This window comes from Candidatus Roizmanbacteria bacterium (assembly GCA_016699265.1).
Classification (GTDB): Bacteria; Patescibacteriota; Microgenomatia; order UBA1406; family GWC2-37-13; genus CAZLQR01.
This window is the reverse complement of record CP064967.1, coordinates 801,788-912,569: the sequence shown is the minus strand read 5'-3', so window position 1 is coordinate 912,569 and position 110,782 is coordinate 801,788. Positions and strand designations below refer to the sequence as shown.

Genomic DNA, 110,782 nt, shown 5'->3' with positions numbered 1-110,782 from the left:
AAGCTTCCTGAACTCCTACTAAGGAACGTGTGTCTGTTTGGACTGTAACTGGAGGAAGCGTATTTGTTTTCAGATACTCTGACAACATCTCCTGCGACTCTACATGCGCTAAAACTTTGTGAGGGTCGTTGACAAAATATAAATTGTTCAAAAAATAAAGTGGGTGATTCGACTTTTTGTACATATACTGAGTCGGAGATGTGAGTCGTTTAAAAAGATTTTTGATAAACACGTCAAGCGGTCGATCGTTTATTGGTAAGAAAGCTAGAAGCACTCCAATGGAGGAGATCATAAATCCAATGAGTATATTAACAAACGGAATGGGAATTAATTTATATACCGCAAATCCTGACGGAATAAAGACTAATAGATATATGAATTGGTGAAGCGTCATGAAACCTATCAGCTTAAACTCGAAGCTCGTTATTTGGCGCGGAATAGGATGTTGCTCCATACTTTCAGTCTACAGTAATTTACGATTGGATAATTAACGAATTAACGGATTAACGAACTGTAATTCGCAATGCGTTAATCTTTTAATGAAGAATTAAAAATCGCCTTCGGCGTTTATCGGTACATGACCGGCTTCTCGGTCTGTGGGAGAATGAGACTGAGCCTTCTCGATTCCTTGCTTACGCGCTCTATGAATGCTTTGATTTTTTTACCAATCTCTATGTTCTCTGTTCCCGAAAGTTTACTCTCATGAATCAATCCCTCAATTCCGGGCTCAAGACGAACAAAATACCCATACTTTTCTTTTCTTACAACTTCACCTTCAACCTCTTTATCTTTTGGATATTTTTTCTCTATATCTTCCCATGGGTCGTGTAGCAATCTCTTCATTGATAGATTTAGCTTGAGGTCTGCCTCATTTTTCTCAACAACCATTACTTCGATATCGTCTCCAACCTTAACAAGGTGAGATACGTCTCGAACTTTCTCCCATGAGATCTCGGAAATGTGAATTAGTCCCTCAACGCCATCAATCTCGCAGAATATCCCGAACTCGGACGCTCCAAGTACCTTAGCTTTCTTTTTGTCTCCAGCCTTGATTTTGTCAAACTTTTTTCTTAGATCCTTTTGGGAAATATTCAGTACCGCAGCTTTTTGGGAGACAACGAGTCTATTTTTTTCTTGATCCACCTCAAGCACCTTAGCTTTTATCCTTTGGCCCACTAGTTTTTCTGGGTGAGCTAAAAAGTCTTGGGTAAGCTGTATTTTTGGAATTACTCCTCTAATTCCCATGAACTCGATAAACACACCGCCCTTGCCAAACTCTCCACACATAACCTCAATATCTTCTTCTGTTTCTTTCTTTTTAAGAAGCACGTCCCATTTGCCACGCTCGAAGAAGTTTCGCATAGAAACAACTGGGTTTCCATCTCTCGACTCTTCAGAGATTATTCGGACCTTTACCGTATCGCCGGGTTTTAGATGGCTTTGATATAGGAATATCTCCTTAATCTCCTTTTCTCCTAATACCGCATTTGCCTTTGAACCAATATTAAAAAGTGTCCCTTTTTTGGTAATGGAGACGATCTTAGCATTGATTTCCTGACCTTTTTTGATGTTTGGAACCTGTTGTTTTTGTAGGAGAAGTTCCATTGGGTTTACTCCGCTTATTTTCTGTTGTGATTTAGACATTTAGTATGTAGACCTCCATTTTCTTCATCTACTATACCAGACGTGTTATAAAAAAACAAGATTATGCCTATAACATTAGGTAGTAGGATATACTTAGGATCACTACGAGCTATTGAAATTTAGCCATAGGTATGATATATTATAGGCTAATATGGATGGATATATCTTCCCAGCGCTTGTAGAAAAGTTTGTTGCCCAGCTACAGTCTCAGGGCAAATCTAGCTTCACTATAGTTGCATATAAAAAGGACCTAGAGCAGTTTATCGGATACCTGTCTTCAAGAGAGATAAATGATATTCGCGATGTAAAAAAACCTGAAATTGAAGGGTTTATCGCTAAGTTAATTACCGAAAACTACACTAAAAAATCCGCCTCAAGAAAGCTCAACTCAATACGCACATTTTTTAGGCACCTCAAGAGCTCAAATATAATTGAACAAAATCCATCCCTAGAAGTTTCTCACCCAAAATATATCCAGACACCGCCTCGTATTTTTAGTAAATTAGAGTACCGTGCAATTAGGACGTTGCCAAAGAAGACCCTCGAACCTATGCCGTTGTTGAGATATTGCTCCAAACCGGCGTGAGAATTGGTGAGCTTACAAGTATCTGCGTATCGGATGTTAAGGACTCCGCTTTAGTTGTGAGAGGCTATGGTAAGAGCTCTGGGCGAGAGGTTCCCCTTAGTCCATCTGTTAAAAAAGCCATTGATGACTATCTAGCAGTAAGAGGCAGCCAGACATCTCCTGACGATTTACTATTTGTGACTCGTACGGGTAAAGGTTTGCTTATTAGAAATGTTCGCCAGATAATTATGAGGTGTTTTAAGGAGGTTGGTATAGAAAATGCCACTATCAACGACTTTAGAAATACCTTTATAGCGCATCAACTCATGGCTGGATACTCTATAGACTATATTGCTAAAATAGTTGGCCACAAACGTCTTTCTTCAACCGAGCGTTTCTTAAGCTTGGTTAAAGAAACCCCCCATAAGAAAGATAAGATAGAGGAACTCTAAACTACTTCGTATATCGTATGACGTATCTCGTATGTTTTTGCGTGGAATTTTATACGAAATACCAAATACCTTATACGATATACGTGGTTAGGATTGAATCCTAACGGGCATAATTATATGGATGAAGTTTTTCTGATTATCCGTCTTAAATACCGTAGGGGCGTCTGATCTGAGCAGCTCAATGGTTATTTTTTTACCTGATACGTTCTGGAGAAAATCTAATAAAAATCTTGCGTTGAACGCTACTTGAATAGCGTCTCCCTCAATCTCTGCGTCTTGAGTTGAGGTGTTTTCATCACTGTTGTCGGTTTTTGGACGTATTTGAATCACGCCTTTCTCACCCTTAAGAATAATAATATTTGATTGTTCACGGGCGAATAACGACGCTATTTTAATGTTTCTTAATAGTTCCTCTCGATCTGTGATAATTGTTTGTTTTTTTTCGGTTGGTATAACCTTTTCAAAGGGAGGAAACGCCCCTTCAATTACTCGGCTGTAATACTCCTTCGTAGGGGTTGAAAACTTAACCATCTTTTCCTTTTCGGAGGTTGTAAAGTTAATCTCATCTTCTTCCTTAAGCCCACTTAATACCTCCTCAAAAAATACTCTAGGAACCAACATCGAAGGTACTTTCTGTGTATTTTTTTCTTTAAGTAAAGACAGTCTAAATCCGTCTGTGGCTACTGTAACAAGCTCCCCATCACTGGATACAAAGTTTACGCCGGATAAAGCCGGTCTTGCTTCGTCTCTTGATGCAGCAAATAAAACAAGTGGAAGTGTTTTTTTAAATTGTTCGGCTTTTAGAACTATTGGTTTTTCGATTAGTTTTGGTGGTAATGGAAAGTCGCCACTTTCCATTATGTTAAAAAATCCTTGGTTTTTTTCTTTCTGTATGGTAATTTTTTTTTCTTCAACTATAAGTACGATGTCTCCTGGTGCTAGTAAGGCGAGGAATTCAGCAAGTTTTTTGGGATCGGTTACAAACGACTTCTTCTCTTTGGAGGTTGTCTTTAGTTTTGTTGTTGAGCTAAAGTTGGTATTTAGGTCTGTCGCGTATATTGTGAGCTTGTCTCCTTCGATGGTAAACATAGCTCCTTGTAGTGATTGTATTGTTGAGAGTCTTTTCGACGTGAAGCGTGTGGATATCTGGACGTTATTCAGTAATTGTTCTTTGTCTAAAATTATTTTCATATATAAACTTCGTAGTAGTAGTACGTGGGGATAAGTGTATAAAAAACAGTTCTCATTTTCAAGACAAGACAAACACCGCCTTTTAGCATGTAGATAGTTTGTGTAATCTATGTGGAGAGGTGGAGGGTTTGGATTATTCTATCAACCTCTTTCTTAAAAAAATCGTCTTTAACGAGCATTTTATTTATCTTTTCAACCCCATGCATAATAGTAGTGTGGTCTCTTCTTTTAAGTAAGTTGGCTATCTCTTGGTGTTTCATATTTAACTCTCTTCTAAGTAAAAACATAGTAACCTGTCGTGGTAAAGATAGTGACTCTGAGCGGATCGGACTTTTTAACTGAGATTGTTTGATGTTGTAGTATGAACAAACAACATTAAGTATCTCATGAGGGGTAATCCTAATTTTAGGGCGCACCTCACTTTCCGTATGGAAGAAAGACTCAACCACAGTAAGAGTTATTTTCTCCTCCCTGCCAAGAGTTCGGGCGTATATAGAGAGAAGGGTACCCTCTAGTGAGCGGGAGTCGGATACCTGCTCGGCTATAATTCTGGCCAGATCAATTCCCAGCTCTATACCCTTCTCTTTAGCTTTAATAAGAAGAATTGCCGTTCTTAATTCAAAATCTGGAGGCTGAACATCGACAGTTAGTCCGCCTGCAAAACGCGAACGAAGACGGTCTTCTAAGTTTTTAATGTCCTGAGGTGGACGATCTGAGGTAAAAATAATCTGCCCTCCGCCCGACACAACCGCATTAAAGGTGTGAAAAAACTCCTCCTGAACCGTGTTTTTACCTGCGATAAACTGAATATCGTCAACGATTAAGAGGTTTAGATGTCTATATCTTTTACGAAATTTTGCTGTGTTTTTTTCACGAATAGATTCGATCAGTTCGTTTGTAAACTGCTCTCCCGGACTAAAAACAACCCTCTTTTGAGGGTCGTCTCCCAAAATTTTACTCGCAACGGCTTGGGCTAAGTGCGTCTTCCCTACACCCACCCCACCATACAAAAAAAGTGGGTTATATGCCTTTGAAAGATTATCTGCTACGGCCTGTGCTGCCGCATACGCTACCTGATTTGAACCTGAAACCGCAAAGTTATCGAAAGAGTACTTTCCGTTAAGTCCAGCCTTTCGATAGACATCTTCTTGGGACGGTTCAAACGACAGCAGAGGCGCCTCTTTCATCTTTTTTTCCTGAGTAGTAGAGACAACAACCTCAATGCTAAGAGTTTTTTTTGTAAAAAGAGACAGTCTCTCCTCAATCTCGGGTACGCGCTTTTGAATGAATATAAAGAACCCTTGACTGTCGGTTGAGAGTACTACCGACCTCTCGCTTACCGACAACAGAGAGACCTGCTTAAGAATAGAGAAAAGAACAGGGTTTTTATCAGCTCCCTCGATTAAAGAAAGTAAAAATTGGTTCCATTCAGCCTCAGACATTGTATATGTGGATAACTTATGCACAAATAATAATGACATATACACAATTATGCAATACATCAAACTGCATTAAACTCAAAATCCCAATATCAAATAAATTTAAAAACCTAAAATTTAAAAGTTCTAGCTTTTGGCTTCAGATTTTATTTGACATTTGAGCTTTGAAATTACATCTGTGCTATCATACTTATATGGAAAAATACGTACTAGATACTAATCTATTGTTCAATATGGATGCTAATCTGGGCTTCGGGAACACAACCAATGTTGTTATGGAAGGGCTTACTAAAGCTATGAAAGAAGCAAGGGCTGCGAAAACAGCCGAATTTTATATGCCACCAAGAATCATCGACGAGATAATGAGTTTTTTTGAAAACAAAGAAGAGCCTTTAATGAAGTCATTTCTCGAGCAAATTACTGTCAAATCACCGGATTTAGGCAAGAATCCAGTCGCTCTTCATTTCCTATATGAGTTGGTGGACGATATACGCAAGCGAAGCTATCGTGGCCTACAGATCGCTGAGGAAGAATTCGAGGCCATAGCTACACAGATGATGGGAAAGGAAGTTCTTCCGAAGAAAGAGTTCCAGATGACGATCGGAAAGCATATTAAAGGATTGCGCGATCGCTACCGTCAGGCGACTCGGGCTGGCTTTCTTGATAGCCTTGCTGACCTAGATCTGATTGTGTTAGCGAAGGAGGAAGCTGCGTATATTGTAACGACTGATGAAGGGGTGAAGCGATGGGGTCGACTACTTGGGGTGAAGGAGATAATGGCGGATGTTTTTGCTCGGAAACTGAGTTCGTGACAAACTCTTCAGTGGGAACGAGGTGTGAAAACCACTCAATTAGCTTATCCGTTAGCGTCTTTTGGGGGTGTTCTTGGAATAAGATATGTGACGACAGAGACTCGGCTACGATCTTTTTTACTTCTTCATTGGGGATGACAAGATAGAAATGATGCAAATATGGCGCATGCGTTACGAGGACCAAAATATCATATCCAAACCGCTGAGTAAAGAAGAAGTGGGAAAGATCCTCCCAGCGTATCGTGTTGCCGCTCGTGACAATTCCAAACCGAGAAATTTTATTTGTGATTTCCTGCGGTGGCGTTACCGTAAAAACGTAAAAAATAAATAAAAGTGCCCAGACCGGAATGAGAATAATTCTATCTCCAAAGAAAGCGAGAATCACTGAAACGAGTACGGCTAGGGCTATATAAAAACGAATTACAGTCGAACTTCTCTTTATGAATGGCCTCAGCGGAGCTTGCCAGGTGAAGATGTTCTGTGGGTTGTTATTCATACTTATATAGTAGCAAATTAAGGAGTAATACTTGAGGACATTGAATAATCTATCTTATAGTGTTATAATACTCTCATGAGTGGTTTTAATAAAGCAACTTCCTTCATTCTCGGACTCATTGTCGTGCTAGTGTTTCTGTTTGTATTTGGATCACGAATAAATCTATCGGATAAACTGATAGCTTTCAGAAATATAAAGGCGACTCCTACTCCAAAAGTTGCACTTATCACGCCTACCCCCAACCCTTCGGCAAGCTCAGGGTCAAATACCAAGAAAAAGGGATTTTTCGAGTCATTATTCGCACGAAAAACAACCCCAACCCCCTCGGCAAGCTCAGGGCAAGCGGCAACCCAAACCACAGTAAAGACTAGTGACGGAGTTGTCAGAGGAGCCATAACCACAGGCTCCAACAATTCAACAAACTCTGTAGCAACTAGACCGCAGACAATTCCACAAACAGGATCCCCTACGATCCTATTCCCCATTCTTGTTTCTGCCCTAGGGAGCGGACTATATCTTCGAAAGAAAAACTAATACGTCGCGAAACGCAAATCGCGTAACGTTTAACGCAAGGACGCTCTTGAGATGCGCGATACACGATACACGATACGCGATATAATGAAACCATGTCAAAGTTCTTCAAGATCTTACTGTGCATGGTTCTATTTTTCGGAATAGTTATATCGATTCACGCCGATGAGCTGGACGACATAACCAAACAGCTGGCATCCTTAACTGCAGACCTAAACAGTAAAGAGTCGGACAAGTCCAATATTGCCAAACAAATCAGCGGCATACGTTCTCGAGTGGGATTCATTAGTGCTGAGGTTGCTAAAAAAGAAAGAGAGGTTGCCGAAGGAGAAAAGGATCTAGAGCATCAGAAAACCCTTCTTGATGAGCGAGCTCGCTCATATTACAAAAACATTAAAAAAAGCGGATCTGCGTTTATAGGTTTATTAATTGGAGAAAACTTTTCCGATTCTCTACAAAACTTCTTTTACCAAAAAGTAGTGGTTGACGAAGATAGAAATGCGATTGTTAAGATAGTCCTTTACATAAAGAACCTTGAGGATACAAAGCAAAAGCTAGTTGATGAAAAGAGACAGTTGGCCGCAATCAATAAGCAACTCGACAGCCAAAGCTCATTACTTGAGGGAGAGATTGCGAGCACTAGATCGAAAATAGCTCAACTCTCAGCACAGCAGCAGTCTCTCGTTGCAGCAAAACTTTCAGCTCTTAATATTCCGCGCTCTGCAGGAACCTCTGCAAGAGGATGTTCTGACGATCGAAGTGTTGACCCAGGCTTCTCCCCTGCGGTCGCTTTCTTTTCATTCGGCGCACCACATAGAGTTGGACTTAATCAGTACGGCGCGAAAGGTCGAGCAGAAGCGGGTCAGTCTTACGACACGATACTACGAGCTTATTTTAATTTTGATGAAATAAAAGATGTTTCCGGTGTTCGCATTAGGGTCGAAGGAGGCAGCGAGTATGACCTAGAAGACTATATGAAGGGAATACGCGAGATGCCAGAGAGCTGGCCGCAGGAAGCGCTTAAGGCGCAAGCAGTTGCCGCTCGCTCCTATGCATTAGCCTATACCAACAATGGCTCCGGATCTATCTGCTCAACCGAAAGCTGTCAGGTTTTTAGCGACCCGGGTGGTCGAAACGATGGTTGGACACAGGCAGTAGAAGCAACTCGCGGCAAGGTTGCGGCTCAAGGAGGAAGCCCTATAAAAGCATGGTTTGCTTCCACACACGGAGGATATGTTTTTTCTTCTGCTGAAGTTTGGGGAGGTTCCACGTCGTTCACTAAACATGCAACCGACACAACAACAGGATCTGCAGGAGGATTTTCAGATCTACAATCCAATGCCTACGACAAATCCTCTCCCTGGTTTTATTGCGACTGGGGAGCTAGAGGAAGCTACTCTAACACCGCGTGGCTTAAGCCATCGGAAGTTGCAGACATATTTAATGTTATCGAGCTTGTACGTCGTGATTCGGGAACAAAAGACCACCTCTATCAACCAGACAAACCCCATCCTTATGGGGGTGAGGTATGGAGCCCAGAAAAAGTTAGGCAAGAACTACAAAATAAAGGAGGTTCGCCGGTAGAAAGCGTAACAAGCATCTCTATTAGCGCAGATTTTGGATTTGGAAGGACAAATTCAGTCTCTGGTGGCGGTATTTCTGCCTCTGGCGACGAATTTAAGAGCTGGTTTAATCTACGAGCACCGGCAAATATTCAGATTGTCGGACCATTATTTAACGTGGAGACAAGGTAGTCCTAGCTTTGGCGAATGCGTTAAAGGTCTTTTGTACCAGAACAGATGAGATCATAACTATCGCAAATAAATATCCCCAGTGAAGATCTGACTTTAGAACGACCCTAATAAATGTAAAGATCCAGAAATGAATGAAATATATTGAGTAGGAATTAACGCTGAAGATGCGTACAATGTCCCATCTTTTTTTCTCCAGATCTATAAAGCTAAAAACAAACCAGAGACCAGAAATCCATGCAACTCCATACAGAAGATAGTAAAGATTTGGCGGATACTTATTATCAAAAAATACCAATGAATGATTTTGAACCGAAAGATAAAAGGATAATATGAGCGCGGTTACCGTACTGGAAATGAATACATAGAGCAGTGTCAGACGATTATGAAACTTAACAAAAAACCACGATACGAGAATCATGAGAGACCAAGGAAGCCATGCGATGAATTTGTAATTTTTAATTTCTAATTTTAAAAATAAAGCAGCAGAGAAAGTGGCGAAGAGAAGGTAGATGAAAAACATAAAGCGGTGTTTGCGAAGAAGAAATAATAGCAAAGGCATGAGGACTGCGAGTATTAAAAATAAAAGAATTATCCAGTTGAGATCTGTTCCTCCGGTGAGAGTGAGACTTTTTAACACGTAAGTTAAAGACAATCTTTTTGGTGCCTCAATAAACTCAAGTGGCAGATAAAAAACAAGAAAGACAAAGTAAGGAATAAGTAGGCGCGTAGCTCTTTTTGTGAAATAGCCTAAGGAATGAATGGTTGTTCCGGCTCCCTCTTTAAGGAAAAAAAGATAACCAGAACAGAAGATAAATACCTGCACGGCAAACTGTGAAATGTTCCATAAACTGGAAGCTATGACATCTGATTTATGCCACGCCGTGACATGAATTAGAATCATGGCCATGATGCCGAAACCTCTAAGAATGTCTATTTGGTTATTGCGATTTTGCATGCCAAATGTTAGTATAAAGGATATGAGCACGAAGGATATAACGCAGGCAACTTTTAAACAAGACGTACTAGATCGAAAAGGTTTTGTTTTTGTAGACTTTCATGCAGTTTGGTGTGGGCCATGTAAGATGACAGAGCCAATTATCGAGCAGTTATCTGAGGAGGTTAAGGACGTTTCTTTTGTAAAGATCGATGTTGATCAGAACTCTGAAGTGGCGTCGCAGTTCTCCGTTTTTTCCATTCCTACATTCATCGTCTTCAAGGATGGTAAGGTTGTAAATCAGTTCGTTGGTGCAATGGGTAAAGAAGGATTCCTAAAAGAAATTCAAAAAGCGAAATCTTCATAAACTCGTATTTCGTATACCGTATGACGTATCTCGTATGTTTTTGCGTGGGATTTTATACAAAATACCAAATACCTTATACGATATACGACATTAGCCGCGTGCAACTCGTACTATGTGGCCGTGTACTTTCTTAATTGTTAGATGAAGTTGTTTCAGGTGATAGACTAAAGTCTCCGATAGCCATCTCCATGAAGAGTTGACCGGTTGGTGAAGACCTTCCTCAATCTTTTCGTCAGATATTGGGAATGCTGGACCTGTAGATCCATGAACATTATCGGCTGCCCGAACTCCCATACTCTTAAGATCGGGAGGGACTGTCATTTTGTCTCGCTGTTCAATATATGCAGATACCTCGGGACCAATCTCAGGAGCTCGTATCGGCTCCATCATTTCTTGAGGTTGGTGTGGTGCAGGTTCCGTCTCCTTACCGCTTGTAGGGGTGCTTATCAAAGGATTTTTTAGTGGCGTGTGAGAGTCATCCATTCTTTCATCTTAACAGACCTTATTGCCCTTTTCTGCCCATTGAGCGCGGGTAATACTGCATGAAGGACACTGATCGCCTACGGGTCCATCTGCTTTGTGATTACAGTTTGGGCATGTGAAATGTTGAGTCTCCGTGACGACGTTGTTTAGTGTATTTCCTGCAACGAGTTGGTCCATGATAGAGGTTGGACTAAAAGGATCTTCAAAGTTGGTTTGTGAGACAGGGCAGCTCCCCTGACTCACTGGTCTTTCCTGCTTCGCATAAAAGTGTAGTAAAGTGCCGTCAATAGGAAGCGCCCTAGGTGGAGCATATGTGCCCGCACCACCATCGATCTCTTTTTTAATTTCGCATGCTCGGTTATAAATCGATCGGAGTACTAATTTAGCCAGATCAACATCTCCATGAGAAACTGCTTGAGAATATTGATTGGTCCAGCCACCAAGTTCGGCGCGGACTCGCTCTTCAAATTGTTTGGAGCTTTCAATCTGCTTGGAAGAAATTCCAACACCAGCCATGATAGTTTGTAGAGTTGGATGGTTACCGTCTTGTTCGAAAAATATGTGTGGCCGCTGCAGATAATCTCTATCTGTTGAGAACGACTGGAGTGGATCGATCCTGTCCAGAATCTTTTGGCTCGTTGCCAGATCGCCCTTACGCTCATTATATCTAAGTATGAATTCACGGACATGTTCTGGATTTTGTGGGTCTCTCTGAAAGAAGAATACAAACCCGTAGTCCGCGATTTTGGGTGGGCTAATCCACACAGCCGTATGAGCGCCGTTTCCAAATCCTGCCTGAATTTTTTCATACCCGATACATTCATCAAGCTCCCTATCACTGTTTTTGCTAGTACTCCTGTACGATTCGGTAAGGTCCATTCCAGCATACTTTAGTAGGCCGTCCTTCTGCAGATATGAAATTCTAGTGTAAGGGACCTGCCCCGCAAACTCTCCTAAAAAGCGCTCGACATTTTCCTGGACATATATGTCAGAATCTTGCAGGCCAACACCACCTTGACGAACTCTGTCAAGAAACGCGATTTCGTTGGGAACGCTGTAGTACTTAAAAATATCTGAGGTTGTCTGAGGCTTAGCTTCTTCGACGCGAGGTCGTACTTGTTCTACTGTCATATATATTCCCTGCTCGGGGTTTTGAGCTTGTTTGGTAGTCGGACTAACTAGTTTTCAGTTTTCAGTCGTCAGTTCTGAGATCTGACTCCTGATTGCTGACCACCGGCATCACCGTAGCGGCACTGTTCCCGAATTACACGGGATTCCCCAAACCAGCATTTACAAAGTTTTTATTTTAATTTCTTTTCCTTTTGCGTATTTCCGTGCTAATGTAAAAAATAAATCGGATAACCGATTTAAGTACTGAATTATTATAGCGTCAGATTTTGCCGAAACAACTGCTCTTTCTGCCCTGCGAGTCAATACTCTAAGGATATGAAATAGGGACGCATCTTTGGTTCCACCAGGTAATATAAAGCTATTGAGATTTGACAGCTTTAGCGTGATTCTATCTATGTTTAGTTCAAAATCTTTGGCTCTACCCTCGAGATACGCTATAGGTATATTTGCTCCGGCGACAACCGACATTATTCTGTAAAGATCTTTTTGTATTTCTACTAAAGATTTTTGTGTTTCAACGCCGGGAATTGCTTGCGCAACATAACCCACATACGTTGTAAGTTCGTCAATTACTCCCGCAGCCTCAATCAGCACACTAGCTTTGGAGACCCTCTTCCCTCCGAAGAGACCGGTCGTCCCTTTATCCCCAGTACGCGTATAAATAGCCATAAATAATTTTAAAAGTTCAGAAAGTTACAGGTTTTTAAAGGTTTGTTTGTGAGTATGCTGGTTAACCGGCTAACTAATTAACCAGTTAACAAGCTTTTTAACTTTACAACCTTCATAACTTTTCAACCACTCTAGCATGCGCTAAATCCGCATCCATAGCACTTGGTACAACCTTCCTCATGAGCCAATAAGGCTTCACCGCAGCTCGGACATATATCAAAGCTTTGAGTGTGGACGACTGGCGGTGGTACTGGAGCAACAGCTGTAAGCATCGGCTGAGTAACCTCAGTTACAAGTTTCGGCTCATCATGATTAGACCCATGTCCATTTGTAACGTGGCCATTTCCATTACTGTGACCATTTGCATTTGGGGCTTCAGCATAGGCTCCTAGGTGATAGTGCATCGCGAGTGCTTTGGCAACAGCATCAGGAAGACTTTTGATTCTTTCTTTCCCAAAGCCCATTGCACGAGCTCCACCAATACTACCTAACTGATCAACTATCTCCTTAATTCGTACATGAGGAGCAAGATGTGACGAAAAACGAAGGGCTAATGAGACGATTCTGCCCAATCCCTCTGCCATCGCATAGACATCTGTTCCGGCTTTGCCCACATTAATAAAGACCTCAAGAGGCTCCCCACCACCATTTGTGTTAATGGTGATAAAGGCGGTTCCAACGGGGGTATTCATACGATAGGTTGAGCCCTGTACGACCATAGGTCGTGGGTGAACCGCATACTGTGGAGTAGTCGAAACCTCAACGGCTTTTACTGCGACTGGTTCCTCTTTCCTTATTAAGACGCCCTGTCTCGATCCGTCTCTCATATATGCAATCCCTTTGCAGCCAAGATCATAGGCTAAGGTATAGATCCTCTTAACATCCTCAACTGTTTGAGAGTTGGGAGCGTTAACCGTTTTTGAGATAGAGGCATCAACGTATTTCTGAATAATAGCCTGAACTCTTACATGGTCCTCAGGTGAAAGATCGTTTGCGGATACAAAGTATTCTGGTTTTTCGATCTCACCTTTCTTGAATGCTTCACCGTGCTTTTTAAACCACTGATCGTATAGGTGATGTCTGATAATGTCTTCGCCAAGACGGGACTTTCTTGTAAACTCATACTCGAAAACAGGCTCAATTCCTGAGGTAGTGTTGGCTACGAGAGCCGTTGTTCCAGTAGGAGCCTGCATCAAAATTACAGAGTTTCTGACTCCGTATTTTTTAATCTGAGTCTGTAGATCTTGAGGTAGCTGTTTAATGAAAAGACCTTTAGAGAATGGAACTGGTTCGAACTTAGGGAACGAACCTTTTTCACGGGAGATTTCCATAGATGCCCTATACGCTTCATCTCTAATAAGTCTATAGATTTCCTCAATGAACTCGAGACTCTCCGGGTGATCCATATCTAATGTGCATCTTGATTAATGTGTCCCCAAGGCCCATTGTGCCAAGTCCAATCCTTCTTTCTCCATTCAACTGTGTTTCACGGATCCCCTCAAATATATACGGATCCATATCGACGACGTTATCCTGAAAACGCACTGCCTGAGCAACTGTCTTTTTGAGTTCTTTATAGTCAAAGACTCCCTTTTTATCAATATCGTTGCCACTTACAAAGGCCGATAGATTAATTGAGCCAAGATTACAGACTCCCCATGCTGGGAGACCCTCTTCACCACACGGATTTACGCAGTTGATGCGATTCCAGTAGTAGTTGTTGTGCATCTTGTTGTAGCGTTCCATAAACACTACTCCTGGTTCTGCAGACTTCCATGCTGCCTCCGCAATAAGATCCCAGATATAGCGAGCTTTCACAACTCGTTGCACCTTAACTTTTTTTCCTAGCTTCTTCCAGACCTCAAGGTCGCCGTTCCATTTTTCATCGTACTCAGGATCTGTGACGTCGGGGAAAACCAATGGCCAATCAGCATCTTTTTTTACCGCATCCATAAAGCTATCGGAAATGCAGAGTGAAAGATTGGCTCCATTAATTCTATTCAGATCTTGCTTAACGGTGATAAACTCCTCAATATCAGGGTGCCAGTCCCACAGCATAAGCATAAGAGCGCCGCGTCGGGTTCCTCCCTGCTGAATGATATCCTTAGTGGCGAGTGAGAAAAGCTCAGCCCAGTTCATAGGCCCTGAGGAGAAACCATTTACTTTTCTAACACGAGCGCCTTTTGGTCGAAGTGATGAAAGATTGATTCCTACTCCACCTCCGTGAGCCATAATCTCAACCATCTGTTTTAGAGTGTCTAAAATGCCTCCACGTGAATCTTTTGGAGATGGAATAACAAAACAGTTATAAAAACTTACATCGTATCCCGTACCAGCACCGGCTAAGATTCGTCCGCCTGGGACATACTTGAAGTTGTCCATAGCATCATAAAACTCCTTTTCCCAACGTTTTCGTGCAGGTTTTTTTTCAATTTCGGCAACTGACTTTGCAATTCGACGCCACATTTGGTCCGGTGTCTTTTCAACAGGTTTACCTTTTTTATCTTTTAACGAATATCGATCGAGGAATGCTTTTTGTGAGATTCCGGTGAGTTTCATAAGGGTTTATATAATACTAAAATTAATAATTGTCGCAATGATATTTTTAGGTCGCCCTTATCGCCTACAATTGTCATCTTGCTGTAGTGCTATATGTATGTAAATATAACGCTATAACCAAAAAGCAATTACTTAAGCTTTTGTACTTCTTTATCAAAGTCTTCTACGTCCACAAAGCGTCTAAATACCGACGCGAACCGGATGTACGCAACTTTATCGAGCTTCTTAAGGTACTTAGCAACCAAGTTTCCGATTATCTTGCTGTCGATCTCGGTCTCATCCTTTTGTCTCATCTCAGACTCTACATTTGAAACTATTTCATCAATCTGCCCTGCGGTGACCGTTGTCTTTCCCGTAGCTCTTAGAATTCCGTCTCTTAATTTCTCAGGGTTAAATCGTTCTCGCTTACCATCTCTTTTGATAACTAGCATCGGAATCTCCTCTATTCGCTCATAGGTAGTGAAACGCTTCTCGCACTTAGGACAGTTCCTTCTTCGGCGAATAACATTACCCTGTTCTGACACTCTTGTCTCTATGACCTCTGTATCGGCGTTCTTACAAAACGGACATATCATAAGTAATATTATAGCGCAAAAACAATATATATGGTGTACCGAGCACTTGTCAAGCACTAATTGTAGTATAAATAGTGTATCAAACTACCCATAAACCACATCAGTGTCAATTTTTAGCCTCAAATTTGCAACTTGTGTTGATTCCGTCAGGAAGTGCCCTAATTTATTTGAACGAAGTTGATTGATTTTGTTGTTCTGTAACTCTATTATTAAGATGTCTTTTATTTCATGCATTTTATCAAGGATTTGCTATTTCCGAAGATATGCGTTGGATGTGGGGCCATAGGAAGCTTCATCTGTTTTAACTGTCAAAACCGACTGATATTTAGTGAAAAACAGAGATGTTTTCAGTGTAGGGAGCCAAGTTTGTATGGTTTTACTCACCCTTCATGTAGGAGAAACTTTGGTCTAGATGGGGTAGTTTCACTATACGTATATAATCCATTTTTAAAAAAGCTACTGAAGACCGCAAAGTACAGACTGGCAAAAGAAGCGCTGAATGAACTTTTGAATTTATCGATAACTCCAACCGGACTTCTCCTCTTTTCATCTAGGTCCCCCTTTAAGACTCTTCCGCTACTCCCAATACCTCTCCATCGCTCAAGGATGAGCGCACGTGGCTTTAATCAGTCAGATATAATCTGTAAGTTTATGCGATCGCTCAGACCGGAAGTTGAGATTATAGATCTTCTGGAAAGAGTCCGCAATACTCCCGCACAGGCGCAATTGAAATCGAAACTAAAAAGATATCTAAACACGACCTCTGCTTTTAAGGTCAAAAAAAAGCTTCTTCCCTCCGAGGTGATGTTGGTCGACGACGTCATCACGACAGGATCCACTATTAGGTCCGCAACCGAGGTATTAAAAAGAGCGGGGGTAAAGCGTGTGTACGCCTTCTCTCTTGGGCATGGGTAAAGAACTAAGAACGAAGAACTAAGAACGAAGAACGAAGAACTAATAGATGTTGTACTATATGTATATATATGAAGGATCAACACGTGCATAAAATAGAGATATCAGCTAAGACCATCGTCTTTACTGTAGTTTTTCTGGTTCTGATACAGGCTGTATGGGTTGTTCGTGAGCTTTTATTTTCGTTCATCATTGCGTTTATCATCATGAGCGCATTCAACCCGGTTGTTTCTTGGTTTGAAAAGCTACGAATTCCTCGTGTCGCTTCAACTCTTGTTGTTTTTGCTCTTACAATTATCGGGATAGGATCTTTATTTGCATGGCTGATCCCCCCAGTTGCCAAGGAATCAGCAGTCTTATTCAAAAACTTCCCAGACTATCTTAAAAATATTGAGCTAGGTAGCGATATAAAGCTGAGTGAAAATTTATTTTCTCAGTACGGATCTAGTGTCACGAATGGGGCGTTTGATTTTGTAAAAAGTACATTTTCAAACGTAATTTTTCTAATCTCAACAATTTTCTTTAGTTTTTATTTCCTAATTGAAGAACATGTAATTAGACGTTTACTTATGAAATTTTTTGATAAAAAAAATGCTGACACCATCTCTGAGATTTTTGAAAAAGCAGAACTTAGGATGAGGGCTTGGCTATGGGGTCAACTAATTCTGATGTTGTCAATCGGACTCGTAACTTACATAGGGCTTACAGTTCTTGGAGTGAGATACGCTCTTCCACTCGCGGTATTTGCAGGACTACTTGAAGTTGTTCCAATTTTAGGTCCGACGATCTCTGCTGTACCCGCCTTTATCGTGACAGCCTCTCAGAATATATTTGCTGGTTTAAGTGTAGTTGTACTGTACTTCATCATTCAACAAGTAGAGAACCAGGTCCTAGTTCCAGTAGTAATGAGACGTGCAGTAGGACTAAACCCCATCGTTACTCTCACAGCTCTCATTATTGGAGGCAAGCTCGGAGGTATTTTAGGCTTGCTTCTCGCCATCCCTATAACTCTTTGTATAGAGACGGTAATTAATGAAATGGCTAACCTGAGGCTAAAGTCGGAGCAAACTGCGTAGGTCGTGGTGCTTGCGGTTAATCTGCGTTAAATCTGCGGGAATAGTTTGCGGGTAATCTGCGTTAATCTTACGGTAATTACAATCTATTAATTATTTGCAGCTACAATCACATCAAATTTCTGAGGTGCCCCATAGGCTTTTGGTCCGTAGTCATTGCAGAAATTTTCTACATTTTCAATAAAATAAGGATATTTATCTCTTTGTAAAAGTCCGCAAAGATAATAAGTCATTGCTTTGATTAGACCGAATCCTGCATTCTGGGGGAGAGGTATAAACCAACGGTGGTCTGGGTGGCCAAAGTACGGATTCTCATTACCGATCGATATAACCAGCTCCTTTTCCCATGGATGAACGAACTTCGCATGTCTTGAAAAGCCTTGAGAATTTGCGCGAATCATAAGATGCGGACCAAATAACTCATCTCGTTTGATTTCAATCATTGGGGCTACATTCGAATATTCATCGGGAAGCACAAAAGCATAGGCCTCGTAAGTTGAAAAGTTTTTTGGAATCTGCAGAGCTTCTATAAAAGATTTTATATCTTGAGCACTTTCGTTGGTTGTTGAAAGAATCATCCCAAGATATGTGGAAGTGTTGTAGGTATAAGGTTCGGCAATACTCTTATATACGACAACATTATCTGCGATTTTGGCTGCTGTGGAATTTGGCTTACAGGTGAGAAGCGTGGTTTTTAAACCTAAGGATTTCGCAAGCTCAACTTCCCATACCGAATCTTTTTCCCCAGAGGACGAAATAATAACAGCGTCTTTAATAAGTTTTTGTTTAACAGCACCTGCATAAGACTTGGTAAACGATTTAAATGTTGTTTCGTCACTAAGAATTGCAGATCTTCCTGAAAAAATAATTTTCCCTGTATGGCTCGCATTACCGCTCCCCACAACAAACGGAAATGAAATCTTAGTTATATCTAAAGTGGGTGGAGGAGTTTTTATAAAAAAATCCAAAGCCTGAAGTACGACTTCATCTAATGTTGGTATTTTCATATTGCTTATTATATATACGTCTTTAAAACGGTACAAGATTCTCCAATATTTTCCAAACTATACTCGCCAACTTCTTGTGGAATGAAGCAAGAGTGTCCCGTACCAACTATCACTTCACCGTCAGTAGCTAGAACCTTAACGGTGCCTTCTTTTACGAAAAGATGGACGAAAGAATTGTAAGTTGTTTCTTTTATCGGCGATGAGACTTTAAGTCGGTCGAGTGAATAGTGAGGAGTTTTACAGATAAGGGTACCATCGGGATGAGAAACGATGTTTGCCGTTCTGTTGTGTCCAGGATCTGTGTCGAGGAACTTGAAGTACTCGTCGACCTGAATTGGCCTAATCGATCCGTCGTTTTTTATTTTGCCCTGATCGAAGGAACGGAGCGTGGAGACAGGATCCATTGCATCGAGCTGAATTTCATACAGAACATTTCCAAGAGGATATTTTTCTCGATCTTCTTCCCAAGAGTGATGAATGCCACCCGCCGACATATCGACAACTTCATCCTTTTTTATTTGGATAGTGTTTACATACTGCCACGGATTCTTTTCTTGAATAAATGTTTTTGCCTGCGACTGTCCCTCAGAAAGAGAGAGTTGCTTTTCCTGAACTTGCTTACTTAGAATCAACATAAAAGAATTAATCTCTTCACAGCATTTTTTATAAGCATCGATATTTACTCCTTCGGCGAGACCGCAAGTCGCCATACCATCTTCAAAATAGAACCAGGTTTCAGGTTTTGGTTTCCATCGATCGGTGACGGCGCCAGGTTTAACATGAATTTGAAAGGAGTTGCCGAGGGCCTGAGTTAGTTTTATAAGAATAGGTACTGGTTGAGCGGTAATTGTTGTGAGTCCGCAGTACTGCCTGCCCTCTATTAAGGCAAGAGGAGCGATGCGGTCATTATCTGGATTACCAACTTCTGGAATGAAGGATGGGTCGTCGGTTGAGGTGACGTCGAGTCGAAATTTGGATTTGCCAAAAAGCTCGTAACTTTGACCAAACTTTTTTCCTACAATACCTTTTTTTTCGCTCCACTGTTTTGCCGTTGGGATGTATGTTCCGCCCCATGTAGGCTGTTCAATTAGCTTGGGAATGACAAGGTAGGGGCGCCTAGGAAACATAATTTTTATAGTATAATGCAAGATGTGAACATGGACAACAGACTGCTACTCATAATGAGGTCGCTTCGCGTTAATCAGTGGATCAAGAATCTAGTTGTATTTACTGCGATCATTTTCTCAGGCGAGTTGTTTAATCAACCAGTTTTAATCGAGACGATTGGAGCCTTTTTTATATTCTGTTTGCTGTCATCTACTTCATATGTATTTAACGACATTATTGATTACCCAAATGATAAAAAGCACCCGATAAAGAGATTTCGACCAATAGCGTCGGGAAAGATCTCGATACAGGAAGCAACCTTCACTGTATTTATTTTAGTAATTATCTCTCTCGTGCTCGCTCTTACTTTCTCTGTTCAGTTTTTTCTCATATCGGTACTGTTTCTAGCTCTACATGTGGTCTACTCGCTCTATCTAAAAAAACACCCAATTATCGATATTTTTTCCATATCGTTTTCATTTATGATACGAGCCTTTGCAGGAGTCGTAGCAACTGGATTCTCAATCCCAATATGGCTTATGTTCACGATCTTTTTTGGTTCGTTGTTTGTCGCGACGGTTAAACGAGATGCTGAGCTCGCAAACTTTGGGAGAGAGGCAAGAGCAGCGCTAGTCTCATATCGAGAACATCTCCTTGGTTTTCTTACAACAACCTTTGCGACATCTACAATTCTCGCGTACTCGTTCTATACATATTTTGAAAGAATATCGAGTGAAAACACCGGATTTTCTGAGTTCTTTAATAAAATTGTTCCTCAGTTTGAGGCACGAAAATGGATGATGGTGACGATCCCATTTGTGGTTTATGGTATCGCTCGCTATGCACAGCTCCTATACGATAAATCAGAAGGGGAGCGTCCAGAAAAAACAATTACAAAGGACAGACCACTTATCGCTACGATGGTACTATGGGGACTGACCGTTATTTTACTTCTTTATATTCTCTAAATTTTCTTCTTGCAAACTACTGTAAAAGAGTGTAAAAATAGGGGCGATGAAAACTTCAGAAAAAGCTCATGAGAAACTTAGCCCAAAGAATGAGGCTGTAAATCTTGCTATTGAGCAAATTCAAAAACAGTTTGGACGCGGCTCCATAATGCGACTTGGAGAAAAACCAGCCCCACACCCCGACGACGTTATTAAGACCGGAATCCTTCCACTTGACGTTGCACTGGGAATAGGAGGACTTCCAAAAGGACGGATCTTGGAAATCTTCGGACCAGAGGCGTCCGGAAAAACAACGGTCTGCTTATCTGTAATAGCTGAGGTACAGAAGGCAGGAGGTATAGCAGCATTCGTTGATGTGGAGCATGCGCTTGATCCGGTCTGGGCAGAAATTCTTGGAGTGAAACTGAACGATCTTTTGATTTCTCAACCAGACACCGGAGAGCAAGCTCTAGAGATTGTAGAGGCTCTCATTCGTTCAGGTGGAGTCGACATAGTTGTCGTTGATTCGATTGCGGCTCTTGTTCCTCGTGCAGAGATTGAAGGCGAGATGGGAGATGCGCAGATGGGACTTCAGGCAAGATTAATGTCGCAGGCGCTTCGTAAACTTACCGGCGTAGTTTCAAAATCTAAAACCACGATCCTTTTCACAAATCAGCTCCGACTCAAAATTGGAATTATGTTTGGAAATCCAGAGACAACTCCAGGGGGACTCGCTACAAAGTTTTACGCATCGGTTCGTATGGACGTACGTAAAATAGAGACACTCAAAAAAAATAACATGGTCTATGGTTCTAGACATCGTGTCAAGATCGTGAAGAATAAGATGGCTCCTCCCTTCAAGGAAGCTGAGTTTGTAATAAATAGCGCTGGTATAGATCGCGATGAGAGTATTATCGAGGCAGCAATTGGAGCGGGAATAATCACAAAGAGCGGAGCGTTCCTAAAGATGGGAGAAAAGGTTCTCGCACAGGGCAAAGAGCAGCTAAAAGAAACATTCATGCAGGACGAAAAGCTACGCAAACATATAGTCGATGAACTCGAGAAAAAGAGCATAAAGAAATAAACTGTAATTTTAAAATGGACACTGAGGTTTCCCGACTTCTTAACTTCGCATATTTCTATCTTCGATTTAGACCACGAACCGAAGATGAAATGAAAAAATATCTTGACAAAAAAGCTAAGAAATTTTCCTACACCGAACAATCTGTTAATAAAGCAATAATGAAGCTTGTTGATCAAAAACTAATAGACGATAAGGAGTTTATGACATGGTTTATGGAGATAAGGAGTAGCTCCAAAAAAAAATCAGTAGCGTTACTAAAAAATGAGCTGAGAGTGCGAGGAGTGCCAAACGAGGTCATCTCTTTTTATTTTGATGAAAATATGGTCGACGAATATGAGGCAGCGATAAAAGCTCTTCGGTCTCAGTGGAGGAAGTTTCAGAATGAGAATGAAAAAAAGCGCTTCCAAAGATCGGCTAACTATCTTCAAAGGAAGGGATTTAACTACGGCGTAATCAAAAGAGCGATTGCAGATCTGGAGGGAAAAGAGTAAAATTGAGAGTATTAGTAAGTTATTCTTTATTATCTATTTTAGAAGATTGTATTCATGAGTATGGACTACATTATTAACTCTACCGTTTCTCGCACAGTGATGGGCGATTTATTGAGAGCTTAATGTAATCATTCTCCTACAACCTTCTCCTTATTATTTTTAAACATATGAATACCGCAGCACTCGAGGCTCTCCTACGTAAACTATTAGAAAATCTTGAAAAACAGAATGCGAAAGAGACTTCTTCTTCGGCTAAACGTGAGGCTCAACCAGAGCCAGTTCAGCAACAACCACAGCGTCCAGTTGCTCCAACTCCTGATGTGCAGGCTATGGTACAGCGCGCACGTGACGAGGCGTACAGAATAAAGGAACAAGCACAGCAGGAATCGCGCAAGCTCACACAAGACGCTATGGAATTAGAGAAGCAGCTTGTCAAACGTGAACAGCTCTTGGGTCAGAAGGAGCATGACTCTGAAAAAGAGATGCAATCTATAGAAAAGCTCCGCAAAGATCTAGAGACTGCGAAAGATACTCTTCTTCAGAAGGTCGAGAAGGTCGCGGGAATGTCTAAAGATGAGGCAAAGCAAGTTCTTTTGACTGGTTGGGAGGAGAAGTTAAAAGGAGATATTGCGAAACGCATTAAGGCTGCCGAAGAAGAAATAAAGATTATTGCAGAGGCAAAAGCCAAAGACATATTGGTAGATTCAATGAAGCATGGTGCTACTGACTACGTGGCCGAATACACTCTTTCCACCTTTGCTCTTCCAAGCGACGATGTAAAAGGAAGAATTATTGGAAAAGACGGAAGAAACATTAGATCATTCGAGCTCGCAACTGGAGTTGACGTCGATCTTGAGGAAGAAGGCGTTATTAAGCTCTCTTCCTTCAATGCAGTTAAGCGAGAAATCGCAAAAATTTCACTTGAGCGATTGATTCGAGATGGTCGCATTCAGCCCCAAAGAATAGAGGAGATAGTGTCTCAGGTCCGCAAGGAGTTAGATCGAATAATGTTTCAGGCCGGAGAGGAGCTTGCACATAAGGTAGGCGTCTACAACCTTCCAGCTGAGGTCACACAGGCATTGGGAAAATTTAAATACAGATACTCATATGGTCAGAACATGATTCTTCACACTCTTGAAGAAACAAAGATCGGTATCGGCATTGCTCAAGAACTTGGAGCCGATGTAAATGTGGTAAAACTCGGATGTCTACTTCACGACATTGGAAAGGTTATCGATTCTGCAGAAGGTGGAAATCACGTCACTCTAGGAGTAGAGTTTGCAAAAAAACATCGATTCCCCCAAGCGGTCATTGATACCATTGCCTCACATCATGAAGATACACCATTTACTTCCGTAGAGGGAGTTATCGTGTATATCTCGGACGCAGTATCTGGAGGAAGACCGGGAGCACGTCATGAGGATTTTGAAGAATACCTCAAAAGAATTAAGACGATTGAAGAGGCTGCGAGAGGCCAAAAAGGGGTAAGAGATGCCTATGCTCTTCAGGCTGGCCGCGAACTTCGAGTCATCGTACGACCAGACGAAGTATCAGATGACGAGATGACAATAATGGCACAGAAGATCAGAGAAGAGCTTGAGAAAAAGTTCGACGTCTTCCCAGGCCAGATTAAGGTCACGATTATACGTGAATCACGCGCCGAGGCAGTGACGAAAATATAGCTCGTATATCGTATTTCGTATAGCGTATATCGTTTGAACATCCGTATTTTCAACTGCCTTCCCATATGCTCCAAACTTCATTCCTGTTTTGATTTGGATTGATCTACTAAGATCAATTAAATATAGATTGACACAACAGTAAAAAAATACTATTCTTTTCGTGATTCGCTGTTGCAACAGCTAATCTAAAAACATAGTTTTTAATTAACAGTTCAGGTCAATCTAAAGGTGGTGATTGTAAATGACAAAAGCAGATTTAGTAGCACAGGTTGCTAAAAAAGCAGGACTTACCTCAAAGGCAGCGAAGGATGCAGTAAACACTGTATTCTCATCAATTTCCGCAGCCATGAAAAGAGGTGAAAAAGTAGTTGTGACTGGATTCGGTACCTTTGTAGTACGACGACGCGCTTCTCGTAAGGGTCGTAACCCACAAACAGGTGCAGAAATTCAGATTCCATCAACCAAGACTCCAGGATTTACAGCAGGTAAGTCTCTTAAGAGAATGGTCAAATAATTGAATTGATAAACAACCCCGTGTTTCGTGTAACGGGGTTGTTTTATTTGAGAAACTTCCAGTATAATTACGTATGTTTAAGCGCTTCCAAAGGCCCGTTCTTTTATCTCTCTTCCTTCTTGCCATTCCCCCTTTTTTTTATTTTTTTAACTATATTCCACCAACGTCTCCAAACATGGATAACAAAACTGCGTATGAACTACCATATCCAGGATTATTGCCAGATCATCCTTTATATCTTCTGAAGACCTTTAGAGATCGAACTCTCGTTTTTGTAACGCAAGATTACGAAAAAAGAGCCAAGATTCAGTTGGAGCTTTCTGACAAAAGAATTCGAGCCGGCGAGCTTTTAATGGGCGAAGAAAAATATGAGCTCGCGTTAACTGTATTCTCTAAGGGCGAAAGATATTTCGAGCAAGCCATAGAAACATCTGAGGCTGCGCAAACTCAGGGACAGGCGCCTACTGCAGGCATGGTTGAACAGATGAAAAGGAGTAATCTTAAGCACGGTGAAATTCTAATGAGGAGCTCAAAGAAGTTTGATTCTTCATTGAGGTCAGAGTTCGACCTCGTTCTGACTCTGAATAAGAAGAATAGAAACAAGCTTCAGTCCCTAAAGTAATGCAACGAGCGATGCCACAAGAAGCCAGTTCTGCTCAAGAGTTATCCAATAGTGGTCGAACATTCCTGTCAGAAATAACACAAAAAATACAGCGGTAACCTGATAATTGCGCTTATTTTTTTTAAGGTAGCTGAGTGTTGCAACTATCAGTGCGCTCGTAATTAATACTCCAAATTCACTCGTAAGTAAGAGAAAGATATTATGTACGGGTTGGCCAATCAGACCAGAAAAAGAAGGATATAGTGATTCCTGCGCGATCACGTAGTTTCCAAGACCAACTCCGGTGAAGGGATGCAGTGAGATTATGTTTAGGGCATTCTGCATGAGCTCTACTCTTTTCTGTCCAGATAATGGATCTCCAACCGAACTAGCGATAATTCCTAAAGGAATCAGTATCGCCAATAGCCGAGATATTACGCAGGGGATACAGTTTTTGTAATCTTTCCAGTGAATCACAAAGTACTTTATAGTGAGTAGTAAAAGACCAAATATCGCTACTTTTGAGAACGAAAGAATTATGAGTAATGAATTTAGAAGTAGGAATGTAGCATGCACTGCGGAAGGAAGAATTTTTTTGCTCTGAAATAATAGAAACGCGGTAAGTAATAAATAAAATCCGGCCATAGAATTGGGGTGAGAAAATGTTCCGTACGCCCGTAAGAACTCAATACCGTCAAGTGCGGTCTTTGCGATTCCAGGTGTTGAGAGCGAAAGATGGCGTTCCCCGAGAAAATAAAAGATTCCGTCAAGCGAGGCCTTTTGCACAAACTGCGACATTGCTATAAAGAATTGGAGAACCGTTGAGGCGAGAAGCCCGTAGAGAAATATAAGAGGATTTTTCTTATACTGCTGCAGTGAAGCAAAAACCACAAGGAGCTCAATTGTCTTAATATATCTGTACAATGCAACCTCTTTTGAGAAAGCAAAGAAAAGACCAACTGCCGTAGCCAGTAAAAATGCTTGTATCCACACATTTTTTAGAAGTCTTTTATAGTCATTTAAATATGCTAGGTAAAGACCTACCACAACAAGATCAAGTACATAGATCGTAGGTGCAAGGTAATCAATTCGCACACCAGACAAATATGAGAATGAGAGAAAAAAATGTTTGCCAAATTGCGTGGGAAGTAAAAATCCAAGAAGTAAAATAAGATAGCTTTTGCGATTCTTCACGAACGGATTGTAGCGGCTTAGCGATTTAAAATCAAGGAAGGAATTCGGAAAAGTGAGTAACCACGAGAGGTAATTGATCATCTCTTTCAATCTGTGTGGTGTCATTTCGTCCAACAATAATTGCGACATACCCATAATGAGTCTCGTTGGCTCTTTGCGCTCTATCTTCCGCTATTAATTGAAGTTTGGCTATTGGAATTTTTCGAAAAGCAGGACCTCTTGGTATTAATGAGTACTTTGCAACGAACAGTCTTGAAGGATTTTGTTTTTGAGTATTTCCAAATTCGACCGTGATCTCGTATCCGACAGTAGTACCGTCTGGGAACTCGAGGTTGAATGGCACTTCGCGCTGATCTAGTCCGAAATTTTTTTGCAAAGCTTCGGTGTATTGAGGCAAGGAAAGTAGATGGGGATTGATTCGCGTTATTAGACCGGCTGCACGATTGTAATTCGCGACACCTTGGTCTTCAACGTGCGTACGAGCTTCCAGCATGCACGCATTATAGCAAAGAAATATTTTTCAAGCTTTTAGCAAAGCGATATGAAGGAGGGCTCAATTATTTAAGCGATGTATTAAAAACAGGGGCTACCCATGAAAGCATTCCATCGGGTCGCACTCTCATTGTGTGAATTCGCTCATATGGAGGCACGATTTCGATGCCGGTGTTCGCCCAGATTTCAGGTTCTTTTTGTTTTGCTGTTTGTAAATATGTACTCAGTATGCCTCGAGCTTTGTTTAAGGCGTCGTAGATATGATCTTCGCCGGTTAGGTAGGGCAATCGGCCTTCAGTGTATTCCTCGAGGTAAAAATCGTCAGACGCTATAAGTGGCTTTGGTACCGTAATCTGAAGCTCAGATAGCTGAGTCTCAAGATCTTTTGCGATTGCCTGCTTCTGCAACATGTGCTGAGAATAAGGAGTATGCGGAGTATGGTGTTTCTGAGATGGTATCTTTACAATATATTGATGACCATCAAAATCAAGACGATAAAGACGAGAGTACTCTCCAGCCTCATATCTTTGTAACTCCATACCACTTTCGTGCGCTGTCTTTAATGCTCCATCTTGATCAAGCATTTCTCTGAGATGATCGATTTTCCCAAACAGCAACTGTGGATCGATTTTATGTTGTGTGAGAGCGTCTTTCCCATGTTGAGAGATCAGAAATTTACCGGACCTAAAATTTCCAAACCGATCGGGAGAGGGTAGTCGAGGAATTTCAGATGGGACAGTGGCTTCAAGGTCTGACATAGATTTGTAAGACTATATTACACGATTTAGGAATGTTGCGAAGACGTCTATTACGGAAGCACAGATAAAGATCCTAATGGTGGACTGACACACGAAGCTCCGGCTTAATGTCGAGAGCGGAGTGTGGAGATGGGGGGTGTTGAGCCCCCGTCTGAAGAAACACAAATACAAAGGTTTAGTTAGGGATAGATTGTTTTCACGCATGTCGGACAAAGTAAACAAACAAACTACTGTCTGACAGTCAGTTATGGGTTTTTCGACTTCATTACCAACTGAAAATGTAATGTTGCCTCACCTTGATTGGTTTACCTCAAATATTAGTAGAATCAAGGGAAACTAATATCGAGGCTAAAGTTTTACTTAGGCAAACGCAAATTGCATGTTATTGCTATAAGCATTGCTGTAGGCAAAAGCTTCGGCTGCATGTGATTGTTCATCTGCAGTTAGATTTTTCCTGAGTGACGTTCTAGTACGCCCTAACCATTTGTAAACGTGCAAATTCCTCATCGATTCTGTACATCCCCATGTTATTTTTAAGTTCTAATTTCTTAGTTCTTAAGGTACTCTTTTACTTCTCTTTTTTCGTTTCGTGCCATGTCTCTTTGCTTTTCTAATTTGCGTTTTTCAATGTCTTTTCGACCTCGGACGAGGGCTATTGCGACCTTTATTAGCGCACCCTTATTATAGCATGAAACAGGCGCTATAGTAAGCCCTGACACTCCATGCATCTTTGTCTGTAGGCGTAATAATTCCTTTTTATGGATGAGTAATTTACGACTCCTTTTTGTTTCTTGCACGGTCTTTGGAGCCAGAAGGTAAGGATAAATATCTGCGTTCACAAGAAAGAGCTCATTGCCAAGAATTTTGACGTGGGAGTTGTCAAGATTTATTTTTTCCTCACGAATGGACTTAACCTCAGGTCCTGTAAGCATAACGCCAACCTCAAGTGTCTCTAAAATTTCATAGTCGCGTTGGAGTTTTCGATTCACAATTTTCATACAAGTATTGTAACAAAGCATTGAGCTTGATTATTGCGGTCGTTCTTAGATATAATCTTGTCTAAGATATATTCATGGTAAAAAATACGCAAGAGCAAAACTACGACACCTTGATCCGAGTAATTATCTTAGCGGTTATTTTACTTGCCGTTGGACAGGTTATTCTCTACCGAAATATTCAAAGCGTTAAGACCATGATAAGCGTAACCACAATGGAGTTAAAGGAAGGAAAAGGAGTTCGATATGATAGGAATGGAGCAGATACAATGAAAACTATAACCGAGCAGCTTAATTCAGGTTCTTCTAAGAAATAATCTATTTTTCTCTCTCGAGCGTAATCAAAGTGATTTGATTCGGTGCCATGAATATCGTTCTCTTCATAATTCCATCTACTACGATTGAACCTTCGTTTTTGACCGTCACTCCACCTACCGTAGTGATGGATGTTGAATAGGTGCCATTCTCAAGATGAGTGAGAGTAATCGGTGCGAGTTCCTTATTACGATTTTTTGGATCGTAGTTCACTAAAATAAGCGAGTATTTACCTTGACTACGAGCTCCCACAGCTCTCACAAAGTCTCCTTCTCCCTCAAGTCTCATGCGAGACCCCTCGAAAGAATCAACCATCTGTTCAGCTTCACCACGGAGTTTTTTATCGGTAATTTTGCTTACCGTCAGAGCAACAACTCGGAAAGAGTTTATCTGAGAACCTTTCGCAAGCATCCTCCAGTTGTGATTGATGTTTACGGTAACATGTGAGGCATCCGCTAGTATATCTGCTTTCGCAAAAGATTTTAGAATGAAAAATTGTAGGAAAAAAAATGTTACAAGAGGAAAGAAAATTCCAATAGTGATGAATGATACGTAAAGCCTTCGTCGAAGAGAGTCATCTAGGTCCATTATCAGATGATAGGCTAATCGAAGATATAATTCAATATGATTACCGAAAATCGTAATGTTAAGTTAACTTGACATTGTAAAATTGTAACTTTACAATGTTAGGAAATGAACGGAATTATAACCAGCAATGTCCATAAACTACGCAAGGACAACGGAGTAACTCAAGAACATCTAGCTGAGGCAGTGGGAGTAACGAGGCAGACAGTAATTGCAATTGAAAAAGGCAACTATAGTCCCTCTTTGCTTTTGGGATTTAAGATAGCCAGATACTTTAAAACAAATGTTGAAAAAGCATTCACATTCAAAAATGTATAAAAAAATAAAGAAAGAGATAGTCGTATCAATCACTCTAATTTTACTCGTAGTTGGGTTAGTTAATCCGACTAATCTATGGATGCCTCAACCTGCGCATATGCTGCTACTTGCTGGGGTGACAATATTTTTCATGTTTTTTGCTGGACTCGTATGGTATGAGAAAGCCGAAGATGAGCGCGAGATGGTATTACGAGATAAGGCTGGAAGAGCAGGTTACATAGGAGGTCTCAGTATATTAATGGTTGGATTCGTTATTCAAAGCTTTTATCATCAGAGCGATCCTTGGCTGACGGTCGCCCTATTAGTGATGATTCTATCTAAGGTTTTAAGTCAGATTTTTACTCGTATTACAAATTAAATACATGTATGAATAAATTCAAAAAGGGTAATGTGCAGATTGTTGTGGTGGCGATGATAATACTATTTTTAGTAGTTGGAGGATTCTTTTTTTGGCAATTGCAGAGCGCCGGTAAGGAAGCAATGACCAAGAGAGAGAATATAGAATCTGCTGAAACCGAGGCGATGGAGAAAAAAGAAGTAATGGCAGTTAGCGATAATGAAACGGTACAAAAAGATGGGGTAATGATGGCAAAGATACTTGCTAAAAAAAATAGTACCTTCTCTGAATTTAACCTGAAGGATTATGAAAAAGCATTGAGTGAAGGCAAGATTGTTTACCTAGAATTTTATGCGAACTGGTGTCCAATCTGTAGAGCTCAGGAAACGGAACTTATCGAAGGCTTCAACAAGCTAAAGAGAGACGATGTCGCTGGGTTTAGAGTGAACTTTAAGGATGATCAGACCGATGAAGATGAAAAATCTCTCGCAGAAAAATTTAAGATTCCTTACCAACATCATAAGATTGTTCTGAAGGGTGGGCAGGTAGTAATTAACTCAGCCGATACTTGGGACGTGCAGACTCTAGTGTCGGAACTCTCGAATTTATAAAATGGTAGTTCTTTTAATATTCGCATTTTTATCTGGGCTTGTAACGATAGCGGCGCCTTGTATATGGCCCTTACTCCCTATTATTCTTTCATCCAGCGCACAAAGTGGTCACCGCAAACCTCTTGGTATTACCGTTGGAATAATGTCTAGTTTTGCGATTTTCACGCTTACTATTTCCTACATAGTATCAATTATTCCTTTAGACCTAGACTTACTGCGGATGTTTGCGGTAGGAATAATTGCATTTTTTGGTTTCACCTTACTCATACCTCAACTTAATCAAATAGTGGAGGGCGTAGTAAGTCGTCTAAGTGGAAGGCTGGGAGGGCTTACGCACAGGGAGGGGACAGGATTTACAAGCGGCTTTATAACTGGACTAGCTCTTGGGTTAGTGTGGACTCCATGCGCAGGGCCCATTCTTGCGACGATCGCAACACTCGCAGCTACTCAAGCAGTTAACTTTCAGATAGTGCTCGTTACTACAGTTTATGTAATTGGTGTGGGGATACCTCTATTCCTTTTTGCTTTATTGGGGAATCGTGTTTTTGCAAAAAGCAAAGCACTCTCAAAATACACAGGTCGAATTCAACAGGTTTTTGGGGTGGTAATGATTTTGACCGCGGCTTTGATTTTAACAAATCAGGATAAGGTAATTCAGGCAAGACTACTTGATACATTTCCACAATACTCTAAATTCCTAGTCAATTTAGAAAGTAACGATGTGGTCAAGGCGCAACTTAACAAATTGAAAGGAAAAAAAGGAGGTCAAAGCACGATTATTGAGGGCAAGCCAATGAACTCAGTCAACGATATTTTACCTAAATTAGGAAAAGCCCCTGAGTTTGTCGGCATAGAGAAATGGTTAAATCTTCCTGCTGACGGCAATGCTTCGGTTTCAATAGCTCAACTTAAAGGCAAGGTCGTTTTGATCGATTTCTGGACCTATACATGTATCAACTGCATTCGAACTTTACCGTTTGTAACGAGTTGGCATGAAAAGTACAAAGACCAAGGATTTGTTGTCATTGGGGTTCATACACCAGAGTTTGAGTTTGAGAAAAAGACAGAGAATGTTCAAAATGCAATTAAACAGTTTGGAATAAAATATCCAGTTGCGCAGGATAACGATTTTAGTACATGGAATGCTTACAGCAACCATTACTGGCCGGCAAAATATCTTATCGATGTTGATGGTAATGTTCGTTACACCCATTTTGGTGAGGGTGACTACGATATAACCGAGGAAAATATCAGAAAGTTATTAGCGGAGGCGGGAAAAAAAGTAACCGAAGAAAAGTCACAGCTTGAAGAAACCACTCCAAAAGATGTGAAAACTCGTGAGACATATTTGGGCTCTCTTCGAGCAGAGCCTAACTCATATCTTCAGCTGAGTGATGACTGGAAGACAATGCCAGAGTACGCAGAGTCAAAAGCTGGATCAACGATAGATCTTCAGTTCCATGCCAATAAAGTTTTTCTTGTCATAACTTCAGAGAGTTATGGATCGTTTGAGGTTAATCTCGATGGTAAGGTTGTGCCAGTAACGCTAAGCGGTAAAGATGTAAAAAACGGCGTCGTGGAGTTGGACACTGCCCGACTATATGAACTAATAGATCTAAAAGGTGATTCTGCTCAGCATCAACTCAGATTAAGGTTTAAATCCCCTGGCATTCGCGCCTTCGCCTTCACCTTTGGTTAATTCACTTTAATTATTTAAATAATTAAAGTATGGACATACTGAATACATACATCCTCATTTTGAGACCGTCAGGAAGCGCTAAATAGTATTTTTTGTAGCATATATGCGACTGACAACTAATCGTGTAGCGTGTAATGTGTAGCTTGTAATGGAGGCCTTACCTGCCTGCAGGCAGGTCGCAAGATAACAAAATATGTTAGCTAAAATATTATCCGGGGTGACGGTGGGGTTGGAGGGTGTCGCTATTATAGTTGAGGTTGATGTAGCTAGTCGTGGCTTTCCACACTTTACTATAGTTGGGCTACCTGCAAAGTCAGTAGATGAATCTAAGGAACGAGTGAGAACCGCGATTCACAACGCTTCATTTGATATGCCGGACTCACGACTTACCGTAAATCTTGCTCCAGCAGACATTCCAAAGGATACGTCGGGACTGGATTTACCAATTGCAGTTGGCATACTAGCGGCATGTGGGTACGTTGATAAGAATGAATGTGAAAATGCTCTATTCATCGGGGAACTCTCTCTTGAGGGAATGATCCGACCTGTCCCAGGAGTAATATCAATTACGCAGTTGGCAAAGCGGTTAAGGAAAAAGGTTATTTACGCCTCGTCAGAAAGCGTTGATGAAGCCTTATTAATCGATGACATTATAGTGTATGGAGTTCCAACTCTTTCTTCTCTTATCTTACATCTGAATGGAAATGTACATTTACAGGAGTCTGTAAGAAGTAAAAATTCAACTCCCATCACCGAGTATGAGAATGACTTCAGTGAAATTAAAGGACAGCACGTTGCAAAAAGAGCTCTTGAGATTGCGTCATGTGGTTTTCATAACATTCACCTAAAAGGGCCGCCAGGCGCTGGTAAGACCCTGCTGTCTAGAGCGTTCGTCTCAATTCTTCCAGAGCTTACAAAGGAGGAGGTCTTGGAAATTACGGCTATTCACTCGGTTGCCGGTCTACTTCATAAACACACACTCGCGCAGACAAGACCATTTCGTTCACCCCACCATACAACATCAAGAATAGGACTCATCGGAGGTGGAGCTAATCCGAAACCAGGGGAGATATCTTTGGCTCATCGTGGCGTTTTATTTCTTGATGAGTTTTCCGAGTTCCCCCGACATGTAATAGAGGCTCTTCGTCAACCGCTGGAGGACGGCAGCGTAATCATATCTCGAGCATCAGGCAGTGTGGAATATCCATCAAGATTTATTCTGATAGCGACCTCTAACCCCTGTCCTTGTGGATACTTAGGCCACCCGAAAAGAGTCTGTAAGTGCATGCCTGGCGCGGTCATGAAGTATAGAAAAAGATTATCCGGTCCAATTATTGACAGGATCGATCTACATATAGATGTACCTCCAGTAACTGAGGACCAACTTCTCGAAGAAGCGAATGCTGAGAGAAGTGAGACAATTCGGAGGAGGATTGATAGAGCTCGCATATTACAAAGAAGACGTTTTGCTGGTACAAAAATTTACTCAAATTCAGAGATGAGACCATCAGATATCAAAAAACTATGCACTATCTCTGAGGAGGGAACCGCGCTGCTCAAGCAAGCCATCATGAAACTCTCATTATCCGCAAGAACGTATTTCAAGGTGATTAAACTCAGTCAGACCATCGCAGACCTTGAAGGAAGTCCAACAATTTCGACTACGCACATATCAGAGGCGCTTCAATACAGACCACGAGATGAATAGGGCTTGACACGACTTTTATTATTAGTTACTATCAGGTTAGCAATGAAAAAGATTAATGCCCTCGTTCTTACTGCAGCCACGTATGTCACTTCATATGTTTCGGTTTTTGCAGCTCCAGCAGACAGTGATGTAATGGTTGATCCCGTAGCGTTAGGTTTCTCAATACCAACAATTGGAGATTTGCTAACCTTCGTCATTCGAGCATTTTTCGTTGTGGCCGGTATCATGGCTCTTCTCTATCTTTTACTTGGAGCACTTGCATGGATCACTTCAGGCGGAGACAAGGGTGGTGTTGAAAAAGCACGAGATAAAATACAGGCAGCGATTGTGGGAGTTTTGATGATCGTTATTGTGCTTGCTGTAGTCTGGACACTTGAAAATGTGGTGTTTCAACAGAAGATCTGTTTCGGAATATCATGCCCCCTTACCTTACCTTCTCTTTTGTAATCTATGTTTGGACTAGCTTCGCCAGTGTATGCGCAGGGAATTCAAGAATGGGGTAATTGTGTGGTCGATGGTGTCCCTACATTAAAATGTTTTGAGGTAGTTTTCGGAAACATAATTTTTATGGCCTCAACCCTTATAGTTTTTCTTCTTTTTATTATGATTGTGGTAGGAGCATTTCAGTATCTCACCTCATTTGGAGATCCGGGAAAGTTGAAGAAGGCACAGGCCACACTTCGTTATGCCATAGTTGGATTCGTTCTTTTTCTTGCCTCATTCCTGATCATTAAGGTCATTGATATCTTGTTCCTTGGCGGAGCAGGAACTCTCTTTCAGCTTAATCTTGAGCAGTAAAGTCGCGAAACGCGAGAATCGTAGAGAGCGTAACCCAAGTTCCTTGCGATCTACGAATTGCGATACACGACTTATGGAGTGGGAGTTACGAATATGACCTTCACGCCTTGGTCGTCTGGCACTGGAGAAAGCGTACGACTTGTATCTTTAAAGTAGCTATACACGATAAAAAGCAAAAGTCCTAAACCCACAACTATTAAGAAGGTCCCCACAATCTTCATACATTTATTTTTTCTTTGATGATATATCTGGGACGTTGCTGGACCTGAGTATAAATCTTGCCTATATACTCACCGATTATCCCTATGGTCACTAACTGAATTCCACCAAGAAACATAATTGCAACAAATAGTCCGGTCCAACCAGTTACCCATTCCTGAGGGAAGAAAGCGGGATGCAAAAATCTACCAACTAAGGCATAAATAATTCCGAGAAAACCAATTACAGCAGTCCAGAATCCTACAAGCGTCGCCATTCGAAGTGGTTTGGTTGAAAAGGACGTGATGCCATCGAGGGCAAAGTTGGCCATCTTTGAGAACGTGTAGTGGGTCTTACCACTGAATCGCGCCTCTCGTCGGAACTGTATACATGATGAGGGAAATCCACCCCATGCAACGAGTCCTCGGTAAAATCGGGATTGCTCAGGAAGTTCATTTAAATACTCAACAACCTGTCGGTCTAGTAATCGAAAGTCCCCAACGTCCCGAGGAATGGGTGTGTCTGAAAGGGAATTAATGAAATTATAGAACTGTCGCGCAGACCAGCGTTTGAAGGCGGAGTCTACGTCACGTTCTGCTCGTTGCGCATATACGATCAGAGATCCTTTCTGCCACGCCTCCACCATTTCTCCTATTACTTCAGGCGGATCCTGAAGATCTGCATCCATCGAAATAACGGCATCGCCATTTGCCATAGCGTAGCCGCACGAAAGAGCCATTTGGTGTCCGAAGTTTCGGTTAAACTCTATATATTTTATAGACTTATCTTTTGTGTGTTTTTGAATTTCTTTTGAGGTTTCATCAATTGAACCATCGTTCACAAATAGAATTTCATATCGATATGGTTTGAGAAGTGGAAGCAGTTTGTTGAGAAGAGGCGTTATATTACTTTCTTCGTTGTAGACCGGAATGATAAGGGATAGGAGAAAATCTTGCTTCATAGGTTCATTATAATTGATAAGAGCTGGATAGTAGGATATAATAGAGGTACGTTCTTCTCTGGTTTCTACTTGTCGTGATATACGGGGTAGTGTACGGTTGCACAGGAGGCTCATAATCTCCTAGGCCGTGGTTCAACTCCCGGCCCCGTAACACTTCAACCTCCAAAAAAAACATTCCACCATCTTCGGTAGTTTGGTAGAGGAGGCGGAGTTGGGGTAGTTGGTACCACAGTCGGCTCCGGTACGATAATCGCGACCTCTCCCTCTTTAGTTAGATTTAATTTATTCCTAATAGTTCTTTCGAGTTCATTAGGGTCTTTTGATTTTAAAATATTTGTTTTTATGGTCAGATTTTTCTTTTTTTGCTCCTCAAAGTCTTTCTTATAGCTCTCATAGAATTGAACGGAGTTTCCATAATCGAAGAGATTTTTTGTAAGCGAGAAGAAAAGAAACAAAACGATAATTATGTACAGGATCCGCCTAGCTAATTGCATGACCTAATTATAACCGCCTTCGTCAAGACTTAGGCGAGGTGAGGTTGAAGAAGCTTCATAATTCTTGTTCCGTCAGCCTTAGATCGAAGTTCCTTCATGCAGATTCCTATAATTGCTTTTTTATTCGTATCGAATAACTCTTTGTTGTTGTCTAGCACGGTTTGAATTTCTTTTTCAAGCGCTTCATCGGAAAGCTCCTGAGGTAAATAAGGTGAAATTATTGAGATTTGTTTCTCGTTTTGTTCAATTAAATCTTGTCGGACTGCCTTGACCGCAGCATCTTTTGACTCATTTAGCTCTCGAACTACTTTCTTGAGTACTGCAACGGTTTCCTCATCAGTAAGCTCGGTCTTCTTTTCAATCTCCTGATTCTTTATTTTTGCGATTACGAAGCGGAGAATCTCTAGAACTTCTTTGTTTCCCGTCTTAAGTGCGTTTAGCTGATCGTCTTGCAATTTCTGTCGTAGCATACCATAATTATACCACTATGAAGGCAATCGGCAAAAACGATAAGAGAGAAGATGTCATCAGCCTCCTTAGTTACTACCAGAAAACTGTCATGGCAAATAAGCCATCACTCGACATCATGATGGATGAGATCAAGATGATGAACTTCAAGATACGACCTCTTTCCGGCGACTTTTCGGTAATAAATGGAATGGATAGTAAGCTCATTGAGATGATTTGGAATCTAGGAAAGCTAGATCAATTATATAGAGAAAAAGAAAATCTCCTGAAGTCTAAAGACAGAAAATTATTTTTGAAGTTCTTTGAGTCGGTTCACGATAAGTTTCAAAAAGATTTGGGACTTTTAAAACTAGTGAACAACGAACAGTTAGACTCGACAAACGTCCTTGAGATGGAGGTATTCAGAGAGACTCCTCGCAAGCGAAAAGTTAATTAATCTACACGAATTTATATGAGCGCGCCCGTCGTTATTGATTTGGAAACAAAAAAAACATTCAGAGAGGTAAAGGATAATAAAGACCTTGGTGTTTCGATGCTTGGTCTTTATAACTATGCTGATCAAAAACAGTATTCATTCGAGGAGCATGAGTTGGGCAAAGCTTTTCCTCTTCTTGAGAACGCAAGTTTGGTTGTCGGATTCAATATAAATAGTTTCGATCTACCAGTATTGCAACCATACTATCCAGGAAAGGTTACAAACTTCAAAACCTTCGATATTCTCGACTACATAAAGGACACGATAGGTAGAAGGTTATCGCTAAATGATATGGTCCATGGGACCTTAAATAAACGAAAGTCTGGACATGGACTCCTTGCGATCGAGTACTTCCGCGAGGGTAAAATCGAGCAATTGAGAAGTTACTGTATGGACGACGTTATGTTAACTAAGGAATTATTTGACTACGGCGCAGAGCACAACGAAATTATTTACCTCAATGAAAGAGGGAAGGTGAGTATTCCCACAAACTGGAAGCACTACCTCACGCCCGATAAGGACGATCATTCCTATCTAACGCTCCCGTTTTAGTTACTCTTTCCAGGGAGTCATGAGCTGAAAGAAGTTCCCTTCAGGATCAGCGAGTGTCGCGATGAAGCCTTCACCCATTTCATAGGGTTCCTTTACTGCCTTGGCGCCTTCTTTAACCAAGCGGTCAAATTCTTTTTGAACTTCTGCGGTCTCGAAGGTGTACAAAATACGCTCAGGATTCTTTGAGGATCCCTTTACCTCTGAGTGATCACCGATCGCAAAGAAACAACTTCCCGTGTTCCATCCATACCAACCTTCTTCCTCCATATCTGGTTTTTTCTCCAGAACCTTTTCATAAAATTCAGCCAGAGCCTTCGCATTTTCAGAACCGAGCATGATTGAGTTTAGTTTTAACATATGAAAATATTGTAACCTATTCGTGTTCTGTTGTCCCTGGTGGTTTTGAGGTTAGGTCGTAGGCGACACGAGCAATACCCGGAACCTCTGCCATGATGCGATCAACCATCTCTTTGAGCGCCTCTAATGGCATGTACTCAGTGCCCGGAATAGCGGCAACACCGGTCATAAAATCATTGGTGATAAATGTTCGAATAACAATGGTTCGTTTACCCTCTTCGCCAAAATCAGTTGGATGAAGTATGACCGGAACCTGACTTAATTTTCGGACAAGATCATATTTAAGAAGAGTCTGGTTTACGATTTCGTCAGCTTCCTGTAACTGGCGAATTGTATCTGGCTCAAGATGTGTCTTGGTCAGTCCCGTTTCCGCCTCCTTCTGAAGTTTATCTCCAAAAACATAAAGAACTCTATTCACATCATGCGCCTTACGAGGAATGGCCAGTGCGAGTTTCTTTAGCTCCTCCCAATTTTGATCTCCACTCAATGCTACCGTGTGTTTATAACTTCGTTCATCGCCCTGTACCCCCACCGTCTTTACCGGGAGCAACGTTGCCTGGATATCACTGGTTGTAAACGGCCTTAATTGATTGAGGGTATGAGGATTCGGAACGCCATATACGTGATCGGAGCCAATAATTCTAATAGCAAGTCCAGGTCCTGGAAATGGCTGTCTCCAGACGATTTCAGTTGGTAGGCCAAGTTTCGCTCCAAGCTCTCGCACCTCGTCTTTATGGAGCTCTTGAAGTGGCTCAACGAGTCTACCTGCTGCTCGAAACTCACGTGCAAGTGGAGAGTCATTATGATGTGTCTTTATACCATCCGCTTTACTACTCGCCGCAGATGAGGCGCTCTCGATAAGATCTGGTCGTAATGTTCCTTGAGCAAAAAAAACTTCATCAGAATTAAATCCTCGGTCTATCATCAGCTGACGTGCCTTCGTCAAAAAAACATCACCAATGGTCTTCCTCTTAAACTCAGGATCAATAGAGTTGCCGATTGCGTTATAAAAATCATTTGAGGCGTCGATTACCTCAAGATTAAGGCCGATTTTTTCAAGCGCTTCTTTTACTTTTTTACTCTCATCCTTGCGCATAAAGCCGTTATCAAAATGGAATGCATGGATCTGTTCTGGTGGTAGTGCTTTTGCCAGAAGAGCTGCAAGTACTGTTGAGTCAACTCCGCCACTAACCAAAAGCGATACAGGACTCGTCCCGACCTGTTCTCGTATTGCCTTGATCGCCGCCTCTTCACGGTCCTCAATGGTGAAGTCGCCTTCAAAACCTGCGACATCGTAGAGAAAGTTGTGAATCATCTCTTTACCATGAACCGTGAGATCTACTTCGGGATGGAACTGTACTCCAAAGAACTTCCGCTTGGTATGCTCAACCGCGGCAATGATATCTTCCGAGTGTGCAGTTACCTTAAAGTCAGGAGCTGGCTTGGTTACGCTTACGCCATGAGTAAGAAGAACCTCTTGGTAATTCTCAAGACCGTTCATTAATGGCGAATTTCCATCCATAGTTATAGTTGCCTGACCATCTTCTCTTGTGGGAAGTCTTTCAAGTTTCCCTCCAAGAGCCTGTGTCATAAGGTGCATTCCCAGACAGATTCCAAGTACCGGAACATCGTGTTCTTCGGTAAAGATGCGCGGGTCACAGAGTACAGCATCATTTTTCGTCACGTCATCTGGACCTCCGGGAAGAATGATTGCACCATATTCTTTTAGTTGTTCCCATGGAGTCGACAGCGGAAGAATGACCGTCTCAACGGCATCTTCTCTGACTCTCCGATCTACAACCTTTCCGTACTGTGCGCCAGTATCAAGAATTGCGCAGATACGTTTATGGGGATGGAGTTTTTCTGGATTGGGTTCTCGTTTCGCTTCAGTTGGCGTGGTCATAATGAGTCTGAATTATATCACTAGTAAAGTTTTCCTCCGAGCGGCACGTTTCTGGTTGGTGTTATTAAGGTTGGGTTGCCATTTTCATCGGCAAAACCGAGGGTAAGGACCTCGGAGACTGCTCGACCGATCTGACGGGGCGGAAAGTTTACAACGCAGGCTACGAGTTTATTCATCAGCTCATCTTTTGTGTAGTTTGCTACAAATTGTCCAACGGATTTTTTAATTCCTATTGCAGGTCCGAGATCTATCTCTAGTTTGTAGGAAGGTTTGCGTGCTTGGGGATAGTCCTCAACGGAGATTACTTTGCCAACTCTGATATCTACTTTCTCAAAGTCTTCGTAGGCAATCATACATACATTATACAAACAGTTGAACTTGCAGGTGGAAAAAAGTAGGTGTACCATATCCCTATGGGGGGGGTATCTTCAAGTCTTATAAATATATGACATATAAACCAAAAAATACAAAAGAAAGAATTGCGCATCGTCTCAAGATTTCACGGGGTCATCTGGATAAGATAATTTCGATGCTTGAGGATGATACATACTGTATAGACATCATGCACCAACTGATAGCGGTTGAGGCGGGACTCAAGGAAACCGGGAATCTACTACTTGAGAATCATCTCAAAACCTGCGTTGCGAATGCCATAAAGAGTGGGAAGGCTGATAAATCTATCGAAGAAATTATGGAGGTCTTTAAGAAAAAGAGGTAACGCTATGTCTATAGAGCAAAAAACATTCGAGGTGAGAGGAATGCACTGTGCCAGCTGCAGCTCCATCATAAAGAGAAAAATAAGCAAACTCAACGGCGTGAAAGCATGCGACGTAAATTACACGAATGAGAAAGCAAGAGTTAGTTTCGATCCACATCTCGTTTCTGTTATTCGAATGAACGAGGAGATAAGTAAGATCGGATACCAATTTGTTGATAACGAACATCGGATGTCAGATGGCTCATCTCACAACGATTTGCTGAGACAAAGATTTCAGATATTCACTATGCTGCCTATCATGGCCGTAAGTGTACTTGTTATGGGGTGGGAGATAGGAGCGAAACCATTTGGCCTGTGGTCAGAAATGCCGATGGTAACTGAAGAATTTTTTCATCACCTCCTTCCTCTATTTGCAACATATGCGTTGTTCGTGGTCGGTGTTCCGTATCTTAAGGGTGTCTGGAACTTCATAAAGTACCGTGCTGCAAATATGGACACTTTGGTAGGAGTCGGGACTCTTGCGGCTTATATTTACAGCTTTATCGTTACTGCTTTTGAAGGTCCACTCGGAGCTTTTATAGATGTGAAGCATACATATTATGACGTAACCATAATCGTCATCGGTTTCATTACTCTTGGGAAATACTTAGAGGCAAGATCGAAGTTGAGAACAGGCGAAGCTATTAAAAAACTTATCAATCTTCAGGCAAAAACCGCACTCGTATTAAGAAAAGAAGTTGAGGTAGAAATTCCGTTAGCCGAGGTTGTGGTTGGCGACATAGTCGTTGTGAAACCAGGCACTAAGATACCGGTTGACGGTACCATCACAGAGGGAAGTTCCTCAGTTGATGAGTCAATGATAAGCGGTGAGTCCATGCCGATCGATAAGCGTGTGGGAGATACGGTTATTGGCTCAACGATGAACAGACAAGGTCATTTTCTATTTACCGCAACAAAAGTTGGATCCGCTACAATTCTTGCGCAGATCGTTAAGATGGTGGAGGAGGCCCAAGGTTCACGGGCTCCCATACAGAACCTTGTAGACAATGTTTCTTCGGTTTTTGTGCCAGTAGTTCTGGTTGTTGCTGCCAGTACCTTTATTGCATGGATAACCATCGGGATAGCTTTCATTGGTTTTTCGAGCGCTTTGTCCTTTGGATTAGTTTGTATGGTTGGAGTTTTGGTAATTGCCTGCCCGTGTGCTCTTGGACTTGCGACACCAACAGCTCTCATCGTGGGCGTGGGAAAGGGAGCGGAAAATGGTATTTTGATTAAAAATGCAGAAAGCCTGGAAAAACTAAAAAGCATAAATACGGTTGTCATGGACAAGACCGGAACGATCACAAATGGAAGACCTGAGGTTACGGACGTCGTACCGTTTACGAAAGAAATATCTAAAAGCTACTTACTCCAAATTGCCTCAAGCGTCGAATCAAAATCCTCTCATCCTCTAGCTCAGGCAATACTGGAGCGCACAAAGAAACAGGGAGTCAAACTACTTGGGGTAACAAATTTTAAGGAGGTAGAGGGAGTAGGGGTAGAGGGTACGATTAAAGGAGATTTGATCGCTGTCCGGAAACCAAAAGACACGAAAACAAATAAAAAAATTCAAATCCTACAGTCGGAAGGTAAGACGGTAGTCGTTGTTTCAGTTAATGATAGCGAGTTCGGTGTGATTGCTATAAGCGATACGGTAAAAGAACATGCGAAGAGCGCGGTCGATTCTCTACATAAACTTGGTATTCGAGTAATTATGATGACCGGAGATAATCGATACTCTGCAGATGGTATTGCCAAACAGGTTGGGATCGACTCGGTGATTTCTGAGGTGATGCCAGGTGACAAGTCTCATAAAATTAAGGAACTACAGGATGCGGGAGCGAGCGTTGCGATGGCGGGAGACGGTATTAATGATGCGCCGGCACTCACACAGGCGAATGTGGGTATCGCCATGGCAAACGGTACGGATATTGCAATTGAGTCAGCAGACGTTGTATTGTTGGGTGGAGAAATTGAAAAGATTGCAAAGGCAATCAAACTTTCGAAGGCAACGGTCCGAACAATTCAGCAAAATTTGTTCTGGGCTTTTATTTATAACGTTATCGGGATCCCACTCGCTGCTGGAGTTTTTTATCCCGTATTCGGTCTTCTTTTGAATCCCGTATTTGCAGGAGTTGCGATGGCCGGAAGCAGTGTCTCGGTAGTCCTTAACTCTCTCAGGTTAAGAACCGTAAAACTCGATCATAAATAGGTACAATTAGAGCCATGCAAGAAATAAATCTATTCGCAATTTTTATAACGGGCCTCGTGACGGGTGGACTAACCTGTCTTGCGGTACAAGGAGGACTCCTGACCTCGATGATAGCTCAAAGAGAGTCTACCATTGCAAGCGTTACGAACGCGAAGGGACAGAATGCGGTCCCAATTTTGTCATTCCTCTTTGCTAAACTAATCGCATATACATTCCTTGGATTTCTTCTTGGTTGGCTCGGTGCGGTGGTTCAGCTGTCGCTATCCATTAAGGTTTTTTTACAGTTTGCTGTAGTTGTATTCATGCTAGGCACTGCTATGAACATACTCAATGTTCATCCAATATTTCGCTATTTCGTCATCCAGCCTCCAAGATTTCTTACGAGACTTGTACGTAGGCAGTCCAAAAGGACAGATTTATTTGCCCCAATGTTTCTTGGAGCATTCACTGTCTTTATTCCGTGCGGCACAACTCAGGCAATGATGGCACTCGCAATAGCAACGGGTAATCCGATAATTGGCGCCACGATATTGTTTGTCTTCATACTTGGGACCTCTCCTTTGTTTTTTATTCTTGGATACTTTGCTTCAAAGTTGGGAGAGAAACTACATAATCAATTTATGCAGTTTGCTGCCGTAACACTCATTTTGCTTGCTGCCTACAATTTTTATGGCGCACTTGCATTAACTGGTTATTCATTCAGCGACAAAGGGCCTCAACAAAATTTGGTCGCATCAGATACTCCAACAATATCGATCAATGAGTTCGGTTACTCTCCAAATGCTATTACGGTGAAAGCGAACTCCGATGTCTCGCTTCGTCTGGACAATAAAAATGGCTCAGGTTGCATTCAAGCCTTTACAATTCCGGCATTAGGAATTCAAAAGATTGTTCCTCTTGGATCTTCGGCTACGGTTACATTTAGGGCTCCGAATCAAAAAGGCACAATGCCATTTATGTGCAGTATGGGCATGTACCGAGGAGTAATAAATATCATATGAGAACTCAACGATTTAAGATTGATGGGATGCATTGCTCAAGCTGTGCTATGAATATTGACGGAGAGCTGGAGGATACAAAAGGAGTGAAAGAGTCGAAGACGAGTTACGCAAAGATGATTACCGAGGTAGTGTATGACGAGTCTTTAATTTCTGATAAAAAAATTATTGAAATCGTAAAGAATATTGGATATTCCGCATCAACTACATAAGAATATCTCCTTAGTTAAGAATCGCAATCGAGGCATTAAGAAGCGTAGCAAAGGTAACCCACAAAAGATAGGGCACGAGAAGATATGCTGCCGTTTTACTTCTTTGATAAAACGCCTTGATCGAAAGAAAAATTGCGAGCCAAAGCAAAATAATCTCAAAGAAGGCAAGGGTAGGATTGTGTAATCCGAAAAAAAGTATCGACCATAACGTATTTAGACCAAGCTGCAACCAAAACCAAAACGAAACTCCTTTTCCTTTCTTCCAAACTAAGTAAGCTGCGATACCCATCATTGTATAGAGTAAGGTCCAGACCGGTCCGAAGACCCAATTAGGAGGACTAAAAAAAGGTTTATTCAGATATGCGTACCAATTCGGGATTGCAGAAAAGGTGAAGAGAGATCCAACTGACCCAGCAGCCTGACACACGAAAACAAATCCAATCAATTGGAGAGCGCTGAGGTATGAAGGTGTTCTTTTTGCCATAAATTCATTGTACGCAGTGTTAACCGAGTTTTGCAACGTGTAGACATATAACATCAGAATTTGAGTTGAGAAAGCCGGTCTCGCACATCTTTATGATAAAATAGAGAGGAGATATTTGAGTTTTTCACTTTGCTCTTTAAATTTTTGTTTATTCCCCTGTAGCTCAATTGGCAGAGCAGATTCCTGTTAAGAATAAGGTTCGTGGTTCGAGTCCACGCGGGGGAGCCATCTTTCGCTAAAGCTCCAGATGACTAAGCCGTCTAAAGTTGTAAACGGCAGACGGCTGGCGCCATATGTACTATACATACATTTTGTACAGTTCAAAATCTAAAATCTTTTACTACGGGCACAGCCCAAATTTAAAAGAAAGATTTAAAATGCATAATGACGGCTTATCACTATCAACCAAGCCTCATATTCCATGGAAGTTGGTGTGGTACTGCGCATTTCCCAATTTAAAAGGAGCGAAAGATTTTGAACTGTACTTAAAATCTGGATCAGGTAAAGCATTCGCATATAAACGTCTGGTGAGGAGCTTTAAAGAAAGATGATTGTTCTGTTAAGATAGGTATCTGTAGCTTCAGCGAAGGATACCACGCGGGGGAGCAAAGTACCAAACGATGACGACATTGACTAAATAAGGAGCGTATGTTGGCATTGCGCGATGCCAGATTTAGAACGTGGGCCTTCACGACCTCCAATAAAATCGATAGTTGTGGGAAATGACCGAGAGTTTTTCTCTCCTGTTGATAGATTTGTTCCAGAATCACAGAGATTAGAATTCGTAGAATCCGATATTGATGAAGCCGATATGGATTTTATGTGGTTTGGTGATGACAAAATTGTACTATTACCTAGAGCACTTGATCCTGAATTTATATCTGACATCTCTACTCTTTTTGGATTTAAGAATGCTAGACTATTAGTGCCGCATGAAACCGATGCGGGACTTTCAAGTGATATTGTTTCTGATGAGGGTGTTTTTCAGGAGCTCGTTAATGAGATTGATAGAGCAGAAGATGTGCAAGTGGTGCCTTTTGGGTATACTCCTCAATTTCAAGGTTTAGTGGATAACCTGCGATCAAGAGGTGCAAATTTTAGAACGCCAGAAAGCCCAACCGATGAGGGGATTGCGGCTGCGGAATATTTTGAAACAAAAGTAGGTTCACGAGATTTATTACAAAGAGTTAAAGCTAAGCATCCAGAGTTAGATATTAAAATCCCCGAAGGATATGTTTGTGATACAGTTGATGACGCATTATCAAGAGCGGACTATTTCATTGAAAGTGGTAGAGGTGTAGTTTTTAAAGCAAACTCAGGTGGAGCTGGTATTGGTGTGAATGTTTTCAAACAAGAGCAAGTAGACACGCCAGAAAAGTTAGAAGAAATGCGAGGAAAAATCCGTGCTAATGGTCTTTTCATAATGATAAAGTGGTAGTTGAAGAAAGAATAGATGTAGACTTCAATCACCATGGCGCACATCCTAGCGTCGACGCAATTGTTACTGTGGATGGTACGGTTGAAGTTCAAGCTATTGACGCGATGGTCATTCGTCATGATGGTGAGGAAGTAGGTTTTATGGATGCGTTGCTGGAAAAGGTTTGTTTGATGAAACACAAGCTGATACACTTAGGAAATTTACTTCTGCTGTTGGAGAAGAATTAAGTGCGGAAGGTTATAGAGGTTGGTACGATACGGATTATATATTAGCAACAGACGGCCAAATATCACCCACCGAGGCTAACTTAAGACGAACAAGTATGAGCTATGTTGTTGATTTGGCAAAACTTTTGTATGGAGATAATTGGGAAGAAGAAGTTTCAATTAGGACAAATGACAAGTTTATAAGACAAAATCTTCATGGTATTTCTTATGCTCAGTTGAAGGAAGCGCTTTCAGATATTATTTATCCAATGGAGGCAGAAAAAGCAGGAGTAGTATTTACTGAGTCAATGAGATCAAAATTTGGAAGAGGTAAATTTGGATATGCGATACTTGGAGATGGTCAGGAACGAACTCGGGAAATTGAACTACTTTTGGAGGTGAAAGTTAATGCTTTGCAATCAGACCAATGACGATTCTTTTTACTTTACGTTTGAAAACCAATTAATTACCTCAATCAAAGTTTCTGTTGCGTCGTCAATTGTTTTAAGGGAAACGCGGTTTTCTGTACTATGATAGTATGTGCCTGGGATAGGCACTCCAAAGTAAAATGTTTTTAAGCCATTCTTATGACCGTAGATCCAGCTTTCGTCTTCAGTTTGTTCAAAAAATCCGTCTTTAAAATGAATCTTGTCACTAAATTTTGACTTTAGCTGAGTCCAAATTTCAGGTGAAAGATCATATGCATTGGCAATAGATACGGGCTTTCCAAGAATATCCTGCTCTAGGATAGTGTCGACAACTATGACAAGAGTCTCTTTATCCAGGGTTTTAGCAGCTGCGTCAGCTCCATCAAAATCAAGCTCCTCATAATTAGTGAGATATACAGGAGTGCCCGTGCGTCGGGATGCCTGATATGAAGCAAATACACCCGCAAAATTGTCAACAAGCCCACTAAGTCCTTTGTCATCCAATTTCATGAACATGATGGGCCGCGCTAAATCGAAATGAGCAGAAATAACAACCTTCATATAGGTAAGCTTAACATATTCTTTGAATTTGCATAAAGTGTCTATCACAAGTTTTTTATGTGGTCAAAGATTATTTGTATGCAAATGATAAAATGAGCAAAGAGACTCTATGTCTATTAACGAGATGTTAAATTCGATTTTGTGGTTCCTGAATGCTTCAACCTGGGGGAGCATTTCTACTGTTTTGGTTCGACTATGATCACCATTTTCAATCTTCGGAATTTTAGCTTTGATATACTTATTACATGGATAAGATAAAAAATCTTGAGGAAAGGGTAGGAAAAATTGAAGCTAGAAATAGTAAGGTTGAACTGGATAAAGCATGGGAAACAAGCTGGACTCGGAAATTACTCATTTCTGTTTTTACATACCTTGCGATAGCTCTTTATTTAAAATTCATTGTTGGAATTGACCCGTGGATTAATGCGATTGTTCCAACGGTTGGTTTTTTACTCTCAACGCTCACACTCCTAGTTTTTAGAAAAATGTGGGAGCGATACATCTACAAAAGGTAATTTACGCGGGGGAGCAATTGAAGTTTTAATGAGGAAGTGTATACTTCGATATATGAACAAGAGTGTGAAGCTTGTTGTCGGAGTAGTCATAGCGGTTCTTGCTTTTACCTCGAATCCGCATGGTCCACTCGGATTCTTTTGGCGACCGAATAGCATGGCACCTAATCCGACAAATCTACAGCTGCCTTTTTTCATACTTCTTAACATTGTTGAGTCAGTAACATTCGCCCTGACTTTAGTTTTACTATTGTTTTATTTTCCAAAAAAAGCTTTATCTTCGCTTACGTTAAAACAAACACGAACTGCTTTTGTATGTTTGCTTTGGATTCTTGGAAATTGGTGGATGCATGATTCGCTACACATGCATATTGGTATGAACTTGCAAAGTCTTCTGTATATCGAGTATGGATTCCATATCACCATGATGGGCTCGGCACCATATCTTCTTTGGGTTGCTAAGCAAGTGGTGAAAACTAAATGAGGTGCCTTTTTATACCCCGATAACCACGAAAAAAAGAGTTGTTTTTTGTACTATTTAACACGACTTTTTACAGAGATAATTATCGCTGATGCAGAAAGATGCACTATTCGGTTTAGGCCTACACAAAGCGCTAAAAAATTGACAAAAGTTGAAATTCGAGTTGACTTATATCTCTAAAATTATAAAGTATATATACTAAAAGGGAGGTTTAAAGATGCTATTTCACGTGTTTTTTTGTGGATTGTTATAGTAGCTTTCGTTACGCCTTTAGCCTCATTAATTAATCCGGTTAATGCTTCTTTTCCAGGAACAAATGGCTCAATCGTTTTTGTTTCTAGACCATCCGGCACATACGATATATATACCATGGCTGCTGATGGAACGAATGTGGTACAGCTCACATCAGCGGTAGGTAACGACCTAAAACCTGTATGGTCGGCAGACGGAACAAAGATCGTCTTTTACACAATCCGTGATGGTAATTACGAAATATATAGTATGAGCGCTGATGGATCGAATCAGACGCGGTTAACTAACAATTCAAGTACAGACTTCGATCCTACATGGTCGGCAGACGGAAACAAGATTTATTTCGTCTCAAACCGCGATGGTAATTACGAAATATATAGTATGAATATCGATGGATCGAACCAAACCAATATTACGAATAATTCGGCAGTCGACCAAGACCCATCAGTTTCTCCTTCTGGTACAAAAATAGCATTCAGAACGTACAGAGATGGTAATGGCGAAATATACACAATGAATGCAGATGGTACCGGCTTGATTAGACTTACTAATAATTCAGCGATCGATCAACAGCCTGATTGGTCACCCGATGGTACAAAAATAGCATTTCGTACGGACCGTGATGGTGGAAATAACGAAATTTATACGATGAATGCAGACGGATCCAGTCTGGTGAATATTACTCAGGTTGCATCTAATGAGTTTGATCCGGCTTGGTCGCCGGACGGAACCTTGTTTATTTTTGCTACATCGAGACATGTGAATAATGAGATATATAAAATGAATGCAGATGGTTCGGCACAGACGAGACTTACGAATCATGTATATGATAGTGGGCAACCGAATTGGCGGCCAATACCAATCGTCACCGTAGCTACAAATCCCACATCTCAAGGAGCGGTCGTCACAAATACTACTGCAACTCCTACATGTAGCGATGTAACGCCTACCAATTCTCCAGATCTCTTTCAAATTGATAGAACTGGAGCTGACGCTACCTTGCACTTTACACCAGTTGGAGGATCAAATAATTACTACTTTATTGCGTACGGACTTTCGGTCTTTGATGAAAGGTATGGTGTGAGTTTTTCTAGTGGATATTCAAGCGGAGCTATCACGTACCCAATCCATGATTTAGATCCTGGCACTACTTATTACTTTAAGATCCGTGGAGGGAATGGTTGTCAACCTGGGAACTGGTCGAACACGCTTCAAGTAACGAGAGCTTCAAACACAAGCTTCTTTAGAGTTGTAAAATAATGCTTCAGACAGTCTGAAGTCCTGCACAAAATCTCAATTGTTTTTCTTGCGAAACCAAAGTCGAGTCGACAACCGAGGAGATTATCTAGGAAGCGAATGATGTTGCCAGTGAGTTTCTTGACGAATACTCCTCTTGACTTGTCCTGAGCATAGCCGAAGGATATACTTTCTGCTTTTGTTCTTTCCGTCGATCTTGAATAGTAATGAAAAAACTCAGGAAATTTGCTTGAAAGAAAATCTGCCCTCCCGCTGTAATACATATGAATAGTAGTTAAGAACTTAAGGGGGTGAGAAAATATGAATAAAAGATCAATAATATTAGGATTAACAGCGCTTGTCATCGGTGGGGCCGTATTAGCGCCACAGGCAGCAATTGCCTATAGAGGCGACCCGGCAGTTAAAGGACCTTTATATACTGAGGAGCGCCACACAGCTATGGAAAAAGCATTTGAAAATAAAGACTTCAATGCTTGGAAAACACTTATGGCTGGACGAGGCAGAGCAACACAGGTTGTAAATGCTCAAAATTTCGCAAAGTTTGCCGAAGCTCACGAACTGGCAGAGCAGGGGAAAACTGATGAGTCAAATAAAATAAGAGCTGAACTTGGGCTCGGTTTGCACAATGGAACAGGAAAAGGTCAAGGAACGGGTTGCGACAGAAGGAGTCGTTAGTCATATTTGTACAAATAGCTGATTCCTCACTTGTATACTATGAGTGGGGTTTCAGCACTTTGCAGCGGCGTAAACATATGCGCCACTATGCTGTTCAAAATCAAATAGTTATGAGCGATACATCCAAATTATCAGATGAAGACGTGATTGTAATTGTCCGTACCAAGGACAAGGAAGCTTATGCTGAGATTATTAAACGGTATCAGACTAAACTTATGAGATATGCGCGTTACATAATGGGAGATGAGAATATGGGAGCAGATGTTGTGCAGGAAAGCCTTATCAAAACTTACATTAATCTTAACAGGTTTGATACTAAGAAGAAATTTTCCAGTTGGGTATATCGTATAGTTCACAACGAGGCTATGAATGCACTAAACAAACGTAAGAAACAACGACCCATGGACGATAGAATAGATCTTGATAGTGGATTCGATTTGGAGGATGAAGTCGTTAAAAAGGAATTAGTTAGTAATACGCATCGGTGTCTTGAACAAATGCCGATAATATATAAAGAGCCATTATCGCTTTATTATTTAGAAGATAAGTCCTATGAAGAAATTGGCGATATATTACGAATACCAGTTGGCACGGTCGGAACACGAGTTAACCGCGCCAAAGTGCTTATGAAAAAATTATGTCAAAAACAACAAAAAAAACACTAATAGATTTTGAAAAGACCATAATGGCGAAAGTGAAGTCTAATGAGATTTCAATGAAGCCGCGTTGGTACTTCGTGTCAGGGTCCCTTCTTATGATATTGGGCTTAGTAGGTTTAAGTACCGGAGCTATTTTTTCAACCAATCTCATGCTTTTCTCGCTTCGTAAGCACGGGCCGATGGGACAATGGCGTCTACAGACGATGCTGGATAGTTTCCCTTTGTGGGTACCGATACTGGCAGTGGTTGGTATAGTGCTTGGGATAGCAATGCTTAGAAAGTATGACTTTTCGTATAAAAAGAACTTTTGGTTCATAATTCTTTGGTTCATTCTTTCAGTAGTTCTTGCCGCTTTTATTTTAGACTCTTTGGGACTTAATGACGCATGGTCTCGACAAGGACCGATGATGCGCTTCTATCAGCATATTGAAGGCCAAAACTCTGAATTCAGAGTACCCAAATATATGCAAAATGGTCGCGGAGATGGACCAAACTATAGGAGTAGGTAGTTTAGTCTGAGACTGTGCGAACTCCTTCGAACTTTTAGGTTTGATATACTTTCTGCATGAGTAATAGCTCCAACAAGGATCTACGTATAGAAGAGACCGGGAGAATCTTTTCGAATAGTTTGAAAACTCGATTTGAGAAAAATATGAAGAGGCATGAGGAGGTAGTCTGGGGTAAAGTCCTTGAGAGGTTGGAGTCGAATCCTGAGAAGTTATGGTCTCTCAATGAAATGGAGAGTACGGGTGGGGAGCCAGATGTTGTAGGTCATGATAAGAATACGGGTGAATATATTTTCTGTGACTGCTCAGCAGAAAGCCCGAAGGGCCGACGAAGTCTTTGTTATGACCGTAAAGCGCTTGAAGAGCGGAAAGAATATAAACCAAAAGATAGCGCGGAAGATTTTGCGCGGGCAATGGGTATCGGACTCCTCACCGAGAACGAATACCGTGAGTTGCAGGAGTTGGGAGAGTTCGATGTAAAGACCTCCAGTTGGCTACAAACTCCTTCAGAGATCAGAAAACTGGGTGGGGCGATTTTTGCTGATCGAAGATACAACCACGTCTTCGTGTTTCATAATGGAGCAGACTCCTATTATGGAAGTAGAGGTTTTCGAGGTGCTCTTAAGGTTTAGCGCGTTGAGGTGACGGTTTAAAATCTCGAGTATCTATTTAAGGTGGGACTCCGTATAGTTGGCTCATGACTTCATCCAGGAGAACTTCGTTAACTGCAGGATTACTGTATTTACTCACCTTTGTCTCAATCCCAACAATCGCTATTTACGGTCAGGTCAAGGAAACGAGCTATATTCTGAGTGCTGGTCCAGACACCTCCATCATATTCGGTGGAATTCTCGAGATTATAGTCGCACTTGCTGGTATAGCTACTGCTGTAACCCTTTTCCCAATTCTCAAGAAACAAAGAGAAGAACTTGCGCTTGGCTTGGTAGCTGCAAGGATTTTGGAATCGGCAACCACCTTTGTAGGCGTTGCATTTATTTTGTCACTTGTTACGCTTCGACAAGATGGAGTAGGTTCTGGCGCACTTGCAATAAGTAACACACTCGTCGCACTCTACAATCGGATCTTCTTATTGGGGCAAAGCTTCATGCCAGCAATTTGTGATGTTCTTCTGGGATTTCTTCTCTACAAATCTCGTCTTGTGCCACGTGCTCTTTCACTTATCGGTATTGTGGGAGGGCCGATACTTCTTGTAGGTTATTTTGCGGTGATGTTTGGTTTTGTAGGAAGACTAGCTCCACTTGCGGCATTGTCCGCTGTTCCCGTTGCGTTGTTTGAATTTTCACTTGGGCTCTGGCTCACATTTAAGGGATTTAGTCCATCAGCCTTCACAAAGCTCACCGTAAAAAAGTAATAAAGATCGAATATAGTGGTGAGTGTATTCGCTATTCGAACTCAAAATGAAATTTCGTAGGATCGTTACCTTTTACGTCTATTTCTATTCCTTTCTCATCGAGAGTAACCACGGTGTGTGCTTCGGTCGGTGTCCCGTCGTTTCTAAAATTCTCTACAAGTGAAGTGACCACAAAATATGGAATTCCATTATGAACTTTCATTCGATTCCAGTGTTGGTGCCCAGAAATAACTGCCTTAACTTTTCCCGACGCTTCAAGAATTTTTCTTACGTCTGCACGATTATGAAGTAGTCCATACTCTGGCTTAGATTCGAACCAAAAGTTACCTATAAGGTCATCATCGGCAAGACCATAGTGAATGAATACGATGGTTGGTTTTGTCGTTGATGAAAGATCGTTGTGTAACCACTTAAGTTGGTCGGAAAGAACCTCTGCTTTTATATCGTCAAGATCTATTTTATGATTCCCAGTCATGGTAAAGCTTAGCGCGATAAAATGAAATCCTCCATGATCAAAGCTGTAGTACAGTTGATCGTAGTTCAAGATTTTCTTCATGTCGTCATCAGTTAAGGTTCTAACATCATGGTTTCCTATGAGGGAATAAACAGGCATTCGTAGAGGCAGCAGTAGCTCTACGGTTTCACGAAAATACCGCATGTCTACTTCTCGGTTGTTAACATCTTCAATGAAGTCTCCCAGATTTACAACGAATTCTGGTTTCTCATCAGAATTCATTGTCTCCACAAATTTTTGTACGAGGCCCTCTGCCATGAATGTTAGTTTGCGCTGAATGCCTTTATGAAATCCACTATCGGAAGGACCATTATGAATGTCATTAACTATCACGAATTTCATATGAAGTTATTATATCAAAGCTAAAAGTCGAGGATGATAACTGGGCAGAATATTATGATTAGTGCAGGTTACTCGATTTAATAACTATTGTGTACAGTTCTTTTCAAGATCATTTTTCTAAATACTAAATTATGGAGGAGAACCGTTTTTTTAGCCTCAGATTGTGTTAGAATTATCATGCGTGGAATTCATTTTTCAATTTGGACTAGTCTTACTCCTTGTTTTTCTGAATGGTTTTTTTGTTGCTTCAGAATTTGCGTTAGTTGCGGTAAGAAAAACGCGAATTGATGTATTGGTAAAAAAGGGTAACAAACCTGCTAAATTAGTACAAAAATCGATTGCCCAACTCGATACGTTTATTTCCGCTACGCAGCTAGGAATTACTCTTGCTTCCCTTGCGCTCGGGTGGATAGGTGAACCGGCCATTGCCCGATTTATAGAGCCGGCTCTTCATAATATATTGCCTCAGGGAGCTGCGGTCATAACCTCACATAGCGTTGCCTTTGTAATTGCATTCACGATAATAACATTTTTACATATCGTTCTTGGAGAGCTGGCGCCAAAAACGATAGCGCTAAAAAAAGCAGAAACTACATCGCTATTCATCATTGCTCCGCTCACATTATTTGCGACAGTTTTCAAACCGTTTATCTGGGTTTTGAATGAAGTTGGTAATTTAGTCTTAAGACTGGTCGGATTTTCTGCGCCATCAGGAAGACAACTCGTACATTCTGAGGAGGAAATAAAAATAATACTTGCTCAAAGTGTTGCAGAAGGAGCGTTGGAAAAAAATGAAGTTGAGATGGTTTATAGCGTATTAAAACTAGGAGATACGCCAGTAAGTAAGGTTATGATTCCAAAATCGAAAATAATTGCTTTTGAAAAGAAGATAACAATTGCCAAGATCCTGAAAACAACGCAAAGCTATCAGCATAGTAGGTTTCCTATCTATGAAAATACGATGGATAATATTGTGGGATTCGTTCATATAAAAGACATCTATGCTCACCTCATTTCGGATAAAAAGGAGCCTCAACTAAAGAGATACATGACGTGTTTTTAAAGGCTCAGGGGAGAGGACATTGGCTCAAATTAAGATAATTAGATCAATTCCGCGCGTCAAAGAAGTCGATAGGATAGATGACGTGCTGGTATTGCTGCGTGCTAAAAGAGTCCATATTGCCGTAGTGGTCGGTGAAGATGGTGCTACTTCTGGGTTAGTTGCTTTAGAAGATATTGTAGAAAAATTGGTTGGAGAGATTAAAGATGAATTCGATGGTATTTTTCAGGAAGAAAGATCTTAGTACGAGCTAAAAACATAAAGTGTAGATGTACTTGGCTCTCAACTTGTGCTTCAGAACTGTGACCAGATATAATCGGATATATCTCTGTATGCTCAATCTACGACGTGTAGCTATTTCATTTCTCATTCTAATATTCGTTTTTTTCAAGCAAAGCCAGGCCGTCTTGGATCGATATAATGTTGGTGTTGGATATAGCGCCTCGAACCAGCTCGCAATAAGTACCGATACCCCCGGAGAATTTGAGTACAGTCTTTATTTGAGGACAGCTGACAATACCGCAAAAACAATGACTGTTCAGTATAACGGTGTTGGTAATTTATATAGAACAATAACGTTAAGCTGTGCGAGTGATGAGTCCAATGCGACAGATAATCCTCAGTCCGGTACTTGTTTGTCGGGCGGGCCATTTGTTCGTGGGGCATTTGTATCAGGAAATAATAACCGTTACGGAGTGGTTAAGAGATTCACGCTCTTTTGCGGCACTGTCCAGATCGTCGGGGAGCAATCTACCGATAACTGGATTAGTAGCGATTTTTACAATGACGCTATCAAAGATTTTTTAGACAACGGCGCATCATCCACATGGTGTCCATCATTGACAACTCCCATAACGACGCCGAAGGCAACGCCTACAAAAAAAATTATACCGACTCCAAGAGTATCCAAAAAACGAATTATTACGAATACCCCGACCCCCATTCTGATCGAGACTGATGATCAGGCCATCAGGACGACTGCAGTTCCCTCAAAGGTGCCGACTCAAGTAACGTCCCAGATCCCATCTAAAACAACTTCACCAGATAATATGAGAATACTTTGGATTGGGATAGCCTCGCTAATTCTCGTAAGTACGGGCATAGTAGTTGGCTACATAAAGATCTTTGGGGTAAAGAAGAGCGTCCCTCCAACCACTTCTATTATTGAAGGTGCTCAGGAAGACGATCTGCCTGTTGACAGCACACTGATATAATCAAGGCATGCAAGGCAATCATCACGCTGTTCACTGTGCAGTTTACGCAATCTTAATTTCGGATAAAAAAATTCTTTTGTCGCTCCGAAAAAATACCGGCTGGATGGATGGATGTTACGGTCTCCCATCGGGTCATGTTGAAGAGAGCGAGACGCTTAAAAGTGCTCTTGTCCGAGAGGTGAAGGAAGAAATAGGACTCGATATCGACGAAACTACGCTCACTTTTTACCACGTTATGCATAGAAATAAAAAGGCTGTTGGAGATCGTGATCATGTCGATTTTTATTTCAAGGTTGAGTACTGGACCGGAGAACCAATAAATACAGAGCCCACAAAGTGCGACAGCATTCAATGGTTCGATCTCGATGATTTGCCTGACAACATTGTCCCAAACGTAAAGGTCGCGATACAGTACTATCGAAGTAAATTGATTTTTTCAGAGTTCGAGTGATTGAATTCTTGAAAAAATAATACTCAAGGAGTACATTTAAGTCGTATGAGTAAACAGTTTTACAAGGACGCGTTTGGTTGGGGTTCAGTTCTTTGGTTGATCGGTTACATTCTAGGTATTCTGCTTTTTTTCGTTGTGAGTCCATCGATGATTGGTTGGATTCTTACTCCAATTGGTACAGTGATTACTCTATGGGTTTTATTTAAAAAAATTAAATCTACATCCGTTCAGTACTACGTAATGTTAGCTGTGGTATGGACGATACTTGCGATAGCTCTCGACTACTTTCTTCTTGTTAAGGTCTTCAATCCTGCAGATGGGTACTATAAACCAGATGTGTATCTGTATTACATCTTAATCTTCATTCTTCCGGTCGTGGTTGGCATAAAGAAAAACTTTAAAACCGAGAACCGACGACGATAATTAAGGATTCTTTATAGCTTGGCAATTACCCATACTTCATCCATAGACAATTCCTGCGTTTGAGCACGCACGCCCACATTATGTTACTATAAAATATGGACTGTAAAACTGGAGAAATGGCTACGGACCTAGGGTGTATTCCGGGGGACCCAGCACATTTTGTACAATTCGTATACAACATTGGCCTAGGACTCATAGGTATAGTTTCTTTCTTGTCATTAATTTACGGAAGTTATGTTCTTATAACTTCACAGGGCAGACCCGATGAAGTAAATAAGGGAAAGGATTATCTTAAATACTCAGTAATTGGATTAGTGTTTGCAGCCTTGGGGGTACTTTTTGTAAAGGTGATAGTCGCCCAAATATTACAGGTGCCAGGATTTGAATAAAAGATGAGAAATATTGTTAACACATTCTTCACGGGACTGGTTGTTTTATTCTTGGCGAGTTCTGTCTTTCGGCCAGTCATTGCGCAGGGTAGAGTTTCAACGACAACCCCAGCAGGGACACAGGCCGTAGTGAGTACTGGTTGGGTAACGGATGCAGAAACAACAGTGGTTGGTAAAACGGCAAACAGAATAGGGGCATTCCTTGACTGGACGCTTCAAACTTATTACTGGGCTAATGTTGTTCCTGGGCAGCCAAGTCCATTAGCGAGCGCATGGGTCTCCATCAGAGACGTTGTGTATGCATTTTTAATCCTAATGGTTTTGATAGCTGCCTTCGTATTCGTAACGACAAGGGGAAGAAACCTGAAGGTCAAAGAGTTTATTCCTAGGTTTATTGCTATCGTTCTTCTCATAGCTTTTTCCTATTCGCTTCTGCAGATAATATATCAGCTTACAGATCTCATACAAGGATTTTTCTTAAGATTGTCAAATGGTTCAATAATCTCCTCAAAAGATTTGCTAAGCATCTCTTTCGACTACACCAGTTTCCAGGGTTTTAGAAGAACTGGTGATCAGTTAAATGAGTCTGGAGAAATTTCTTTGTTTCTGATAAGAGCCACTTCAGCAACTTATTTTGCGATGGCCGGAATCCTTCTAATTAGGAAGATAATTATGTGGTTCTTCATTATTTTGTCTCCAATATTTCCTTTGTTGATTCTTTTCAATCCGATAAGAAACACTGCTAAAATTTGGGTAGGCGAGTTTCTTAGATGGGTACTGTATGCGCCCATTTTTACTGTTTTACTTTCTGGGCTTGTTATTATCTGGAAAGCCAGTACTCCTACAACATCCGGAATACCCCTTGACTTTGCTTTTGGTACTGAAGCGGGACTGTATCCCACAGCGGTAAACATTCTTATTGGTGGTCCTGGTCAAGTGATTTCTATTGAAAATAGCGTTAATAATCCGGGAACCTTCGCATTGTACGTAGTTTCTCTTCTCATGCTGTGGGTCGTAATTATCCTCCCATTCATATTGTTAAAGATTTTGATCGATGTCTTCAAAAGTTATCCCCTTCAGGAGGGCGTCTACCAACTATTTAAATCTTCTTCAGGACTGTATAACAGGTTTTTGTCCAGTCCTGGACCCGTAATCATTCCACCCAGTTCTACACGTTCTACGGGCGTAGAAAGAGCGATTCCCAGCTATCAATCGAGCACATCAAGTGAGACAAGCCGTTACTCAACTTCACGCCAAACATATACCCAAAAAGATACTGAGAGTATGCGTCTTATAAATATGACAATTCCCACAATCAGAGACATTGCAAAATTCGAAGGACAAACACAGCAAATAACAAATATCCAGAACACCTTAATGGGAGTCGCTAGACCAGAGACTATGACCTCGGCTGAGGATCGACATCACTACTCATACGTGAGAACTCGACTTCTTCACGATAAGGAGCAAGGTAGTTCGGTTGCCGCAACAATTTTGAAAGCGGCAGAGACCGTAACCTCAGGTTCAACGCTCGATACTTTTCCAACTGTAAATCCAGTTCAAAGCGTAAGTATAGATGACTATGAGGACGTTAAAAAAACATGGATTGCAAATTACCAAAAAATAAACCCTCCAAAGAGCAAAGAAGGTGCTCAGATGAAAAGAGAGGACTGGATTAAGCAGGAACTCAAGGACGTAGAGGAGTTAATCAATCTATTAGTATCTCGCGACAAAGAAAAAGGAAGAGAAGGGATGTCGAAAGCCTCAAAAATCCTGCCAATTCTATTGGTTGGAGGATTCTCACAGACCGAGGTTATCGCATATCTAAAATCGAAAGAAGAAGCATGTAAATCTGTTTTAGAAAAGCTCGCGGAGGTTAAGGATGAGGAATTTGTAGATGTTGAAGCAAAACAACAGTTAAGCTCAAAAGAGCTCCATGTTGAGGCAAAGGTAGAGCCGGAAAAAAATAATTTCTCCTCGCTCGAAGTTTCAAATTTGAAACAAGACAGTTAAGAACTTCTGGATTTATGAGGGTTGTCTAACCGATGGAAAAGCTCAATTGATATGGTGGCCAAGTGCTTTACATGTCATTAACAATAAAGCATAATAAATTATGCTCGGAGGATTGTTTAGAAATAAAAAAGTTGCGCCAATGCCCACTTATGTTGCTCCTGCAATCGCGGAGGCTGCGCCAACCCAACCGTCTCCCGTAGAACAAGGTCCAAACGTTGTGGGCTCATCGATGTCTCCAAGTGTACGCAACAGCGTATCTGTTTTGAGCCAGCTAGACAGTGACTCAACTCAGGTCTTGAGTCAGGCTGAGAATGAGACAAAAAAAATTAACCAATCTGCTATAGAACCAGAGCAGATACTTATAGGTCTTCTCTATGATCGAGTAATTTTCAGTCTGTTTAAAAAAGCCACTATTGATCCCGAGAAGATTTTGAGCGAGCTTCAAAGCAGTCAGGTCCGTGGTAGTTTTTCCGGCCAGCCAACATTAGGGCAAAAGAGCATTAAGTTACTTGAGAGCGCGCTCACCGTCGCAAAAGGTAAGAACTCTTCATTTATAGAACCACTCGATATATTACAGTCATTTTTGACTGAGCCAGAAGCTGTGACTGTGGCTGCAGTGCTAAAAAATCATGGATTCGACGAGGAGAAACAAAAAGAAATGGTAAAGAGCATGACAAATGATAAACCGATTAAAAAATCTGTTCTGCAGACATACGGAAGTGACCTAACGGAAATGGCGCGACAAAACTTATTAGATCCTGTATGCGGAAGAGATGTGGAGGTTGAGCGCGTAGTCCATATATTGCTAAGGAGAACTAAAAATAATCCAATCGTGATAGGTGAGGCTGGAGTGGGAAAGACAGCAGTTGTAGAAGGTTTGGCACAAGCAATTGTTCAGAACAAGACCCCTAAAGAACTTTCATCAAAGAAAATTATTCAACTTGAGATGTCGTCCTTAGTTGCGGGAGCAAGTCATAGAGGAGAGTTTGAGGAAAGAATCAGAAATGTCATAAAGGAAGTCCAGATTTCACAGGGGCAAATAATTCTTTTTGTAGATGAGGTTCATACCTTAATAGGGGCTGGAGATGAGCAGGGATCTATGGATGCGTCAAACATAATAAAACCATATCTTTCTCGTGGCCAGATACAGATAATTGGCACGACAACTCTGTCAGAATACAGAAAACATTTCCAGAAAGACAAGGCTTTTGAACGAAGATTCCAACCTGTATTGGTTGAGGAACCAACAGAAGACGTTGCAAAAAGCATGCTGCTCTATCTTAAACCGAAGTATGAAGCGTTTCATAAGGTTACGATTTCTCAGGAAGCAATAGATGCTTCGGTGCATCTTTCCAAGAGATATATAGGGGAAAGATATCTACCAGATAAGGCGGTTGACCTTATAGACGAGGCAGCGGCGGGAGTTAAGTTGGAGTTCGCAGGAGGCAAAAGAAAGGACAGTGAAGTTAAGAAAAGTGACATAGAGGCCGTAATAAGCGGATGGACCGGTATACCAATCGCCAAGCTTACAGAGGACGAGAGTCAAAAGTTGTTAAATCTTGAGAAACTAATTCATAAGCGACTTATAGGCCAAGAACATGCCGTAAGCTCTATTGCTGAGGCTGTTAGAAGAGGAAGAATCGGACTCGCAAGCAGCGGAAGACCCATAGCCTCTTTCATTTTTCTCGGTCCAACAGGTGTAGGAAAGACCGAATTAGCAAAGACGTTAGCAGAAACACTATTTGGAAAAGATGACGCCATTATAAGACTGGACATGAGTGAGTATATGGAAAAACATGAAGTTGCGAAGTTGATTGGCGCTCCTCCAGGATATGTAGGATACGAAGAAGGCGGACAACTTACCGAGGCCGTAAGAAGAAAACCCTACTCGATCGTATTACTTGATGAGGTGGAGAAAGCACATCCCGACGTGTTCAATATACTCCTACAGGTTCTTGAAGATGGTAGATTAACAGACAACAAAGGAAACACGGTTTCATTTAAGAATACCATATTGATTACGACATCCAATATAGGGAGCGTACTGATTCAACAACAGCTTTCTTCAGTAAAACCAAAAGAAGAAAAGGAAAAAAACTTCAAGCATCTCTCTGAGATAGTAATGACCGAACTTCATAAATTCTTCAAGCCTGAGTTAATCAATCGATTCGACGAAGTCATAATTTTTGAGCCAATAGCTCCAGACCATATGGTGGAGATTGCAAAGCTTGGCATAGAGAAAACAAAGTCTTTATTAAAGGAGCAAGGAGTTGGCATAACAATTACGGAAAAAGCCCTTTCCCAGTTAGCAAAAGACGGGTACGATCCAGTTTATGGTGCTCGGCCTCTGCGACGTCTTATCCAGAGTTCTATCGAAAATCCCGTTGCTCTTTTACTGATCGAAAAGAAATATATCTCAGGGGATACCATAGTTATAGACTACGTTGAGAGTGATGAGAACTTTGTTTTTTCCAAACTTCAATCTGTTGCTCAATCTGCGCCAAGCAACGTTCCTCAACCAGCTGTCGATGTTCAAAAACAGGTAGTCGACAACTACACGACTATTCAAAAGTAGGTCGGAAATATTGACTTTATCTTAGTTATTAAACTAATATTGATACATATGAATGCCATAGATTCAAATGCCGTACCCTCAAGCGGACAAGTTGCCGATTTGCCGTTTCAAAATGAGAATGGATCTAAGAAAAAGCTACTAATACTAGCGGGTGTTTTATGCGGAGTTCTCCTGACCATCGTTGTTGCCGTAGCCTATTTCTCCAATCAAAAAACAAACTCAAATGAGCAACTAAATTCTGGAAAGAACTCTACTACTAAGGGCGGACTGAAAAAAGGAGTAGGGGCCGCGACTCCTCAATCACATCCTTTACCTCAGGTAACTGTTGGGAAATGGAATATTTTGGCCACTGCACTGAAATCCCAACCTTCTGCTAGAGTTTATTCCTTTCTGGAAAATTTCACACTCACTGACCTAAATAATATGTTGGTAGGATTTTATCAACAACCCAAGATTGAAGAAAATGCGAATCGATTTATTGTTACGTCTCAAACTTCAGACATGTTGTATGTCCAGAAACCGAGTGGTTCATTTATTCTACTGTCACCAAAAGGAGTCAGTTTGGCAGATGAAAAAGAAGCCGATAGAAGAAGTGCGGTAGAGAGCTTGGTACATAGATTATTTCACGAAAATACATTAGTGATTACGACTGAGTTTGATAAAACGAATAACCCAGGAGTTAGATACTACGAACTGCATAGGAGCTGGGAAGCCAGTGGACTTCCGGTTCTGAGTTTTTTGGGTCTTTTCAATACTCAAGAGGCTATTCCTTTTTCCAAACTAAAAATTGGAGTAGCGGTGGGCAACGTTAAGGACAAAAGAGTAATCAATACTTCGGACAAAACAGATGGTCTGCGAAGACCCAATGACTTTAGCACCGTCACGGTCGGAGTAAAGGACGGTAAGGTAGTTTCTATAACATCTAATGCCCGACGTATTAAAGGAGTCGAACAAATGCCTACGATCTCCTATGCCGATGCAGTTACGCGTTTGAAGGCGAATCGATACGACAGGATCTATACGATCCCAGCAGGAGAGGGTGTCGTTGACTATGCGAAGTTGTATCCCAAAGACACCGCTAAGCTTTCACAGGTGGAGGTGACTGAGAGTATCCTAACTTACCTTGAGGAGATGCCAGGCACAGTCCAGACAAAACTCATTCCTTACTATGTATTTAGAGGTAGCGGTGTTCTAGCCTCAGGATATAGAGTGAAGGTTCTTGCTGCGGTCTCTGCTACAAAACAAGAGGTGCTCGGAGCTTCTACCTCACGATTACTGGCTCAATCTGAAGATGAAAATCCAGGAATTAACCTAGGTACCTTTACGCCGACACCAACTCCACCACCCCCAACACCGCTACCAACTCAGCCTCCGGTAGTACTTACTCCAGGGCAGGTAGCCGAGGTTGTTGAAACGTCTGCTCCGCTACCTCCCGCAATAACATGTAGCAATGACATTGAGCCTACGAATGTACAAATAGACCCAGAAGGAAATCAATACTTTGTAAGCGGTGGCGATTTATACGTTATCCCAAAGACTGCTGACGTTGCGCAGTTTTACGTTACTATAGAGCAGGGGATAGCGTTAGCAAAAACTCAAACGGGTGATAGACCGCAGGAAGTTGATCCCAACTTGACAGTAAAATTAGATCAAGGCTTGCCTGTAAATTGTCCGATTCAAATTTCCGGTTATTCTCCAACTCTTTTTGTCTATTCCTCAACCACAAGGTCTATAACCATAAGTCCAAACTTCTCACTTACTTACGCAGACCCATTAGTTAAAAACAGTACCTGGAATGTTGATGTGAATAACGGAGTAAATCTCAATGTGAACGGCGTTTCTCGTCCATATATTTACTACGAATACCAACCAGTTACTTTTAATAAACCAAAATTAGGTTGGACTGTAAAAAAAGATGAGATCGGAAATTTCTCAAAGCAGATTGGTAAAAAGCTTGCTCTGACAGAACTCGAGACCCAAAGAGTAGCGAGCGAGATCGGTAACAGTGCAAAAGATGTTCGGTACTCAACACTTTTCATAGGCCTGATTCCACAGCAGGAACTTAATTCCAAGCTGCCAATCAGCACAACACAACAACCGCAGGCATTTCATCGAGTTCACTTCTATCTCACAGGTGCCACTGGAACAGAACCAGTCTCTTCCCCAAGTCTGAAGCCTCTTGAGCGATTTCCATATATGTTCCTTGAGATAGGGGCAGTATCGGGTCGCTAGATTTGACTCCATATCTAAAAATAGACTATTATGTGCTAATAGTATTTCCATGACTGAAAATTCTTTACCACCAAGTAACTCCATCTACAACCTTTCCAAACAGGAAGAGAAAATTTCTAAGAATAAATTGCTCATAATCGCAGGAGCCTTATGTGTCGTACTCCTAGTCATTGCAGTGGCTTTATCTTTTTTTATGCCAAAGCAGGCTAAGGTAGAAGAACAATCTTCATCTACAAAACAATCACAAACACAGACGACAGGAGGGAATAAGCAAGACACTCCAGCCAAAAAAATGGCCCACCCTCTTCCTCAAGTAACTGTTGGGACATGGAAGATCTCTGCTCCAGCAGTGACTGTTCCAAGATCTCTACGAACATTTTCATTCCTAGAAAATTATTCACTCTCTGATTTCAAAAATATCTTGGCAGGACTGATTAAAGAACCGAAGATAGATGAGAACGCGGGTAGATTCAGCGCTAAAACCTCAACAGATATGCTGTATCTTCAAAAGCCAAGTGGTGCATTTGTCTATATATCCTCAGATGGCGTGGCTTTACCACAACAAGTTAAGCCCCAAACAGTCAAAAGTAGTGTTGAAACTTTTGTGCACAATATGTTTCATGAAAATACCCTAGTCATTACAAATGAGTACGATAAGACAAGTACTCCAGGAATCCATTATTACGAACTACATAGAAGTTGGGATTCAGTAAGCCTTCCAATTCTAAGTTTCTTTGGTCTCTTCAATACTCAAGAGGCCATTCCTTTTTCCAAACTTAAAATTGGAGTAGCGGTGGGCAATGTTAAGGACAAAAGAGTAATTAATACTTCGGACAAAACAGATGGCCTACGACGACCTAATGATTTCAGCACGGTTACAGTCGGAGTAAAGGAGGGTAAGGTAATTTCTGTAGCATCTAACGCTCGACGCATAAAAGCAGTCGAACAAATACCTACAATTTCCTATGACGAGGCAGTCACGCGTTTGAAGGCGAATCGATACGATAAGATCTATACGATCCCTGCAGGAGAGGGTGCTGTTGACTATGCGAAGTTGTATCCCAAAGACACCGCCAAGCTTTCACAGGTGGAGGTGACGGAGAGCATTTTGACTTACTTAGAGGAGATGCCAGGCACAGTCCAGACAAAACTCATTCCTTACTATGTATTTAGAGGTAGCGGTGTTCTAGCCTCAGGATACAGAGTGAAGGTTCTTGCTGCGGTCTCTGCTACAAAACAAGAGGTGCTCGGAGCTTCTACCTCACGATTATTAGCTCAATCTGAAGATGAAAATCCAGGAATTAACCTAGGCACCTTTACGCCAACGCCAACACCACCACCCCCAACACCGCTACCAACTCAGCCTCCGGTAGCTACCCCGCCACAGGTTGGACCTACAGCTGCAACGCTCGCACCTGATGTACCAGCAAATCAATCGCCATGTACTGGCGGTATAGACGTCAGCAATCAGACGATGCAGACCGACGCAAATGGAAATCAGTATTTTGTAAATACTGAGGATCTAGATTTGTATGTTATCCCTAAAACAACCGACATAACTCAACTTACAAACATATTGGAAACAGGCATAGATTACTCTAATGTTAAGGCGGGTGACCGTCCACAGTTAGACATAAACATAAGGCCCGACATTGGAACGCTGTTTGATGGTGGTTTACCGGCTGGTTGTCCAATCCGCGTTACTGGACCTTCTCCAACCCTTTTCATATATTCCTCTACCACAAGGTCTATATCCATAAGTCCAAACTTCTCACTTACATATGCCGATCCGTTTATCAAGAACGATAACTGGGATGTCTCTGTTAACTCTAGTAATAGACTCTTGGTGAACGGCGTTTCTCGTCCATATATTTACTACGAATACCAACCAGTTACTTTTAATAAACCAAAATTAGGTTGGACTGTAAAAAAGATGAGATAGGAAATTTCTCAAAGCAGATTGGTAAAAGCTTGCTCTGACAGAACTCGAGACCCAAAGAGTAGCGAGCGAGATCGGTAACAGTGCAAAAGATGTTCGGTACTCAACACTTTTCATAGGCCTGATTCCACAGCAGGAACTTAATTCCAAGTTGCCAATCAGCACAACACAACAACCGCAGGCATTTCATCGAGTTCACTTCTATCTCACAGGTGTCACTGGAACAGAACCAGTCTCTTCCCCAAGTCTGAAGCCTCTTGAACGGTTTCCATATATGTTCCTTGAGATAGGGGCAGTGTCAGGTCTCCAGCATTGACTCCTTATACGAAGATAGACTAATGCGTACCAATAGTATTTCCATTTAGAATATTGTTTTTGTTTTACTTAGTTCTTTGAGTTGACCGATCAACTCTTGAACTGAGTATTTTGAAGTGTTTATATCTTTTTCAACAAACATTCGCATCCCCTCGATTATTCTACGCGTGAGAATTGCCTGATGTTTTCTTAACTTCATAATCTTAATGCTATTTTCTTTGAAGGTAGAGGAAACAATCGTAATCGATGCAAAGAATAGATCGGTGTTAATAAATACATTAGATATACTTTTTATATCGACGCTATGAACTTGGGAGGATAATAATTGGCGGTGGATAATGGTTACACGCGTCTCCTCAACATTAATGGTGCTTGGAAAAAAATCCCATGGAAACATTGATGAGGCGCTTGCGATTATACGGTTAGATTGAGCAAGCATATCATCAAGCTTATGCTCATCAGTCTCCTTTTTTTTAGATTGGCTTTTGACAGCATCTTCTCTTCCGCTTTCCTGTATAAGTTGTTCTTCTGCTTGATTATCGAAGTTCTTCTGATAATTTCCTTCACTGACAAAATCTTTATTCTTCAACGTTTTCGTGTCATTTGCATGAGAGAAAATTCTAGCCATGTAGCCTAAGTATACTCTGTTGAAAAATACCAACAGACCTATCAACCGTAAGTTATCTGGATTTCTTTTTGCTTTCCTTCTTTATCGTCTTCCAGTGGTAAAGATAGACTGGAGCACCTACGGCGATCATGGCAAGCGATGTCGAGAGCTGTCTCTTTCGTTGATCTGTCTGTTCTTTTTCATTTCTCTTTTTAACCTCCTCAAGTGACAATACGGGTTTTCCATCGACTGCAGGTGTTTCTGGATAGTAGGAATACTCCGAGACTTTAAAGACATAGCTCTTGAGTCCAAGATCGACGAGTTGAACGCTTCCAATAATAGTGGTCATAAGACCAACGAATGCGAATAGGTAAAGGTAGAGAAGTCGTATTCCAAATTTCATACCAATAGTATATATCAAAATAGGTCATCTGCTCGGGATTATTCAATTAACATGCTATAATGAACTCAATGGGAAACTTTGACAGAGGAAATAGAGGCGGCGGAGGCGGTAGATCATTTGGAGGATCACGATCTGGCGGCGGACGTTCATTTGGCGGAGGTTCACGAGACTTTAGTAATCGAGGAGATCGAGAGATGCATCATGCCGTATGTAGTAACTGCGGAAAAGACTGCGAAGTGCCATTCAAGCCAACAGGAAGTAAGCCTGTTTTGTGTAGCGATTGTTTTGCAAAAAACCGTGACTCAGAGCCACGACGATTTAGTGATCGTGGAGATCGCGCACCAAGACATGATTTTGCACCACGAGAAGGTGGAAGCTCACAGGCTAACAACAAGCAACTAGATGTAATTAGTGCGAAACTTGATCAAGTTCTAGCTTTGCTTAATGGTGCACCAAAAGGAAAAGCACCTAGACCAGTCGAAGAGTCTATAAAGTCCGTAAAGTCAAAAAAACCCATGGAAGTAAAAGCTCCTAAGACTGAAGCTGTTCCTGTAGTCGCAGAATCAAATCTAGACGTATCAGACATTCTTGAAACTCATGAAGTTGATCCAAATAACTCTACCGAGTCTCCATCAAAAGAAGAGTAATCCTTAAAAACTGCTAGAATAACCTCATTGTCTATGAGTCTTTAACATGTATTACTTTTATATTCTTCGATGCTCTGATAACTCTCTTTATTCGGGCATTACTAACAACTTAGACAAGCGTCTTAAGGAGCATAACTCGATAGGCACAAGAGGTGCGAAATATACTCGAGCAAAAAAACCGGTAACTCTGGTCTACTCAGAAAAGCATATAAGTAAAAGCTCCGCACTTAAACGAGAGGCCGGGGTCAAGAAATGGACCAAATTGCAGAAAGAAAAACTTATAGTCAGCGGTTGACATAACATCATTCGGACGATAGTAATGTGAGGTACATTGTAACTTTTGTTATACTGACTTCATGATAGTGCAAGATAAAGTAGCCATCGTTACAGGTGCATCCTCCGGCATCGGCGAAGCAACCGCTAAGATTCTTACTGAACATGGTGCGAAGGTTGTTCTTGCCGCGCGTTCAAAAGACAAGCTCGAGGCTCTTTCGGGAACACTAAAGGACTCCTACACTGTCCCGACGGATGTAAAAAACATAGATGCGCTTAAAAATTTGGTGAAACTAACGATAGAACATTACGGGCGTTTAGATATCGTAGTTAACAATGCGGGGCTGGGTTACGACATCGAGGTTGAAAAGATCGACCCCAAGTTATACACAGAACTTTTTCAAATAAATGTACTAGGACCATTAGTCTTGATGCAGGAGGCAATCCCCCACATGAGGAAAAACGGAGAAGGAGCAATTGTAAATGTGAGTTCCGGAACTTCTTTAATGAACATTCCCAATCTTGCCGCTTACTCTTCACTGAAGAAAGCGCTTAACGGTCTTTCAAGTACGGCACGTGTAGAGCTGGAGAAGGATGGAATTAAGGTAAGCATCGTTTATCCATATATAACCAACACATACTTTGGAAAAAATGTAATGAGCGGCCCACGTACCGAGTCGCATCAAGATATGGATGATGTACTACCCGAAGGAGATCCTCCAGTGTTGGTGGCTGAAAAAATTCTTGAGATTATTGAGTCAGGTGAGGAGGAAATCTTAGCACATGATTGGATGCGGGATATAAAATAATATGGAGGTATAATTACTTCATGGGAGCAAGCTTTAGAAGAGAACTCATCCTTGGTATTTTAAGTGCTATTTTATTTACGGTATTTATAGTTGTTCATACTATTCAATATCAAAATAGAAAAGTAGGTTTACTTGTTCCTACCGCACCTTCTATCGCTAATCAGACTCCAACTGTGTCAGGTAGACCAACGCAAGCAACTCAACGGCTCACATCCGATCTCGTTGCAAAGCATAACAATGCTACTGACTGCTGGATCATTGTCCAGAACAAAGTGTACTCAGCCAGCTCCTATCTTAATCAACATCCAGGAGGGGCTGATAGAATAATTCCTTACTGTGGTCAAGAAGCAACTCAAGCGTTCACCACAATGGGTGGGCGAGGAAGTCATTCGCAGAATGCGTACGACATTCTGGGCTCCTACTATATAGGAGAGTTGAATGGTGCGGCCACGCAACAGCAGAAAACTACAGTAGTAAGCCCGGTACAGAAAGCTCCGGTGAGAAGTGGAGGAAGCGGAAGGAGTGACGAAGATGACTAAACTATATTTACTTTCTAAAACAATTCATCGTATATTTTTATATCTAACTTCATATATGCTCATTTTTATGAGCGTAACAGGAATTATGCTTAAGTACTCATTTTTTAGAGACTGGAGATTTTTAGATTTAGGGTTAATGAGGTATCTACATAATGAGTCAAGTATTTATTTTGTAGTATCACTTGGCATCATGATGTTGACCGGGATCATGATGTATCTGTTCCCTCTCATAAGAAGAAAACCAAGCTCAAAGCCTATCACAACAACACCTCAAACAATCAATGATTCTTAGGAGATGCTTGAATTATATGAATAAATCTTTTAGACTGTTTGTATGGAATTAACTACTAATAATAAACTTCTTAATCTTTCTGGTAAAACAGCGATAGTTACCGGGGCAGTTGGCATTGGTTACGGAATTTCGTACAGACTCGCTGAGGCAGGAGCAAAAGTCCTCATTGCCAGTAGATCCGCAGAGCAGGTTAAAGCAACGGTCGATGCTCTTACCGAAAAAGGATTCACGGTAAAAGGTTCTGTCGTGGATGTTTCTAAAGAGGATGATGTAAAGCGAATGGTTCAGGAGGCGGTATCCGATTTTGGTTCGGTTGATATTCTGGTAAACAATGCTGGAATCTATCCATCTATTCCGGTACATAAGATGACACTTCAGGATTTTGAGTCTGTACTTTCGGTAAATCTTAAGGGAGTATTTCTCTGTACTAAGTATGTATCTGAGCAGATGATTGCTCAAGGAAGAGGAGGGAAGATTATTAACGTTACATCTATCGACGCACTTCATCCTTCGTCTATCGGGCTCGCGCACTACGACGCGTCGAAACATGGAGTATGGGGTTTCACAAAAAACGTCGCACTCGAATTAGCAGTGCATAAGATCTGGGTAAATGCAATAGCTCCTGGAGGAATAGTAACACCAGGTGTTCAAAAGTTGCAGCAAGCATCTCCTGTACCTCAGGGCGTGGATATGACAAAAATGATGGAATCATTTATGGCAAAAATTCCAATGCACCGTATGGGAGAGCCAGATGAAATTGGCAAGGTTGCGTTGTTTCTTGCATCGGACATGTCCTCATATATGACCGGTACTCAGGTTGTGGTTGATGGAGGCGTTCTTCTTTCGTAAAAAATCACCCTTACTGATGGAGTTGATAGTCCTTCGACTGAAAGTCTTTACCCGTTACTGAGCTGATGGAAAGTGCGAAGCAGTCATTGCATCCATTAATCCAGCTACTCTGGTAAAAAATTTCGGTCTTATGTGCGGAGAAGATTTCGTTTTTACAGAAAGGACAGATAATTTTTGCTTTTGTTTTTTCCTTAGCTTTAAATAACATCTGTAAACTAAGTATACGCCTATTTTGAGTTAAATCCCGCGATTTTGACAATAACAAGATTATTTGCTTGAGGAAGCTCTTCGACTCTCTACTCGACGTTGAGTTAAGGTGAGATACTGCTTGCGAAGTCTTAGTGCTTTTGGCGTTACCTCAAGAAGTTCGTCGTCTCCAATAATGTCAAGATACTGCTCAAGACTCAACTCTATTGGGGGCTCAAGAATTACCTTCACTCCTTCTCCTGAAGAACGATTATTTGAAAGTTGCTTTGCTTTGCAGACATTAACCTCAATATCTTTGTCTTGATTTGCAAGTCCGACTACCATTCCCTCGTAGACCTTTACCTGTGGTCCGTAGAACATTGATCCACGTTCCTGAGCAAATCCAAGACCATAGGCCATTGTTTCTCCAGATTGAGTTGAGATAAGTGCGCCATTTCGCACATTTTCCATATATGTTCCAATTGGTTCATAACCGAGAAGATATGTATTCAAAACTGCAGTACCACGTGTTGCGGTAAGTAACTTACTTCTTACTCCAATAAGATTTCTACTCGATATCTTATATATGAGACGCATATTTGTGTCTCCAACGGTATGCATATTTATTAACTTTCCTTTTCGTTTACCAATCTCATCTGTCACTGCTCCCATGTAGTCTTTTTGCACATCAACAGTTAACTCTTCATAGGGCTCACACTTTTTTCCTTCGAATTCCTTAAAAATAACCTGTGGTTTTGAAACCTGAAGTTCAAAACCTTCACGTTTCATTGTTTCGATCAAAACCGCAAGATGAAGTTCTCCTCGTCCACTTATAATGTATGAGCTGGAAGCTGGGTCAAGCTCAAACTTAAGCCCGAGGTTTGTCTCAAGTTCCTTAAGAAGTCGATCCTTAATCTGTCGAGTTGTAACATATGTTCCCTCCCGTCCAGCAAAGGGACTCGTGTTGGGACCAATCTTAATTTTGATGGTTGGCTCTTCTACCTTAATCGGAGGTAACCATTCCGGAGTTGAGGGATCCGTGACGGTTTGACCAATGGTTAACTCAGGAATTCCTGCCAGTGCGGCAATGTCTCCAGCCCTCAGCTCTTCGACCTCCTGTCTTTGAAGTCCGAAACTAGTGAAAAGTTTAGTTGCATTATAAGTTCCAAGAATCCCGGTCTCATCGACAAGTGAGACCTTCATTCCTTTTTTTAGTACTCCTCGCATGATTTTTCCAATGCAGATTCGACCTACATATGAGTCGTGATCGAGTGTAGAGATAAGCATTTGAAATGGTTTATCTTCATCGATGGCCACATTAGCCACCTCTTCAACTATTAGATCAAGAAGCGGGGTAAGATCTCCGGGCATATTGGCGTCATAGTGTTCTGGAAGTTCTTTAAACGCTTTTCCATCTCTACCAACTCCATACATTGTGGTGAAGTTAAGAATGTCTGCGTCCTCTGCGAGCTCAAGAAATAGGGACTCAACCTCATGCAATACCTCTACAGGTCGGGCATCCTTCTTGTCAATTTTATTGATGAATAAAATAATTTTGAGTTTGGACTCAAGTGCTTTTTTTAGTACAAATCGCGTCTGTGGGAGAGGGCCTTCCGCAGCATCAACGAGAAGAAGGGCTGCGCTCGCCATGTTCAAAATGCGTTCAACCTCGCTTCCAAAGTCTGCATGACCCGGAGTATCGATGATGTTAATTTTCTCGTCTTTGTAGTGAATACTAGTATTTTTAGCAAGAATTGTGATGCCTTTTTCACGCTCAAGATCGTTTGAGTCCATTAGAAGTTCCTGACCCATCTCGCGCTGATTTTCTCTAAATGTGTGTGACTGTTTTAGTATCGCATCAACGAGGGTTGTCTTACCGTGATCCACGTGAGCAATAATAGCGATGTTTCTGATGTTCATCCTTCGGTTCACTTCGTTCACTCAGGACAAGTTACGCACTGAGGAAAAAACTTATATGAAGCTAATCTATTATATCAAAAAAACTCAGGATTTATCCTTGACTTGAGAGGGGAATTCTTTGTACAGTTTTTTTAATTTTGGATCAATGACTATGGAACAGTAAGGTTGATAAGAATTTTTATTAAAATAATCCCTATGTGAAGAGTCGGCAAGGTAAAAGGTCTGTAGTGGCTCCAAAGTTGTAACTATTTTACGACCATGGTAGAGATTTGAAGTGTTTAGATCCCGAATTTTATTCTCAAATATTTTTTTGTCCTCCCCACTTTCATAGAAAATGGCAGAGCGGTACTGAGTACCCGAGTCATTTCCCTGTCGATTCAAGGTAGTTGGATCGTGAAGATGAAAAAATACATCTAGTAGACTGTCCTGTGTGATTGTGTCAGGATCGTAGGTGACTTTGATTGACTCAGCATGTCCGGTTTTCCCGGAGCAAACCTCATCATACGTAGGCTCAGCGATGTTACCACCAGTATATCCAGACTCGACCGATACGACTCCTTTGAGACGTTGAAACACTGCTTCGGTACACCAAAAACATCCACCGGCAAGAACGAGTGTTTTCATTTTCTAAAGTTAAGAGCACATGAATTAATGCAGTAACGGTTACCCGTTTTGTCCGCTGGACCATCTTTAAAGAGATGTCCCAGATGCCCTCCGCAATTTTTACATATTACCTCTATCCTATGCATACCATGATCATAATCTTCCTTGAGCTCCACAGAGTCGCTATGTGCCACGTCATAAAAACTTGGCCAACCACTTCCGGAATCAAATTTAGTATCTGAGCTAAAGAGCTCTGTACTACAAGCTGCACAAACATATGTTCCCTTATCCTTCATGTGAAGATACCGACCTGAGAAGGGAGCTTCTGTATCTTTTTCCCTTAGAACTCGATACTGTTCAGGAGTGAGCTTTTTTTCCCAGTCTATGGCAGTTTTTGGCATCTAAATATTATACATTGCTTGCGTTTATAGATTTTGCTACTATCTAACTAGATTTATGACAAATCGTAGAGGAGGTGAAGAATTATTATGAAATGGTTACACATGGTTTCTTTTCTCCTTATGGTCGTAGGTGCAGTTACCTGGGGGACGGTGGCTCTATTCCAGTTCAACGTAGTTGATATGGTCTTTGGCGTTGGTTCACAGTTGGGAATGGTTGTTTATGTCCTAGTCGGAGTTTCTGGTTTGTATCAGATGGCAACGCACAAGGGCGACTGCAAGGTTTGTTCAAAGTAAGAGAACGGAACATTGAGGGAATTGTTGTTTATTGCAGATCATTAGTTTGATATACTTTTTTTGTTATGAAAGGATTTCTTGAGTTCATTCGTGAAAAAGGAGTAGTAGGACTTGCGGTAGGTTTTATCTTGGGAGGCTCGATCTCCAAGTTGGTAACTTCACTAGTAAATGACGTGGTGAATCCCTTAATAGGTCTTCTACTCGGTTTCACAAAAGGCCTGCAAGGAGCAACATTTAAAGTGGGCTCGGCTTCTATTATGTGGGGTCATTTCATCTCGACTCTTATCGATTTTGTTATAGTCGCTTTTGTTGTATATTTTGGTGTAAAAATTCTACGCTTAGATCGATTAGAGAAGCGTAAATAATAATGGATCCCGTTCTACCATCTCATCTTTCCCAACATCACTGTGTGCCGTGTGAAGGCGGCCTAGATCCACTTACTCGAAAAGAATTTGCTCCGTACCTTGAGATTGTGAAAGAATGGGAGGTCTCATCAGATGAAAAAGAGATTGTACGAGAATTCAAACTCAAAGACTTTAAAACGGCTCTCGAATTCATAAATAAAATTGGGGAGATTGCAGAAGCTGAGGGACACCATCCAGACATCAATCTTCATAGATGGAATAACGTGAAGATTTCGCTTTCAACGCATGCTATTAAAGGACTATCAGTCAATGACTTTGTTGTTGCTTCAAAATCGACTTAATTCCTCTGCCCACACAGTGATCTTTTTTTCATTTTCTTCTTCGTTAAAATAAAACCGATCGACCTTAAGAGGCGGTACAACCGCATCACCGCCAAACTCTCTTACCATCTTCTCCAGATGATCGGCCGATTTACAAAATGTATTGTGATAGAGATTTGAATCTCCCAATGCGTAAATAGCAAACCTCTTCCCTTTCCAGCAGTCCGGTTGTAACTTTTCTTTGAGTGCATGAAATCCACTATTCATTTGACCTTCCTCTTTCTGTTCGAACCAAGAATTTGAGCCAAAAATAGTGAAGTCGTAGTCTGAGATCTCCTTTTGATCGAGGTCGTGAACACTTTTGATCGTTACTTCATGGTCCGTTTTGAGAACTTCCTCAACAATAGTTGCCGCTATACGTGTTCCACCTGAATATGTTGCATATACTACCAAAACCTTCATTTGATATGAGTATATCAGGGTACTATCCTCCTTCGCAAAGCCATTAGTCCCAACTTCTTTCAAGTTAAGAATTTATTGCTTTGCTATGGCGGGATTTCACCAAATGTTTATTAATTTACACTATCTTTCTATAATTTGGTTTATAATCAGTTCAATCCACCGTCGTCCCGATATGATCGGGATTTCGGCGGGACAAAGTATGAGTATTGAGGAGATAGCAAATAAGCTCGTTGCTGCTGGTAAAGGTATCTTGGCAGCCGATGAAAGCACCTCAACAATTGCGAAAAGATTTTATAAGGCAGGTATAGAGAATACCGAGGAAAATAGAAGACTGTATCGCGAGTTGCTATTTACCACTAAGGGTGTTGAAAACTTCATTAGTGGAGTCATATTGTTTGATGAAACTATCCGCCAGTCTTCAGCTGATGGGACTCCCTTTCCAAAACTCTTATCATCTAAAGGAATTGCGCCGGGTATTAAGGTCGATCAAGGCGTTGTTCCGTTTGGTGATAAAGATGAAACTATAACCAAAGGACTTGAGGGTCTTGAGGATAGACTGGCCGAGTATGCGTCACTAGGTGCGCAGTTTACGAAATGGCGAGGAGTCATTACGATAGGTTCCGATATCCCAACTGAAGAATGCATTCGTGAAAACGCAAAGGCTCTTGCTAAATTTGCCATTAAGACTCAAGAAGCGGGAATGGTTCCCATAGTTGAACCAGAGGTTCTCATGGACGGCGCTCACACCATAGACCGATGTCTTCAGGTCACTACAGAAACGCTTACAACTGTGTTTGAGGAGCTTAAGAGAGCTGGGGTGAATTTGAGAGGAATGCTACTCAAGCCAAATATGATAATTTCAGGATCGGAGAACCATACACCGTCGACTATAGAACTGATTTCCCAGATGACCATTGAGTGTTTTAAAAAAACGGTTCCAACTGAAGTTCCTGGAATTGTATTTTTATCCGGTGGTCAGAGCGATGAGCAGGCAGCGTTCAACCTTAACGAAATGAACAAAATCAACAATCTTCCATGGCAGTTGAGTTTTTCATTTGGTCGAGGTCTTCAGCAGGCAGCGCTTAAGGCACTCGATGGAAAGATTGAGGACGAGGTCTATCGCGAGGCTGCGAAACAAGCTTTTTATCATAGCTCTCAACAATGTAGCCTTGCACGATCCGGTAAGTTATAATACTGCGATGGCTGCTAATAATATTCCTACCGCGCTCGTTGTTTTTGGCGCTACCGGCGACCTGATGACGAAGAAAATTACTCCTGCCCTTTATAACTTATTCACGAAAAATAAACTTCCTAAGCTCTTCCGTGTAATCGGATATGCGCGTCGTCCACTTACCGATGAACAGTTTCGCGAGCACGTCTCTCAGATACTCAGAACAAATAAACATATTAAGAAAAATCAGAAGGAACTCGACTCATTCCTCAAACGTTTTGTGTATAAGCAAGGACAATTCGAAGTATTGAAAGATTATGAATCCCTCGCAGAGGATCTCGGGCGCGTAGATCAAGAGTGGAAGGTCTGCTCCAATAAGTTATTTTATACCGCTGTACCTCCAGAATACTATCAAGGAATATTTCAAAATCTCCATAATTCGGGATTAACAATTCCCTGCGGACCGGATGAAGGTTGGACGAGAGTACTCGTAGAAAAACCGTTTGGGAAGGATGCGACCACTGCCGAGAAGTTGGATATGAAGTTGGCACAGCTTTTTAAGGAGGAACAGATCTATCGAATCGATCACTATCTCGCAAAAGAAATGCTTCAGAATATTCTCAGTTTCCGTTTTTCAAACAATCTTTTCGAACAAAGCTGGAGCAATAAGTATATTGAAAAAATATCGATCAAACTTCTTGAGAAAATAGGCGTGGAAAAACGGGGTCTTTTTTATGATGGTGTTGGTGCGCTTCGTGACGTAGGCCAAAATCACCTCCTACAGATGTTGGCACTGGTGACTATGGAGCACCCGACCAGTTTTAGCTCGGAGAAGATTCGGGAGAAGAGAAACGAGCTCCTAAAGTGCTTGATACCACCATCACTGAGGGAGATAAAAAAGCAGACGGTACGAGCTCAGTATGCTGGGTACCAGTACATTTCTGGAGTGAAGAAAAGTTCTCAAACAGAGACCTTTTTTAGAATACGTGGATATCTTGATTCACCGCGATGGCAGGGAGTTCCGATAGTGATGACCGGCGGAAAGCGACTAAAAAATCAGATTAAAAACATAACTATTACCTTTAAGCATTCTTCACAATGTCTTTGTCCCGTAGGGAAAAAACATATTAAAGATAAAATAATTTTTTCACTTGAGCCGGAAGAAAAGATTGAACTGCATTTCTTAGCAAAAAAACCAGGACTGGAGATGGAGATTGAAAAGCGTAAATTCGAGTTCACCTACAGAAAGCGTGAGCGTTCAGGGCAGTACGTTGAAGAGTACGAAAAGCTTCTCCTTGACAGTATCGAGGGAAATCAGATTCTCTTTTTGAGTACTGATGAGGTCAAATCTATGTGGAAATACATTGACCCAATCGCCCGTGCATGGGAAAAAAATATTGTACCGTTGGAAAAGTATATAGCCGACTCTGACGACATGATTAAGCAGCTTAAGATTCGATACGAAGCATCTGCGACCGAGGAGACTAGAGCAGAGCATCTGAAGCAAAAAGAGATTGGCGTAATTGGGTTAGGGAAAATGGGAGGAAATGTAGCTCGAAATCTCCTTGGAAAAAAGTGGCGAGTTGTTGGGTGGAATCGTACCTATTCAGTGAGTGAAGGCATTAAGAAAGATGGAATGGTAGCCGTTCAATCAATTGAAGAACTTGTAAAGAAGTTGCCACTTACTCCACGAGTTATCTGGCTCATGCTTCCGGCAGGTCAGGTGATAGACGACACACTTAAGATTTTGGTGAAGTTACTAAAAAAAGGAGATTTGGTAATTGATGCGGCAAACTCAAACTACAAGGATACGATTCGCCGTAGTGTCTATACGAATAAACATGGAATTAATTTTGTCGACGTTGGATTCTCCGGAGGACCGGGTGGAGCTTTATTAGGTGGGTGTTTGATGGTAGGAGGGACGAAAGCTCTTTTTGAGCAAAACACAACATTGTATAACGATCTCGCAATTGCGTCAGGAGTGATGTTTTTCGAGGGAGTAGGGGCTGGTCATTTTACCAAGATGGTCCATAACGGAATTGAATACGGTATGATGCAAGCATTGGCTGAAGGTTTTAATGTAATTCATGACGGTCCATATAAAATAGATCTTAAAAAAGCTGCTCAGATTTATAATCATGGGAGTGTTATCGAGTCCCGTCTTACAAACTGGCTCGAGTCGGCGTATCGAATGTACGGAAGCGATCTAACTGAGCTCTCCGGCTCAACAGGGTCTGGTGGTGGTGGAGCGGGTGAAAGAATTAAGGGAGAGGCGGACTGGACTGTAGATGTAGCAAAGGAACTTAAGATTCCGGCAGTTGTTATCGAGGAGTCTGTAAGTGCGCGCATCAAAAGTGTGAAGAGTCCTAACTATCAGGCTAAGGTGATTAACGCACTTCGAAATCAATTCGGCGGCCACAAGGCTAAATAGTGGAGCACGATTTCCAAAGACCTCTATTTTTTTCTCTTGCTTCCTGTTGAGCTTCGCGGAATTGGTCGGCCTTTGCAACGTCTGGTGGGAAGGTTGTGGCAAAGGCAAAACCATTTCGGACCAAATAGTCATTAACTAAAATTCCAGATGGAGAAGCGGGGGTACTTACGTAAACATATCTTAATAACCGCTTATATTTGTCGACTTCAGAAATATCTTTAACAAGTTTCACAGTCTTACCTTCGACCAACTTTTTATTTATTTGATAGGCATCTTCACCGTAGCACTGAACCGGCTTTGTTGGGTGTTTCGTTTCTGGAGTGTCGATTCCTATGTATCGAAGGCGTTCTCCATTCTCAAGTTCAATAGTATCTCCATCGACTACTCGTTTTACCTTTACAGTGTCCATTCGAATATTCGATTGGACCTTTAGGTTAGGAGTTGGCGATTGAGGGAATAGCTGGTTGTTTATTCGTTCGGGTAGGATGGGACGCAAGAATACCAAAAGTGAAAAAATAGCGGTTGAGATCAGGATTCCTTTGAGTCTCCGGGTAGTCATAGATGGTATAATATCTTACCAATATCTTCTGCGCAATATTCAGTGGTTGGCTTGAGTTCTCAGTTTCGCGCTGCAAGAGTTGAGTTTTTCGGGGTGTAGTTCAGATGGCTAGAACGTTCGCTTTGGGAGCGAGAGGTCGCAGGTTCGAGTCCTGTCACCCCGACATAGTTATAATTCTTTTAGTCTATGACAGAAATTCAAGAACAAGAAACAGCGCAGCCAGAAACACTTCTTTCAGCAGAACAAACCTTAACCTCGGCAAAACAACTTATGTCCGAAACTGCCGCCGTCGTCGCAAAACGTCAAGGCTTGAGAGTGTCCCATTTTTCAATGGATGAGCTGATTGATGTTGCTACCTTTACGACCTTCGATGGAGAGCCGGTGTGTGAAATAACTAATGTAATAGGAAGGGACGGGTCAAAAACGGTCCGAAGAATTATTTACTTTGACCGAGGTAAAAGAAGTTTTGAACTTGGTTACAGAGATGAAAAAGTTACAGACCCCTTATCTGGTTCTCTAAAGAAGGAAACTCGTGGAGTAATTCGATTTGGTAACGGTACTCCAAACACAGTCGAGGCACTGAATTCAGTTACAGAAAAACTTTCAAGACTACAAAAAATCTACGCATGAACTACAAAGGAGTAATAATAGAAGAGAGTTTGGGAGATAAGAAAATTCTTAAGAAGGTAAAGATTTTACATACGAAGGTTGAAAAAATCACGCTGCATCACAAAACACCTTGGGTTGTACAGTGGACTCTTCATACTGTGGAAATTCCTAAGAAAAAAGCAGAAGGATTAGCGGAACTATTTTGCCAGTCATTTGATCCAACACATCCACAATGGTATATCGATTACAAAAATGACCACTATCACTTTATCATCTTTAACGGTCAGGTCTTCAAGGTCGATCTCTCAAAGCCCGAGCAGTATAAGGACGCTAGAGACTACGGAATCTCAATCGGAATTCCGGAGCATCAACTAGATTTTGCTCCATCGACAAATCAATAAATCTACTTTGCTATACTTTCTTTCATGGCTTTGATTTATATCACTGGAATGGTAGGTACAGGGAAGTCCACGGTTAGTGAGGAGCTAAATAAACGAGGGTACGAATCTCACGATGCGGACGAGGAGGGCTTTAACTATTGGTTTAATAGAAAAACTAACAACATCGCTAAAAATCTTTCTAAATATAAAGTTCATACACCTTCGTTCCACAAAAAATATGAATGGTTGATGATTCGCTCTAAAGTTGAAGAGTTGCATAAGCACGCTCAGGATAAAATTATTTTTCTGTGTGGCGTTACTGGTAATGAAAACGATATGAGTGATTTATTTGCTCGGGAAATCGAATTGATCATTGATGAAAACACTCTTAGACACAGACTGTCTACCAGAATCTCAAATGATTTTGGAAAGTCTCCATTTGAATTGGAGCTTGTACTGGGATGGTATAAATCACTTACGCCAAGAACGCTGACGATTGATGCCTCTCAGTCTCTTGATAAAGTCGTTGACGAGATATTGAAAATAGCCAATTCTTAAACCTTCTCAATTCTGGTAGTGTACGACCTCGTAGGTCGTACGGCCTGGCTAGTTTGATATACTTTCTGCATGACTATGGATATTGTTGAGATTGTTACTCCGCAGAAATTCGTCCTGAACGGATTATGGTTGGGTCCGTCAAATCCAAAGCGCATCTTTATTAATGTTCATGGTTTGACCTCGACTTTATTCTCCGGGGACAAACTCTATCCGTTGGTCGATGAAGTAACCTCAGTTCTAACGTTCAATAACAGAGGCCATGATGTGGTCTCACGGATTAAAAAAATTAACCCATTAAACCCAAAAGGCTACGATAGCATAGTCGCGGGTACGGCCCACGAAATCTTTGAGGACTGTGTTGATGATCTTGAGGGAGCTGTGGAGTTTTGCCATAAGCGAGGAGTTAATGAAGTATATTTGGTAGGTCATTCAACTGGTTGTCAGAAATCAGTATTCTATCTTTCAAAAACAACAAATAAACAAAAAGTTTCTGGTACTGTTTTACTGTGTCCACTTAGCGACTATGCTGCAGTTCAATTAATCACAGATAAAGGTCTATACCAAAAAGCATTAGCCTATGCTCGCAAGCAAGTAGAAGAGGGAAGACCTAAAGCGCTTCTATCTGAAAAATACTGGCCAAGTGAATTAATCGATGCTCAGCGATTCTTAAGTTTATATACCCCAGAGAGCTCAGAGGAAATATTTACCTACTCTCATAATAAAAAGCCAATCACCTTTCAGTCAGTTGAAACTCCAATGCTTATCGTTTTAGCCGGCTCTGACGAGTATGCGGATAGATCTGGCAATAAACTAAGAGAGTGGTTCGATCTAAACAATCGATCCAAGAAATATGGAAGCATTGTTATTGAAAATGCTCTACACAATCTTAAAGAATATGAGGTAACAGTGTGTAATGAAATTAATAAATGGACAGAAAAATGAAAAAGGTAGTATTTATTCTCATAATTGCATTTATTGCCGTTGGTTTTTACTTTCAAAAATTTTTTACAAAATTTAATCTTCCAGCAGAGACGCAGAATGTGACCATCGACGGTAAAGTCTATAAGCTTCTAGTTGCAGATAACGAGATTGAACATACGAACGGACTCATGAATGTGAGAAAGTTGTCGGACGCTGATGGAATGGTTTTTCTATTCGATAAACCTAAAATTCAGATATTCTGGAATCAGAACACTCTTGTAGATCTTGACGTGTACTGGATGAATGGGAATGCAGTTGTAGGACATGACTACTTGCCATCCATCGAAAAAACCAAATCTACTGTAATCATTCAGTCCTCAACTCCTGTAGATAAAGTAGTAGAGATAATAAGAAAATAATTTGAAAATTAATCAGTCTGATTTAGGGCTTCAAGACCGGGGAGGGTTCCTTTCTCGATAAACTCGAGCATTGCTCCACCTCCTGTGGAGATATGGGTGATGTTGTCAAGATATTCTTTTTTTGAAATTGCGGCAAGCGTATCACCACCACCCACAATAGAGACCGCATCTTCGGTGTGAGCAACAGTGTAGTAGATAAAGTCTGTGCCACGTCGATACTGAGGATTTTCGAAGTAGCCGACAGGACCATTCCAAATAATGGTTTTGGCACTGTTTATTAGCGATCCCCATCTAGCCTGGGTTTCCGGACCAATATCAAGGATATTGTCCTCTCGAGTAATTTGGTCATTGCTTTTCACTACGCCACCCTGCGTGGTATTTGTTGGGTCTCCAACAACCGAGTCGGACGGAAGAACGATCTCTGCATTTCTTCTCTTTGCCTCGTAGAGAAGTCGTCGGGCATTTTCTTTTTCGTCGTACTCAAAAATACTTTTTCCAACTTCTATGTTTTGACTTGCTAGAAATGTGTTGGCTATCCCACCACCTACCAATACGTGGTCCGCAATGTTTAGGAGCTTTCCTATGAGATTAATCTTGGTAGAAATTTTTGATCCCCCGAGTACGACAACAACTGGTTTTCTTGGCTCGTCGATTATTCTAGAGATTGTCTCAACCTCCTTTTTGAGTAGGAGTCCTCCATAGCTGGGAATAAATTGAGGAACTCCTACAACTGAAGCCTCTGTGCGATGAGCCATAGCAAAACAATCATTAACATACACGTCAGCAAGCAGTGCGAGTTTTTTTGCAAATTCTGGGTCGTTCTGTTTTTCCTCTTTATAAAATCTAATGTTTTCAAGTACCAAAATTTCTTTTGAGATTTGACTCTTGATTATTGATGGGTCGGTTGTGAGAAAGTCATCGATCAATGTAATGGTATTATCTGGGAGATAGGTTTTTAGTCTTTCTACAACTATCTTGAGCGAGTGTTTAGGGTCACGATCTCGTCCGTGCGGTCTGTTAAGTTTGGCAACGCAGATTATTCTATTGTTATTTTTAAGTAGGTATTGAATCGTGGGAATGTTTTGTTGAATTCGAAGGTCGTTCGCAATGGTTGCGTCTTCATTGAGAGAAACGTCAAAGTCAGCCCTTAATAAAACGGTTTTGTTCTTTATTTCAACTGCATCGATATAAGTAATTGGCATAGTTCTTAGTTCTTAATTTTTATTTTTTAGTGAAATGTTAAATAAGAAATAAGAAATTAGAAATAAAAATTAGACGAAGTGGCTAAGGCGATCGACGAGGTCGATTAGTCGACTCGTATATCCCCACTCATTGTCGTACCATCCAAAAACCTTTACCAGATTTCCATCGATGACCTTAGTATAGTTAGAGTCGAAGATGCAAGAGTGAGTGTTCCCGATGTAGTCCGATGAGACGAGCGTTTCTGTCTGATATTGCAGAATTCCTTTCATCGATGTTTGTGAAGCGATTTTAAATGCATTATTTACTTCCTCAGGAGTTGTTGTTTTGTTTACCAGAACGCTCACATCACACAAGGAGACAACGGGAACAGGAACTCGAATAGAGGAGACATCAATCTTTCCCTTCAGTGATGGAATAGTTTTAGCGACGGCCTTTGCCGCACCTGATGTTGAAGGAATGATGTTCTGAAATGCTGCACGCGATCGATCAAAGGATTTGCCCGTGTCATCTAGAAGGCTTTGAGTAAGAGTAGCCGCGTGGATCGTTGTAAGTTCTCCCTTCAGAATTGTAAAAGAATCGTTCAGAACCTTGAAGAGAGGTGATGCACAGTTGGTGGTGCATGAACAGTTTGAGATCACATGCTGGTTCTTAAAGTTGATGCCATCATCATTTACTCCGAGTACAACATGAGGAGTAGTATCATCTTTTGATGGAGCGGTTAGAATAACTTTTTTTACAGATCCTCTCAGATGCTTTGATAGCTCCTCCTCCTTCATGAAAGCGCCGGTCGCGTCTACTACCACATCGACATTATATTTTTCCCAAGGGATTGACTCGATCTCAGCGTTGCGGACAGTTTCGATTGTTTTGTTTTCAATAACAAGAGAGTCGCTCTGTACCTCGACTTTCTTATGAAAGTTTCTGTATACGGTGTCATATTGGAGAAGATACGCCATCATTGCGGTTTCTGTCTTCCTGGTATTGATTACCGCTACATCAAACCGATCCTCTGTGAGCGCGATGCGTGTGAAGGCCCGACCAATTCTTCCAAATCCATTTAGACCGACACGTATTCGTTTCATAGAATTAGTATGGAGTATTTAGCATCAAGTATCAAGCCTTGCTCATCTTTGAAATGAAAGATACTTTTCGACTTCCTTCTTACTGCCGATTACAATCGGAGCTCTTTGATGAAATTCTAGGGGGACAATATCAAGTGGGTTTTTATTATTTGAGATTGCCATTCCTCCAGCCTGTTCGACTATAAAAGAAAACGGGTTCACCTCATACATAAGTCTGAGTTTGCCGTTAGGCATTTTTTTATCTGCGGGGTGAAGAAAGATACCTCCTTTAATCAAAATGCGATGAAGATCTGCCACCATTGATCCTACATATCGCTGTTGGTATGGTTTTTCTTCCTTTTTGATCGCGTCAAGATATTTCCTGACATAGTCGTCTACGAGATTATATTTCCCTTCATTGAATGAGTACTCTTTACTTTCTTCAGGTATTTTCAAATTGGGATGTGACAGGAGAAAACTTCCGATTGCCGGATCAAGAGTAAAACCATTAACCCCATTTCCACTTGTGTATACAAGCATAACACTCGATCCGTAAAGCACATATCCTGCTGCTACCTGTTGTTTCCCCTGCTGAAGAGTTCCTTTGTCATGATGATAAATCGAAAATATCGTTCCAATGCTCACATTTACATCAATGTTCGAGGAGCCATCAAGTGGATCCATAAACACCGAGTACTCAGCTTTTGGATAGCTGGTTTCAATGGATTTTTCTAGTTCCTCAGAGCCGATAAGAGCAACCTGTTGACTGTTGGAGAGCATCTCAACGAGCAAGGTATTACTGTACTCATCAAGTTTTTGAGTCTCTTCATCGTAACTATTAGTTTTTCCGCTTTTGCCAATAATATCTGCAAGTCCTGAGCGTTTCACATGTGACGCAATGATTTTAGTTGCTTCTGCAATTTGATTTAGAAGGAGGGTGAGTCGTCCTGTTGCATTGGGGACGCGGTGTTCTTCCTGAAGCACAAACTCTGTGAGAGTAGTTATTTTATTCATAGGACATTGTCATTCCCAACTTGACTTTCTTGCCGGCAGGTTGGGAATCCATGGATCCCCGCATTCGCGAGGATGACTTATGAACTTATTATATAATAACTCGATGAACGACTGTATTTTCTGCAAAATCGTGAAAGGAGAACTACCTTCGTATAAACTGTTTGAGGACGAACTTTTTTTTGGGTTCCTCGACATCTTTCCAAGAACCAGAGGTCATGCACTTGTAATTCCCAAAAATCATCATCGCTGGGTCTATGATGTGCCAGAGTTTGAGGAATATTGGAACTCGGTGAACAAGTTGACAAAAGCTCTTCAGAAGGCGCTAAATCCATATTTCGTATCCTATGTAACACATGGACTTGAGGTGCCCCATGCCCATATTCATGTACTTCCTCGATACGAAGATGAGACGATGTTCGTTCCGGACACAAAGAAATTTTCTCAGGAGCAGATGGAGGAAACAGCGCAGAAAATTAAGAAGTTTGTATAACGTATAACTTATGAAAGACCTACATCCTGTATACAAACTTCTACTTAGGATTCCAAAAGGAAAGGTGACAACTTACGGAGCGATAGGAAAACAATTAGGTCTCAACCCGAGACATGTGGGGCGAATTCTGCATCTAAACAAAGGAGCACCTAAAATTCCCTGCCACCGCGTTATTAAATCCGATGGATCGATTGCATCTGGCTTTGCGTTTGGTGGGCCAGATAAGCAACGAAAAATACTTGAGAGTGAATCTGTGAAGTTTGTTAAAAATAAAGTCGACTTAAAAAAGTATGGACTCAAGAGCTGAAGATCCGCAGATTGGCGAGGATGAAAAAGACATTGAATTAGTTAAAGATCACATAAGAAAACTCATTGCTACAGGATTTCTTGAGCTAAGCACTGAACAAGGAAGCTTTATTCTGACAGCCAGAAATGTAAAAATTCCTAACAGAGCAGATGAGTATAAAACTGCTCAAGAATCGTTTAAGAATAATGATTGGGAAAGTGTGAACGAAATACTAATAATCGATCTCTTTGAGCGCGTCGTTGAGGATGGTAAGGACGTCTTCAGAGCCGTAGGATGGCATGACTACAGAATCTCACGAAAGAGTGATGGGGTAGTTGCCAATGGCAACAGAGGATCGCGTTTATTTGAACTTAGGTCTTTCGAGCCGAAGGTCGTTGACGAAGGACTTATGATGCAGCGTATACCTTTTCAAGAAATAGATAAATCGCCACACCTATATGGAATTCAAGTCGAGAATGAGCATCAAAAAAAAGGCTTTGGAAAATTACTCACTGCAGTGACAATTGGTTCGCTCAAACAGTTAGGTGTTCAGACGCTTGACTTCAGTGGGAAACAGTCGTCTGAGTATAGTCCAATTTTACAGGAGCTAGGTTTTTACCCATTCAACCATCTCCACGAAGACCACCCTATATACGATAATCCTAGACAGCCTATTACTGACTTTAAAGATGGTAAAATAGCGAAAATGGTTAAGCCGTTTCTTCGCACTTAAGATTTGGACCAAGGGTGGCAGCTAAGAATTCGTTTAAAACCCATCCATAAACCCTTCGTTGCCCCGTATTTCTTAATAGCTCCATAAGTAAAGTAAGAACAGGTTGGACTGTACCGACAATAACTTGGAAAAGGAAGTGATTGATAAACTCTAATGAGAAATAAAAGGATCGATTTCATAATCTGGTCTAAAAAAAATTTGGAATGTTGTAGGTTTTGAAACTTTGTTTTTAGGTTAACCGGTAAACTAGTTAGCAAGTTAACTTATTAGCTATACTTACAACCTTATAGCCTTCCAAACCTCACAACCAGCATCTGTTACAATAGTAACATGAAAATTACTGTTCTGACGCTCTTCCCAAAGATGATCGAAGGCTTTTTTGAAGAGAGTATCGTAAAACGTGCTCAGGAGAAAGGCGTGGTTGAGATTGAGGTTGTGAACTTTAGAGATTTCGCAACAGACTCCCATAAGAGCGTAGATGACAAGCCGTATGGAGGAGGAGCGGGGATGGTCCTGCGAGTCGACGTATTAAGTCTAGCGCTGAAGTCAGTAGCCAGTGGTCAAAAGTCAGAAAAAATGGTATTAACCTCGGCTAAGGGAGAACCGTTTAATCAGAAAAAAGCGCAGGAGTTTTCGAAACTTGATCATCTGATTTTAGTAGCTGGTCACTATGAAGCGGTTGACGAGAGAATTATGACCGAGGTCGATGAGGAAATTTCGGTTGGCGACTTTGTGATGACTGGAGGAGAGATTGCTGTGTCCGCAGTTGTTGACGCGGTAGTTCGACTGCTCCCTGGGGCTTTGAAAAAAGAGGAAGCGACGGTAATTGAATCATTTCAAATTTATCCACTAAGTCATTTAATTGAAATAATAGGAGAGAATTCTACATTGAAAAAAATAGCGGACAGAGGAGTAAAAGAGGTTCGACTACTTGAGTATCCACATTACACACGACCTGAAGTGTTCGAGGGGCAAACTGTTCCGAAAGTTTTGATGAACGGCAATCATGCGGATATTGAGAAATGGCGTCTCCAAAAATCATTTGAAGAAACTCTCAAAAAGCGTCCCGACCTTCTTGGTATCTAACATTGACAGTAGGTATAGTTTCTTGCTAGACTAGTGGGCATATGAACAAAGTATATCTTGCTCTTCTTGTGGTAGTGGTTGTTGGTTCCGGTGCATATTTTTATCTTGGTATGCAGAAATCATCTGCAACGGATACGGAAATGGCAGTACCTGAGGAGAAGAAAGAGTCTCCAACGGAGGCGATGAAAGAAAATGAAGATACAAAGAGCTCGAAAACATTTGAAGTCTCTGCAGCAAATTTCTCCTACGACGTAAAAGAAATTAAGGTGAAGCAGGGCGATAAGGTAAAGATTGTGTTTACTAATAAGGAAGGTTTTCATGATTGGGTAATCGATGAGTTTAGCGCGAGAACGAAGCAGTTAGCAGCCGACAAGTCAGAGACTATCGAGTTCGTCGCAAATAAAAAAGGAACGTTTGAGTACTACTGTAGCGTTGGTTCGCATCGTGCAATGGGGATGAAGGGAAGCCTCGTAGTCGAATAATTTCTAATTTCTAATTTCTAAGAAACACACATGGTCGCTGTAGCAAAAACTTTTTCTCCAACTCTTTCTCAGATGAAGTGAATCTCTGCAAAGACTATTGAAGAGCACCTTAAGCTCTATCAGGGCTACGTGACGAAGTACAATGAGATTCAGGAAAAACTGAAGGCTCTTACGGAAGAAGATTACACAAAAGCTAATCAAGTATTTTCAACAGTGCGTTCGCTAAAAGTTGATCTTTCTTTCGCATGGGGTGGAATCATAAATCATGAGATTTACTTTGGTCACCTTGGTGGTAAAGGAGGAGCACCTAAAGACGATCTAGCTGCTCAGATTAAAAAAGATTTCGGATCGTTCGAAAAGTATAAGTTAGATCTGAAGGCGACAGGCATTGCTGCTCGCGGATGGGTCTGGACTGCGTGGAATCACGTCGAAGAGAGACTCTTTAACTACCTCGGAGATGCGCAAAACACATATCCCGTTTGGGGTGCTACTCCAATCCTCGCACTTGACACGTATGAGCATGCTTACTTTATAGACTATGGCGTCAATAGAGCGCAGTATATCGAGTCTTTTTTCGAAAATCTAAACTGGGATATTGTCTCAGAGGGGTTTGACGCAATCGCCTCACAAGGACATGACTGTCAGGGGAATTGTGGCGACTGTCAGTGTAAATAACTCACTATGATTTTATCCGTAAGGGGAGTCTCTAAATCCTTTAGCACAAAAGTAGTTCTTCACTCACTGTCTTTTACCGTCAAACGTGGCGAGATCATTGGTTTTCTCGGACTTAATGGGGCGGGCAAAACGACTACGATGAGACTAATTACCGGATATCTCAAAACTCACACAGGTGCAATTGCGCTTTGTGGACTTGATCCGGTCTACCAGCGTAAAGCTGTATCACAGATTACCGGGTATCTGCCGGAAAACAATCCACTGTATGGAGATATGAAGGTTCGTGAGTATCTAGAATATGTAGCGAATGTGAAAAAAGTAAAAGACTACGATTTGTTAATTAGAACTGTCGGAGTTAAAGATGTGCTAAGCGCCAAGATAGAAACACTTTCAAGAGGATTTAAACAGAGAGTGGGATTGGTTGCTGCAATGATGGGAGAGCCAGATCTTCTCATACTTGACGAGCCAACATCCGGACTTGATCCGATTGAGCAAGACAAAATACGAGATGTGATTCAAAAATTTTCTAAAAAAAATTCTGTCATTTTTTCGACTCACATATTATCTGAGGTTGAGGACATTGCCACTAGAATTATTATTCTCCACAAAGGAAAGATTGTGTTTGATGGTAAAAAACCTCGAGGGAAAGGTGCGGTAGAGAAGTTATTTAAAAAACTCGTGAAAAACTAATCAAATATGAAGCATATATTTCTAAAAGAGCTTAGACATTACTTCTTTAACCCATTTGGATATATTCTCGTTGTATTGGCTACCTTAATAGCTAACGCATTATTTATTCGCGACATCTACTCAGTAGGGCTTATCTCGATGAAACCTTTTTTCCTAACGATGTACTGGGTTATGGTTCTACTCATCCCAGCGTTATGTATGAGAAGTTTTGCAGAGGAGAGAAAGGCAGGAACTCTAGAAACCTTACTTACATTACCCTTTGGAGAAAAGGAGATTGCTGTTGGTAAATTACTTGCGGTACTTAGTTTGATAGGCGCGACATTTCTTCTGAGTTTAGTTCTGCCTGTTTCCTTCGCCTTTATTTCAGGACTATACCTTCCGGAGGTGTTCGTGGGATACCTCGGACTCATTCTAGTTGCAGGGATGTTTAGCACGCTATCTCTCTATGTGTCATTGAAGACCTCAAATCAAGTTCTTGCCTTTTTTATTTCGTCCACAATTCTCTTTTGTCTTTCTATATTTTCAGCAGATATACTAGCGTCGTTTATTCCTCGGGTTGTGTCAGAGCTCATCACTCCTCTTCTCCCACTAGCAAATCTTGAAAATTTCACCAAGGGAATTGTAGATCTTAGATCTATGTTCTATTTTATCTCTTTCACAGCGGTATTCATGTACGCAGTTATTAAGCAGTTAGAGCACAGGGACTAATATGCGCAAACCTATTCCACAGCGATTGATGACAATCCTAATTTTAGGAGCATGTATCTTCGCAAACTTATTAGTACGTCCGATTTCCTTAAGACTGGATTTGTCAAATGGACAAGCGTACAGTATTTCTCAGTCATCTAAAAAAATAATCTCATCACTTCCAAAACAGGTAACAATAACTTTTTTTAGTTCCAAAAAAATTCCTTCGACATTGACATCGGTGCGGCAGGAGATAGATGATTTTCTAAAGGAGTATAGTTCACAAACTGGTGGTAAAAAAATAACATATCTCCTTAAGGATCCGGACAACGACACAAAGGCCCAGCAAGATATGCAGAATTACTCAATTCCGCGGCTGCAGTTTTCTCAACAGGATCAGGATCAGTTTGCAGTGCAAAATGCATATTTTGGTATCGGAATCTCGTATGATGGTAAGCATGCTTCGCTTCCTCAAGTAACAGATGTTCGAGACCTAGAGTACAACCTAACAAGCGTATTGTATAAACTAAGTACACCAGCGCTACCAATAGTTGGAGTAATTGGAGCGCCCGAAGGTCTAAGTCAACTCCAGTCCCTCGCAACAGTTTCACAGTCACAGTTCGGAATAGAAGAGACCGCAACACCATCTGCTCAGTTCAGGTCTTTGATCGTGTTTGGTAGCGATGTAAAACAATATACTCAGGATGAAACTTTTCAACTGAAGGAATATCTCCAAAATGGAGGATCAATATTGTTTTTTGTTGATGGTGTGACAGTGAACGACACGCTTCTTGCACAAGATGCAACTCACGATCTTTTTGCATTATTAAAATCATTGGGCATTACACTTGCCAAAGATCTGGTGAGATCTAAAGCTGCGGAGTTAGTAAGCTTTGGTCAAAGTCAGAGCTCCTTGCCAATGGTACTTCCTTATTCATACTGGATAAAGACGAACGAGTTGGCGAAAGAGTCGTTACTTTCGAACGTTAAGGTGCTCGTATTTCCTTGGGCATCCTCTGTTTCTACATCTCAAAAGATTACGACACTTGTCAGATCAGAGCCTCAGTCATGGCATGAAACTAAAAATTTTAATTTAAGCCCTCAGACCACAGCTCCCTCGGGAAAGGTAAAGGAGGAGTCATTTCCCCTTATCGTTTCTGGAAATTATGGAAAGGGAAGATTTATAGTTATCCCTTCCTCAAGATTTGTTCTTGATGGCTTCCTCTCAAGAACTAATGACAATATGGAGCTTGTTATGAATGCCTTGAGCGAGTATGCGTCTGGAGGGGCATTAAGTGGTATTCGAAGTCGGGCAGTAGAATATTATCCACTACCACCGTTTTCTGAGCCAGTGAAAAACACAATCAAATACCTACAAATTTTTCTTGGTCCAACAATATTTGCTGTCTTTGGTCTAGTTATTCTAATAAAACGGTCGCGACAAAAGTAAATTATAATAGCTCTAAGTTCCCCCGATACGAAGTCGGGATTCCGACACTGGGGTCGTCGGAACAAGTTCTAAGTTATAAGCTATAATGTTTCAATGCACGTTAGAACGCGAATACCACCATCGCCAACTGGTGAGGATCTTCACATCGGTAGCGTCTATACAGCGCTCCTGAACTACGCATTTGCAAAAAAGCACGAAGGTGAGTTCATCATTCGCATTGAGGATACCGATCAAGCTCGTTTAGTAAAAGGAGCGGAGGAGAAATTCCTTCAGACACTCAAAGACTATGGTATCAACTATGATGAAGGTCCAGATAAAGAAGGGGCGGTTGGTCCATATCGTCAGTCTGAACGACTCGAAATCTATCAAAGATATGCGAAGGATCTCATCGAATCGGGCAAGGCTTACTACTGCATCTGCTCAAAGGAGAGGCTGGAAAAACTTCGCGACTCGCAGCAAAAAAATAAGCAGATTTCAAAGTATGACAAGCACTGTCTCGGATCTCAAGAAGAGATTAAGAAAAAAATAGATAACGGCGAGAAGTATGTAATTCGTCTGAATGTCGAGCCGAAGATTGAGGTGAAATTTAATGATCTCATTCACGGGGACATTGTCATCAACACGGATAATCTTGACGATCAGGTTCTCATGAAGTCGGACGGATTTCCTACCTACCACTTAGCTGTAGTTGTCGACGACCACTTTATGAAGATTTCACACGTCATCCGAGGAGAGGAGTGGATTTCCTCTACTCCCAAACATGTGCTTCTTTATGAAGCGTTCGGATGGGAAAAACCCATCTTTGCCCATGTGCCTCTTCTCAGAAACCCCAATAAATCAAAAATGTCCAAGCGTAAAGATCCCGTATGGGCTTCGTGGTATCTCAAACAGGGATTTCTTCCAGAGGCAATCCTTAACTACCTGTCCTTAATGGGTTGGTCGCACCCAAAACAGAAGGAAATCTTTGACCTTGAGGAATTTATAAAGGTCTTCGACCTGAAGGATATGAAGCCGGTCGGTCCTGCATTTGATGTGATTAAGTTAGAGTGGATGAATGGCTCTTATATTAGAGCTATGGACAATGAAATCCTAAGTAATAAAATTAACTCCTTTTATGAAGGAAAATACCCTAAAGAATTGATCGACCAAACTATTCCTTTAGTGAAGGAGAGAATCAAGAAACTTTCGGATTACTATCCGCTCTCTGAGTTTTTCTTTGAGGCTCCAAAAAAATACGAGGTTGATGAAAAAAAATATAAGGAACTTGTCAGTAAAATGCATAAAACGCTAAGTACTCTTAAGGAATGGAAGGCGGAGGAGATCGGTAAGACTCTGCAAGAACTAGCAGAGAAAGAAGGAGTAAAAAATAGTGAATTCTTTATGGTTGCTCGAGTAATTATTACTGGAAAGAAAATCTCTCCTCCTCTTAATGAGTCAATGGAGCTCCTTGGTAAAGAAGAGTCCTTAAAGAGGCTAAAGATTTAGAACATTAGTTCCTGCCAGTGAGGATCGACATCAACTCGTAGATCAAGAAAAACCTTCTTATTAATTGCGAGTTCAATTTCTTTTCTTGCCATACTTCCCATCTCCTTAATTTTTCTTCCTTCAGAACCTATGATCATTCGTCGATATCTATCGGCAGTAGTTAGGATGCGGGCCTTTATATACTTCATCCCATTCTCTCGATCTTCTATCTCATCAACCACGCACATAACTGTGTAGGGGATCTCCTCTCCCATCTTTAGAAATATTTTTTCTCGAATGAGTTCGGCAATAAATGTTTTACTATCCATGTTAAGGAGAGGATGTCCGGTTGGGCTGTGGTGAATCTGCTCAGGAGTCCGCTCTGGTAACAAGTCAAAGATTTTATCAAGAAGTGGCTTTACATGAATTTTATTAATGGCAGATATTTTATAAACAAAAGGAAACTCATCACGGAGGAACTCGTACTGAGGAAGGTAGGTCTCATCATCCTGATCTATCTTGTTAATTACGAGAATCTTTGGTTTATTTATCTTTCGTACAATTCCAAGCACTTTTGACTCTTCGAAGTCTCGTCTGCGTGTGTGATCTACCATATAAATAACCACATCAACAAATTCTTCTGCTGCGCTTAGGGTTTGCTGATTTATTCTTTTGGATAAAGTGTCGCGGACTTTATCAAAAATTCCGGGGGTATCGACAAACTCAATAGTTCCGCGTTCCTCCTCAAGCAGTGCATGAATTGGAAATCGAGTTGTCTGTGGCTTATGTGAGGTGATTGCGACCTTTTGACCAATAAGATTATTAACAAAGGTTGATTTTCCCACGTTAGGACGGCCTATAAGTAGTACAGTGCCAGCCTTCAATTTAGCTTGTTCCATCAGCTATATTTTAACACATTAGTCCTTATACCGTCCGAATGGGGCAGGATTACTTTTTTCGTGCGCAGTATCTAAAGACAGGTCTATAAGTATGATTTTTTGGTTTAGAGTCGTCAACGATAGGCGGGAGCTGGCCAAGTAAATATACCGCTCTTATAAATAGAGCAGCTTGCAGTTTGCTGAACTGACCTTCTCTGAATGTTGTTGTGCCACGCTCCACCATAAGTAGATATCATAGCAAATTATTATTATTTTGATTGAGAAAATCAATTCAACTCATTATAATAATCCCTTCATGAAAGAAAAAAGTCCACGCAAGGAAAATAGCCAACCAACTCTTGCCGAGATTCACACAAAACTTACGGGATTTGGTTTTCCCTTCGTCTATGTTGGCGGAGTAGTCTCTTCGAGGATCGGCCCGAACACATCTCTTGGACACGTAAATACAATTACTCAGTCATTCTCTCTTCAAAACGAAGTTCCGTACAATCCAGTTCGTAACGATGGTACGGTGCGAGATATAGATGTAGTCGCATTTTGTGAAGATCTCCCAATGTTCCAAGTTGCGAAAGCAGAGATGGAGGCAGCTTTTCCAGAGGTACCTATTTCTATCGAAGGAGTGCGATATTCAGGGTGGCCAGAGCGTAAAAGATATAAGCAGTTTGTGGTCGGTAACGATATAGATCAAGAAGGTAATGTTCAATTCGCCTTCGACGACGTAAGAATGTCAATGCCCAAAGAAGCATTTGAAGTATGGCAACTTCAAACTGCTGAAGGACTAATACTTCCTGTATTCAGTCCAGCAACGCATGCAATGCGATATTTGGTTCGAGTACCATCGGGCTTAAAGCCGAAAGATGACGGAGAAAAATTTTCATCATTAATGCGTCTTGCTAATGAGTTCACCACCCATATTGGAGAACTCGATCCCGTGAAGGATGGCGAGTATTTCAATGCAGTGTACGTACCTTGGGTGGATTTTCTTCAAAGGTGTCAAGAAGTATCTCCTTACAGTTTCACCGGCGCGAAGGTCATGGTTGATAGGGTATGGTGGAACACCATTGGTGCAAAGATAGCTAACGGTAATGGGCCGATGGGGAAAATCTTCGCTAGACTTGGAAGCAGTTTCTCGGGCTAAGGTGAGAAGATGGCTGCCCAGCGAGGATTCGACCTCGATAAGCAGCTCCAAAGGCTGCTGTCCTGCCATTAGACGACCGGGCAACTGTACTCTATTATACCAATGATTAGCCCGTTCTCATCAGGCTCTTGCTATACTTTCTGCATGGTAGAAATAAAAGAAGCGTAAATATCCTGTTAAGGTTGAAACCGCTAAAGATTTTTCTATCTCAGTTCAAAAGGACAATTCATGCTGTTGGGGAGCCGATAAAAACTCAACTTTAGTTTTTTTCTGAAGTTTGCTATCCACCATACGAAGATGGTCGTTTTGAAAATCTTGAAGAATAGTAAGTACCGATACGGTCAACCAGTCGCAGCACCTTCATTACATTCTTAAACCTAATTTAAAATTGCCTACAATAAAATTACTCAGAGGTGTACTATGTATTTAGCTATGACAGTTGAATCTAGTGAAGAGTCGTCCAAACTACAGGCTTCCGTAATGGCAGAACATGCAGGCATAACGCTGACCGATGGTCAGATTGACAAGTATGCAGCGCGAAGACTTGGGTATGCTGATGAATCAAACGCCAATGAGTCTTCGAGAGATCACGTAGTTCACTTGCTTTCAGATCAACAAATTCTTGATGGTCTACTAGACGCGGGGCAAAGACCTAAATTTAGAAAATCTTTTCCCAATATAGAATTTAAAACTCCTGAAACAGTTGTTCAAACAGGAACACAAGTTTTGAGGACGATTGTTCCAAAACAACCAGAGCCAAAAAGGTGAGTGCGTCTAAAAGTCGAAAAATAACTACCGCTCAAGAATTCTACATCTTGCACTCCAATTGTAGAGGTATATAATCAAGACGTGAAAGGCTTTAAGATTGATTTAGAAAAAGCTACTTTAGAAAATACTGATTATCGCCGAGTTCTTTATACCGCTCACAATAGCCAACTTGTTCTGATGAGTCTGAAACCAGGGGAGGAGATTGGCGAGGAGGTTCATAAGCTCGATCAGTTCATTCGTATCGAGCAAGGTGAGGCAAAATCGGTTCTTAATGGAGTGGAGGGAATTCTGAAAGCAAACGATGCAATCATAATTCCACAGGATACTGTACATAATATTATGAATGTTGGATCCACGGATCTTAAACTCTATACGGTTTACACACCACCTGAGCATAAAGATGGTACGGTGCAGAAAACAAAGGCTGATGAAAAGGAAGAACACTTCGACGGGGTAACAACAGAATAAAGAGCTTCTCAAGTACTTATTAAGTACGACGGCTAATTAAATTGCATTATATTCGGATTTGACCTAAGATATTTCCTCATGAAAAGTTCTTCGATAGATAAAGCTGCCCTCCAGTTTCATAAGAAATATCAGGGTAAACTTATCACTTCCTCAGTCCGTCCTATCAAAACAAAACAAGATCTGTCTCTGGTTTATACTCCAGGCGTCGGTGCAGTTAGTAAATTGATCGCCGAGCATCCTAGCAATTCTTTTAAATACACTATGAGAGGTCGAACGATTGCTGTCGTATCCGACGGTTCCGCTGTTCTGGGACTTGGCAACATCGGACCAGAAGCAGCTCTCCCAGTCATGGAAGGAAAGTCACTTCTCATGCGAGAGTTTGCAGGCGTTGACTCCGTGCCTTTGGTGATCAATACGCAGGATGCCTCTGAGATTATTAAGTTTGTGTCGCTTATTGCACCTACGTTTGCTGGAATCAACCTTGAGGATATTAGTGCTCCTCGCTGTTTTCAGATCGAGGAGGCGCTGCAGGATATCGGGATTCCTGTTTTTCATGATGATCAGCACGGTACGGCGGTTGTGGTAACTGCAGCGCTGAAAAATGCAGCGAAGGTAGTGGGGAAAAAGTACGAGAATCTTCATGTGGTGATCGTCGGTGCAGGCGCTGCTGGACTTGCGACCGCAAAGATGCTTCTTGGACTTCAGTGCAGAAGCGATCGATGCGAGATCGTTCCAGGTGGTGCGCGCGTAAAGGATGTTATTGTCGTGGATAAGAAAGGCGCGATTCTCCCAGGTCGTGATAATCTCAACATCTATAAGCAGGCAGTCGCAAGTCTCTCAAACATTCATCGCAAATCAGGATCTTTACTTCAGGTGATAGAAGGGACAGATGTAATCATCGGTGTTTCGGGCCCTGGGAGTATCAAGCCCGAGATGATTAAACGAATGGCTCCAAACGCGATTGTATTTGCGATGGCAAATCCCATTCCCGAAATTATGCCCGAAGATGCAAAAGCCGCAGGTGCGGCTGTTGTTGCAACGGGAAGAAGCGATCTACCCAATCAGATTAATAATGCGCTCGCATTCCCCGGTATTTTTCGCGCAGTTATCAAAGGTCGTCTAAAAACGATTACTCCTCAGATGAAGCAGGCGGCATCTGACACAATTGCGCGCATGATTAAAAAACCAACAGCACAATCGATTATTCCTGGACCATTTACTCCAAAACTTGCGGAGACCGTTGCAAAAGCAGTTCTCAAGTATGCAAAAGCAGAGGATAAAATCATTGTCTAATCCTCACCCCTCCTCACGACCTCACAGGTCGCAAGGCTATCTCCAATCGATAGGACTGAGTCCATGCTTTTCTAGATAGCTATTACATTTGCTGAAGTGATGGTTGTTAAAAAATAGAGTGGCTGAGAACGGGGATGGATGACCTGATGTAAGTACGAGATTGTTCTCTCGATCAATTACCGATCCTTTTGCCTGGGCATACTTTCCCCAGAGCATATAAACAACGTGTTTTTTCTTTGCGTTAAGGGAATGAATAACGGCGTCGGTAAACTGTTCCCAACCCATATCTTTATGGGAGGCGGGAGTGTTCGCGAGTACCGTAAGCACGCTGTTTAACATCAAGACTCCTTGAGAGGCCCACCGTGTCAGATCTCCGGATTCTAAGGAGCTAACGCCAAGATCACTTTTTATCTCTTTATAAATATTTTTCAGCGATGGGGGAAGACCTACTCCATCATTCACCGCAAAGCAAAGTCCATTTGCTTGATTCGGGCCGTGATAGGGATCTTGCCCGACGATGACGACCTTAGTTTTTTCGAAGGGACAGAGATCGAAAGCGCGGAAAACTTGTTTGGCGGGCGGGTAGACTATTTTACTTAAGTATTGTTCTCTAACAGTACTGCTAAGAGTCTTCCAGTAAGACTTAGTAAATTCTTGCGAAAGTTTATCCTTCCAAGTTGTTTCAATTCTGATATCTTGCATAGCTAGATTTTAGGGAATGATACTCAATATATTTCGCTATAACAATTAAATTTTCGATTGTTCAGTGTGTGGAAAGAGGACTATACTTATATAATGCCCGACCTAAAAAAGGAGCCAGTTAATACAATTACACATCCAGAGTTTCATAAAGATATAAATATCAACTTAAGGCTCAACTACATCAGAGCACTGGTGCTTGGAGCAAATGATGGCATTGTTTCAATTGCTGGACTAGTGGTTGGAATTGCTGGTGCTACGGCATCTGCGCACATAATTTTTACAGGAGGTATGGCTGGCATTATAGCCGGTGCTATATCAATGGCCGCTGGAGAGTATGTATCGGTAAGTAGCTTACGTGACACTGAAATTGCACTTTTGGAAAAAGAAAAATACGAGCTTAAGCATTTCCCTGAGATGGAACTCAAGGAGCTTGCTGGTCTTTATGAACTAAAAGGACTTTCTAAGAAAACCGCAATTCAGGTTGCGAAGGAGCTATCAGCAGAGGATCCCTATAAGGCGCATGTGGACGCTGAGTTAGGAATTGATCCTAACAATCTCACAAACCCTTGGCACGCTGCCTTAGCATCGTCAGTGTCATTCCTAGTAGGTTCTTCTATTCCGCTACTTGCAGTGATGTTGCCTCCAGAAAATATAAGAGTTCCAACAACGTTTTTTTCTGTGATATTAGCACTTGTGATAACTGGAACAGTGAGCGCAAAAATTTCCAAAGCGCCATTAATGAGAGCCATTATGCGCGTGGTAATTGGGGGAGCGGTGGCAATGGTAGTTACTTACTCAATTGGTTATCTCTTTGGCGTGCAGACGAGCATATAACCGTCTAAACTAATATGGCGCGGCAGCACAACTTTTGTTGTCACTGTCTCGAATTTTTAATTGCTGATTTATAATACTACTATGAGTGCTGTCGGAGTTATCATAATGCTGCTTTCTACCGTTGGTTATTCTCTCATTTACCCACTATTGAAGAAAGGGGGAGAAAAAATCTCTACATTTTCCTTATTGGCAATCTCTACTGGGGTAGTTTGTCTTATGTCAGTGGCTATGAGTTTGTTGACTGAGAAAAACTCACTTGTTAGGTCTTTTAGTGAAAAAAATTATATATGGTTTGTTCTGATAGCTGGATTTATTAATTTTTTTGCTTTTTGGTTAGGAGTAGTCGCATTTAGGTATATGTCTGTTTGGCAACAACAACTATTCGGTCTTTTATTACCAGTAGTGGGCGCAATTGCCGCATACTTTCTCCTTAAAGAAGCGATTAGCCCAAGATTATTTATAGGTCTAGTCATCATGTCCCTTGGTCTATATGTTGCTTTGAGGTAGAAATATATGAAAAATATTAAATGGTTTAAGTCAAAGAACTACGGGTGGGGATGGTATCCTGCTACTTGGCAGGGATGGTTGGTTCTCTTCACATTCCTCGTAATTGAGATTTGGAATTTTATGTGGCTCGACTCGATATCTCATTCAAACAGCGATACGCTGCGTCCTTTTCTTATTCAATCAATCGTGCTTACATTGGTACTCATTGCCATCTGCTATAAAACAGGGGAGAAGCCTCGCTGGCGTTGGGGAAAATAATTCAACAACTAAATACAAATGAAGTTAGGAAGATATAGGCACTCAAAGACGGGAAATATGTATCGAGCAATCGGTGTGGCTCTTCACTCAGAAACTCTCGAGGAGATGGTCGTATATGAATGCTTGTATGACAATCCAAGGAGTAAGCTCTGGGTAAGACCAAAGCATATGTTTCTAGAAGATATTGTTTTGAATGGAAAGTCCGTTCCTCAAATTTTTTGGGAGAGTGATTTATCACTTGATAAGTAATTAAGAATTGATATAGTGAGGGTGTATGGCAAAAGTAAAAGATAAGAACTGTGAGTGTGATCATGACTGTGGTAGTCGTAAGAATTACGGTCATCACGGCGGAAATGGTATGTATGGATTAGGAATGATTGGGGCGGCTGTGTTCTATCTACAGCACTCCAATACTTTTCAAGAGGTTGTTGTTGCGATATTGAAGGCGATACTCTGGCCAGCATTCTTTGTCTACCGACTACTCGAAGTCTTCAAGTTCTAACTCCTCCTGCTATACTTTCTACATGAATCTCATAGATAAACTTGCCTGGATCTATATTAAGGATCGGAAGATTCTTTCGACACGGTCCAAAGGAAAAGATGCTTGGTATCTTCCCGGAGGAAAACGCGAGGCAGGAGAATCAGATCAGCAGACAATAATTCGTGAAATTAAAGAAGAACTTACTGCAGATCTCGTTCCCGATACCTTGAAATATCTTGGGACTTTCAAAGCACAGGCTCACGGAAAACCAGAGGGAGTTTTTGTCCAGATGACATGCTACACCGGCAAGTATAAGGGAGAATTAACACCATCCATGGAAATTGAAGAGATGAGTTGGCTTACGTCAGATACCGACCCCAAGCTCTTATCTCCCGTAGATCGTATCATCTTCGCATATCTAAAAGAGAAGGACCTCATAGATTAGGTTGGATCTATGGTATACTATAGTATTCAAGAATTATCTTGAAGATTGCTTATACTTGACTTCGTATTTACTACATAAATAGACGACTTCACTTTTTGAGCAAGCGGCACACATTGTGTCGAAAGTCCTTAAGGTCTATAAAGTCCATAAGGTCAAAAACTTTATAACTTTACAACTTTATAACTATATAACTAGCTTATGAACAGATCGCAACCGAGAGGTTTTAATCGTGGAAATTTTGGCAACAACTCATTTGGTGGGCGTACATCGTATGGTTCTAAACCACAGTTTAGACCTCGCTTCAATAGACCAATCAAAAGACTTGACCCATCTCTTTTTGTAAAAAAAGCAAAGGTGCAGGTAATCGAACCGGTAAGCGTATCTGAAGCCAAGTTTAGTGAGTACGCAATTATCGATCATCTTAAGCGAAACATTGCAGATCGTGGATATCTTCACCCAACCCCAATCCAAGAAAAAGCAATTCCTGAGATCCTTGCAGGACGAGATGTGATCGGAATTGCCAACACAGGAACTGGTAAAACGGGAGCATTTTTAATTTCCTTTATTGACAAGGTTTTTAAAGATAAAAATCAAAAAGTACTGATCGTAGTTCCCACTCGAGAACTTGCCACTCAGATCGGTGATGAGTTCAGAATCTTCGCAAAGGGAACTGGCCTCAGTATCGTAACGACCGTTGGAGGAATGAATATTAGACGTCAGATGTACGAACTGCGAAATAGACCAAACTTTGTTGTCGGCACTCCCGGCCGTCTCAAGGATTTAATTGGTCAAAGAGAGCTTAATCTAGGACACTTTCAAAACGTTGTACTTGATGAGGTAGATCGAATGGTTGATATGGGTTTCATTAACGACGTGAAGTATCTCGTTTCGCTTTTGCCAAAACCACGTCAGTCACTTTTCTTTTCGGCAACGGTGGATGAGAAGACGAAGGATGTTCTTAGAACATTTGTGAGTGATCCGGTGATGGTCTCGGTAAAACAGCAAAATACAGCAGAGAACATTGATCAGGACATTGTAAGAGTAGGCGGCGGAAAACTTAAACTAGACGTCTTGTGCGATCTCTTAGCTAAACCAGAGTTTGATAAAGTAATAATTTTTGGTAGAACAAAATGGGGAATGGAACGATTGGCGCAAAACCTTCGCGATCGAGGATTTAAGGCATCTGCGATTCACGGAAATAAATCTCAGAATCAAAGACAGAGAGCTCTCGACGATTTCAAGAATGGAAATTTACATATCCTGATTGGTACAGACGTTGCTTCAAGAGGGTTGGACATAGAGAATGTAACTCATGTTATTAACTACGACGCTCCAGAGACATATGATGACTATGTTCATCGTATAGGTAGAACTGGGCGAGCTGGTAAAAAAGGGGTGGCACTTACCTTCGTGGATTAGTTAGTTATATATTCCACAGGAGCTTCATTTAAAACGATAAACGCATAAGAATTAAGTATCGATCTATTGTCATTGACCTAATTGGTGGAAGTGTTAATATGATAGTCGTGTTATGACAAGTAATGTGCTCGACAGAGAAGTTCCTCTTCCTCCAGAGGACAAACGCGTAATAAGCGAAATCAGGGAAATTCCAGGATTGAACAATATGTTTAATGCTGGTGCTTGGTTGACTACACGAGGGGAAACAATGCTGCTACTTCGGCAGGTTTTGGAACCGGGTCAGCCCGGACAACCAGATTCAGGTCCATTAGTAAATATGAATTTAGGTAAACCAGAGGATCTTATTGAGCTTGAATTAATGGGCAATAATGTCATTAATAAAGAAGTAGTATGGCATCCTGAAGGGAAGGACTCACTTCTTGAAGATCCACGCGTTGTTATAATTGGCGATGGCAGAGTGATGGTAGGGATGACTGCAGTGGAAGCAAGAGTACCGTATCCTGCAATAACGTACCTCGAGCAAGATTCTATAAGTAAGATAGAGCCGTCTACCGTGAGGATTATCCGAGATTTTGGTCCTGGAAAGAACATGACACCAATCGACTCTAGCACTTTCTTCTTCCGTCAAGAAAAAAATCATCATAAGTTGCTTGTATTATCGTGGGATGAGAATAATGACAGAATTGATAAAACAGGAGAACTAGAGTTTCCAAAAGATATCGACTGGGCATCATGGAGGGTAGGGACTGGGAGTCCTCCTATTTGGATTAATGAGCGTGAGGCTCTAATGATATTTCATGGAATTAAGGTAGAGAATGGCCTATACGTTTACAGCGTAGGCAAAGCTATGTTGTATAAGGACGACAACGGGAAGTATTCCCTTACCCATATTGACCGTACACCGCTTTTACATCCTGATGACTTCATTACTAAAGAGGATGGTTCCCCATTAGTGCCCGAATTGCACCCAGAACTTAGACGGGTATTGTACGTTTGCGGTCACACACTCGAAGGGGATGATCTTTCGTTATTTGTGAACCATGGTGATTCAACAACGATACCCCATGGATACTCATTGGGCAAAATGGTTGAAGACTTGAGAAGAGTAGAGAATAAAGTGTAGATAAAGGAGCGGTGGCAATTAGGCTAATAGTTATTAGTTATTCTGTGCCCTCATCGATTCCTGGGTGTCCAGGAGTTCCAACAGGCGCTCCTACAGAATCCTCACTCAAAACTTCACGTCCTTTAGGATTCATATTAGCTTCCAAATGATCCTCATCATTTGCTTTTTGCTCAAAATGCTCCATGAGCTCAATGTTTGATTGGGCTTCGAAGCCACAGACCTCACATTCGAATAATTCAGTATTGATGCTGTTGTCTATCATTTTGTTCACCTCCGGTTCTATGATACCACTAATCGGGGCGATTGACAGAGGGAAGTGTGGGTAAAAAGAAGGTGGTTAAAAAAGTAAAACTGCCCAAATATACTTCGCTGATTACTAAGATGAAACAATATGTGTTCACCTCGTTTTCCTTAAGTCGGATCCTTTCAACATCAGTTGTTCATGACCGTCTTAATTCGAGATATTTGATTTCTCTGTATGTAGTTTTTTTGAAGAACTCCTACCGAAGAAACGTAAGCAGATTTACTCTCTTAACCTAGACACATTATACCACATGTTTATAGAAATATCCAGTATAACATGTTTGCCTGTACGACCTACGAGGTCGTACACCGACCTTACTTGTTATATCTGAGCCACAGTTTTTTTTGTTTTTCGAAGAGCTTTTGATAGTGTTCTATCTTGTTGTGGCGGTGAAATTTGAAGGCAGAATCGGGCATGGTTGTAAATGCATCCTGAATTACATTATTGTACTTATTGAGCAGAATGTCTGCCGATTTATACTGCCGCGCCCGTTCAATAAGTTTAGAAATGTCGACTAATAAAACATTGCTCGTTAGCCATTTTAGCCTCATTTTCATGTCTCCATTTACCTTTTTACTTTGTCCCCATGCTCGAAAAGCCGTCTCAAAATATCCGATAGTTTCGATCGTGTTGAATGCTCTTCCAAGTTTCGAATCTTTATTTCGGAGGATATCACAGGTTTTTTGAATCGTGCTTGGATCAACATCCTGTCCAAGTACCTCATGTAGAACGTTTTTGAGAAGCTTAAGTTCTCGCTCGTCATCCTGTTTAGTTTTTACGTAGCGCATGATGTCTCCGACCGCAGGCTCAGCCCAGTCATGTACGATAGAGGTGAAAAGCAACTGTTCCTGTTCCTTTTTAGTAAAACGACCCTCATTCTTAAGGAAGTCTTTAGTTTGCTCATATGCTACGAGTAGATGATCAAGATTATTCGCATCAGGACCTAGAGTCCGTTCCCATTCATAGCCGGAGTACTCTGTTGGCTTAAACATGTTCCATCGAATGCGGTGCTTGAGAATGTAGCCATAGTTAGTCTTTGCAAACATCTCATGAATTTTCTCAAAAGAAATAAACCAACCCTTCTTGGTCGTGATACCCGTTGGAAGCTGAATTTGATCGCTTTGAGTTCGCTTTGCCATGTTTAAAAAAACTTGACCTATTATAAGCGCCGGCAATTTTTCTGTCAAAGGCCCTTATAGGAGTTCTTCGATCATCTTGCAATATAGGTATCTATATGGTATTATTATTTTAGTTAAAGATAATCTGCTTATTGTTTATCTGCACGAAAAGGTATAAAACTAAAGCTTCGACCCAACTTAATGATAATAATCCTTACTAAAGCTACTATTTTTGCGAATTCCCCATATCAATTGGAGAATTACTACGGAAGGCAGGTGAAAATATAAAATGGATAATAATAAATTATTTATCGGAAGCCTACCTTGGGCAGTAAACAACGATTCACTTCGTGATTTATTTGCGCAGTACGGTGAGATCACTGACGCTGTTGTCATCATGGACAGAGATTCAGGAAGATCAAAAGGTTTCGGATTCGTTACTTTTGCTAGCCAAGATTCTGCTGAAAAAGCACTTGAAATGGATGGTAAAGAAGTCGAAGGTCGAAAGATCGTCGTTAACAAAGCTAAACCTCAGGTTAAACGTGAGGGTGGTTTTGGAAGATAATCATTTCTTTTAAACGAAACAATATAAATCGCGCAACGCTCAGGATACAGAAATGTGTTTGGAGGTTGCGCTTTTTATTTGGCTAGATTGTTATAATCGAGTATGCTTTCGTTAATCCAAAAAAATTGGGACAAACTTCTTCTAGCCATTCTAATAGGTGTCTATATCATCACATTTTCTACGCTTTCGATTCTTCGTCACAATGCATTTGCTTCAGCGCTCGATCTAGGGAATATGGATCAAACCGTTTGGAATACGCTCAATGGAAACTTTTTTTCCTTAACCAATAATGGTCAAAATGTATCTAGGTTGGCTGTGCACGGTGATTTTTTGCTTGTGCTTTTTGCTCCGTTATACGCCCTTTGGTCTAATCCAAGAATACTCCTCATCGTGCAGTCAATCTATCTTGGGCTTGGTGCAGTTCCATTATTTCTTATTGCAAAGTCAGTGCTGAGAAATAGAGCCGTTGCGCTTGGTTTTGTACTAATCTACCTTCTCAACCCTCTCATCCAGTGGGTGAATATTTTCGACTTTCATACTGTATCTTTTATGGTTCCCGCATTCTTGTCCTTGTTCTACTGCGCGCTCAATAAAAGATGGAAGTGGTATTGGCTGTGGTTTGTATTAATACTTCTTACCAAAGAAGAAACGGCCCTACAGGTTTTTCTCTTTGGAATTTCGCTTTGGGTCGTGTTTAAGAATAGAAAGATTGGCGTACTAACCTCACTCATCTCAGGACTATGGTTCTGCTTCTTGTTTTTTATTCTGATGCCAAAATTTAGCCAATCCGGGGAGCACTGGGCACTCGCTTGGTATCAAAATGATGGTGTTGGTTCTCTGATGAATCGCGTATTATTTCTACCTGAAATTCAGAACTACTACAATCTTCTTCTCAGGTCTTTCGGTTTCTTACCATTATTTGGATTTCCGTGGTTATTACTTGCCGGCCCAGAGATTGTGATTAATGTTCTCAGCTCTCACTCAGAGATGCACTCTATTCAGTACCACTATACTTCGGGTATCATACCGATCTTACTCATCGCATCCATCTACGGAGTGAGATACTTTTCATCGTTAATAAGATCAAAGGCAGCGGTGGTATCAGGCATAGTAGTGGGAGGTGCTTTGCTCATAGTATTAAGGACGAATTATCATTACAGTCCACTCCCAACTACCGAGTCTTGTTGGTGTATCGTGTATCGTGTAACGCAAGAAGATATTGAATTTGAAAAAATACTTCAGTCCATTCCACAATCAGCATCAGTTACTTCATCGACCGAGATACATGGACATGTTTCTCAACGAAAAGAGGCATACATGCTTCCATATGCAACTGAGTCTGCACAGTTCATTGCTCTCATAGATCAGAACAGGGTAATTGACAACTACGGACCTAAACAGGAAGAGCGGGGATTGATACGAAGGCTGAATAAAGAAAAAAAATATCTTTTAATAACGAAGATTGGACACTTCTATCTTTATAAAAAAAATTAATCTTCACGATTTTCATTCGGCATTTTTAGTTTCTTCATGTAAGGTAGCCATATACGGTCCTCCTTAACTTCAATGTCAGGAATTAATTTTTTAAATATATTTGCATACCTGTCAGGGTTATGAATGAGGTACATATCTAAATACTTATTAAGTCTTATGTCAAAAAAACTAACGGTACCAAAATTAAACATCTCTCCGAATAAAGTATTATTTACAATAATCTTTCTTAAATTTTCAAGTTTGTACTTTTCTTGGGTTCGGTGAACTATCCCTTTCCGGTGTGAGACGAATTCTGGGGTAATTTCATAGTATTCGTTTAACCAAAGTAATATAGTATAGGTACTGAGTAAAAGCTTCACTATCCCAATTGCGATGAAAAAGAAAAAGAAGATGCTAGGATCAAGAGATAATTGTTCAAGTATACCGATTGCAGTATTGATAAAAAAATAAACTCCAATAACTAATCCAGCAAAAAAAAGATCGATAAAAACGAGTTTAAAAATGAGAATAGAGATGCTCTGTCTAATGTTGATGTAGGTTAAGGTGATGTTCTTTGGACCTTCCATATAGATGTCTCTATGATCATCATAACACTAATACATAAATAGTAAAGTTGCTTAACCCATGATTGTGGGTGTATAATTTTTTCGTTATGAAAAAGGAATCAATTTTTAAGTATGTAAAATGGTTCGCTATGTTCGGAGTGTTACTCGCGGTATATCTACTTTGGCAGCAGATAGCACAACCAGCTTTTAAACCATGCAGTATAAACGCAACGATTAACTGTGACGCAGTTATTACCGGACCTGTCTCAAAAACCTTTGGTATCTCGACTCCTTTATTTGGTCTTGTTGGATACGTTGTTATTTTAATCGCATCTATCCTAAAGAAACCAAAACTAATGCTTTCAATGGCGACCTTCGGTCTTGTATTTTGCTTATGGATAGCGTATCAGGAGTTAGTGTTGCTTCGAGTTATCTGTCCGGTATGTATTCTTTGCCAGATTGTAATGCTCTCTGTATTTACCCTCTCGATCAAGGTTCAAAAGAAGGCTGATTGATTATCAATCCGCTTCCTTAAGTAAATCATCAAGGTTCAAAGGCTCTACTCCCATGACAATTATATTTTCCGAGTTATACTTCCACATAGATTTTGGTCGGTCCCAATATAGTTCGATACCATTTCCATCAGGATCTTCTAAGTAGATAGCCTCGGATACGCCATGATCCGATGCTCCAGTGATTTTGTATTGTGCTTTCTGGAGCTCTTTAAGAGCATTGGCAAGATCTTTACGGGTTGGATAGAGAATTGCGAAGTGACAAAGTCCGGTCGTCCCATGTATTGGCGATGTTCCTCCCTCGCTCTCCCACGTATTTAGACCAATGTGATGATGATATCCACCAGCAGACAAAAATGCTGCGCCTGTTCCGTAACGTGCAGTTAGCTCGAATCCTAGTACTTCGGTATAAAAACGAATGGATCGCTCAAGGTCCGAGACCTTGAGGTGAACGTGACCGATAGATGTTTTAGGGTTGAGTTTCATATCATCACTGATGTTAGAAACCGAGCTTCTGATTCACAAAAATGATGTGAATCCGGTCAGGAGCTTCTTGGTTAATCACAACCGTTTTACTTGGATTCGTATTCCAAGTATCTGGTAAACCGTATGCTTTTCGGGCACGGACCGACTCGAGAGGGATAAGATGTTCTTTAATTCGATTCATTGCCTCTGCTACATTCTTTACAATCTTTTGCGTGCCGACAACCCACAAAACATGGGATGCTCCATAGAGATATGCTGGCAACTGACTACCGGTACCTGAAGTGACCACAGCCTCACCCTCTTCGGTAACCGCATGAACACTACCGACTACCCACTCGGGAGCCGCTCCCAATTTTTGCATTTCGCGATGCTCTGTGTCACGATTCATCGAGGCGAGTTTATTGCGAACCGACTTGTATTTTGATGAAGAATTGAGTTCCTTAGCGAGTCCAGCTTCCTCAAGTGTAATCGAGGTCATTGTCATGACCTCTGCACCTTCTGGAATAAGAGAGAGAAGCTTATTCTTTGCCTCTTCTGCCGTTTGTACTAATTCTGCGGATATACCATTCTTGGTAAGAGCTTCAATGGTTTTATTAACGACTTCCTCAGACACTGGGTGAGTGTATTTCATAGTAGATATAATATAGCGTATGAATTATAATAGTTTTCTAGTGCTATATAAACTATAGTACTATATAATATTAAGTATGTCAACATTACATTGCAAAAAATTATCAGACAAAACTAACGATGCGATATCTCTGTTGGGAGATACGTGGACCTTGGCAATTATCGGATCGCTTGCAAAAGAGGAGCAACGTTTTTGCGAATTGCAAAGATCTCTTGATGGTCTTAATCCAGTTACCTTAACTCAACGATTAAAAAAACTTGAAAAAGAAAAAATAATTAGTCGAAAGGAAGAAACAGTGGACAAGATTTCCGTCGTATATGGACTTACAACAAAAGGTCGCTCAATACTTCCGGTCATACAGGAGCTCGAGAAGTATGCTAATAAATTTCTCTGATATACTTAACCATACTTCAAGAAATGAGTGAGACTTCATTCAGATTTTCGAAAAATCAAAATTATGAACAGAAATTTAGCAATCGTTGCTCTCATTGCAGTCGTGAATGCACTGGGGTATGGAATAATTATTCCTATTCTCTATTCATACTCAAGGCAGTTTGGTCTTAGCGATTTTCAGAATGGCCTCCTCTTTTCAACCTTTGCACTGTGTTCTTTTATTGCCACCCCCGTTATAGGGAGACTCTCGGATAAATATGGAAGAAAACCACTACTTATTTTTTCATTAATTGGAACTGCAGTCTCTTTCTTCATGGCAGCTTGGGCGCCAAGCGCAGCATTCTT

The 110,782-nt window shown here is 41.2% G+C and carries 138 protein-coding genes, 4 tRNA genes, 1 other RNA gene and 1 pseudogene (2 of these 144 cut by a window edge); 96 read left to right on the top strand and 48 right to left on the bottom strand.

Annotated elements, in window-relative coordinates; genetic code table 11:
* Positions 1-454: the 5' portion of a PrgI family protein gene (locus tag IPH70_05390; protein ID QQR63900.1), read on the bottom strand. 383 nt of this gene lie to the left of the window's left edge; 454 of the gene's 837 nt are visible here — the first part of the coding sequence; it begins with the start codon at positions 452-454; the stop codon falls past the left edge of the window.
* A gap of 113 nt (positions 455-567) precedes the next feature.
* Positions 568-1,644: a S1 RNA-binding domain-containing protein gene (locus IPH70_05385; GenBank protein ID QQR63899.1), complete on the bottom strand. Its 1,077-nt coding sequence runs from the start codon at positions 1,642-1,644 to the stop codon at positions 568-570.
* A gap of 151 nt (positions 1,645-1,795) precedes the next feature.
* On the opposite strand from IPH70_05385, the gene IPH70_05380 reads away from it, so the two are divergent.
* Positions 1,796-2,230: a site-specific integrase gene (locus tag IPH70_05380; protein ID QQR63898.1), complete on the top strand. Its 435-nt coding sequence runs from the start codon at positions 1,796-1,798 to the stop codon at positions 2,228-2,230.
* Complete coding sequence (locus IPH70_05375; GenBank protein QQR63897.1) at positions 2,212-2,661, top strand: site-specific integrase; 450 nt, start codon at positions 2,212-2,214, stop codon at positions 2,659-2,661. Before IPH70_05380 ends, IPH70_05375 begins: the two co-directional genes overlap by 19 nt.
* An 87-nt stretch (positions 2,662-2,748) precedes the next feature.
* Here IPH70_05375 and dnaN read toward each other — a convergent pair whose 3' ends face one another.
* Positions 2,749-3,852 carry a DNA polymerase III subunit beta gene (dnaN, locus tag IPH70_05370; GenBank protein ID QQR63896.1) on the bottom strand — a complete coding sequence of 368 codons (1,104 nt, stop codon included), beginning with the start codon at positions 3,850-3,852 and terminating at the stop codon, positions 2,749-2,751.
* A gap of 107 nt (positions 3,853-3,959) precedes the next feature.
* A complete protein-coding gene (dnaA, locus tag IPH70_05365) occupies positions 3,960-5,333 on the bottom strand; it encodes a chromosomal replication initiator protein DnaA (GenBank protein QQR63895.1) in 1,374 nt (457 codons plus the stop codon).
* 152 nt (positions 5,334-5,485) lie between these two features.
* Between dnaA and IPH70_05360 the strand changes: the two genes are divergently transcribed.
* The 3 genes from IPH70_05360 (at position 5,486) to IPH70_05350 (ending at position 8,884) form a co-directional block, all read left to right on the top strand.
* A complete protein-coding gene (locus IPH70_05360; protein ID QQR63894.1) occupies positions 5,486-6,103 on the top strand; it encodes an RNA ligase partner protein in 618 nt (205 codons plus the stop codon).
* A gap of 571 nt (positions 6,104-6,674) precedes the next feature.
* Positions 6,675-7,133, top strand: coding sequence for a hypothetical protein (locus IPH70_05355; GenBank protein QQR63893.1), 459 nt, complete (start codon positions 6,675-6,677; stop codon positions 7,131-7,133).
* Positions 7,134-7,225: 92 nt separating this feature from the next.
* Complete coding sequence (locus IPH70_05350) at positions 7,226-8,884, top strand: SpoIID/LytB domain-containing protein (protein ID QQR63892.1); 1,659 nt, start codon at positions 7,226-7,228, stop codon at positions 8,882-8,884.
* Here IPH70_05350 and IPH70_05345 read toward each other — a convergent pair.
* Entirely contained in the window at positions 8,865-9,839 is a 975-nt protein-coding gene (locus IPH70_05345; GenBank protein ID QQR63891.1) for an acyltransferase, read from the bottom strand. The genes IPH70_05350 and IPH70_05345 overlap by 20 nt on opposite strands.
* A 22-nt stretch (positions 9,840-9,861) precedes the next feature.
* Here IPH70_05345 and trxA point away from each other — a divergent pair, with 22 nt between their 5' ends.
* Entirely contained in the window at positions 9,862-10,185 is a 324-nt protein-coding gene (gene trxA, locus IPH70_05340; GenBank protein QQR64429.1) for a thioredoxin, read from the top strand.
* Positions 10,186-10,275: 90 nt separating this feature from the next.
* Here the strand turns inward: trxA and IPH70_05335 are convergent, their stop codons facing one another.
* The 5 genes and pseudogenes from IPH70_05335 to nrdR form a co-directional block, all read right to left on the bottom strand.
* The gene (locus IPH70_05335) at positions 10,276-10,668 is read right to left on the bottom strand and encodes a hypothetical protein (protein QQR63890.1); all 393 of its coding nucleotides are present in this window, start codon (positions 10,666-10,668) and stop codon (positions 10,276-10,278) included.
* 9 nt (positions 10,669-10,677) lie between these two features.
* Positions 10,678-11,799: a hypothetical protein gene (locus IPH70_05330; GenBank protein QQR63889.1), complete on the bottom strand. Its 1,122-nt coding sequence runs from the start codon at positions 11,797-11,799 to the stop codon at positions 10,678-10,680.
* 159 nt (positions 11,800-11,958) lie between these two features.
* A complete protein-coding gene (locus IPH70_05325; protein QQR63888.1) occupies positions 11,959-12,468 on the bottom strand; it encodes a cob(I)yrinic acid a,c-diamide adenosyltransferase in 510 nt (169 codons plus the stop codon).
* Positions 12,469-12,599: 131 nt separating this feature from the next.
* A pseudogene (locus IPH70_05320) lies at positions 12,600-15,027 on the bottom strand (adenosylcobalamin-dependent ribonucleoside-diphosphate reductase).
* Between the two features lie 128 nt (positions 15,028-15,155).
* A complete protein-coding gene (gene nrdR / locus IPH70_05315; protein QQR63887.1) occupies positions 15,156-15,602 on the bottom strand; it encodes a transcriptional repressor NrdR in 447 nt (148 codons plus the stop codon).
* A 366-nt stretch (positions 15,603-15,968) separates the two neighbouring features.
* Here nrdR and IPH70_05310 point away from each other — a divergent pair, with 366 nt between their 5' ends.
* A complete protein-coding gene (locus tag IPH70_05310) occupies positions 15,969-16,517 on the top strand; it encodes a ComF family protein (protein QQR63886.1) in 549 nt (182 codons plus the stop codon).
* Between the two features lie 68 nt (positions 16,518-16,585).
* Entirely contained in the window at positions 16,586-17,590 is a 1,005-nt protein-coding gene (locus IPH70_05305) for an AI-2E family transporter (GenBank protein ID QQR63885.1), read from the top strand.
* A gap of 86 nt (positions 17,591-17,676) precedes the next feature.
* Here the strand turns inward: IPH70_05305 and IPH70_05300 are convergent, their stop codons facing one another.
* Together IPH70_05300 and IPH70_05295 are read right to left on the bottom strand one after the other, a co-directional pair.
* Entirely contained in the window at positions 17,677-18,594 is a 918-nt protein-coding gene (locus IPH70_05300; GenBank protein ID QQR63884.1) for a hypothetical protein, read from the bottom strand.
* 8 nt (positions 18,595-18,602) lie between these two features.
* Positions 18,603-19,721 carry a hypothetical protein gene (locus IPH70_05295; GenBank protein QQR63883.1) on the bottom strand — a complete coding sequence of 373 codons (1,119 nt, stop codon included), beginning with the start codon at positions 19,719-19,721 and terminating at the stop codon, positions 18,603-18,605.
* Positions 19,722-19,736: 15 nt separating this feature from the next.
* Here IPH70_05295 and IPH70_05290 point away from each other — a divergent pair, with 15 nt between their 5' ends.
* From IPH70_05290 to IPH70_05265, 6 genes are all read left to right on the top strand, one after another.
* Positions 19,737-20,669 (top strand): UbiA prenyltransferase family protein, encoded by a 933-nt coding sequence (locus IPH70_05290; protein QQR63882.1) that lies wholly within the window; start codon positions 19,737-19,739, stop codon positions 20,667-20,669.
* A gap of 46 nt (positions 20,670-20,715) precedes the next feature.
* Entirely contained in the window at positions 20,716-21,732 is a 1,017-nt protein-coding gene (gene recA / locus IPH70_05285) for a recombinase RecA (protein QQR63881.1), read from the top strand.
* A 14-nt stretch (positions 21,733-21,746) separates the two neighbouring features.
* Positions 21,747-22,223 carry a RecX family transcriptional regulator gene (locus IPH70_05280; GenBank protein QQR63880.1) on the top strand — a complete coding sequence of 159 codons (477 nt, stop codon included), beginning with the start codon at positions 21,747-21,749 and terminating at the stop codon, positions 22,221-22,223.
* Between the two features lie 167 nt (positions 22,224-22,390).
* Entirely contained in the window at positions 22,391-23,905 is a 1,515-nt protein-coding gene (rny, locus tag IPH70_05275) for a ribonuclease Y (protein ID QQR63879.1), read from the top strand.
* Between the two features lie 241 nt (positions 23,906-24,146).
* On the top strand, positions 24,147-24,419 hold the full coding sequence (locus tag IPH70_05270) for an HU family DNA-binding protein (protein ID QQR63878.1): 273 nt from the start codon (positions 24,147-24,149) through the stop codon (positions 24,417-24,419).
* 73 nt (positions 24,420-24,492) lie between these two features.
* Positions 24,493-25,041 carry a hypothetical protein gene (locus IPH70_05265; GenBank protein ID QQR63877.1) on the top strand — a complete coding sequence of 183 codons (549 nt, stop codon included), beginning with the start codon at positions 24,493-24,495 and terminating at the stop codon, positions 25,039-25,041.
* On the opposite strand, the gene IPH70_05260 is transcribed toward IPH70_05265, so the two are convergent.
* The 5 genes from IPH70_05260 to smpB form a co-directional block, all read right to left on the bottom strand.
* Entirely contained in the window at positions 25,033-26,214 is a 1,182-nt protein-coding gene (locus tag IPH70_05260) for an O-antigen ligase family protein (protein QQR63876.1), read from the bottom strand. The genes IPH70_05265 and IPH70_05260 overlap by 9 nt on opposite strands.
* A gap of 31 nt (positions 26,215-26,245) precedes the next feature.
* On the bottom strand, positions 26,246-26,707 hold the full coding sequence (locus IPH70_05255) for a hypothetical protein (protein QQR63875.1): 462 nt from the start codon (positions 26,705-26,707) through the stop codon (positions 26,246-26,248).
* A 64-nt stretch (positions 26,708-26,771) separates the two neighbouring features.
* Complete coding sequence (locus tag IPH70_05250) at positions 26,772-27,464, bottom strand: hypothetical protein (protein ID QQR63874.1); 693 nt, start codon at positions 27,462-27,464, stop codon at positions 26,772-26,774.
* Between the two features lie 121 nt (positions 27,465-27,585).
* Positions 27,586-27,988, bottom strand: a transfer-messenger RNA (tmRNA) gene (gene ssrA / locus IPH70_05245).
* Positions 27,989-28,012: 24 nt separating this feature from the next.
* Positions 28,013-28,462 (bottom strand): SsrA-binding protein SmpB, encoded by a 450-nt coding sequence (gene smpB / locus IPH70_05240; protein QQR63873.1) that lies wholly within the window; start codon positions 28,460-28,462, stop codon positions 28,013-28,015.
* A gap of 74 nt (positions 28,463-28,536) precedes the next feature.
* Here smpB and IPH70_05235 point away from each other — a divergent pair, with 74 nt between their 5' ends.
* Positions 28,537-28,776 (top strand): hypothetical protein, encoded by a 240-nt coding sequence (locus IPH70_05235; protein ID QQR63872.1) that lies wholly within the window; start codon positions 28,537-28,539, stop codon positions 28,774-28,776.
* A 1-nt stretch (position 28,777) separates the two neighbouring features.
* On the opposite strand, the gene IPH70_05230 is transcribed toward IPH70_05235, so the two are convergent.
* Positions 28,778-29,362 (bottom strand): hypothetical protein, encoded by a 585-nt coding sequence (locus tag IPH70_05230; GenBank protein ID QQR63871.1) that lies wholly within the window; start codon positions 29,360-29,362, stop codon positions 28,778-28,780.
* Positions 29,363-29,467: 105 nt separating this feature from the next.
* Between IPH70_05230 and IPH70_05225 the strand changes: the two genes are divergently transcribed.
* The 7 genes from IPH70_05225 (at position 29,468) to IPH70_05195 (ending at position 34,830) form a co-directional block, all read left to right on the top strand.
* Complete coding sequence (locus IPH70_05225) at positions 29,468-29,677, top strand: helix-turn-helix transcriptional regulator (protein ID QQR63870.1); 210 nt, start codon at positions 29,468-29,470, stop codon at positions 29,675-29,677.
* A complete protein-coding gene (locus IPH70_05220; GenBank protein ID QQR63869.1) occupies positions 29,670-30,035 on the top strand; it encodes a hypothetical protein in 366 nt (121 codons plus the stop codon). Before IPH70_05225 ends, IPH70_05220 begins: the two co-directional genes overlap by 8 nt.
* Positions 30,036-30,043: 8 nt before the next feature.
* Positions 30,044-30,625, top strand: a complete 582-nt coding sequence (locus IPH70_05215) for a redoxin domain-containing protein (GenBank protein QQR63868.1) — start codon at positions 30,044-30,046, stop codon at positions 30,623-30,625.
* A gap of 1 nt (position 30,626) precedes the next feature.
* A complete protein-coding gene (locus IPH70_05210) occupies positions 30,627-32,324 on the top strand; it encodes a cytochrome c biogenesis protein DipZ (protein ID QQR63867.1) in 1,698 nt (565 codons plus the stop codon).
* A gap of 193 nt (positions 32,325-32,517) precedes the next feature.
* Positions 32,518-34,032, top strand: coding sequence for a YifB family Mg chelatase-like AAA ATPase (locus IPH70_05205; GenBank protein QQR63866.1), 1,515 nt, complete (start codon positions 32,518-32,520; stop codon positions 34,030-34,032).
* Positions 34,033-34,074: 42 nt separating this feature from the next.
* The gene (locus IPH70_05200) at positions 34,075-34,479 is read left to right on the top strand and encodes a hypothetical protein (GenBank protein QQR63865.1); all 405 of its coding nucleotides are present in this window, start codon (positions 34,075-34,077) and stop codon (positions 34,477-34,479) included.
* 3 nt (positions 34,480-34,482) lie between these two features.
* The gene (locus IPH70_05195; GenBank protein ID QQR63864.1) at positions 34,483-34,830 is read left to right on the top strand and encodes a hypothetical protein; all 348 of its coding nucleotides are present in this window, start codon (positions 34,483-34,485) and stop codon (positions 34,828-34,830) included.
* A gap of 71 nt (positions 34,831-34,901) precedes the next feature.
* Here the strand turns inward: IPH70_05195 and IPH70_05190 are convergent, their stop codons facing one another.
* The gene (locus IPH70_05190) at positions 34,902-35,051 is read right to left on the bottom strand and encodes a hypothetical protein (protein QQR63863.1); all 150 of its coding nucleotides are present in this window, start codon (positions 35,049-35,051) and stop codon (positions 34,902-34,904) included.
* On the bottom strand, positions 35,048-35,989 hold the full coding sequence (locus IPH70_05185) for a glycosyltransferase (protein ID QQR63862.1): 942 nt from the start codon (positions 35,987-35,989) through the stop codon (positions 35,048-35,050). The genes IPH70_05190 and IPH70_05185 overlap by 4 nt, the downstream gene beginning before the upstream one ends.
* Positions 35,990-36,069: 80 nt before the next feature.
* Between IPH70_05185 and IPH70_05180 the strand changes: the two genes are divergently transcribed.
* Positions 36,070-36,140: transfer RNA gene (locus IPH70_05180), tRNA-Met, on the top strand.
* A 4-nt stretch (positions 36,141-36,144) separates the two neighbouring features.
* On the opposite strand, the gene IPH70_05175 is transcribed toward IPH70_05180, so the two are convergent.
* The gene (locus IPH70_05175; protein ID QQR63861.1) at positions 36,145-36,483 is read right to left on the bottom strand and encodes a septum formation initiator family protein; all 339 of its coding nucleotides are present in this window, start codon (positions 36,481-36,483) and stop codon (positions 36,145-36,147) included.
* 29 nt (positions 36,484-36,512) lie between these two features.
* On the bottom strand, positions 36,513-36,953 hold the full coding sequence (locus tag IPH70_05170; GenBank protein QQR63860.1) for a GatB/YqeY domain-containing protein: 441 nt from the start codon (positions 36,951-36,953) through the stop codon (positions 36,513-36,515).
* Positions 36,954-36,970: 17 nt separating this feature from the next.
* Here IPH70_05170 and IPH70_05165 point away from each other — a divergent pair, with 17 nt between their 5' ends.
* On the top strand, positions 36,971-37,387 hold the full coding sequence (locus IPH70_05165; protein QQR63859.1) for a hypothetical protein: 417 nt from the start codon (positions 36,971-36,973) through the stop codon (positions 37,385-37,387).
* A gap of 15 nt (positions 37,388-37,402) precedes the next feature.
* Entirely contained in the window at positions 37,403-37,978 is a 576-nt protein-coding gene (locus tag IPH70_05160) for a hypothetical protein (GenBank protein QQR63858.1), read from the top strand.
* Here IPH70_05160 and IPH70_05155 read toward each other — a convergent pair whose 3' ends face one another.
* Genes IPH70_05155 through IPH70_05145 form a run of 3 tightly spaced genes read right to left on the bottom strand, consistent with a single transcriptional unit; the run spans position 37,979 to position 40,591 of the window.
* Positions 37,979-38,335, bottom strand: coding sequence for a hypothetical protein (locus tag IPH70_05155; GenBank protein ID QQR63857.1), 357 nt, complete (start codon positions 38,333-38,335; stop codon positions 37,979-37,981). It abuts the gene before it with no gap.
* A 16-nt stretch (positions 38,336-38,351) separates the two neighbouring features.
* A complete protein-coding gene (gene guaA, locus IPH70_05150; protein ID QQR63856.1) occupies positions 38,352-40,238 on the bottom strand; it encodes a glutamine-hydrolyzing GMP synthase in 1,887 nt (628 codons plus the stop codon).
* 20 nt (positions 40,239-40,258) lie between these two features.
* Positions 40,259-40,591 carry a tRNA-binding protein gene (locus tag IPH70_05145; GenBank protein ID QQR63855.1) on the bottom strand — a complete coding sequence of 111 codons (333 nt, stop codon included), beginning with the start codon at positions 40,589-40,591 and terminating at the stop codon, positions 40,259-40,261.
* Positions 40,592-40,683: 92 nt separating this feature from the next.
* On the opposite strand from IPH70_05145, the gene IPH70_05140 reads away from it, so the two are divergent.
* Genes IPH70_05140 through IPH70_05125 form a run of 4 tightly spaced genes read left to right on the top strand, consistent with a single transcriptional unit; the run spans position 40,684 to position 44,417 of the window.
* Positions 40,684-40,956 (top strand): metal-sensitive transcriptional regulator, encoded by a 273-nt coding sequence (locus IPH70_05140; protein QQR63854.1) that lies wholly within the window; start codon positions 40,684-40,686, stop codon positions 40,954-40,956.
* A gap of 10 nt (positions 40,957-40,966) precedes the next feature.
* Positions 40,967-43,207 (top strand): cadmium-translocating P-type ATPase, encoded by a 2,241-nt coding sequence (gene cadA, locus IPH70_05135; GenBank protein QQR64428.1) that lies wholly within the window; start codon positions 40,967-40,969, stop codon positions 43,205-43,207.
* Positions 43,208-43,221: 14 nt separating this feature from the next.
* On the top strand, positions 43,222-44,208 hold the full coding sequence (locus tag IPH70_05130; GenBank protein QQR63853.1) for a sulfite exporter TauE/SafE family protein: 987 nt from the start codon (positions 43,222-43,224) through the stop codon (positions 44,206-44,208).
* Between the two features lie 47 nt (positions 44,209-44,255).
* The gene (locus IPH70_05125) at positions 44,256-44,417 is read left to right on the top strand and encodes a hypothetical protein (GenBank protein QQR63852.1); all 162 of its coding nucleotides are present in this window, start codon (positions 44,256-44,258) and stop codon (positions 44,415-44,417) included.
* Positions 44,418-44,427: 10 nt separating this feature from the next.
* On the opposite strand, the gene IPH70_05120 is transcribed toward IPH70_05125, so the two are convergent.
* Positions 44,428-44,901, bottom strand: coding sequence for a tryptophan-rich sensory protein (locus IPH70_05120; protein QQR63851.1), 474 nt, complete (start codon positions 44,899-44,901; stop codon positions 44,428-44,430).
* A gap of 152 nt (positions 44,902-45,053) precedes the next feature.
* Here IPH70_05120 and IPH70_05115 point away from each other — a divergent pair.
* The 5 genes from IPH70_05115 (at position 45,054) to IPH70_05095 (ending at position 46,976) form a co-directional block, all read left to right on the top strand.
* Positions 45,054-45,129, top strand: a tRNA-Asn gene (locus IPH70_05115).
* Positions 45,130-45,194: 65 nt separating this feature from the next.
* Positions 45,195-45,452 carry a GIY-YIG nuclease family protein gene (locus IPH70_05110; protein QQR63850.1) on the top strand — a complete coding sequence of 86 codons (258 nt, stop codon included), beginning with the start codon at positions 45,195-45,197 and terminating at the stop codon, positions 45,450-45,452.
* Between the two features lie 113 nt (positions 45,453-45,565).
* On the top strand, positions 45,566-46,339 hold the full coding sequence (locus IPH70_05105; GenBank protein QQR63849.1) for a hypothetical protein: 774 nt from the start codon (positions 45,566-45,568) through the stop codon (positions 46,337-46,339).
* Entirely contained in the window at positions 46,333-46,566 is a 234-nt protein-coding gene (locus tag IPH70_05100) for a hypothetical protein (GenBank protein ID QQR63848.1), read from the top strand. The genes IPH70_05105 and IPH70_05100 overlap by 7 nt, the downstream gene beginning before the upstream one ends.
* The gene (locus IPH70_05095) at positions 46,503-46,976 is read left to right on the top strand and encodes a hypothetical protein (GenBank protein QQR63847.1); all 474 of its coding nucleotides are present in this window, start codon (positions 46,503-46,505) and stop codon (positions 46,974-46,976) included. The genes IPH70_05100 and IPH70_05095 overlap by 64 nt, the downstream gene beginning before the upstream one ends.
* A gap of 9 nt (positions 46,977-46,985) precedes the next feature.
* Here the strand turns inward: IPH70_05095 and IPH70_05090 are convergent, their stop codons facing one another.
* Positions 46,986-47,534: a hypothetical protein gene (locus IPH70_05090; protein ID QQR63846.1), complete on the bottom strand. Its 549-nt coding sequence runs from the start codon at positions 47,532-47,534 to the stop codon at positions 46,986-46,988.
* 245 nt (positions 47,535-47,779) lie between these two features.
* Between IPH70_05090 and IPH70_05085 the strand changes: the two genes are divergently transcribed.
* From IPH70_05085 to IPH70_05050, 8 genes are all read left to right on the top strand, one after another.
* The gene (locus IPH70_05085; GenBank protein QQR63845.1) at positions 47,780-48,049 is read left to right on the top strand and encodes a hypothetical protein; all 270 of its coding nucleotides are present in this window, start codon (positions 47,780-47,782) and stop codon (positions 48,047-48,049) included.
* A 52-nt stretch (positions 48,050-48,101) separates the two neighbouring features.
* Entirely contained in the window at positions 48,102-48,530 is a 429-nt protein-coding gene (locus tag IPH70_05080; GenBank protein QQR63844.1) for a hypothetical protein, read from the top strand.
* Positions 48,531-48,764: 234 nt separating this feature from the next.
* Positions 48,765-50,039, top strand: coding sequence for a PD40 domain-containing protein (locus IPH70_05075; protein ID QQR63843.1), 1,275 nt, complete (start codon positions 48,765-48,767; stop codon positions 50,037-50,039).
* Between the two features lie 297 nt (positions 50,040-50,336).
* The gene (locus tag IPH70_05070; protein ID QQR63842.1) at positions 50,337-50,711 is read left to right on the top strand and encodes a hypothetical protein; all 375 of its coding nucleotides are present in this window, start codon (positions 50,337-50,339) and stop codon (positions 50,709-50,711) included.
* Between the two features lie 110 nt (positions 50,712-50,821).
* Positions 50,822-51,376: a sigma-70 family RNA polymerase sigma factor gene (locus tag IPH70_05065; protein QQR63841.1), complete on the top strand. Its 555-nt coding sequence runs from the start codon at positions 50,822-50,824 to the stop codon at positions 51,374-51,376.
* Positions 51,349-51,879: a hypothetical protein gene (locus IPH70_05060; GenBank protein QQR63840.1), complete on the top strand. Its 531-nt coding sequence runs from the start codon at positions 51,349-51,351 to the stop codon at positions 51,877-51,879. The genes IPH70_05065 and IPH70_05060 overlap by 28 nt, the downstream gene beginning before the upstream one ends.
* A 56-nt stretch (positions 51,880-51,935) precedes the next feature.
* Entirely contained in the window at positions 51,936-52,508 is a 573-nt protein-coding gene (locus IPH70_05055; protein QQR63839.1) for a DUF4256 domain-containing protein, read from the top strand.
* Between the two features lie 65 nt (positions 52,509-52,573).
* Positions 52,574-53,248 (top strand): DUF4386 domain-containing protein, encoded by a 675-nt coding sequence (locus IPH70_05050; GenBank protein ID QQR63838.1) that lies wholly within the window; start codon positions 52,574-52,576, stop codon positions 53,246-53,248.
* Positions 53,249-53,279: 31 nt separating this feature from the next.
* Here IPH70_05050 and IPH70_05045 read toward each other — a convergent pair whose 3' ends face one another.
* Positions 53,280-54,104 (bottom strand): metallophosphoesterase, encoded by an 825-nt coding sequence (locus tag IPH70_05045; GenBank protein QQR63837.1) that lies wholly within the window; start codon positions 54,102-54,104, stop codon positions 53,280-53,282.
* A gap of 181 nt (positions 54,105-54,285) precedes the next feature.
* Here IPH70_05045 and IPH70_05040 point away from each other — a divergent pair, with 181 nt between their 5' ends.
* From IPH70_05040 to IPH70_04995, 10 genes are all read left to right on the top strand, one after another.
* Complete coding sequence (locus IPH70_05040) at positions 54,286-55,167, top strand: HlyC/CorC family transporter (protein QQR63836.1); 882 nt, start codon at positions 54,286-54,288, stop codon at positions 55,165-55,167.
* A 19-nt stretch (positions 55,168-55,186) separates the two neighbouring features.
* The gene (locus tag IPH70_05035) at positions 55,187-55,408 is read left to right on the top strand and encodes a hypothetical protein (protein ID QQR63835.1); all 222 of its coding nucleotides are present in this window, start codon (positions 55,187-55,189) and stop codon (positions 55,406-55,408) included.
* 88 nt (positions 55,409-55,496) lie between these two features.
* The gene (locus IPH70_05030) at positions 55,497-56,378 is read left to right on the top strand and encodes a hypothetical protein (GenBank protein QQR63834.1); all 882 of its coding nucleotides are present in this window, start codon (positions 55,497-55,499) and stop codon (positions 56,376-56,378) included.
* 7 nt (positions 56,379-56,385) lie between these two features.
* Positions 56,386-56,829 carry an NUDIX domain-containing protein gene (locus tag IPH70_05025; protein ID QQR63833.1) on the top strand — a complete coding sequence of 148 codons (444 nt, stop codon included), beginning with the start codon at positions 56,386-56,388 and terminating at the stop codon, positions 56,827-56,829.
* A 45-nt stretch (positions 56,830-56,874) separates the two neighbouring features.
* Positions 56,875-57,252, top strand: coding sequence for a hypothetical protein (locus IPH70_05020; GenBank protein QQR63832.1), 378 nt, complete (start codon positions 56,875-56,877; stop codon positions 57,250-57,252).
* 95 nt (positions 57,253-57,347) lie between these two features.
* Positions 57,348-57,641 (top strand): hypothetical protein, encoded by a 294-nt coding sequence (locus tag IPH70_05015; GenBank protein ID QQR63831.1) that lies wholly within the window; start codon positions 57,348-57,350, stop codon positions 57,639-57,641.
* Between the two features lie 3 nt (positions 57,642-57,644).
* Complete coding sequence (locus IPH70_05010) at positions 57,645-59,654, top strand: hypothetical protein (protein ID QQR63830.1); 2,010 nt, start codon at positions 57,645-57,647, stop codon at positions 59,652-59,654.
* Positions 59,655-59,754: 100 nt separating this feature from the next.
* The gene (locus IPH70_05005) at positions 59,755-62,229 is read left to right on the top strand and encodes an ATP-dependent Clp protease ATP-binding subunit (protein QQR63829.1); all 2,475 of its coding nucleotides are present in this window, start codon (positions 59,755-59,757) and stop codon (positions 62,227-62,229) included.
* A gap of 48 nt (positions 62,230-62,277) precedes the next feature.
* Complete coding sequence (locus IPH70_05000) at positions 62,278-64,461, top strand: hypothetical protein (GenBank protein ID QQR63828.1); 2,184 nt, start codon at positions 62,278-62,280, stop codon at positions 64,459-64,461.
* Between the two features lie 49 nt (positions 64,462-64,510).
* Positions 64,511-66,403 (top strand): hypothetical protein, encoded by a 1,893-nt coding sequence (locus IPH70_04995; GenBank protein QQR63827.1) that lies wholly within the window; start codon positions 64,511-64,513, stop codon positions 66,401-66,403.
* Between the two features lie 358 nt (positions 66,404-66,761).
* Here the strand turns inward: IPH70_04995 and IPH70_04990 are convergent, their stop codons facing one another.
* The gene (locus IPH70_04990; protein QQR63826.1) at positions 66,762-67,343 is read right to left on the bottom strand and encodes a hypothetical protein; all 582 of its coding nucleotides are present in this window, start codon (positions 67,341-67,343) and stop codon (positions 66,762-66,764) included.
* Positions 67,344-67,395: 52 nt separating this feature from the next.
* Positions 67,396-67,725, bottom strand: coding sequence for a hypothetical protein (locus tag IPH70_04985; GenBank protein ID QQR63825.1), 330 nt, complete (start codon positions 67,723-67,725; stop codon positions 67,396-67,398).
* 59 nt (positions 67,726-67,784) lie between these two features.
* Here IPH70_04985 and IPH70_04980 point away from each other — a divergent pair, with 59 nt between their 5' ends.
* From IPH70_04980 to IPH70_04955, 6 genes are all read left to right on the top strand, one after another.
* The gene (locus IPH70_04980; GenBank protein QQR63824.1) at positions 67,785-68,372 is read left to right on the top strand and encodes a hypothetical protein; all 588 of its coding nucleotides are present in this window, start codon (positions 67,785-67,787) and stop codon (positions 68,370-68,372) included.
* Positions 68,373-68,418: 46 nt separating this feature from the next.
* Positions 68,419-68,667, top strand: a complete 249-nt coding sequence (locus IPH70_04975; protein QQR63823.1) for a GIY-YIG nuclease family protein — start codon at positions 68,419-68,421, stop codon at positions 68,665-68,667.
* A 61-nt stretch (positions 68,668-68,728) separates the two neighbouring features.
* Positions 68,729-69,454 (top strand): SDR family oxidoreductase, encoded by a 726-nt coding sequence (locus IPH70_04970; protein QQR63822.1) that lies wholly within the window; start codon positions 68,729-68,731, stop codon positions 69,452-69,454.
* 20 nt (positions 69,455-69,474) lie between these two features.
* A complete protein-coding gene (locus IPH70_04965; GenBank protein ID QQR63821.1) occupies positions 69,475-69,993 on the top strand; it encodes a hypothetical protein in 519 nt (172 codons plus the stop codon).
* Positions 69,986-70,285: a hypothetical protein gene (locus IPH70_04960; GenBank protein QQR63820.1), complete on the top strand. Its 300-nt coding sequence runs from the start codon at positions 69,986-69,988 to the stop codon at positions 70,283-70,285. Before IPH70_04965 ends, IPH70_04960 begins: the two co-directional genes overlap by 8 nt.
* Before the next feature lie 42 nt (positions 70,286-70,327).
* Entirely contained in the window at positions 70,328-71,134 is an 807-nt protein-coding gene (locus IPH70_04955) for an SDR family oxidoreductase (GenBank protein QQR63819.1), read from the top strand.
* A 10-nt stretch (positions 71,135-71,144) separates the two neighbouring features.
* Here the strand turns inward: IPH70_04955 and IPH70_04950 are convergent, their stop codons facing one another.
* The 4 genes from IPH70_04950 to msrB form a co-directional block, all read right to left on the bottom strand.
* On the bottom strand, positions 71,145-71,342 hold the full coding sequence (locus IPH70_04950) for a hypothetical protein (GenBank protein ID QQR63818.1): 198 nt from the start codon (positions 71,340-71,342) through the stop codon (positions 71,145-71,147).
* A gap of 59 nt (positions 71,343-71,401) precedes the next feature.
* On the bottom strand, positions 71,402-73,240 hold the full coding sequence (gene typA / locus IPH70_04945) for a translational GTPase TypA (GenBank protein QQR63817.1): 1,839 nt from the start codon (positions 73,238-73,240) through the stop codon (positions 71,402-71,404).
* Positions 73,241-73,324: 84 nt separating this feature from the next.
* Complete coding sequence (gene msrA / locus IPH70_04940) at positions 73,325-73,864, bottom strand: peptide-methionine (S)-S-oxide reductase MsrA (GenBank protein ID QQR63816.1); 540 nt, start codon at positions 73,862-73,864, stop codon at positions 73,325-73,327.
* Positions 73,861-74,244 carry a peptide-methionine (R)-S-oxide reductase MsrB gene (gene msrB, locus IPH70_04935; GenBank protein QQR63815.1) on the bottom strand — a complete coding sequence of 128 codons (384 nt, stop codon included), beginning with the start codon at positions 74,242-74,244 and terminating at the stop codon, positions 73,861-73,863. The genes msrA and msrB overlap by 4 nt, the downstream gene beginning before the upstream one ends.
* A gap of 87 nt (positions 74,245-74,331) precedes the next feature.
* Between msrB and IPH70_04930 the strand changes: the two genes are divergently transcribed.
* The 3 genes from IPH70_04930 (at position 74,332) to IPH70_04920 (ending at position 75,244) form a co-directional block, all read left to right on the top strand.
* Positions 74,332-74,538 carry a DUF378 domain-containing protein gene (locus IPH70_04930; GenBank protein QQR63814.1) on the top strand — a complete coding sequence of 69 codons (207 nt, stop codon included), beginning with the start codon at positions 74,332-74,334 and terminating at the stop codon, positions 74,536-74,538.
* A 65-nt stretch (positions 74,539-74,603) separates the two neighbouring features.
* Entirely contained in the window at positions 74,604-74,903 is a 300-nt protein-coding gene (locus IPH70_04925; GenBank protein QQR63813.1) for an MscL family protein, read from the top strand.
* 2 nt (positions 74,904-74,905) lie between these two features.
* Positions 74,906-75,244 (top strand): 4a-hydroxytetrahydrobiopterin dehydratase, encoded by a 339-nt coding sequence (locus tag IPH70_04920; GenBank protein QQR63812.1) that lies wholly within the window; start codon positions 74,906-74,908, stop codon positions 75,242-75,244.
* Here the strand turns inward: IPH70_04920 and IPH70_04915 are convergent.
* Complete coding sequence (locus IPH70_04915; protein ID QQR63811.1) at positions 75,230-75,685, bottom strand: flavodoxin family protein; 456 nt, start codon at positions 75,683-75,685, stop codon at positions 75,230-75,232. The two genes, IPH70_04920 and IPH70_04915, sit on opposite strands and share 15 nt — an antisense overlap.
* Before the next feature lie 199 nt (positions 75,686-75,884).
* Here IPH70_04915 and IPH70_04910 point away from each other — a divergent pair, with 199 nt between their 5' ends.
* The gene (locus IPH70_04910; protein QQR63810.1) at positions 75,885-76,877 is read left to right on the top strand and encodes a fructose-bisphosphate aldolase class I; all 993 of its coding nucleotides are present in this window, start codon (positions 75,885-75,887) and stop codon (positions 76,875-76,877) included.
* A 7-nt stretch (positions 76,878-76,884) separates the two neighbouring features.
* Positions 76,885-79,287, top strand: coding sequence for a glucose-6-phosphate dehydrogenase (gene zwf, locus IPH70_04905; protein ID QQR63809.1), 2,403 nt, complete (start codon positions 76,885-76,887; stop codon positions 79,285-79,287).
* On the opposite strand, the gene IPH70_04900 is transcribed toward zwf, so the two are convergent.
* On the bottom strand, positions 79,280-79,846 hold the full coding sequence (locus IPH70_04900; protein QQR63808.1) for a thermonuclease family protein: 567 nt from the start codon (positions 79,844-79,846) through the stop codon (positions 79,280-79,282). The genes zwf and IPH70_04900 overlap by 8 nt on opposite strands.
* Before the next feature lie 89 nt (positions 79,847-79,935).
* Between IPH70_04900 and IPH70_04895 the strand changes: the two genes are divergently transcribed.
* From IPH70_04895 to IPH70_04870, 6 genes are all read left to right on the top strand, one after another.
* A tRNA-Pro gene (locus tag IPH70_04895) sits at positions 79,936-80,009 on the top strand.
* A gap of 23 nt (positions 80,010-80,032) precedes the next feature.
* The gene (locus IPH70_04890; protein ID QQR63807.1) at positions 80,033-80,476 is read left to right on the top strand and encodes a hypothetical protein; all 444 of its coding nucleotides are present in this window, start codon (positions 80,033-80,035) and stop codon (positions 80,474-80,476) included.
* A complete protein-coding gene (locus IPH70_04885) occupies positions 80,473-80,856 on the top strand; it encodes a hypothetical protein (GenBank protein ID QQR63806.1) in 384 nt (127 codons plus the stop codon). Before IPH70_04890 ends, IPH70_04885 begins: the two co-directional genes overlap by 4 nt.
* A gap of 24 nt (positions 80,857-80,880) precedes the next feature.
* Positions 80,881-81,393 carry an AAA family ATPase gene (locus IPH70_04880; protein QQR63805.1) on the top strand — a complete coding sequence of 171 codons (513 nt, stop codon included), beginning with the start codon at positions 80,881-80,883 and terminating at the stop codon, positions 81,391-81,393.
* Positions 81,394-81,462: 69 nt separating this feature from the next.
* A complete protein-coding gene (locus IPH70_04875) occupies positions 81,463-82,335 on the top strand; it encodes an alpha/beta fold hydrolase (protein ID QQR63804.1) in 873 nt (290 codons plus the stop codon).
* Entirely contained in the window at positions 82,320-82,733 is a 414-nt protein-coding gene (locus IPH70_04870) for a DUF192 domain-containing protein (protein QQR63803.1), read from the top strand. The genes IPH70_04875 and IPH70_04870 overlap by 16 nt, the downstream gene beginning before the upstream one ends.
* A gap of 8 nt (positions 82,734-82,741) precedes the next feature.
* On the opposite strand, the gene IPH70_04865 is transcribed toward IPH70_04870, so the two are convergent.
* The 3 genes from IPH70_04865 to fbp all read right to left on the bottom strand — a co-directional run bounded on the left by IPH70_04865 (position 82,742) and on the right by fbp (position 86,011).
* The gene (locus IPH70_04865; GenBank protein ID QQR63802.1) at positions 82,742-83,935 is read right to left on the bottom strand and encodes a phosphoglycerate kinase; all 1,194 of its coding nucleotides are present in this window, start codon (positions 83,933-83,935) and stop codon (positions 82,742-82,744) included.
* 69 nt (positions 83,936-84,004) lie between these two features.
* Entirely contained in the window at positions 84,005-85,018 is a 1,014-nt protein-coding gene (gap, locus tag IPH70_04860; GenBank protein ID QQR63801.1) for a type I glyceraldehyde-3-phosphate dehydrogenase, read from the bottom strand.
* 42 nt (positions 85,019-85,060) lie between these two features.
* A complete protein-coding gene (fbp, locus tag IPH70_04855; GenBank protein ID QQR63800.1) occupies positions 85,061-86,011 on the bottom strand; it encodes a class 1 fructose-bisphosphatase in 951 nt (316 codons plus the stop codon).
* Between the two features lie 103 nt (positions 86,012-86,114).
* Here fbp and IPH70_04850 point away from each other — a divergent pair, with 103 nt between their 5' ends.
* The 3 genes from IPH70_04850 to IPH70_04840 are packed head-to-tail and all read left to right on the top strand — an operon-like array spanning position 86,115 to position 87,520.
* Positions 86,115-86,501 carry an HIT domain-containing protein gene (locus IPH70_04850; protein QQR63799.1) on the top strand — a complete coding sequence of 129 codons (387 nt, stop codon included), beginning with the start codon at positions 86,115-86,117 and terminating at the stop codon, positions 86,499-86,501.
* 10 nt (positions 86,502-86,511) lie between these two features.
* Positions 86,512-86,808, top strand: a complete 297-nt coding sequence (locus IPH70_04845) for an MGMT family protein (GenBank protein ID QQR63798.1) — start codon at positions 86,512-86,514, stop codon at positions 86,806-86,808.
* Positions 86,792-87,520 (top strand): hypothetical protein, encoded by a 729-nt coding sequence (locus IPH70_04840; protein ID QQR63797.1) that lies wholly within the window; start codon positions 86,792-86,794, stop codon positions 87,518-87,520. The genes IPH70_04845 and IPH70_04840 overlap by 17 nt, the downstream gene beginning before the upstream one ends.
* Here IPH70_04840 and IPH70_04835 read toward each other — a convergent pair.
* Positions 87,517-87,699, bottom strand: coding sequence for a membrane protein insertion efficiency factor YidD (locus IPH70_04835; GenBank protein QQR63796.1), 183 nt, complete (start codon positions 87,697-87,699; stop codon positions 87,517-87,519). The two genes, IPH70_04840 and IPH70_04835, sit on opposite strands and share 4 nt — an antisense overlap.
* A 151-nt stretch (positions 87,700-87,850) precedes the next feature.
* On the opposite strand from IPH70_04835, the gene trmD reads away from it, so the two are divergent.
* From trmD to IPH70_04800, 7 genes are all read left to right on the top strand, one after another.
* The gene (gene trmD, locus IPH70_04830) at positions 87,851-88,606 is read left to right on the top strand and encodes a tRNA (guanosine(37)-N1)-methyltransferase TrmD (GenBank protein ID QQR63795.1); all 756 of its coding nucleotides are present in this window, start codon (positions 87,851-87,853) and stop codon (positions 88,604-88,606) included.
* Positions 88,607-88,647: 41 nt separating this feature from the next.
* Positions 88,648-89,088 carry a cupredoxin domain-containing protein gene (locus IPH70_04825; protein ID QQR63794.1) on the top strand — a complete coding sequence of 147 codons (441 nt, stop codon included), beginning with the start codon at positions 88,648-88,650 and terminating at the stop codon, positions 89,086-89,088.
* Positions 89,089-89,217: 129 nt separating this feature from the next.
* Complete coding sequence (locus IPH70_04820) at positions 89,218-89,763, top strand: superoxide dismutase (protein QQR63793.1); 546 nt, start codon at positions 89,218-89,220, stop codon at positions 89,761-89,763.
* A 6-nt stretch (positions 89,764-89,769) separates the two neighbouring features.
* Positions 89,770-90,453 (top strand): ABC transporter ATP-binding protein, encoded by a 684-nt coding sequence (locus IPH70_04815; protein QQR63792.1) that lies wholly within the window; start codon positions 89,770-89,772, stop codon positions 90,451-90,453.
* A 6-nt stretch (positions 90,454-90,459) separates the two neighbouring features.
* Positions 90,460-91,161, top strand: a complete 702-nt coding sequence (locus IPH70_04810) for an ABC transporter permease subunit (GenBank protein ID QQR63791.1) — start codon at positions 90,460-90,462, stop codon at positions 91,159-91,161.
* A 28-nt stretch (positions 91,162-91,189) separates the two neighbouring features.
* Positions 91,190-92,590, top strand: a complete 1,401-nt coding sequence (locus IPH70_04805) for a GldG family protein (GenBank protein QQR63790.1) — start codon at positions 91,190-91,192, stop codon at positions 92,588-92,590.
* A 93-nt stretch (positions 92,591-92,683) separates the two neighbouring features.
* Positions 92,684-94,075 carry a glutamate--tRNA ligase gene (locus IPH70_04800; protein QQR63789.1) on the top strand — a complete coding sequence of 464 codons (1,392 nt, stop codon included), beginning with the start codon at positions 92,684-92,686 and terminating at the stop codon, positions 94,073-94,075.
* On the opposite strand, the gene era is transcribed toward IPH70_04800, so the two are convergent.
* Complete coding sequence (era, locus tag IPH70_04795; GenBank protein QQR63788.1) at positions 94,072-94,953, bottom strand: GTPase Era; 882 nt, start codon at positions 94,951-94,953, stop codon at positions 94,072-94,074. The two genes, IPH70_04800 and era, sit on opposite strands and share 4 nt — an antisense overlap.
* Before the next feature lie 295 nt (positions 94,954-95,248).
* On the opposite strand from era, the gene IPH70_04790 reads away from it, so the two are divergent.
* Complete coding sequence (locus tag IPH70_04790) at positions 95,249-96,091, top strand: hypothetical protein (GenBank protein ID QQR63787.1); 843 nt, start codon at positions 95,249-95,251, stop codon at positions 96,089-96,091.
* A gap of 10 nt (positions 96,092-96,101) precedes the next feature.
* Here the strand turns inward: IPH70_04790 and IPH70_04785 are convergent.
* Positions 96,102-96,174 (bottom strand) — tRNA-Gln (locus tag IPH70_04785).
* 349 nt (positions 96,175-96,523) lie between these two features.
* Here IPH70_04785 and IPH70_04780 point away from each other — a divergent pair.
* From IPH70_04780 to IPH70_04770, 3 genes are all read left to right on the top strand, one after another.
* The gene (locus IPH70_04780; GenBank protein QQR63786.1) at positions 96,524-96,859 is read left to right on the top strand and encodes a hypothetical protein; all 336 of its coding nucleotides are present in this window, start codon (positions 96,524-96,526) and stop codon (positions 96,857-96,859) included.
* 81 nt (positions 96,860-96,940) lie between these two features.
* Positions 96,941-97,327 carry a cupin domain-containing protein gene (locus IPH70_04775; GenBank protein ID QQR63785.1) on the top strand — a complete coding sequence of 129 codons (387 nt, stop codon included), beginning with the start codon at positions 96,941-96,943 and terminating at the stop codon, positions 97,325-97,327.
* A gap of 78 nt (positions 97,328-97,405) precedes the next feature.
* Positions 97,406-98,620: an NADP-dependent malic enzyme gene (locus IPH70_04770; GenBank protein ID QQR63784.1), complete on the top strand. Its 1,215-nt coding sequence runs from the start codon at positions 97,406-97,408 to the stop codon at positions 98,618-98,620.
* A 36-nt stretch (positions 98,621-98,656) separates the two neighbouring features.
* Here IPH70_04770 and ung read toward each other — a convergent pair whose 3' ends face one another.
* A complete protein-coding gene (ung, locus tag IPH70_04765) occupies positions 98,657-99,322 on the bottom strand; it encodes a uracil-DNA glycosylase (GenBank protein ID QQR63783.1) in 666 nt (221 codons plus the stop codon).
* A gap of 93 nt (positions 99,323-99,415) precedes the next feature.
* Between ung and IPH70_04760 the strand changes: the two genes are divergently transcribed.
* The 8 genes from IPH70_04760 to IPH70_04725 all read left to right on the top strand — a co-directional run bounded on the left by IPH70_04760 (position 99,416) and on the right by IPH70_04725 (position 104,389).
* Positions 99,416-100,156: a VIT family protein gene (locus IPH70_04760; GenBank protein QQR63782.1), complete on the top strand. Its 741-nt coding sequence runs from the start codon at positions 99,416-99,418 to the stop codon at positions 100,154-100,156.
* A gap of 81 nt (positions 100,157-100,237) precedes the next feature.
* A complete protein-coding gene (locus IPH70_04755; GenBank protein QQR63781.1) occupies positions 100,238-100,663 on the top strand; it encodes a DMT family transporter in 426 nt (141 codons plus the stop codon).
* Positions 100,664-100,669: 6 nt separating this feature from the next.
* A complete protein-coding gene (locus tag IPH70_04750) occupies positions 100,670-100,921 on the top strand; it encodes a hypothetical protein (protein ID QQR63780.1) in 252 nt (83 codons plus the stop codon).
* Positions 100,922-100,939: 18 nt separating this feature from the next.
* Positions 100,940-101,170 (top strand): DUF1653 domain-containing protein, encoded by a 231-nt coding sequence (locus IPH70_04745; protein QQR63779.1) that lies wholly within the window; start codon positions 100,940-100,942, stop codon positions 101,168-101,170.
* Between the two features lie 25 nt (positions 101,171-101,195).
* Positions 101,196-101,423 (top strand): hypothetical protein, encoded by a 228-nt coding sequence (locus IPH70_04740; protein ID QQR64431.1) that lies wholly within the window; start codon positions 101,196-101,198, stop codon positions 101,421-101,423.
* A gap of 22 nt (positions 101,424-101,445) precedes the next feature.
* The gene (locus tag IPH70_04735) at positions 101,446-101,847 is read left to right on the top strand and encodes an NUDIX domain-containing protein (GenBank protein ID QQR63778.1); all 402 of its coding nucleotides are present in this window, start codon (positions 101,446-101,448) and stop codon (positions 101,845-101,847) included.
* Positions 101,848-102,045: 198 nt separating this feature from the next.
* Entirely contained in the window at positions 102,046-103,266 is a 1,221-nt protein-coding gene (locus IPH70_04730) for a DEAD/DEAH box helicase (GenBank protein QQR63777.1), read from the top strand.
* A gap of 112 nt (positions 103,267-103,378) precedes the next feature.
* A complete protein-coding gene (locus IPH70_04725; protein ID QQR63776.1) occupies positions 103,379-104,389 on the top strand; it encodes a hypothetical protein in 1,011 nt (336 codons plus the stop codon).
* A gap of 37 nt (positions 104,390-104,426) precedes the next feature.
* Here IPH70_04725 and IPH70_04720 read toward each other — a convergent pair whose 3' ends face one another.
* Together IPH70_04720 and IPH70_04715 are read right to left on the bottom strand one after the other, a co-directional pair.
* On the bottom strand, positions 104,427-104,660 hold the full coding sequence (locus tag IPH70_04720; GenBank protein QQR63775.1) for a hypothetical protein: 234 nt from the start codon (positions 104,658-104,660) through the stop codon (positions 104,427-104,429).
* Between the two features lie 347 nt (positions 104,661-105,007).
* Complete coding sequence (locus IPH70_04715) at positions 105,008-105,832, bottom strand: hypothetical protein (protein ID QQR63774.1); 825 nt, start codon at positions 105,830-105,832, stop codon at positions 105,008-105,010.
* Between the two features lie 268 nt (positions 105,833-106,100).
* Between IPH70_04715 and IPH70_04710 the strand changes: the two genes are divergently transcribed.
* Both IPH70_04710 and IPH70_04705 read left to right on the top strand, forming a co-directional pair.
* The gene (locus IPH70_04710) at positions 106,101-106,376 is read left to right on the top strand and encodes an RNA-binding protein (protein ID QQR63773.1); all 276 of its coding nucleotides are present in this window, start codon (positions 106,101-106,103) and stop codon (positions 106,374-106,376) included.
* A 102-nt stretch (positions 106,377-106,478) separates the two neighbouring features.
* On the top strand, positions 106,479-107,870 hold the full coding sequence (locus IPH70_04705; protein QQR63772.1) for a DUF2079 domain-containing protein: 1,392 nt from the start codon (positions 106,479-106,481) through the stop codon (positions 107,868-107,870).
* Here IPH70_04705 and IPH70_04700 read toward each other — a convergent pair.
* Entirely contained in the window at positions 107,867-108,436 is a 570-nt protein-coding gene (locus tag IPH70_04700) for a PH domain-containing protein (protein ID QQR63771.1), read from the bottom strand. The two genes, IPH70_04705 and IPH70_04700, sit on opposite strands and share 4 nt — an antisense overlap.
* Positions 108,437-108,522: 86 nt before the next feature.
* Between IPH70_04700 and IPH70_04695 the strand changes: the two genes are divergently transcribed.
* Entirely contained in the window at positions 108,523-108,930 is a 408-nt protein-coding gene (locus tag IPH70_04695) for a vitamin K epoxide reductase family protein (protein ID QQR63770.1), read from the top strand.
* Between the two features lie 3 nt (positions 108,931-108,933).
* On the opposite strand, the gene IPH70_04690 is transcribed toward IPH70_04695, so the two are convergent.
* Positions 108,934-109,413 carry a VOC family protein gene (locus IPH70_04690; GenBank protein ID QQR63769.1) on the bottom strand — a complete coding sequence of 160 codons (480 nt, stop codon included), beginning with the start codon at positions 109,411-109,413 and terminating at the stop codon, positions 108,934-108,936.
* A 13-nt stretch (positions 109,414-109,426) separates the two neighbouring features.
* Positions 109,427-110,044, bottom strand: coding sequence for a lactate utilization protein (locus tag IPH70_04685; protein QQR63768.1), 618 nt, complete (start codon positions 110,042-110,044; stop codon positions 109,427-109,429).
* 76 nt (positions 110,045-110,120) lie between these two features.
* Here IPH70_04685 and IPH70_04680 point away from each other — a divergent pair, with 76 nt between their 5' ends.
* Positions 110,121-110,438 (top strand): helix-turn-helix transcriptional regulator, encoded by a 318-nt coding sequence (locus IPH70_04680; protein QQR63767.1) that lies wholly within the window; start codon positions 110,121-110,123, stop codon positions 110,436-110,438.
* Positions 110,439-110,501: 63 nt separating this feature from the next.
* On the top strand, positions 110,502-110,782 hold the start of the coding sequence (locus tag IPH70_04675; protein ID QQR63766.1) for an MFS transporter. It continues 892 nt past the right edge of the window; 281 of the gene's 1,173 nt are visible here — the first part of the coding sequence; the start codon lies at positions 110,502-110,504; its stop codon lies off the right edge, out of view.

Excerpts from the sequence above, each read along its gene's own strand:
- IPH70_05385 (QQR63899.1), bottom strand. The coding sequence starts at position 1,644 with ATGTCTAAATCACAACAGAAAATAAGCGGAGTAAACCCAATGGAACTT.
- IPH70_05380 (QQR63898.1), top strand. The coding sequence starts at position 1,796 with ATGGATGGATATATCTTCCCAGCGCTTGTAGAAAAGTTTGTTGCCCAG.
- dnaN (QQR63896.1), bottom strand. The coding sequence starts at position 3,852 with ATGAAAATAATTTTAGACAAAGAACAATTACTGAATAACGTCCAGATA.
- dnaA (QQR63895.1), bottom strand. The coding sequence starts at position 5,333 with ATGTCATTATTATTTGTGCATAAGTTATCCACATATACAATGTCTGAG.
- IPH70_05360 (QQR63894.1), top strand. The coding sequence starts at position 5,486 with ATGGAAAAATACGTACTAGATACTAATCTATTGTTCAATATGGATGCT.
- IPH70_05355 (QQR63893.1), top strand. The coding sequence starts at position 6,675 with ATGAGTGGTTTTAATAAAGCAACTTCCTTCATTCTCGGACTCATTGTC.
- IPH70_05350 (QQR63892.1), top strand. The coding sequence starts at position 7,226 with ATGTCAAAGTTCTTCAAGATCTTACTGTGCATGGTTCTATTTTTCGGA.
- IPH70_05345 (QQR63891.1), bottom strand. The coding sequence starts at position 9,839 with ATGCAAAATCGCAATAACCAAATAGACATTCTTAGAGGTTTCGGCATC.
- trxA (QQR64429.1), top strand. The coding sequence starts at position 9,862 with ATGAGCACGAAGGATATAACGCAGGCAACTTTTAAACAAGACGTACTA.
- IPH70_05335 (QQR63890.1), bottom strand. The coding sequence starts at position 10,668 with ATGGATGACTCTCACACGCCACTAAAAAATCCTTTGATAAGCACCCCT.
- IPH70_05330 (QQR63889.1), bottom strand. The coding sequence starts at position 11,799 with ATGACAGTAGAACAAGTACGACCTCGCGTCGAAGAAGCTAAGCCTCAG.
- IPH70_05325 (QQR63888.1), bottom strand. The coding sequence starts at position 12,468 with ATGGCTATTTATACGCGTACTGGGGATAAAGGGACGACCGGTCTCTTC.
- nrdR (QQR63887.1), bottom strand. The coding sequence starts at position 15,602 with ATGATATGTCCGTTTTGTAAGAACGCCGATACAGAGGTCATAGAGACA.
- IPH70_05305 (QQR63885.1), top strand. The coding sequence starts at position 16,586 with ATGAAGGATCAACACGTGCATAAAATAGAGATATCAGCTAAGACCATC.
- IPH70_05300 (QQR63884.1), bottom strand. The coding sequence starts at position 18,594 with ATGAAAATACCAACATTAGATGAAGTCGTACTTCAGGCTTTGGATTTT.
- IPH70_05295 (QQR63883.1), bottom strand. The coding sequence starts at position 19,721 with ATGTTTCCTAGGCGCCCCTACCTTGTCATTCCCAAGCTAATTGAACAG.
- IPH70_05290 (QQR63882.1), top strand. The coding sequence starts at position 19,737 with ATGCAAGATGTGAACATGGACAACAGACTGCTACTCATAATGAGGTCG.
- recA (QQR63881.1), top strand. The coding sequence starts at position 20,716 with ATGAAAACTTCAGAAAAAGCTCATGAGAAACTTAGCCCAAAGAATGAG.
- IPH70_05280 (QQR63880.1), top strand. The coding sequence starts at position 21,747 with ATGGACACTGAGGTTTCCCGACTTCTTAACTTCGCATATTTCTATCTT.
- rny (QQR63879.1), top strand. The coding sequence starts at position 22,391 with ATGAATACCGCAGCACTCGAGGCTCTCCTACGTAAACTATTAGAAAAT.
- IPH70_05270 (QQR63878.1), top strand. The coding sequence starts at position 24,147 with ATGACAAAAGCAGATTTAGTAGCACAGGTTGCTAAAAAAGCAGGACTT.
- IPH70_05265 (QQR63877.1), top strand. The coding sequence starts at position 24,493 with ATGTTTAAGCGCTTCCAAAGGCCCGTTCTTTTATCTCTCTTCCTTCTT.
- IPH70_05255 (QQR63875.1), bottom strand. The coding sequence starts at position 26,707 with ATGCTGGAAGCTCGTACGCACGTTGAAGACCAAGGTGTCGCGAATTAC.
- IPH70_05250 (QQR63874.1), bottom strand. The coding sequence starts at position 27,464 with ATGTCAGACCTTGAAGCCACTGTCCCATCTGAAATTCCTCGACTACCC.
- smpB (QQR63873.1), bottom strand. The coding sequence starts at position 28,462 with ATGAAAATTGTGAATCGAAAACTCCAACGCGACTATGAAATTTTAGAG.
- IPH70_05235 (QQR63872.1), top strand. The coding sequence starts at position 28,537 with ATGGTAAAAAATACGCAAGAGCAAAACTACGACACCTTGATCCGAGTA.
- IPH70_05230 (QQR63871.1), bottom strand. The coding sequence starts at position 29,362 with ATGGACCTAGATGACTCTCTTCGACGAAGGCTTTACGTATCATTCATC.
- IPH70_05225 (QQR63870.1), top strand. The coding sequence starts at position 29,468 with ATGAACGGAATTATAACCAGCAATGTCCATAAACTACGCAAGGACAAC.
- IPH70_05220 (QQR63869.1), top strand. The coding sequence starts at position 29,670 with ATGTATAAAAAAATAAAGAAAGAGATAGTCGTATCAATCACTCTAATT.
- IPH70_05215 (QQR63868.1), top strand. The coding sequence starts at position 30,044 with ATGAATAAATTCAAAAAGGGTAATGTGCAGATTGTTGTGGTGGCGATG.
- IPH70_05210 (QQR63867.1), top strand. The coding sequence starts at position 30,627 with ATGGTAGTTCTTTTAATATTCGCATTTTTATCTGGGCTTGTAACGATA.
- IPH70_05205 (QQR63866.1), top strand. The coding sequence starts at position 32,518 with ATGTTAGCTAAAATATTATCCGGGGTGACGGTGGGGTTGGAGGGTGTC.
- IPH70_05200 (QQR63865.1), top strand. The coding sequence starts at position 34,075 with ATGAAAAAGATTAATGCCCTCGTTCTTACTGCAGCCACGTATGTCACT.
- IPH70_05195 (QQR63864.1), top strand. The coding sequence starts at position 34,483 with ATGTTTGGACTAGCTTCGCCAGTGTATGCGCAGGGAATTCAAGAATGG.
- IPH70_05190 (QQR63863.1), bottom strand. The coding sequence starts at position 35,051 with ATGAAGATTGTGGGGACCTTCTTAATAGTTGTGGGTTTAGGACTTTTG.
- IPH70_05185 (QQR63862.1), bottom strand. The coding sequence starts at position 35,989 with ATGAAGCAAGATTTTCTCCTATCCCTTATCATTCCGGTCTACAACGAA.
- IPH70_05175 (QQR63861.1), bottom strand. The coding sequence starts at position 36,483 with ATGCAATTAGCTAGGCGGATCCTGTACATAATTATCGTTTTGTTTCTT.
- IPH70_05170 (QQR63860.1), bottom strand. The coding sequence starts at position 36,953 with ATGCTACGACAGAAATTGCAAGACGATCAGCTAAACGCACTTAAGACG.
- IPH70_05165 (QQR63859.1), top strand. The coding sequence starts at position 36,971 with ATGAAGGCAATCGGCAAAAACGATAAGAGAGAAGATGTCATCAGCCTC.
- IPH70_05160 (QQR63858.1), top strand. The coding sequence starts at position 37,403 with ATGAGCGCGCCCGTCGTTATTGATTTGGAAACAAAAAAAACATTCAGA.
- IPH70_05155 (QQR63857.1), bottom strand. The coding sequence starts at position 38,335 with ATGTTAAAACTAAACTCAATCATGCTCGGTTCTGAAAATGCGAAGGCT.
- guaA (QQR63856.1), bottom strand. The coding sequence starts at position 40,238 with ATGACCACGCCAACTGAAGCGAAACGAGAACCCAATCCAGAAAAACTC.
- IPH70_05145 (QQR63855.1), bottom strand. The coding sequence starts at position 40,591 with ATGATTGCCTACGAAGACTTTGAGAAAGTAGATATCAGAGTTGGCAAA.
- IPH70_05140 (QQR63854.1), top strand. The coding sequence starts at position 40,684 with ATGACATATAAACCAAAAAATACAAAAGAAAGAATTGCGCATCGTCTC.
- IPH70_05130 (QQR63853.1), top strand. The coding sequence starts at position 43,222 with ATGCAAGAAATAAATCTATTCGCAATTTTTATAACGGGCCTCGTGACG.
- IPH70_05125 (QQR63852.1), top strand. The coding sequence starts at position 44,256 with ATGAATATTGACGGAGAGCTGGAGGATACAAAAGGAGTGAAAGAGTCG.
- IPH70_05120 (QQR63851.1), bottom strand. The coding sequence starts at position 44,901 with ATGGCAAAAAGAACACCTTCATACCTCAGCGCTCTCCAATTGATTGGA.
- IPH70_05110 (QQR63850.1), top strand. The coding sequence starts at position 45,195 with ATGTACTATACATACATTTTGTACAGTTCAAAATCTAAAATCTTTTAC.
- IPH70_05105 (QQR63849.1), top strand. The coding sequence starts at position 45,566 with ATGCCAGATTTAGAACGTGGGCCTTCACGACCTCCAATAAAATCGATA.
- IPH70_05090 (QQR63846.1), bottom strand. The coding sequence starts at position 47,534 with ATGAAGGTTGTTATTTCTGCTCATTTCGATTTAGCGCGGCCCATCATG.
- IPH70_05085 (QQR63845.1), top strand. The coding sequence starts at position 47,780 with ATGGATAAGATAAAAAATCTTGAGGAAAGGGTAGGAAAAATTGAAGCT.
- IPH70_05080 (QQR63844.1), top strand. The coding sequence starts at position 48,102 with ATGAACAAGAGTGTGAAGCTTGTTGTCGGAGTAGTCATAGCGGTTCTT.
- IPH70_05070 (QQR63842.1), top strand. The coding sequence starts at position 50,337 with ATGAATAAAAGATCAATAATATTAGGATTAACAGCGCTTGTCATCGGT.
- IPH70_05065 (QQR63841.1), top strand. The coding sequence starts at position 50,822 with ATGAGCGATACATCCAAATTATCAGATGAAGACGTGATTGTAATTGTC.
- IPH70_05060 (QQR63840.1), top strand. The coding sequence starts at position 51,349 with ATGTCAAAAACAACAAAAAAAACACTAATAGATTTTGAAAAGACCATA.
- IPH70_05055 (QQR63839.1), top strand. The coding sequence starts at position 51,936 with ATGAGTAATAGCTCCAACAAGGATCTACGTATAGAAGAGACCGGGAGA.
- IPH70_05050 (QQR63838.1), top strand. The coding sequence starts at position 52,574 with ATGACTTCATCCAGGAGAACTTCGTTAACTGCAGGATTACTGTATTTA.
- IPH70_05045 (QQR63837.1), bottom strand. The coding sequence starts at position 54,104 with ATGAAATTCGTGATAGTTAATGACATTCATAATGGTCCTTCCGATAGT.
- IPH70_05030 (QQR63834.1), top strand. The coding sequence starts at position 55,497 with ATGCTCAATCTACGACGTGTAGCTATTTCATTTCTCATTCTAATATTC.
- IPH70_05025 (QQR63833.1), top strand. The coding sequence starts at position 56,386 with ATGCAAGGCAATCATCACGCTGTTCACTGTGCAGTTTACGCAATCTTA.
- IPH70_05020 (QQR63832.1), top strand. The coding sequence starts at position 56,875 with ATGAGTAAACAGTTTTACAAGGACGCGTTTGGTTGGGGTTCAGTTCTT.
- IPH70_05015 (QQR63831.1), top strand. The coding sequence starts at position 57,348 with ATGGACTGTAAAACTGGAGAAATGGCTACGGACCTAGGGTGTATTCCG.
- IPH70_05010 (QQR63830.1), top strand. The coding sequence starts at position 57,645 with ATGAGAAATATTGTTAACACATTCTTCACGGGACTGGTTGTTTTATTC.
- IPH70_05005 (QQR63829.1), top strand. The coding sequence starts at position 59,755 with ATGCTCGGAGGATTGTTTAGAAATAAAAAAGTTGCGCCAATGCCCACT.
- IPH70_05000 (QQR63828.1), top strand. The coding sequence starts at position 62,278 with ATGAATGCCATAGATTCAAATGCCGTACCCTCAAGCGGACAAGTTGCC.
- IPH70_04995 (QQR63827.1), top strand. The coding sequence starts at position 64,511 with ATGACTGAAAATTCTTTACCACCAAGTAACTCCATCTACAACCTTTCC.
- IPH70_04990 (QQR63826.1), bottom strand. The coding sequence starts at position 67,343 with ATGGCTAGAATTTTCTCTCATGCAAATGACACGAAAACGTTGAAGAAT.
- IPH70_04985 (QQR63825.1), bottom strand. The coding sequence starts at position 67,725 with ATGAAATTTGGAATACGACTTCTCTACCTTTACCTATTCGCATTCGTT.
- IPH70_04980 (QQR63824.1), top strand. The coding sequence starts at position 67,785 with ATGAACTCAATGGGAAACTTTGACAGAGGAAATAGAGGCGGCGGAGGC.
- IPH70_04975 (QQR63823.1), top strand. The coding sequence starts at position 68,419 with ATGTATTACTTTTATATTCTTCGATGCTCTGATAACTCTCTTTATTCG.
- IPH70_04970 (QQR63822.1), top strand. The coding sequence starts at position 68,729 with ATGATAGTGCAAGATAAAGTAGCCATCGTTACAGGTGCATCCTCCGGC.
- IPH70_04965 (QQR63821.1), top strand. The coding sequence starts at position 69,475 with ATGGGAGCAAGCTTTAGAAGAGAACTCATCCTTGGTATTTTAAGTGCT.
- IPH70_04960 (QQR63820.1), top strand. The coding sequence starts at position 69,986 with ATGACTAAACTATATTTACTTTCTAAAACAATTCATCGTATATTTTTA.
- IPH70_04955 (QQR63819.1), top strand. The coding sequence starts at position 70,328 with ATGGAATTAACTACTAATAATAAACTTCTTAATCTTTCTGGTAAAACA.
- IPH70_04950 (QQR63818.1), bottom strand. The coding sequence starts at position 71,342 with ATGTTATTTAAAGCTAAGGAAAAAACAAAAGCAAAAATTATCTGTCCT.
- typA (QQR63817.1), bottom strand. The coding sequence starts at position 73,240 with ATGAACATCAGAAACATCGCTATTATTGCTCACGTGGATCACGGTAAG.
- msrA (QQR63816.1), bottom strand. The coding sequence starts at position 73,864 with ATGAAAACACTCGTTCTTGCCGGTGGATGTTTTTGGTGTACCGAAGCA.
- msrB (QQR63815.1), bottom strand. The coding sequence starts at position 74,244 with ATGCCAAAAACTGCCATAGACTGGGAAAAAAAGCTCACTCCTGAACAG.
- IPH70_04930 (QQR63814.1), top strand. The coding sequence starts at position 74,332 with ATGAAATGGTTACACATGGTTTCTTTTCTCCTTATGGTCGTAGGTGCA.
- IPH70_04925 (QQR63813.1), top strand. The coding sequence starts at position 74,604 with ATGAAAGGATTTCTTGAGTTCATTCGTGAAAAAGGAGTAGTAGGACTT.
- IPH70_04920 (QQR63812.1), top strand. The coding sequence starts at position 74,906 with ATGGATCCCGTTCTACCATCTCATCTTTCCCAACATCACTGTGTGCCG.
- IPH70_04915 (QQR63811.1), bottom strand. The coding sequence starts at position 75,685 with ATGAAGGTTTTGGTAGTATATGCAACATATTCAGGTGGAACACGTATA.
- IPH70_04910 (QQR63810.1), top strand. The coding sequence starts at position 75,885 with ATGAGTATTGAGGAGATAGCAAATAAGCTCGTTGCTGCTGGTAAAGGT.
- zwf (QQR63809.1), top strand. The coding sequence starts at position 76,885 with ATGGCTGCTAATAATATTCCTACCGCGCTCGTTGTTTTTGGCGCTACC.
- IPH70_04900 (QQR63808.1), bottom strand. The coding sequence starts at position 79,846 with ATGACTACCCGGAGACTCAAAGGAATCCTGATCTCAACCGCTATTTTT.
- IPH70_04890 (QQR63807.1), top strand. The coding sequence starts at position 80,033 with ATGACAGAAATTCAAGAACAAGAAACAGCGCAGCCAGAAACACTTCTT.
- IPH70_04885 (QQR63806.1), top strand. The coding sequence starts at position 80,473 with ATGAACTACAAAGGAGTAATAATAGAAGAGAGTTTGGGAGATAAGAAA.
- IPH70_04880 (QQR63805.1), top strand. The coding sequence starts at position 80,881 with ATGGCTTTGATTTATATCACTGGAATGGTAGGTACAGGGAAGTCCACG.
- IPH70_04875 (QQR63804.1), top strand. The coding sequence starts at position 81,463 with ATGACTATGGATATTGTTGAGATTGTTACTCCGCAGAAATTCGTCCTG.
- IPH70_04870 (QQR63803.1), top strand. The coding sequence starts at position 82,320 with ATGGACAGAAAAATGAAAAAGGTAGTATTTATTCTCATAATTGCATTT.
- IPH70_04865 (QQR63802.1), bottom strand. The coding sequence starts at position 83,935 with ATGCCAATTACTTATATCGATGCAGTTGAAATAAAGAACAAAACCGTT.
- gap (QQR63801.1), bottom strand. The coding sequence starts at position 85,018 with ATGAAACGAATACGTGTCGGTCTAAATGGATTTGGAAGAATTGGTCGG.
- fbp (QQR63800.1), bottom strand. The coding sequence starts at position 86,011 with ATGAATAAAATAACTACTCTCACAGAGTTTGTGCTTCAGGAAGAACAC.
- IPH70_04850 (QQR63799.1), top strand. The coding sequence starts at position 86,115 with ATGAACGACTGTATTTTCTGCAAAATCGTGAAAGGAGAACTACCTTCG.
- IPH70_04845 (QQR63798.1), top strand. The coding sequence starts at position 86,512 with ATGAAAGACCTACATCCTGTATACAAACTTCTACTTAGGATTCCAAAA.
- IPH70_04840 (QQR63797.1), top strand. The coding sequence starts at position 86,792 with ATGGACTCAAGAGCTGAAGATCCGCAGATTGGCGAGGATGAAAAAGAC.
- IPH70_04835 (QQR63796.1), bottom strand. The coding sequence starts at position 87,699 with ATGAAATCGATCCTTTTATTTCTCATTAGAGTTTATCAATCACTTCCT.
- trmD (QQR63795.1), top strand. The coding sequence starts at position 87,851 with ATGAAAATTACTGTTCTGACGCTCTTCCCAAAGATGATCGAAGGCTTT.
- IPH70_04825 (QQR63794.1), top strand. The coding sequence starts at position 88,648 with ATGAACAAAGTATATCTTGCTCTTCTTGTGGTAGTGGTTGTTGGTTCC.
- IPH70_04815 (QQR63792.1), top strand. The coding sequence starts at position 89,770 with ATGATTTTATCCGTAAGGGGAGTCTCTAAATCCTTTAGCACAAAAGTA.
- IPH70_04810 (QQR63791.1), top strand. The coding sequence starts at position 90,460 with ATGAAGCATATATTTCTAAAAGAGCTTAGACATTACTTCTTTAACCCA.
- IPH70_04805 (QQR63790.1), top strand. The coding sequence starts at position 91,190 with ATGACAATCCTAATTTTAGGAGCATGTATCTTCGCAAACTTATTAGTA.
- IPH70_04800 (QQR63789.1), top strand. The coding sequence starts at position 92,684 with ATGCACGTTAGAACGCGAATACCACCATCGCCAACTGGTGAGGATCTT.
- era (QQR63788.1), bottom strand. The coding sequence starts at position 94,953 with ATGGAACAAGCTAAATTGAAGGCTGGCACTGTACTACTTATAGGCCGT.
- IPH70_04790 (QQR63787.1), top strand. The coding sequence starts at position 95,249 with ATGAAAGAAAAAAGTCCACGCAAGGAAAATAGCCAACCAACTCTTGCC.
- IPH70_04780 (QQR63786.1), top strand. The coding sequence starts at position 96,524 with ATGACAGTTGAATCTAGTGAAGAGTCGTCCAAACTACAGGCTTCCGTA.
- IPH70_04770 (QQR63784.1), top strand. The coding sequence starts at position 97,406 with ATGAAAAGTTCTTCGATAGATAAAGCTGCCCTCCAGTTTCATAAGAAA.
- ung (QQR63783.1), bottom strand. The coding sequence starts at position 99,322 with ATGCAAGATATCAGAATTGAAACAACTTGGAAGGATAAACTTTCGCAA.
- IPH70_04760 (QQR63782.1), top strand. The coding sequence starts at position 99,416 with ATGCCCGACCTAAAAAAGGAGCCAGTTAATACAATTACACATCCAGAG.
- IPH70_04755 (QQR63781.1), top strand. The coding sequence starts at position 100,238 with ATGAGTGCTGTCGGAGTTATCATAATGCTGCTTTCTACCGTTGGTTAT.
- IPH70_04750 (QQR63780.1), top strand. The coding sequence starts at position 100,670 with ATGAAAAATATTAAATGGTTTAAGTCAAAGAACTACGGGTGGGGATGG.
- IPH70_04745 (QQR63779.1), top strand. The coding sequence starts at position 100,940 with ATGAAGTTAGGAAGATATAGGCACTCAAAGACGGGAAATATGTATCGA.
- IPH70_04740 (QQR64431.1), top strand. The coding sequence starts at position 101,196 with ATGGCAAAAGTAAAAGATAAGAACTGTGAGTGTGATCATGACTGTGGT.
- IPH70_04735 (QQR63778.1), top strand. The coding sequence starts at position 101,446 with ATGAATCTCATAGATAAACTTGCCTGGATCTATATTAAGGATCGGAAG.
- IPH70_04730 (QQR63777.1), top strand. The coding sequence starts at position 102,046 with ATGAACAGATCGCAACCGAGAGGTTTTAATCGTGGAAATTTTGGCAAC.
- IPH70_04725 (QQR63776.1), top strand. The coding sequence starts at position 103,379 with ATGACAAGTAATGTGCTCGACAGAGAAGTTCCTCTTCCTCCAGAGGAC.
- IPH70_04715 (QQR63774.1), bottom strand. The coding sequence starts at position 105,832 with ATGGCAAAGCGAACTCAAAGCGATCAAATTCAGCTTCCAACGGGTATC.
- IPH70_04710 (QQR63773.1), top strand. The coding sequence starts at position 106,101 with ATGGATAATAATAAATTATTTATCGGAAGCCTACCTTGGGCAGTAAAC.
- IPH70_04705 (QQR63772.1), top strand. The coding sequence starts at position 106,479 with ATGCTTTCGTTAATCCAAAAAAATTGGGACAAACTTCTTCTAGCCATT.
- IPH70_04700 (QQR63771.1), bottom strand. The coding sequence starts at position 108,436 with ATGGAAGGTCCAAAGAACATCACCTTAACCTACATCAACATTAGACAG.
- IPH70_04695 (QQR63770.1), top strand. The coding sequence starts at position 108,523 with ATGAAAAAGGAATCAATTTTTAAGTATGTAAAATGGTTCGCTATGTTC.
- IPH70_04690 (QQR63769.1), bottom strand. The coding sequence starts at position 109,413 with ATGAAACTCAACCCTAAAACATCTATCGGTCACGTTCACCTCAAGGTC.
- IPH70_04685 (QQR63768.1), bottom strand. The coding sequence starts at position 110,044 with ATGAAATACACTCACCCAGTGTCTGAGGAAGTCGTTAATAAAACCATT.
- IPH70_04680 (QQR63767.1), top strand. The coding sequence starts at position 110,121 with ATGTCAACATTACATTGCAAAAAATTATCAGACAAAACTAACGATGCG.